This is a genomic window from Aceticella sp. 75b-Ac, assembly GCF_056032965.2.
The window spans coordinates 230685-346027 of sequence record NZ_CM190971.1; the positions used below are offsets into that span (position 1 = coordinate 230685).

At 32.2% G+C, this 115343-nt stretch carries 117 protein-coding genes, 5 tRNA genes, 1 other RNA gene, 4 pseudogenes, 1 riboswitch and 1 other annotated feature (2 of these 129 cut by a window edge); of the genes and pseudogenes, 108 read left to right on the forward strand and 19 right to left on the reverse strand.

Translation table 11 applies throughout. The features are described 5' to 3' along the window. From AC0LWJ_RS01160 to AC0LWJ_RS01230, 15 genes are all read left to right on the forward strand, one after another. Positions 1 to 550, forward strand: the 3' portion of a protein-coding gene (locus AC0LWJ_RS01160) for an iron-containing alcohol dehydrogenase (RefSeq protein ID WP_474237177.1). The gene continues 593 nt to the left of window position 1, outside the view; only the last 550 of its 1143 coding nucleotides appear in the window; the start codon falls outside the window, past its left edge; the stop codon is at positions 548 to 550. 75 nt (positions 551 to 625) lie between these two features. Beyond that, positions 626 to 898 carry a sporulation protein YqfC gene (yqfC, locus tag AC0LWJ_RS01165; RefSeq protein ID WP_474237176.1) on the forward strand — a complete coding sequence of 91 codons (273 nt, stop codon included), beginning with the start codon at positions 626 to 628 and terminating at the stop codon, positions 896 to 898. Between the two features lie 11 nt (positions 899 to 909). Further along, positions 910 to 2103, forward strand: coding sequence for a sporulation protein YqfD (yqfD, locus tag AC0LWJ_RS01170; RefSeq protein ID WP_474237175.1), 1194 nt, complete (start codon positions 910 to 912; stop codon positions 2101 to 2103). Then, positions 2096 to 3061, forward strand: coding sequence for a PhoH family protein (locus AC0LWJ_RS01175; protein WP_474237174.1), 966 nt, complete (start codon positions 2096 to 2098; stop codon positions 3059 to 3061). Before yqfD ends, AC0LWJ_RS01175 begins: the two co-directional genes overlap by 8 nt. Before the next feature lie 131 nt (positions 3062 to 3192). Beyond that, positions 3193 to 3681, forward strand: a complete 489-nt coding sequence (gene ybeY, locus AC0LWJ_RS01180) for an rRNA maturation RNase YbeY (protein WP_284679507.1) — start codon at positions 3193 to 3195, stop codon at positions 3679 to 3681. A 5-nt stretch (positions 3682 to 3686) separates the two neighbouring features. Further along, positions 3687 to 4385: a diacylglycerol kinase gene (locus AC0LWJ_RS01185; protein WP_474237173.1), complete on the forward strand. Its 699-nt coding sequence runs from the start codon at positions 3687 to 3689 to the stop codon at positions 4383 to 4385. A gap of 21 nt (positions 4386 to 4406) precedes the next feature. Beyond that, positions 4407 to 5309 (forward strand): GTPase Era, encoded by a 903-nt coding sequence (gene era, locus AC0LWJ_RS01190; RefSeq protein ID WP_474237172.1) that lies wholly within the window; start codon positions 4407 to 4409, stop codon positions 5307 to 5309. A 34-nt stretch (positions 5310 to 5343) separates the two neighbouring features. Next, the gene (deoC, locus tag AC0LWJ_RS01195) at positions 5344 to 5997 is read left to right on the forward strand and encodes a deoxyribose-phosphate aldolase (protein WP_474237171.1); all 654 of its coding nucleotides are present in this window, start codon (positions 5344 to 5346) and stop codon (positions 5995 to 5997) included. Positions 5998 to 6122: 125 nt separating this feature from the next. Then, entirely contained in the window at positions 6123 to 6869 is a 747-nt protein-coding gene (gene recO, locus AC0LWJ_RS01200) for a DNA repair protein RecO (protein WP_474237170.1), read from the forward strand. Positions 6870 to 6882: 13 nt separating this feature from the next. Continuing rightward, complete coding sequence (locus AC0LWJ_RS01205) at positions 6883 to 7293, forward strand: DUF4342 domain-containing protein (RefSeq protein WP_284679504.1); 411 nt, start codon at positions 6883 to 6885, stop codon at positions 7291 to 7293. Positions 7294 to 7411: 118 nt separating this feature from the next. Beyond that, entirely contained in the window at positions 7412 to 8800 is a 1389-nt protein-coding gene (locus tag AC0LWJ_RS01210) for a glycine--tRNA ligase (RefSeq protein ID WP_474237169.1), read from the forward strand. Positions 8801 to 9254: 454 nt separating this feature from the next. Further along, positions 9255 to 11393 (forward strand): ribonuclease R, encoded by a 2139-nt coding sequence (gene rnr / locus AC0LWJ_RS01215; RefSeq protein ID WP_474237168.1) that lies wholly within the window; start codon positions 9255 to 9257, stop codon positions 11391 to 11393. Between the two features lie 125 nt (positions 11394 to 11518). Beyond that, entirely contained in the window at positions 11519 to 11986 is a 468-nt protein-coding gene (gene smpB / locus AC0LWJ_RS01220) for an SsrA-binding protein SmpB (protein ID WP_474237167.1), read from the forward strand. Between the two features lie 3 nt (positions 11987 to 11989). Then, positions 11990 to 12339, forward strand: a transfer-messenger RNA (tmRNA) gene (gene ssrA, locus AC0LWJ_RS01225). A 13-nt stretch (positions 12340 to 12352) separates the two neighbouring features. Further along, a tRNA-Ala gene (locus AC0LWJ_RS01230) sits at positions 12353 to 12428 on the forward strand. A gap of 91 nt (positions 12429 to 12519) precedes the next feature. On the opposite strand, the gene AC0LWJ_RS01235 is transcribed toward AC0LWJ_RS01230, so the two are convergent. Next, the gene (locus AC0LWJ_RS01235) at positions 12520 to 14619 is read right to left on the reverse strand and encodes a glutamine synthetase III family protein (protein WP_474237166.1); all 2100 of its coding nucleotides are present in this window, start codon (positions 14617 to 14619) and stop codon (positions 12520 to 12522) included. Between the two features lie 337 nt (positions 14620 to 14956). On the opposite strand from AC0LWJ_RS01235, the gene AC0LWJ_RS01240 reads away from it, so the two are divergent. The 14 genes and pseudogenes from AC0LWJ_RS01240 to AC0LWJ_RS01305 all read left to right on the forward strand — a co-directional run bounded on the left by AC0LWJ_RS01240 (position 14957) and on the right by AC0LWJ_RS01305 (position 29972). Further along, complete coding sequence (locus AC0LWJ_RS01240) at positions 14957 to 16192, forward strand: magnesium chelatase ATPase subunit I (RefSeq protein WP_474237165.1); 1236 nt, start codon at positions 14957 to 14959, stop codon at positions 16190 to 16192. 197 nt (positions 16193 to 16389) lie between these two features. Beyond that, a pseudogene (locus AC0LWJ_RS01245) lies at positions 16390 to 16437 on the forward strand (hypothetical protein); the annotation flags it as partial. Between the two features lie 111 nt (positions 16438 to 16548). Then, on the forward strand, positions 16549 to 17100 hold the full coding sequence (locus tag AC0LWJ_RS01250) for a vWA domain-containing protein (RefSeq protein ID WP_474237164.1): 552 nt from the start codon (positions 16549 to 16551) through the stop codon (positions 17098 to 17100). Positions 17101 to 17392: 292 nt separating this feature from the next. Then, positions 17393 to 18877, forward strand: a complete 1485-nt coding sequence (gene hydG / locus AC0LWJ_RS01255; protein WP_503031453.1) for a [FeFe] hydrogenase H-cluster radical SAM maturase HydG — start codon at positions 17393 to 17395, stop codon at positions 18875 to 18877. Continuing rightward, positions 18861 to 19187 (forward strand): hypothetical protein, encoded by a 327-nt coding sequence (locus AC0LWJ_RS01260; protein ID WP_474237162.1) that lies wholly within the window; start codon positions 18861 to 18863, stop codon positions 19185 to 19187. Before hydG ends, AC0LWJ_RS01260 begins: the two co-directional genes overlap by 17 nt. Before the next feature lie 129 nt (positions 19188 to 19316). After that, a riboswitch (TPP riboswitch) is annotated at positions 19317 to 19422 on the forward strand. Between the two features lie 58 nt (positions 19423 to 19480). Further along, entirely contained in the window at positions 19481 to 20776 is a 1296-nt protein-coding gene (gene thiC, locus AC0LWJ_RS01265) for a phosphomethylpyrimidine synthase ThiC (protein WP_474237161.1), read from the forward strand. A 141-nt stretch (positions 20777 to 20917) separates the two neighbouring features. Continuing rightward, positions 20918 to 20970, forward strand: a sequence feature (sodium ion sensor (DUF1646 type); this cis-regulatory element may regulate processes involved in with the transportation of sodium ions). Between the two features lie 66 nt (positions 20971 to 21036). Further along, positions 21037 to 22089: a DUF1646 family protein gene (locus tag AC0LWJ_RS01270; protein WP_474237160.1), complete on the forward strand. Its 1053-nt coding sequence runs from the start codon at positions 21037 to 21039 to the stop codon at positions 22087 to 22089. A gap of 158 nt (positions 22090 to 22247) precedes the next feature. Further along, positions 22248 to 24605 carry a sugar phosphate nucleotidyltransferase gene (locus tag AC0LWJ_RS01275; protein ID WP_474237159.1) on the forward strand — a complete coding sequence of 786 codons (2358 nt, stop codon included), beginning with the start codon at positions 22248 to 22250 and terminating at the stop codon, positions 24603 to 24605. Positions 24606 to 24711: 106 nt separating this feature from the next. Continuing rightward, on the forward strand, positions 24712 to 24984 hold the full coding sequence (locus tag AC0LWJ_RS01280) for a hypothetical protein (RefSeq protein ID WP_474237158.1): 273 nt from the start codon (positions 24712 to 24714) through the stop codon (positions 24982 to 24984). Further along, the gene (gene cas4, locus AC0LWJ_RS01285) at positions 24984 to 25556 is read left to right on the forward strand and encodes a CRISPR-associated protein Cas4 (protein WP_474237199.1); all 573 of its coding nucleotides are present in this window, start codon (positions 24984 to 24986) and stop codon (positions 25554 to 25556) included. Before AC0LWJ_RS01280 ends, cas4 begins: the two co-directional genes overlap by 1 nt. An 82-nt stretch (positions 25557 to 25638) precedes the next feature. Beyond that, positions 25639 to 26577, forward strand: coding sequence for a delta-lactam-biosynthetic de-N-acetylase (gene pdaA / locus AC0LWJ_RS01290; protein ID WP_474237157.1), 939 nt, complete (start codon positions 25639 to 25641; stop codon positions 26575 to 26577). A gap of 28 nt (positions 26578 to 26605) precedes the next feature. After that, positions 26606 to 27625 carry a lysylphosphatidylglycerol synthase transmembrane domain-containing protein gene (locus AC0LWJ_RS01295; protein WP_474237156.1) on the forward strand — a complete coding sequence of 340 codons (1020 nt, stop codon included), beginning with the start codon at positions 26606 to 26608 and terminating at the stop codon, positions 27623 to 27625. 163 nt (positions 27626 to 27788) lie between these two features. Then, positions 27789 to 29282: a hypothetical protein gene (locus tag AC0LWJ_RS01300; protein ID WP_474237155.1), complete on the forward strand. Its 1494-nt coding sequence runs from the start codon at positions 27789 to 27791 to the stop codon at positions 29280 to 29282. A gap of 3 nt (positions 29283 to 29285) precedes the next feature. Then, positions 29286 to 29972, forward strand: a complete 687-nt coding sequence (locus AC0LWJ_RS01305) for a TIGR01906 family membrane protein (protein ID WP_474237154.1) — start codon at positions 29286 to 29288, stop codon at positions 29970 to 29972. Positions 29973 to 29980: 8 nt separating this feature from the next. Here the strand turns inward: AC0LWJ_RS01305 and AC0LWJ_RS01310 are convergent, their stop codons facing one another. Beyond that, positions 29981 to 31516, reverse strand: a complete 1536-nt coding sequence (locus tag AC0LWJ_RS01310) for an ATP-dependent metallopeptidase FtsH/Yme1/Tma family protein (protein WP_474237153.1) — start codon at positions 31514 to 31516, stop codon at positions 29981 to 29983. A gap of 132 nt (positions 31517 to 31648) precedes the next feature. Here AC0LWJ_RS01310 and AC0LWJ_RS01315 point away from each other — a divergent pair, with 132 nt between their 5' ends. The 6 genes from AC0LWJ_RS01315 (at position 31649) to AC0LWJ_RS01340 (ending at position 36540) form a co-directional block, all read left to right on the forward strand. Further along, the gene (locus AC0LWJ_RS01315; protein ID WP_474237152.1) at positions 31649 to 32647 is read left to right on the forward strand and encodes an acyl-CoA dehydratase activase; all 999 of its coding nucleotides are present in this window, start codon (positions 31649 to 31651) and stop codon (positions 32645 to 32647) included. Between the two features lie 170 nt (positions 32648 to 32817). Next, positions 32818 to 33834 carry a helix-turn-helix transcriptional regulator gene (locus AC0LWJ_RS01320; RefSeq protein ID WP_284679484.1) on the forward strand — a complete coding sequence of 339 codons (1017 nt, stop codon included), beginning with the start codon at positions 32818 to 32820 and terminating at the stop codon, positions 33832 to 33834. Positions 33835 to 33900: 66 nt separating this feature from the next. Beyond that, positions 33901 to 34431, forward strand: a complete 531-nt coding sequence (locus AC0LWJ_RS01325; protein WP_474237151.1) for a class I SAM-dependent methyltransferase — start codon at positions 33901 to 33903, stop codon at positions 34429 to 34431. An 89-nt stretch (positions 34432 to 34520) separates the two neighbouring features. After that, the gene (locus AC0LWJ_RS01330) at positions 34521 to 35675 is read left to right on the forward strand and encodes a THUMP domain-containing class I SAM-dependent RNA methyltransferase (RefSeq protein ID WP_474237150.1); all 1155 of its coding nucleotides are present in this window, start codon (positions 34521 to 34523) and stop codon (positions 35673 to 35675) included. A 33-nt stretch (positions 35676 to 35708) separates the two neighbouring features. Beyond that, complete coding sequence (locus tag AC0LWJ_RS01335) at positions 35709 to 36101, forward strand: secondary thiamine-phosphate synthase enzyme YjbQ (RefSeq protein WP_474237149.1); 393 nt, start codon at positions 35709 to 35711, stop codon at positions 36099 to 36101. Positions 36102 to 36177: 76 nt separating this feature from the next. Further along, positions 36178 to 36540, forward strand: a complete 363-nt coding sequence (locus AC0LWJ_RS01340; protein WP_474237148.1) for a hypothetical protein — start codon at positions 36178 to 36180, stop codon at positions 36538 to 36540. A gap of 29 nt (positions 36541 to 36569) precedes the next feature. Here the strand turns inward: AC0LWJ_RS01340 and AC0LWJ_RS01345 are convergent, their stop codons facing one another. Beyond that, positions 36570 to 37700, reverse strand: a complete 1131-nt coding sequence (locus AC0LWJ_RS01345) for a GerAB/ArcD/ProY family transporter (protein WP_474237147.1) — start codon at positions 37698 to 37700, stop codon at positions 36570 to 36572. 102 nt (positions 37701 to 37802) lie between these two features. Between AC0LWJ_RS01345 and AC0LWJ_RS01350 the strand changes: the two genes are divergently transcribed. Next, positions 37803 to 38045 carry a hypothetical protein gene (locus AC0LWJ_RS01350; RefSeq protein ID WP_474237146.1) on the forward strand — a complete coding sequence of 81 codons (243 nt, stop codon included), beginning with the start codon at positions 37803 to 37805 and terminating at the stop codon, positions 38043 to 38045. A gap of 18 nt (positions 38046 to 38063) precedes the next feature. Here the strand turns inward: AC0LWJ_RS01350 and AC0LWJ_RS01355 are convergent, their stop codons facing one another. Beyond that, positions 38064 to 38996, reverse strand: a complete 933-nt coding sequence (locus tag AC0LWJ_RS01355; protein WP_474237145.1) for a Na/Pi cotransporter family protein — start codon at positions 38994 to 38996, stop codon at positions 38064 to 38066. Positions 38997 to 39206: 210 nt separating this feature from the next. On the opposite strand from AC0LWJ_RS01355, the gene AC0LWJ_RS01360 reads away from it, so the two are divergent. The 14 genes from AC0LWJ_RS01360 to AC0LWJ_RS01425 all read left to right on the forward strand — a co-directional run bounded on the left by AC0LWJ_RS01360 (position 39207) and on the right by AC0LWJ_RS01425 (position 51395). Next, on the forward strand, positions 39207 to 39818 hold the full coding sequence (locus AC0LWJ_RS01360) for a flavin reductase family protein (RefSeq protein ID WP_474237138.1): 612 nt from the start codon (positions 39207 to 39209) through the stop codon (positions 39816 to 39818). Positions 39819 to 39908: 90 nt separating this feature from the next. Then, on the forward strand, positions 39909 to 40409 hold the full coding sequence (locus tag AC0LWJ_RS01365) for a copper amine oxidase N-terminal domain-containing protein (protein ID WP_503031454.1): 501 nt from the start codon (positions 39909 to 39911) through the stop codon (positions 40407 to 40409). Then, positions 40409 to 41344: a nickel ABC transporter permease gene (nikB, locus tag AC0LWJ_RS01370; protein WP_474237144.1), complete on the forward strand. Its 936-nt coding sequence runs from the start codon at positions 40409 to 40411 to the stop codon at positions 41342 to 41344. The genes AC0LWJ_RS01365 and nikB overlap by 1 nt, the downstream gene beginning before the upstream one ends. Positions 41345 to 41347: 3 nt before the next feature. After that, the gene (gene nikC / locus AC0LWJ_RS01375) at positions 41348 to 42250 is read left to right on the forward strand and encodes a nickel ABC transporter permease subunit NikC (RefSeq protein WP_474237143.1); all 903 of its coding nucleotides are present in this window, start codon (positions 41348 to 41350) and stop codon (positions 42248 to 42250) included. A 40-nt stretch (positions 42251 to 42290) separates the two neighbouring features. Further along, the gene (locus AC0LWJ_RS01380; RefSeq protein WP_474237142.1) at positions 42291 to 43280 is read left to right on the forward strand and encodes an ABC transporter ATP-binding protein; all 990 of its coding nucleotides are present in this window, start codon (positions 42291 to 42293) and stop codon (positions 43278 to 43280) included. 8 nt (positions 43281 to 43288) lie between these two features. Continuing rightward, on the forward strand, positions 43289 to 44248 hold the full coding sequence (locus AC0LWJ_RS01385) for an ABC transporter ATP-binding protein (RefSeq protein WP_474237141.1): 960 nt from the start codon (positions 43289 to 43291) through the stop codon (positions 44246 to 44248). 136 nt (positions 44249 to 44384) lie between these two features. After that, positions 44385 to 44513, forward strand: coding sequence for a hypothetical protein (locus tag AC0LWJ_RS01390; RefSeq protein WP_474237140.1), 129 nt, complete (start codon positions 44385 to 44387; stop codon positions 44511 to 44513). Beyond that, on the forward strand, positions 44510 to 44605 hold the full coding sequence (locus AC0LWJ_RS01395; protein ID WP_474237197.1) for a GNAT family N-acetyltransferase: 96 nt from the start codon (positions 44510 to 44512) through the stop codon (positions 44603 to 44605). The genes AC0LWJ_RS01390 and AC0LWJ_RS01395 overlap by 4 nt, the downstream gene beginning before the upstream one ends. 162 nt (positions 44606 to 44767) lie before the next feature. Then, on the forward strand, positions 44768 to 46309 hold the full coding sequence (locus AC0LWJ_RS01400; protein WP_474237139.1) for an ABC transporter substrate-binding protein: 1542 nt from the start codon (positions 44768 to 44770) through the stop codon (positions 46307 to 46309). A gap of 202 nt (positions 46310 to 46511) precedes the next feature. After that, positions 46512 to 47123: a flavin reductase family protein gene (locus tag AC0LWJ_RS01405; RefSeq protein WP_474237138.1), complete on the forward strand. Its 612-nt coding sequence runs from the start codon at positions 46512 to 46514 to the stop codon at positions 47121 to 47123. Between the two features lie 58 nt (positions 47124 to 47181). After that, positions 47182 to 48291 carry an iron ABC transporter substrate-binding protein gene (locus AC0LWJ_RS01410; RefSeq protein WP_474237137.1) on the forward strand — a complete coding sequence of 370 codons (1110 nt, stop codon included), beginning with the start codon at positions 47182 to 47184 and terminating at the stop codon, positions 48289 to 48291. A gap of 60 nt (positions 48292 to 48351) precedes the next feature. Then, positions 48352 to 49245 (forward strand): Rossmann-like domain-containing protein, encoded by an 894-nt coding sequence (locus AC0LWJ_RS01415; RefSeq protein ID WP_474237136.1) that lies wholly within the window; start codon positions 48352 to 48354, stop codon positions 49243 to 49245. Between the two features lie 272 nt (positions 49246 to 49517). Further along, entirely contained in the window at positions 49518 to 49940 is a 423-nt protein-coding gene (locus AC0LWJ_RS01420) for a MerR family transcriptional regulator (protein WP_474237135.1), read from the forward strand. Positions 49941 to 49943: 3 nt separating this feature from the next. Further along, the gene (locus tag AC0LWJ_RS01425; RefSeq protein ID WP_474237134.1) at positions 49944 to 51395 is read left to right on the forward strand and encodes an MFS transporter; all 1452 of its coding nucleotides are present in this window, start codon (positions 49944 to 49946) and stop codon (positions 51393 to 51395) included. Positions 51396 to 51423: 28 nt separating this feature from the next. Here the strand turns inward: AC0LWJ_RS01425 and AC0LWJ_RS01430 are convergent, their stop codons facing one another. Further along, entirely contained in the window at positions 51424 to 55194 is a 3771-nt protein-coding gene (locus AC0LWJ_RS01430; RefSeq protein ID WP_474237133.1) for a phosphoribosylformylglycinamidine synthase, read from the reverse strand. Between the two features lie 343 nt (positions 55195 to 55537). On the opposite strand from AC0LWJ_RS01430, the gene AC0LWJ_RS01435 reads away from it, so the two are divergent. After that, positions 55538 to 57025: an aminotransferase class I/II-fold pyridoxal phosphate-dependent enzyme gene (locus AC0LWJ_RS01435; RefSeq protein WP_474237132.1), complete on the forward strand. Its 1488-nt coding sequence runs from the start codon at positions 55538 to 55540 to the stop codon at positions 57023 to 57025. 44 nt (positions 57026 to 57069) lie between these two features. Here the strand turns inward: AC0LWJ_RS01435 and trxA are convergent, their stop codons facing one another. Next, positions 57070 to 57396, reverse strand: a complete 327-nt coding sequence (gene trxA / locus AC0LWJ_RS01440) for a thioredoxin (RefSeq protein WP_503031455.1) — start codon at positions 57394 to 57396, stop codon at positions 57070 to 57072. Positions 57397 to 57578: 182 nt separating this feature from the next. Here trxA and amrA point away from each other — a divergent pair, with 182 nt between their 5' ends. The 3 genes and pseudogenes from amrA to queF all read left to right on the forward strand — a co-directional run bounded on the left by amrA (position 57579) and on the right by queF (position 60513). After that, positions 57579 to 58985, forward strand: a complete 1407-nt coding sequence (gene amrA / locus AC0LWJ_RS01445) for an AmmeMemoRadiSam system protein A (RefSeq protein ID WP_474237130.1) — start codon at positions 57579 to 57581, stop codon at positions 58983 to 58985. Beyond that, a pseudogene (amrS, locus tag AC0LWJ_RS01450) lies at positions 58982 to 59961 on the forward strand (AmmeMemoRadiSam system radical SAM enzyme). The gene amrA and the pseudogene amrS overlap by 4 nt, the downstream one beginning before the upstream one ends. A 144-nt stretch (positions 59962 to 60105) precedes the next feature. After that, a complete protein-coding gene (gene queF / locus AC0LWJ_RS01455) occupies positions 60106 to 60513 on the forward strand; it encodes a preQ(1) synthase (RefSeq protein ID WP_474237196.1) in 408 nt (135 codons plus the stop codon). A gap of 35 nt (positions 60514 to 60548) precedes the next feature. Here the strand turns inward: queF and AC0LWJ_RS01460 are convergent. Together AC0LWJ_RS01460 and AC0LWJ_RS01465 are read right to left on the reverse strand one after the other, a co-directional pair. Further along, positions 60549 to 60644, reverse strand: a tRNA-Sec gene (locus tag AC0LWJ_RS01460). Between the two features lie 35 nt (positions 60645 to 60679). After that, complete coding sequence (locus AC0LWJ_RS01465; protein WP_474237129.1) at positions 60680 to 61174, reverse strand: phosphatidylglycerophosphatase A family protein; 495 nt, start codon at positions 61172 to 61174, stop codon at positions 60680 to 60682. A 182-nt stretch (positions 61175 to 61356) separates the two neighbouring features. On the opposite strand from AC0LWJ_RS01465, the gene gltX reads away from it, so the two are divergent. The 11 genes from gltX (at position 61357) to holA (ending at position 71748) form a co-directional block, all read left to right on the forward strand. Next, a complete protein-coding gene (gene gltX, locus AC0LWJ_RS01470) occupies positions 61357 to 62805 on the forward strand; it encodes a glutamate--tRNA ligase (protein ID WP_474237128.1) in 1449 nt (482 codons plus the stop codon). Between the two features lie 146 nt (positions 62806 to 62951). Next, positions 62952 to 63025, forward strand: a tRNA-Gln gene (locus AC0LWJ_RS01475). A gap of 8 nt (positions 63026 to 63033) precedes the next feature. Continuing rightward, a tRNA-Glu gene (locus tag AC0LWJ_RS01480) sits at positions 63034 to 63109 on the forward strand. A 151-nt stretch (positions 63110 to 63260) separates the two neighbouring features. Then, positions 63261 to 63521 carry a hypothetical protein gene (locus AC0LWJ_RS01485; protein WP_474237127.1) on the forward strand — a complete coding sequence of 87 codons (261 nt, stop codon included), beginning with the start codon at positions 63261 to 63263 and terminating at the stop codon, positions 63519 to 63521. Between the two features lie 14 nt (positions 63522 to 63535). Further along, on the forward strand, positions 63536 to 63712 hold the full coding sequence (fdxA, locus tag AC0LWJ_RS01490; protein WP_474237126.1) for a 4Fe-4S ferredoxin: 177 nt from the start codon (positions 63536 to 63538) through the stop codon (positions 63710 to 63712). Between the two features lie 108 nt (positions 63713 to 63820). After that, positions 63821 to 64696 carry a branched-chain-amino-acid transaminase gene (gene ilvE / locus AC0LWJ_RS01495; RefSeq protein WP_474237125.1) on the forward strand — a complete coding sequence of 292 codons (876 nt, stop codon included), beginning with the start codon at positions 63821 to 63823 and terminating at the stop codon, positions 64694 to 64696. 255 nt (positions 64697 to 64951) lie between these two features. Continuing rightward, the gene (locus AC0LWJ_RS01500) at positions 64952 to 65149 is read left to right on the forward strand and encodes a hypothetical protein (protein WP_474237124.1); all 198 of its coding nucleotides are present in this window, start codon (positions 64952 to 64954) and stop codon (positions 65147 to 65149) included. Positions 65150 to 65229: 80 nt separating this feature from the next. Then, positions 65230 to 65400: a Spo0E family sporulation regulatory protein-aspartic acid phosphatase gene (locus AC0LWJ_RS01505; protein WP_474237123.1), complete on the forward strand. Its 171-nt coding sequence runs from the start codon at positions 65230 to 65232 to the stop codon at positions 65398 to 65400. A 223-nt stretch (positions 65401 to 65623) separates the two neighbouring features. Then, positions 65624 to 68236 carry a calcium-translocating P-type ATPase, SERCA-type gene (locus AC0LWJ_RS01510; protein ID WP_474237122.1) on the forward strand — a complete coding sequence of 871 codons (2613 nt, stop codon included), beginning with the start codon at positions 65624 to 65626 and terminating at the stop codon, positions 68234 to 68236. Between the two features lie 310 nt (positions 68237 to 68546). After that, on the forward strand, positions 68547 to 70694 hold the full coding sequence (locus AC0LWJ_RS01515) for a DNA internalization-related competence protein ComEC/Rec2 (RefSeq protein WP_503031456.1): 2148 nt from the start codon (positions 68547 to 68549) through the stop codon (positions 70692 to 70694). A 55-nt stretch (positions 70695 to 70749) separates the two neighbouring features. Beyond that, positions 70750 to 71748, forward strand: coding sequence for a DNA polymerase III subunit delta (gene holA / locus AC0LWJ_RS01520; RefSeq protein ID WP_474237120.1), 999 nt, complete (start codon positions 70750 to 70752; stop codon positions 71746 to 71748). A 21-nt stretch (positions 71749 to 71769) separates the two neighbouring features. On the opposite strand, the gene rpsT is transcribed toward holA, so the two are convergent. Next, positions 71770 to 72036 (reverse strand): 30S ribosomal protein S20, encoded by a 267-nt coding sequence (rpsT, locus tag AC0LWJ_RS01525; protein ID WP_284679439.1) that lies wholly within the window; start codon positions 72034 to 72036, stop codon positions 71770 to 71772. 139 nt (positions 72037 to 72175) lie between these two features. Between rpsT and AC0LWJ_RS01530 the strand changes: the two genes are divergently transcribed. From AC0LWJ_RS01530 to AC0LWJ_RS01565, 8 genes and pseudogenes are all read left to right on the forward strand, one after another. Then, a complete protein-coding gene (locus AC0LWJ_RS01530; RefSeq protein WP_284679438.1) occupies positions 72176 to 72502 on the forward strand; it encodes a phage holin family protein in 327 nt (108 codons plus the stop codon). A gap of 4 nt (positions 72503 to 72506) precedes the next feature. Next, on the forward strand, positions 72507 to 73481 hold the full coding sequence (gene gpr / locus AC0LWJ_RS01535) for a GPR endopeptidase (RefSeq protein WP_474237119.1): 975 nt from the start codon (positions 72507 to 72509) through the stop codon (positions 73479 to 73481). Positions 73482 to 73621: 140 nt separating this feature from the next. Continuing rightward, a complete protein-coding gene (gene spoIIP / locus AC0LWJ_RS01540) occupies positions 73622 to 74779 on the forward strand; it encodes a stage II sporulation protein P (RefSeq protein ID WP_474237118.1) in 1158 nt (385 codons plus the stop codon). A gap of 263 nt (positions 74780 to 75042) precedes the next feature. Beyond that, positions 75043 to 75438 (forward strand): annotated as a pseudogene (locus tag AC0LWJ_RS01545) (ATP-binding cassette domain-containing protein); the annotation flags it as partial. After that, positions 75427 to 75786 (forward strand): ATP-binding cassette domain-containing protein, encoded by a 360-nt coding sequence (locus tag AC0LWJ_RS01550; RefSeq protein WP_503031487.1) that lies wholly within the window; start codon positions 75427 to 75429, stop codon positions 75784 to 75786. The pseudogene AC0LWJ_RS01545 and the gene AC0LWJ_RS01550, both read left to right, overlap by 12 nt. 5 nt (positions 75787 to 75791) lie before the next feature. Then, entirely contained in the window at positions 75792 to 76694 is a 903-nt protein-coding gene (locus AC0LWJ_RS01555; RefSeq protein WP_474237117.1) for a hypothetical protein, read from the forward strand. A 74-nt stretch (positions 76695 to 76768) separates the two neighbouring features. After that, positions 76769 to 77017: a hypothetical protein gene (locus AC0LWJ_RS01560; RefSeq protein ID WP_474237116.1), complete on the forward strand. Its 249-nt coding sequence runs from the start codon at positions 76769 to 76771 to the stop codon at positions 77015 to 77017. 12 nt (positions 77018 to 77029) lie between these two features. Further along, positions 77030 to 77422 (forward strand): hypothetical protein, encoded by a 393-nt coding sequence (locus AC0LWJ_RS01565; protein ID WP_474237115.1) that lies wholly within the window; start codon positions 77030 to 77032, stop codon positions 77420 to 77422. A 62-nt stretch (positions 77423 to 77484) separates the two neighbouring features. Here the strand turns inward: AC0LWJ_RS01565 and AC0LWJ_RS01570 are convergent, their stop codons facing one another. Further along, a complete protein-coding gene (locus tag AC0LWJ_RS01570) occupies positions 77485 to 77916 on the reverse strand; it encodes a biotin synthase BioB (protein ID WP_474237114.1) in 432 nt (143 codons plus the stop codon). Between the two features lie 53 nt (positions 77917 to 77969). On the opposite strand from AC0LWJ_RS01570, the gene AC0LWJ_RS01575 reads away from it, so the two are divergent. The 4 genes from AC0LWJ_RS01575 to AC0LWJ_RS01590 all read left to right on the forward strand — a co-directional run bounded on the left by AC0LWJ_RS01575 (position 77970) and on the right by AC0LWJ_RS01590 (position 79862). After that, positions 77970 to 78599 (forward strand): hypothetical protein, encoded by a 630-nt coding sequence (locus tag AC0LWJ_RS01575; protein ID WP_503031457.1) that lies wholly within the window; start codon positions 77970 to 77972, stop codon positions 78597 to 78599. Continuing rightward, on the forward strand, positions 78569 to 78868 hold the full coding sequence (locus AC0LWJ_RS01580; RefSeq protein WP_474237112.1) for a hypothetical protein: 300 nt from the start codon (positions 78569 to 78571) through the stop codon (positions 78866 to 78868). Before AC0LWJ_RS01575 ends, AC0LWJ_RS01580 begins: the two co-directional genes overlap by 31 nt. Positions 78869 to 79228: 360 nt before the next feature. Further along, positions 79229 to 79468, forward strand: a complete 240-nt coding sequence (locus AC0LWJ_RS01585; protein ID WP_474237111.1) for a DUF2281 domain-containing protein — start codon at positions 79229 to 79231, stop codon at positions 79466 to 79468. Next, entirely contained in the window at positions 79461 to 79862 is a 402-nt protein-coding gene (locus AC0LWJ_RS01590; RefSeq protein ID WP_474237110.1) for a putative toxin-antitoxin system toxin component, PIN family, read from the forward strand. Before AC0LWJ_RS01585 ends, AC0LWJ_RS01590 begins: the two co-directional genes overlap by 8 nt. A 139-nt stretch (positions 79863 to 80001) precedes the next feature. On the opposite strand, the gene AC0LWJ_RS01595 is transcribed toward AC0LWJ_RS01590, so the two are convergent. Together AC0LWJ_RS01595 and AC0LWJ_RS01600 are read right to left on the reverse strand one after the other, a co-directional pair. Continuing rightward, positions 80002 to 80562 carry a PepSY domain-containing protein gene (locus AC0LWJ_RS01595; RefSeq protein WP_474237109.1) on the reverse strand — a complete coding sequence of 187 codons (561 nt, stop codon included), beginning with the start codon at positions 80560 to 80562 and terminating at the stop codon, positions 80002 to 80004. Between the two features lie 465 nt (positions 80563 to 81027). Next, a tRNA-Leu gene (locus AC0LWJ_RS01600) sits at positions 81028 to 81114 on the reverse strand. Positions 81115 to 81247: 133 nt separating this feature from the next. Here AC0LWJ_RS01600 and hflX point away from each other — a divergent pair. Then, positions 81248 to 82486: a GTPase HflX gene (gene hflX / locus AC0LWJ_RS01605; RefSeq protein WP_474237108.1), complete on the forward strand. Its 1239-nt coding sequence runs from the start codon at positions 81248 to 81250 to the stop codon at positions 82484 to 82486. On the opposite strand, the gene AC0LWJ_RS01610 is transcribed toward hflX, so the two are convergent. Beyond that, a complete protein-coding gene (locus AC0LWJ_RS01610; protein ID WP_474237107.1) occupies positions 82473 to 82958 on the reverse strand; it encodes a DUF3189 family protein in 486 nt (161 codons plus the stop codon). The two genes, hflX and AC0LWJ_RS01610, sit on opposite strands and share 14 nt — an antisense overlap. Positions 82959 to 83160: 202 nt before the next feature. Here AC0LWJ_RS01610 and AC0LWJ_RS01615 point away from each other — a divergent pair, with 202 nt between their 5' ends. Both AC0LWJ_RS01615 and AC0LWJ_RS01620 read left to right on the forward strand, forming a co-directional pair. Beyond that, complete coding sequence (locus tag AC0LWJ_RS01615; RefSeq protein ID WP_474237106.1) at positions 83161 to 83589, forward strand: NUDIX hydrolase; 429 nt, start codon at positions 83161 to 83163, stop codon at positions 83587 to 83589. A gap of 77 nt (positions 83590 to 83666) precedes the next feature. Next, entirely contained in the window at positions 83667 to 84314 is a 648-nt protein-coding gene (locus AC0LWJ_RS01620; protein WP_474237105.1) for a YigZ family protein, read from the forward strand. 19 nt (positions 84315 to 84333) lie between these two features. Here the strand turns inward: AC0LWJ_RS01620 and AC0LWJ_RS01625 are convergent, their stop codons facing one another. Then, the gene (locus tag AC0LWJ_RS01625) at positions 84334 to 84687 is read right to left on the reverse strand and encodes a sulfite exporter TauE/SafE family protein (RefSeq protein WP_474237104.1); all 354 of its coding nucleotides are present in this window, start codon (positions 84685 to 84687) and stop codon (positions 84334 to 84336) included. Beyond that, the gene (locus AC0LWJ_RS01630) at positions 84684 to 85040 is read right to left on the reverse strand and encodes a sulfite exporter TauE/SafE family protein (protein ID WP_474237103.1); all 357 of its coding nucleotides are present in this window, start codon (positions 85038 to 85040) and stop codon (positions 84684 to 84686) included. The genes AC0LWJ_RS01625 and AC0LWJ_RS01630 overlap by 4 nt, the downstream gene beginning before the upstream one ends. A 104-nt stretch (positions 85041 to 85144) precedes the next feature. Here AC0LWJ_RS01630 and cysK point away from each other — a divergent pair, with 104 nt between their 5' ends. Both cysK and AC0LWJ_RS01640 read left to right on the forward strand, forming a co-directional pair. Next, on the forward strand, positions 85145 to 86065 hold the full coding sequence (cysK, locus tag AC0LWJ_RS01635) for a cysteine synthase A (RefSeq protein WP_474237102.1): 921 nt from the start codon (positions 85145 to 85147) through the stop codon (positions 86063 to 86065). A gap of 68 nt (positions 86066 to 86133) precedes the next feature. Then, positions 86134 to 86859: a YebC/PmpR family DNA-binding transcriptional regulator gene (locus tag AC0LWJ_RS01640; RefSeq protein ID WP_474237101.1), complete on the forward strand. Its 726-nt coding sequence runs from the start codon at positions 86134 to 86136 to the stop codon at positions 86857 to 86859. A 17-nt stretch (positions 86860 to 86876) separates the two neighbouring features. Here AC0LWJ_RS01640 and AC0LWJ_RS01645 read toward each other — a convergent pair whose 3' ends face one another. Further along, on the reverse strand, positions 86877 to 87326 hold the full coding sequence (locus AC0LWJ_RS01645) for a chemotaxis protein CheW (RefSeq protein WP_474237100.1): 450 nt from the start codon (positions 87324 to 87326) through the stop codon (positions 86877 to 86879). Positions 87327 to 87434: 108 nt separating this feature from the next. Between AC0LWJ_RS01645 and AC0LWJ_RS01650 the strand changes: the two genes are divergently transcribed. From AC0LWJ_RS01650 to AC0LWJ_RS01745, 20 genes are all read left to right on the forward strand, one after another. After that, positions 87435 to 88001 (forward strand): hypothetical protein, encoded by a 567-nt coding sequence (locus AC0LWJ_RS01650; protein ID WP_474237099.1) that lies wholly within the window; start codon positions 87435 to 87437, stop codon positions 87999 to 88001. Positions 88002 to 88080: 79 nt separating this feature from the next. After that, positions 88081 to 88581 carry a crossover junction endodeoxyribonuclease RuvC gene (ruvC, locus tag AC0LWJ_RS01655; protein ID WP_474237195.1) on the forward strand — a complete coding sequence of 167 codons (501 nt, stop codon included), beginning with the start codon at positions 88081 to 88083 and terminating at the stop codon, positions 88579 to 88581. 5 nt (positions 88582 to 88586) lie between these two features. Beyond that, a complete protein-coding gene (gene ruvA, locus AC0LWJ_RS01660) occupies positions 88587 to 89150 on the forward strand; it encodes a Holliday junction branch migration protein RuvA (RefSeq protein ID WP_474237098.1) in 564 nt (187 codons plus the stop codon). 10 nt (positions 89151 to 89160) lie between these two features. Next, positions 89161 to 90156: a Holliday junction branch migration DNA helicase RuvB gene (ruvB, locus tag AC0LWJ_RS01665; protein WP_474237097.1), complete on the forward strand. Its 996-nt coding sequence runs from the start codon at positions 89161 to 89163 to the stop codon at positions 90154 to 90156. A 9-nt stretch (positions 90157 to 90165) separates the two neighbouring features. Next, the gene (locus AC0LWJ_RS01670) at positions 90166 to 90378 is read left to right on the forward strand and encodes a DUF2905 domain-containing protein (RefSeq protein WP_284679415.1); all 213 of its coding nucleotides are present in this window, start codon (positions 90166 to 90168) and stop codon (positions 90376 to 90378) included. 21 nt (positions 90379 to 90399) lie between these two features. Further along, the gene (locus AC0LWJ_RS01675) at positions 90400 to 91983 is read left to right on the forward strand and encodes a SpoIID/LytB domain-containing protein (RefSeq protein ID WP_474237096.1); all 1584 of its coding nucleotides are present in this window, start codon (positions 90400 to 90402) and stop codon (positions 91981 to 91983) included. A 14-nt stretch (positions 91984 to 91997) separates the two neighbouring features. Next, positions 91998 to 93023 (forward strand): tRNA preQ1(34) S-adenosylmethionine ribosyltransferase-isomerase QueA, encoded by a 1026-nt coding sequence (gene queA / locus AC0LWJ_RS01680; RefSeq protein ID WP_474237095.1) that lies wholly within the window; start codon positions 91998 to 92000, stop codon positions 93021 to 93023. A gap of 18 nt (positions 93024 to 93041) precedes the next feature. Next, positions 93042 to 94160 carry a tRNA guanosine(34) transglycosylase Tgt gene (gene tgt, locus AC0LWJ_RS01685; RefSeq protein WP_474237194.1) on the forward strand — a complete coding sequence of 373 codons (1119 nt, stop codon included), beginning with the start codon at positions 93042 to 93044 and terminating at the stop codon, positions 94158 to 94160. 2 nt (positions 94161 to 94162) lie between these two features. After that, the gene (gene yajC, locus AC0LWJ_RS01690; RefSeq protein WP_474237094.1) at positions 94163 to 94450 is read left to right on the forward strand and encodes a preprotein translocase subunit YajC; all 288 of its coding nucleotides are present in this window, start codon (positions 94163 to 94165) and stop codon (positions 94448 to 94450) included. Positions 94451 to 94524: 74 nt separating this feature from the next. Continuing rightward, on the forward strand, positions 94525 to 94917 hold the full coding sequence (locus tag AC0LWJ_RS01695; protein WP_474237093.1) for a TIGR04086 family membrane protein: 393 nt from the start codon (positions 94525 to 94527) through the stop codon (positions 94915 to 94917). Positions 94918 to 94972: 55 nt separating this feature from the next. Continuing rightward, positions 94973 to 95110, forward strand: coding sequence for a six-cysteine ranthipeptide SCIFF (scfA, locus tag AC0LWJ_RS01700; protein WP_284679410.1), 138 nt, complete (start codon positions 94973 to 94975; stop codon positions 95108 to 95110). A gap of 69 nt (positions 95111 to 95179) precedes the next feature. Next, complete coding sequence (gene scfB / locus AC0LWJ_RS01705; protein ID WP_474237092.1) at positions 95180 to 96580, forward strand: thioether cross-link-forming SCIFF peptide maturase; 1401 nt, start codon at positions 95180 to 95182, stop codon at positions 96578 to 96580. Positions 96581 to 96644: 64 nt separating this feature from the next. After that, a complete protein-coding gene (secD, locus tag AC0LWJ_RS01710; protein ID WP_474237091.1) occupies positions 96645 to 97880 on the forward strand; it encodes a protein translocase subunit SecD in 1236 nt (411 codons plus the stop codon). A gap of 13 nt (positions 97881 to 97893) precedes the next feature. Continuing rightward, positions 97894 to 98796 (forward strand): protein translocase subunit SecF, encoded by a 903-nt coding sequence (gene secF / locus AC0LWJ_RS01715; RefSeq protein ID WP_474237090.1) that lies wholly within the window; start codon positions 97894 to 97896, stop codon positions 98794 to 98796. Positions 98797 to 98896: 100 nt separating this feature from the next. After that, positions 98897 to 100561 (forward strand): 2-polyprenylphenol 6-hydroxylase, encoded by a 1665-nt coding sequence (ubiB, locus tag AC0LWJ_RS01720; RefSeq protein ID WP_474237089.1) that lies wholly within the window; start codon positions 98897 to 98899, stop codon positions 100559 to 100561. Between the two features lie 33 nt (positions 100562 to 100594). After that, positions 100595 to 103045, forward strand: a complete 2451-nt coding sequence (recJ, locus tag AC0LWJ_RS01725; RefSeq protein WP_474237088.1) for a single-stranded-DNA-specific exonuclease RecJ — start codon at positions 100595 to 100597, stop codon at positions 103043 to 103045. Continuing rightward, entirely contained in the window at positions 103042 to 103563 is a 522-nt protein-coding gene (locus AC0LWJ_RS01730) for an adenine phosphoribosyltransferase (RefSeq protein ID WP_474237087.1), read from the forward strand. Before recJ ends, AC0LWJ_RS01730 begins: the two co-directional genes overlap by 4 nt. A gap of 47 nt (positions 103564 to 103610) precedes the next feature. Beyond that, positions 103611 to 105770 carry a RelA/SpoT family protein gene (locus AC0LWJ_RS01735; RefSeq protein WP_474237086.1) on the forward strand — a complete coding sequence of 720 codons (2160 nt, stop codon included), beginning with the start codon at positions 103611 to 103613 and terminating at the stop codon, positions 105768 to 105770. An 11-nt stretch (positions 105771 to 105781) separates the two neighbouring features. After that, entirely contained in the window at positions 105782 to 106231 is a 450-nt protein-coding gene (dtd, locus tag AC0LWJ_RS01740; protein ID WP_474237085.1) for a D-aminoacyl-tRNA deacylase, read from the forward strand. A gap of 13 nt (positions 106232 to 106244) precedes the next feature. Beyond that, a complete protein-coding gene (locus AC0LWJ_RS01745; protein WP_474237084.1) occupies positions 106245 to 106877 on the forward strand; it encodes an MBL fold metallo-hydrolase in 633 nt (210 codons plus the stop codon). Positions 106878 to 106913: 36 nt separating this feature from the next. Here the strand turns inward: AC0LWJ_RS01745 and AC0LWJ_RS01750 are convergent, their stop codons facing one another. The 3 genes from AC0LWJ_RS01750 to AC0LWJ_RS01760 are packed head-to-tail and all read right to left on the reverse strand — an operon-like array spanning position 106914 to position 108976. Then, positions 106914 to 108299 (reverse strand): sensor histidine kinase, encoded by a 1386-nt coding sequence (locus tag AC0LWJ_RS01750; RefSeq protein ID WP_474237083.1) that lies wholly within the window; start codon positions 108297 to 108299, stop codon positions 106914 to 106916. Positions 108300 to 108303: 4 nt separating this feature from the next. After that, on the reverse strand, positions 108304 to 108747 hold the full coding sequence (locus AC0LWJ_RS01755) for a winged helix-turn-helix domain-containing protein (protein ID WP_474237082.1): 444 nt from the start codon (positions 108745 to 108747) through the stop codon (positions 108304 to 108306). Beyond that, positions 108716 to 108976: a response regulator gene (locus AC0LWJ_RS01760; protein WP_474237081.1), complete on the reverse strand. Its 261-nt coding sequence runs from the start codon at positions 108974 to 108976 to the stop codon at positions 108716 to 108718. Before AC0LWJ_RS01760 ends, AC0LWJ_RS01755 begins: the two co-directional genes overlap by 32 nt. Positions 108977 to 109119: 143 nt before the next feature. On the opposite strand from AC0LWJ_RS01760, the gene asnB reads away from it, so the two are divergent. The 6 genes and pseudogenes from asnB to AC0LWJ_RS01790 all read left to right on the forward strand — a co-directional run. After that, the gene (gene asnB, locus AC0LWJ_RS01765) at positions 109120 to 110001 is read left to right on the forward strand and encodes an asparagine synthase (glutamine-hydrolyzing) (protein WP_474237080.1); all 882 of its coding nucleotides are present in this window, start codon (positions 109120 to 109122) and stop codon (positions 109999 to 110001) included. Continuing rightward, the gene (locus AC0LWJ_RS01770; RefSeq protein ID WP_503031488.1) at positions 109944 to 111041 is read left to right on the forward strand and encodes an asparagine synthetase B family protein; all 1098 of its coding nucleotides are present in this window, start codon (positions 109944 to 109946) and stop codon (positions 111039 to 111041) included. The genes asnB and AC0LWJ_RS01770 overlap by 58 nt, the downstream gene beginning before the upstream one ends. A 633-nt stretch (positions 111042 to 111674) precedes the next feature. After that, positions 111675 to 113384 (forward strand): SSO2105 N-terminal domain-containing protein, encoded by a 1710-nt coding sequence (locus AC0LWJ_RS01775; RefSeq protein ID WP_474237079.1) that lies wholly within the window; start codon positions 111675 to 111677, stop codon positions 113382 to 113384. Between the two features lie 271 nt (positions 113385 to 113655). Further along, positions 113656 to 114501 (forward strand): ABC transporter substrate-binding protein, encoded by an 846-nt coding sequence (locus AC0LWJ_RS01780; RefSeq protein WP_474237078.1) that lies wholly within the window; start codon positions 113656 to 113658, stop codon positions 114499 to 114501. Positions 114502 to 114536: 35 nt separating this feature from the next. Next, the gene (locus tag AC0LWJ_RS01785; protein ID WP_474237077.1) at positions 114537 to 115187 is read left to right on the forward strand and encodes an amino acid ABC transporter permease; all 651 of its coding nucleotides are present in this window, start codon (positions 114537 to 114539) and stop codon (positions 115185 to 115187) included. Positions 115188 to 115194: 7 nt separating this feature from the next. After that, positions 115195 to 115343: pseudogene (locus AC0LWJ_RS01790) on the forward strand (amino acid ABC transporter ATP-binding protein) (it continues 580 nt past the right edge of the window).

Consider the following 115343-nt stretch of genomic DNA (forward strand, 5'->3'; position numbering starts at 1 on the left):
CCAAGCCTTAGAATGTTTTATAGGTGTAAAAGCAAATGAGGTCAGCAATATTTATGCATTGGAATCTATAAAACTTTCTTATAAATACTTAAAGAAAGCCTATGATGACGGTAATAATATAGAGGCGAGAGAAAAAATGGCGCTTGCTGCCATGTTAAGCGGTTTAGCGATGGCTTCTTCTGGAACAAGCTTAGTACATGCATTAGAGCATCCTTTAAGCGGACGTTACAATATAACCCATGGTGTTGGACTTGCAGCTTTGTTACCATCTTTTATTGAATTTTCATTAAAATATAATGAAGAAAAGTATAAAAAAATTGCTTCTATTTTAAGAGGAAAAGAGGTTGAAGCTTCAGAAATTCATACGATTATTGAGGAATTCTTGAAAAGCGTTGGTTTGAAGTTAAGACTTAGGGATTTAGAGATTAAAGAAGAAGATATTAATATTTTAGCAAAAGATACCATAATGACACTTACGGGAAGTATAAAAAATTTCAATAAACCTATAAATGAAGATGATTGCAAAATGATATACAAGATGGCATTGTAAGAGCATAAAGCTCTTTTTTTATATAGAATTTTTTTATTACCTTCCTCATAAGATTTAAAGAAGGAGGGCTTATGCATGAAATCAACCACTATTAAAGAAGGAATATTTAATCTTGTTGATTTTCCAAAAGAGGTATTATTAAATCTGCCTAAACTTACCTTGATTGGGGATACTCAGGCTACATTGGAAAATCACAGGGGTATTATTGAATATATTCCTGAAAGGATAAGAATAAATACCTCCATAGGTATTTTTAAAATTTGTGGGGAAAATTTAATGATTAATTCTATAATGACAGAAATCATTGTAATAACAGGAAAGATAGAAAGTATCGAGATACTTGATTAGGAGGGATAAACTTGCTGGCAATAAAATTGTGGAATTTTTTAAGAGGTTATGCTATTATTAAAATTGAAGGTTTATCCTTAGAAAAATTATTAAATCTTATTATATCAAGAGATATTTATATATGGGATATAAAAAGGATAGGACATAATACAGTAATTGCCAAAATAAGTTTAAAAGGATTTAAATTATTACAACCACATATAAGAATAACAAATTGCAAAGTGTCAATAATAGGTAAAAAAGGACTGCCTTTTATCATATTATATTTTAAAAGGCGGAAAATGTTAATATTTGGTGCGGTATTATGTATGGTATTAATTTGCATTTTTTCATCCTTTATATGGTGCATAAGTATAGAGGGGACAAAAAATATAAATGAACAGGCTGTGATAGAAGAACTAAAAAAGCTTGGTTTAAAAGAAGGGGTTTTTAAATATTCCGTAGATATTCCCAAAATCGAATCAGAATTTTTAGTTGACATGAGAAATGTTGCATGGATTGGGATAGATATTAAGGGTACTAAGGCATTCATAAAGATCGTTGAAAAAACCAAACCACCTGAAATTTTGCCTTTGAATGTTGCATGTAATATAATAGCTAAGAAAGATGGTATAATATATAAGATGGTAATATTACAAGGAGATGCGGTTAAAAAAGTAGGGGATACGGTAAAAGCCGGAGATATTATAGTATCTGGTATTATTGAAAGACCATATGCTAAGACGAGATTTGTACATTCAAATGCTGAAATTATTGCAAGGACTTGGTATGAAGGCTATGCAGATGTCGATTTATCAAAGCAGGCGTTTAAAAGAACAGGAAAATCAATCTCTATTACAAACATCAGTTTAGGTGAAAATACTATTACATTTGCTCTCAGAAAGATGGATTTTAAACATTATGATAAGGAAACAAAAATAATTACATCTAAGAAATCTCCTGTTAAAATCATTAAAGAAACTTATTATGAAACAGAAATAGAACACATTAAATTAAATAGAGACGAAGCTGAAAAATTGGCTATTGAAAAAGCTCTTAAAAATATCAAATCCGGACTTGAAAATGATGTAAAAATTATCAGTGAAAAAAAGAAAACCATGATAATAGAGAATCATATAATAAGAGCAGATGTAATAGTTGAGGCATTAGAAAATATAGGCATGGAAGAGAAAATAGATTATAAACAGGAGGTACAAATTGAATAAGGAAATAAATATTGACATCAACAATATTGAACAAGCCGCAAACCTGTTTGGCAAATTCGATGAAAACCTGAAATTAATTGAGGAAGGTATGAATGTCAAGGTTGTGGTACGTGATGATACAATCAAGATATCAGGAGAAGATACAAATGTCAATGCGGCAGAAAGGTTATTTAATGAGTTGATAGAATTTATTGAAAGCGGTGAGATTATTACACCACAGAATGTTATGTATGCCATGAAACTTGTAAATATAGGTGAAGAAGAAAAATTAAAGTCAATTTTATCTGACATTGTTTGTATTACCTCAAGAGGAAAGCAGATTAGATGTAAAACTTACGGACAGAAGAATTATGTAAAGGCAATGAAAAACAATGAAATAGTCTTTGGTATCGGTCCTGCAGGGACAGGAAAAACATATCTTGCTATGGCTATGGCGGTTACGGCATTAAAAAATAAAGAGGTTGGAAGGATTATACTGACAAGACCTGCTGTTGAAGCAGGCGAGAGGCTGGGCTTTTTACCTGGAGATTTACAGGAAAAAGTTGATCCATATTTAAGACCATTGTATGATGCACTGTATGATATACTTGGTGCTGAAGTGTTTCAAAAATATATGGAAAAGGGTTTAATCGAAGTTGCGCCTCTTGCTTACATGAGGGGAAGAACACTTGATGACTCATTTATAATTTTAGATGAAGCGCAGAATACTACCCCAGAGCAGATGAAGATGTTTTTGACAAGAATTGGATTTGGTTCAAGGGCTGTGGTAACAGGTGATGTGACACAGGTGGACTTGCCGAAGGATAAAAAGTCCGGTTTAAAAGATGTAATAGAAATTTTGAATGGGATAAAAGGCATAGAATTTGTTTTGCTTAAAGAACAGGATGTAATAAGGCATCCTCTTGTGGCGAAGATTGTTAAGGCATATGAGATATATGAAAAATCAAAGGAAAGTTGAGAATAAAATTATGATTACTAAATATGAGGCAAATTCCATACTAAAATTGGACAAACCTCTAATTGATTTTGGATTAATAGCGGATATATATTCCATTTGATTGTTGAAATTATAAAAACTGAGGTGTTACAATGAATATATTGATTGATGATAGGCAAAATAAAGTGAATTCGGAAGGGCTTGAAAAGATTATTAATGATGTTATTAAAATTTCACTTGAAGTTGAAGGTGTTGTGGATAATATAGAAGTAAGTGTATCATTTGTAGATGATGAAGAGATTCAAAAATTAAACAGATACTACAGAAATGTCGATAAACCAACAGATGTTTTATCATTTCCTTTAGTTGAATTTGAAGAAATTTATTCAGATATTAATTTGGAAGAAGAGAATAACAGCGGGCTTTGTGAGGTTGAACCTATAGGGGATATTGTAATATCACTTGAAAGGGCAAAAAGGCAAGCGGAAGAATACGGGCATTCATTCGAAAGGGAAATTGCATATTTAACAGCTCACAGCATGTTTCATTTAATGGGATATGACCATGAAAAAGATGATGATAGAAAAATAATGAGAGAAAAAGAAGAAGAAGTAATGACACGCTTGGATTTTAAAAGGTGATAAATATGGTTATAAAAAAACTTATTGAGAGTTTTAATTATGCCATTGAAGGAATAGAGTACGTTTTAAAAACCCAGTGGAACATGAAAATTCATTTTTCAATAGCAATAATTGTTTTGGTCTTAAGTTTATTTTTTAATTTTTCCAAATTTGAATTCATAGCACTAATAGCTACAATTTCTCTTGTGATTATTGCTGAAATGATAAATACCGCTATAGAAGCTACTATAGATATTATAACAGATAAATACAATCCCCTTGCCAAAATAGCGAAGGATGTTGCTGCAGGTGCTGTATTAATATCAGCCATAAATGCTGTTTTTGTAGGATATATACTTTTTTTTGACAGGCTTAATCCTTGGACAAACATATTATTGACAAGATTGAAGCAATCACCTGCACATGTAACATTTATAACTCTTGTTATAGTAATGCTTACCACAATAATTTTAAAGGTTCATTTTGGTATTGGAACACCCTTTCAAGGTGGCATGCCCAGTGCACACAGTGCTATTGCATTTTGTCTTGCTACTGCAGCTGCTTTTATATCAAAAAGCGCAATTATTGCTACAATTACTTTTATGATGGCATTTATGGTTGCTGAAAGCAGAATTGAGGGGGAAATACATACCACATATGAAGTTGTTATTGGTGGAATAATTGGTATATTAATAACAGTATTTTTCTTTCAAATAATGAAATAATTTGTAAAAAGAGGTGACAGAATGAGTTATAAATCTGGTTTTATTGCATTGATAGGCAGAACAAATGTTGGCAAATCAACCTTATTAAACACTTTAATAAAAGAAAAGATTGCTATAACATCAGACAAACCCCAGACAACCAGAAATACGATACAGGGTATATTAACAGGGGATAATTTTCAGATTATCTTTATTGATACACCAGGAATTCATAAACCAAAGCATAAATTAAGCGAGTTTATGATATCATCTGTTAAGAAAACATTAAATGAAGTTGACCTTATTTTATACATGATTGAACCGGATGTTAACATAGGACCTGGTGACCTTTATATAACAAATCATTTAAAAACAATAAGTACTCCTATAGTTTTGGTGGTAAATAAAATAGATGAAGTTTCTTATAATGTTGTAGATGATACCATTAAAAACTTTAAAGAACATCTTAATTTTAAAGATGTTATACCTATTTCAGCGCTTAAAAATAAAAATATTGATTTATTAATACATACCATATTGCAGTATTTGCCGGAAGGACCTCAATATTTTCCGGAGGATTATATTACAGATAAACCAGAGAGATTTATTGTATCCGAAATAATAAGGGAAAAGATGTTGTATTTTCTTGAAGACGAGGTACCACATGGGGTTTTTGTTGAAATCAACAGTATGAAACAAAAAGAGAATAAGGATATTCTTGAAATCGAGGCAATATTATATTGTGAGAAGGAATCACATAAGGCTATAATTATAGGAAAAAATGGGAAGATGTTAAAGAAAATTGGAACAGATGCCAGGATAGAACTGGAAAATTTATTTGGTCAGAAGATTTATTTGGATTTATGGGTTAAAGTAAAAAAAGGTTGGAGAGATAATATTAATACACTAAAAAATTTCGGATATTTAATTGACAAAAATCTTTAAATAATGTTAAATTGTATTTAAGTAGGTGAAATTAATGGAAATTGCAAAGATGATTGATTATACATTATTAAAATCAAATGCCACAGATAATGATATAAAAAAATTATGTACTGAGGCTAAGGAATATAATTTTGCTTCAGTATGTATAAATCCAGTTTATGTAAATTTTGCAAAAAATCTATTAGAAAGAAGCGATATAAAAGTATGTACCGTTATAGGATTTCCTCTTGGTGCAAATACAATTAAGACAAAAACTTACGAAGCTAAAGATGCAATAAAAAACGGCGCAGATGAAATAGATATGGTTCTTAATATAGGGAGACTAAAAAGCGGAGATTTCGATTATATTGAAAAGGAAATCAAGGCTGTTGTAAAAGAGGCAAAGGCATTGAAAAATGTTATTATTAAAGTCATACTTGAAAACTGTTATCTGACAGATGAAGAAAAGATAAGGGCGTGTGAAATAGTTGTACATTCAGGCGCTGATTTTGTTAAGACATCGACTGGATTTGGAATTGGAGGAGCAACAATAGATGATGTAAGGCTTATGAGAAAAACGGTAGGAGATAATTTCGGTGTTAAAGCATCAGGTGGTGTAAGGACTTCAGAGGATGCAAGGTTAATGATAAAGGCAGGCGCAAATAGAATTGGTACCAGTTCAGGGATACAAATTGTAAAGGGATGGTAACGATATGATGCTGCATTTTATTTGGAATTTATTTAATAAGACAGGTAAGATAGAATATTTTATGATTTACAAAGAATTTGAACGTGTATTTAAAAAGAATAATAAATTGAAAAAGGCAAATTAGTATGAGTTTTTTAAAAACGGAAGCTATTGTATTAAAAAGCAATCTTATAGGTGAGACGGATAAAATTGTTACGCTATTAACAAAAAGGAAAGGCAAATTACAGGCAGTTGCTAAAGGTGCTAGAAGAGCAAAAAGCAGTATGCTTGCTGCAACTTATCCATTATCAATGGGTAATTATGTATTATTTGAGGGGCAGAATTATTATTATATTGATCAATGGGAATTGATTCATTCATTTGTTTGCTTTGAGGGGAATTTATTAAATTTATCCTATGCAACGTTTTTTACGGATTTGGTGTACAAAGTATTGCAAAATGAACAAGAATGTTTAAATATATATAATCTTTTGAAATATTCATTATTGATTTTAGAAAAGGGTAAAATTCCTCCTGAGATAATAATGCTTGTATATGTTTTAAAATTTGTTTCATTTATGGGATATATGCCGGAATTAAACAAATGCTCATCTTGTGGGAATACAGAGAAATTGACATATTTTTCATTTTTAATGGGAGGAGTAGTGTGTAATAAGTGTAAAGATAAATGCAGTGATGCTTTTTATATCAAAGAAAATTCATTAAATACTTTTAGATATTTACTTAAAAATGGATTCAACAATTTAGAAAGGGTTAAAATATCAGGATTTATTACTGAAGAGTTGGATAAAATAATTAGTGGTTATATAAAGGTACATTTTGAAAAGGCTTTTGAGACAAAAACATTTCTTGATAAAATAAAAAATATGTAAGGAGGTGAAAGGAATGAATGAAGAATTGGAAAAAATAGATATGATAATCGAAAGAACAGGTGTAAGTTATAAAGAAGCAAGGGAAGCTTTAAACGAATGCAATGGGAATGTGGTTGACGCTCTGGTATATCTTGAAGAAAACAAAAAAAGTTGGACAGAGAATATATCTGTTGCAGGTTCAGAAGTACTTGATAAAATAAAAGATATAGTTAAAAAAGGCAATGTTACAAAGATAAGAATAAAAAAAGATGATGAGGTAATACTTGAAATACCTGTGACTGCCGGCGCTATCTCAGCATTATTGATTCCACAATTAACTTTGGTAGGTGTTGCTCTTGCATTTGTCTCAAATTGTACTATTGAAGTTGAAAGACCAAATAAAGAAATAACTATTATTAAAGAGCAAAAGAAAAAAACCGAATAATTTTAATCTATATTGACATGCACATAAGTATCTGGTATTCTAAAATAAATTGAGTTTTAACCCTTTCTTCCATCGGGGAAAAAGGGTTTTTGTTTACTTAGCAAAGGAGTGTTAAAATATGGCATCAGTCGTAACAATGGAAAAGATAGTGTCCCTTGCAAAAAACCGCGGATTTGTTTATCCCGGTTCAGATATTTATGGAGGACTTGCAAATACATGGGATTATGGTCCTCTTGGCGTAGAATTTAAAAACAATATTAAAAAAGCTTGGTGGTCAAAATTTATTCATCAGAGTCCATATAATGTAGGAATAGAAACTGCCATACTGATGAATCCCGAAACTTGGATTGCTTCAGGTCATGTAGGAGGATTTTCTGACCCCTTAATGGATTGTAAAGATTGCAAGTCACGGTTCAGGGCTGATAAATTAATTGAAAATTACTTAAAAAGCAAAGGCGAAGATGTCAATGTTGATGGATGGACTAATGATGAGATGCTAAACTTTATAAAAGACAACAATCTTCCATGTCCTATGTGTGGTTCACATAATTTTACCAATATAAGAAAATTTAATCTTATGTTTAAAACATTCCAGGGAGTTACGGAGGATTCTAAGGCAGAGATATATTTGCGTCCTGAAACTGCTCAGGGGATATTTATCAATTTTAAAAATGTATTAAGAACAACAAGAAAAAAAATTCCTTTTGGCATAGGACAAATTGGAAAATCTTTCAGGAATGAGATTACACCTGGTAATTTTACCTTTAGAACAAGAGAGTTTGAACAGATGGAACTTGAATTTTTTTGTAAACCGGGAGAAGACCTTGAGTGGTTTAAATATTGGAAAGAGTATTGTATGAACTGGCTCTTAAATTTAGGACTTAAAAAAGAGAATCTGAGGTTTAGAGACCACAGTAAAAAAGAACTTTCTCATTACAGCAATGCAACAACAGATATAGAATATATCTTTCCATTTGGATGGGGTGAATTATGGGGTATAGCTGACAGAACAGATTTTGATTTAAAAAGGCATATGGAACATTCTGGTGTAGACTTGTCTTATTCTGATCCTGTAACAAATGAAAAATATGTACCATACTGTATAGAACCTTCTGTAGGTGCAGATAGAGTTGCTCTATCCTTTTTGATAGATGCATATAATGAGGAAGAAGTTGGAGAAGGTGATATAAGAGTAGTGCTAAAATTACACCCTGCCCTTGCCCCCATTAAGGCTGCTGTTTTACCTCTTTCTAAAAAATTAAGTGAAAATGCATATAAATTATACGATAATTTAAGGGAAAAATTTGTTGTTGACTATGATGAAACAGGGAGTATAGGCAAAAGGTACAGAAGGCAGGATGAAATAGGAACACCTTTTTGTATTACATATGACTTTGATTCAATAAATGATAATTCTGTTACCATAAGAGAAAGGGATTCTATGGAGCAGATTCGGATAAAAATAGACGAAGTTGAATCATATCTTAATAACAAGTTGAAATTTTAAGGGTCAGGTATTAATCCTGATTTTTTTATTTAATTACGGATTTAAAATATAGTTGGCAAAAACTTAAGAAACTGCTAAAATATACTTAACAATTACATTTGTAATTGACTATTTAAATCAATTACTATATTTGGAAAAACTTAAATTATTTCAATAACTTTATAAATAAAGCCTTAGTAAATAGCAAATATTATATTAAAGAATTTTAAATGAAGAAGGTGATTAAATATCTATTGATTGATAAGATAGAAAAAACATTAAAAGAATTACTGCATAATATTGCTACAGAAAATGGATTTACCATATAAGAGATTGGTGGAGATTTAGACCATATACATTTACTTATAGAATGTTCGCCTTACAGGGTACCAATTGCAAGATTGGCTGCCGCACAAGCTGCAATAAAGAATGAATGAAATAGATTTTTCAAATTTGAGATTGTGGGGAATGATAAATGAATATTAAGGGAAAAATTTTGGAACTTATGGAAAGCGTGAATTATAAACCTTCGAAAATAGATAATATATTAAAATTAATGGATATAGAGTATAATCAGAAACATATCATTGAAGGTGTGTTGAAGGATTTAATAAAAGAAGGGATTATATATAAAACAAAAAACGGAAAATATACGTTGCCGGAAAAAATTGACCTTATACGTGGAAAAATAGATGCAAATTCAAAAGGATTTGGATTTTTAATACCGGACAATAAAAATATCAAGGATATATTTATATCGGCAGATAATATGAACAGTGCAATGCATAATGATGTTGTGCTTGTACGTGTTAACAAAAAGGTGGAAGGCAAAAGATGGGAAGGAGAGGTTATAAAGATAATAAAGAGGGCTAATCAGACTGTGGTTGGCACATATGAGAAAAGCAGGAATTTTGGGTTTGTAGTACCGGATGATAAAAAGATTTCACAAGATATATTTATTCCAAAATCAGATGATATGAATCCTGATAATGGTATGAAGGTTGTTGTCAACATTACTAAATGGCCTGAAAGGAGGAGAAGCCCGGAAGGAAAAATTATTGAGATTCTTGGAAGGAAAAACGAGCCGGGAATAGATGTATTATCCGTTATAAGGTCATATAATATTCCCGAACAATTTTCTGATAAGGTTTTGAAAGAAGCTGAAGAAATAAAACAGGAAATCGAATCTGAAGAAATGGAAAGGAGAATAAACTTAAGCAATTTAAATTTGGTGACAATAGATGGAGAAGATGCTAAAGACCTTGATGATGCTGTTTGCGTACAAAAGCTTGATAATGGCGATTATATACTATATGTAAGTATTGCAGATGTTAGCCAATATGTGAAAGAAGGGTCAGAGCTTGACAAAGAAGCTATAAATCGCGGATGCAGTGTATATTTCATTGATAGGGTAATACCCATGCTTCCACAAAGATTATCAAATGGGATATGTAGTCTAAACCCCAATGAATACAGATTAACACTGACAGTGAAAATGAAGATAAATAAAAAAGGCGAAGTTGTCGACCATAAAATATTTGAAAGTGTTATAAAAAGCAAAGAAAGAATGACATATACAAATGTTTATAAATTGCTTGAAGAGGATGATGAAGAACTTAAAAAGCGTTATGACAATTTAATAAATGATTTTAGGTTAATGAAAGAGCTTGCATTAATACTGCAAGAAAGGCGTAAGAAGCGTGGAAGTGTGGATTTTGATTTTGAAGAAGCAAAAATAATTGTAGATGAAAATGGGAAACCTGTAGATATTGTTAAAGTTGAAAGAAATATTGCTCATAAATTAATTGAAGAATTTATGCTTGTAGCCAATGAAACAGTAGCAGAACACATGCATTGGATAAATGTGCCTTTTGTGTACAGAGTCCATGAACATCCTGATATGGAAAAATTAATAGCCTTTAATAAATTTATTCATAATCTTGGATACCATATAAAAGGCATCAATGGTGATGAAATACATCCAAAAGCCTTGCAAGAGCTGATAAAAAAAGTCAAAGGAAAGAGTGAACAAAGAGTAATAGAAACCTTGCTATTAAGGTCTTTAAAAAGGGCAAGGTATAGTCCGGAAGAATTGGGACACTATGCCCTTGCAACACAATATTATGCACATTTTACATCACCAATAAGAAGGTATCCTGATTTAATAATACACCGAATTATAAAAGAGAATATTAATGGGCAACTTAATGAAAAGAGGCAGCGCCATTATAATAGGATATTAAGTGAGATAGCAGAAAAAGCATCTGAAAGGGAAAGAACAGCGGAGATGGCTGAACGTGAAATAGAGACTTTAAAAAAAGTAGAGTATATGCAGGATAAAATAGGTAAGATTTATAAAGGGATAATATCAAATATTACCAATTATGGATTTTTTGTTGAACTTGACAATACAATAGAAGGGCTGGTGGAAGTTGACTTGCTTGAAGATGATTATTACCACTTTGACGCAGAAAATTATACGTTGATTGGAGAACATACAAAAAAGAAATTTTCTATTGGTGATGAAGTTTATGTTAAAGTAGTTGCTGCAAATCCGGACAAAAGAGAAATCGACTTTGCACTTGCGGTACCGGAGGAATTGCCAGAAGCTTAGCCTTTATTTTTTGCTTTGAGCAGGCAGTATTGACATAGCAATTGTATGTGCTATAATATAAAAGCATAGATATCTTGTTTGCAATACAATATGTAGGGTAGATTAACTAAGAAAGAGTGGATAGCATGGCTAAAGAAGATATAAAAATAGTGGCACAGAATAAGAAAGCTGGTCATGACTATTTCATAGAAGATACCTATGAAGCAGGTATTGTACTTACAGGTACAGAAGTAAAATCAGTACGTATGGGAAAGGTAAATTTAAAAGACGGTTTTGCAAGGATTGTAAATAATGAGGTTTATTTATACAATATGCATATTAGCCCATATGAAAAAGGCAATATTTTCAATAAAGACCCTTTAAGAACACGGAAATTGCTTTTAAACCGACATGAAATAAATAAGCTGATGGGGTATGTAACTCAAAAAGGATATACATTGATACCCACGAAGGTGTATTTAAAACACGGACTTATCAAGATTGAATTAGCTGTTGCAGTAGGTAAAAAACTTTACGATAAGAGAGAAACAATAGCTAAGAAAGATGCAAAAAGAGAAATTGAAAAACATTTTAAGGAAAAACAGTATATTTAACATGGGGGTGTACTGGTTTCGACGGGGGTAGTTGAGGTAAGAGTAGCAGGTCGAGGTTCCATCAGCTCGATAAACGGTGGACTTAAATATAAACGCAAACGATAATTTAGCTTACGCTGCTTAATTGTAAGTAGCCGTTCAACCTGTGATTCCCACATTACAGGATTGGGCGTCGATTTAGTGGGGAACTGGTTTGCCAAAGCTTTGAGTTAAGCCGGATTTTATGAAGCTACTGAAGTGGTTATCTTGTCACCAGGAGAACCATGGAGGAAATGTCAAATTGGTGAATGAACCTGGAGAAGCTTTTACTATGACACCCTCGGACCGGGGTTCGATTCCCCGCACCTCCACCATACATAAAAACATGGGGGTATAGCTCAGTTGGGAGAGCGCTTGAATGGCATTCAAGAGGTCAGGGGTTCGAATCCCCTTATCTCCACCAAGTATATACACGTTAACAATTCATAAACAAAAAAGATATTGCCTTTAAAAAGTGCAATATCTTTTTTAAGTATCGATTAGCGTCAGAAAAGTTATACGTTAAATAACATATCTGCATATGTTGGCAACGGCCAAATTTCTGCATCTACAATTGTTTCAAGCTGGTCTCCTATTTCTCTTAATGAATTCATTTTTTCAAATATTTCATCTCTGTAATAACTTGCCAGCTTAAATGTATCATCTTCTATATTTGCAGCACCATTAACAGCATCTTCAAGAATAGTAATTCTCTTTTTAAATTCTGCAGTTAATGAAGAAACTTCTTTAAGGAGTTCTTCCTGTGGTTTTATTTCAACATTAAGCCCGGTTTCTTTTATAGAATTAATTGATTCCGCAATTTTTGTTGCAAATTTTATTGCAGCCGGCAATATCTGACGTTTTGCCATATCAAGCATTGTCAGTGCCTCGATGTTTATCGTCTTTATATATTTTTCAAGTAAAATTTCATAACGTGATTCTAATTCAACTTTGCTTAGGACACCATGTTTTTCCATTACTGCGACATTTTTTTCCTTTAACAATACAGGGATCGCATCAACCATTGATCGTATATTTGGGAGTCCTCTTTTTTCTGCTTCTTCAATCCATTCATTGGAATACCCATTGCCATTGAATATTACTTTTTTGTGTTCCTTTATGATTTCCTGTAAAATTGCTTCTACTTCTTTATCAAAGTTATCAGTTTTTTCAAGTCTGTCTGAAATTTGTGAAAGCGCTTCAGCTACTATTGTATTAAGTATATAATTGGCTGTTGCAATTGAGGAAGATGAACCAACCATTCTGAACTCGAACTTATTGCCTGTAAATGCAAATGGCGATGTCCTGTTTCTATCTGTCGAATCCTTTGGAAGTTCTGGGAGTGTTGTAACCCCTATTTTCAATGTTCCGCCCTGCTTGGAACTTGTGGCTCCTCCATTTGCAATTTGCTCTAAAATATCAGTAAGCTGTTCACCGAGGAATATTGAAATAATAGCCGGAGGTGCTTCATTTGCTCCAAGACGATGGTCATTTCCCGGTGATGCGCAGGATACCCTGAGTAAATCTGCATATTCATCGATTGCTTTTATTACCGCACATAAGAATATAAGGAACTGTGCATTTTCGTGAGGTGTTTTTCCGGGATCTAAAAGATTTAAACCATCATCTGTACTCATTGACCAGTTATTATGTTTACCGGAGCCATTTACGCCTGCAAATGGTTTTTCATGCAATAAACATACTAAGCCGTATCTTAGAGCGATTTTTTTCATCATTTCCATCGTCAGTTGATTGTGGTCTGTAGCTATATTTGTTGTGTCATATACAGGAGCAAGTTCATGTTGTGACGGTGCTACTTCATTATGTTCTGTTTTTGCAGAAATTCCAAGTTTCCAGAGTTCTCTATTAAGCTCCTGCATAAAGGAAAAAACTTTTTCTTTTATGGAGCCAAAATAATGGTCTTCCATTTCCTGCCCTTTTGGAGATTTTGCACCAAACAATGTTCTTCCGGTTAGTATAAGGTCTTTGCGCTTGTCATAAAATTTTTTATCTATTAAGAAATATTCCTGTTCAGGACCTACGGTTGTTATAACCCTTTTTGCCGTATTATTTTTAAATAATCTTAATATACGAAGAGCCTGTTTTGATAATGCCTCTGAAGAACGAAGAAGCGGTGTTTTGAGGTCAAGCGCTTCACCCGTATATGAGCAAAAGGCTGTAGGAATGTAAAGTATATTATCTTTAACAAAAGCAGGCGATGTACAATCCCATGCGGTATAACCTCTTGCCTCAAAAGTTGCCCTTAATCCGCCGGAAGGAAAAGAAGAAGCATCAGGTTCACCTTTTATTAGCTCTTTTCCGGAGAATATGGTGATAACTTTTCCATCTATTGTAGGTGATATAAATGAGTCATGTTTTTCCGCAGTTATTCCTGTTAATGGCTGGAACCAGTGTGTAAAGTGTGTAGCACCTTTTTCTATTGCCCAGTCTTTCATTGCATTTGCTACAACTTCAGCAACAGTAGGATCCAAAGGGAGTCCTTCATCTATAGTTTTTCTTAAAGCATTATAGGTAGCTTTGGGCAGTCGTTCCCTCATTACTGCATCATTAAAAACATTTGAGCCATAAATACTAGTTAATATGTTGTCTGTCATAATAAAACCCCTTTCATTTTTAAATAGTAAAAAATTGCAAAATAAAACAAAGGCATCATTAACACACTTAGATATATTAATGAAACACCTTTGCTTCATTTATCAAATATTTTATTTTACTTTGAAAACTTACTTTTTTATATTATCATATTTTAATTTATTATGCAAGTATTTTTATTTAATTATGTGGAAATAATCTCAATATATATTTTCTGTTAGTTGTGTTTATCATTTAAAAATGTTATAATTCAGTTGATAATTATTAAATTATAAAATGAATAAAATATTAAAATATGTTGGAATATTTATAATGTCAATGAGGAGGAATTTATATAATATGTATTATCCATTTTGCGCAATAGTAGGACAGGAGCAGATGAAAAAAGCCTTAATATTAAATGTTGTTAATACAAGATTATGTGGTGTTTTAATCAGGGGCGAAAAGGGAACAGCCAAGTCAACAGCAGTACGTGCCCTTGCGGAGCTTTTACCTGAAATAAAGGTGGTAGAAGGATGTCCCTTTGGATGTGACCCGGAGAATCCCGCTCTTATGTGCAGGGATTGCAGGGAAAAGTGGGAAAAAGGAGAAGAACTGCCCGCAATAACAAGAAAAATGCGTGTAATAGACCTTCCTATAAGTGCTACGGAAGACAGGGTCGTAGGTACTATTGATATAGAAAAGGCAATAAAAAAAGGAGAAAAATCCTTTGAACCGGGTGTACTTGCAGAAGCCAACAGAGGCATTCTCTATGTCGATGAGGTAAATCTCTTAGATGACCATGTGGTAGACATATTATTAGACTCGGCAGCGATGGGTGTAAACATTGTAGAGAGGGAAGGAGTATCCTATTCACATCCTGCCAACTTCATACTTGTAGGGACGATGAATCCGGAAGAAGGAGATTTAAGACCGCAGCTTTTAGACAGGTTTGGGCTGTGTGTAACCGTAGAAGGAATAGAAGACCCAAAAGACCGTGTGGAGATAATAAAAAATACCCTTGCATTTGAAGAAGACCCGGCGAAATTTTCTGAGAAATGGGAAGAGAAGCAGGAAGAATTAAGGCAAAAGATTATAAATGCCAAAAAACTTCTGCCAAAGGTAAAGGTTGATGATGAGATGCTTGAACTGATAGCGCATATTTCCCTTGATATGGGGGTAGACGGTCACAGGGCAGACATAATAATGATGAAGACAGCATTAACCATTGCAGCATACAAAGGCAAAGACAATGTGACAGAAGAAGATGTAAAAGAAGCGGCAGAACTTGTATTACCGCATAGAATGAGGAAGAAACCCTTCCAGCAATCTCAGATGGACCAAGAAAAATTGGAACAGACATTTAAGGAAGAAAAAAAACGGTTCCAAACGAAAGAAAAACCTATTTTTAAAGAACAAAATAGACAGCAGGAACAAAAACCAAAAACGGAAACAAAAAAAACAGAGCAGATGTTAATGGAACAAGGAACAACATCATCTCATAATCAGCAACAGCAGTTTAGCGGCAGTCAGATGCGACCTGAAATAGAGTTGGAGGATATTGAAGAGGATAAAAAAAAACTGATGAATCTATAGAAAGAAGCAGTGCTGAAAATGAAAAAAATTCTGAAGGGGATGTATATGGAATAGGAGAAGAATTTTCCGTAAGGGATATTGTTCTTCCAAAAGATAAAGCTTTAAGGAAGAAAGGTTCAGGCAAAAGAAGTTTAACAAGGATCAACAACAAATCCGGCAGGTATGTTAAAAGCAGGATACAGAGACTAAACAATGATATAGCTTTTGACGCCACATTAAGAGCAGCGGCTCCTTACCAGACGAGCCGGGATAAAGAAGGGCTTGCAATATCGATTAAGGACAAGGATATAAGGGAGAAAGTCAGAGAAAAAAAGATTGGAAATTTAATTGTATTTGTTCTTGATGCAAGTTGTTCAATGAGTGCTAATCAGCGTATTATGGCGACAAAAGGCGCTATTGTGTCCCTTTTAATCGATGCATATCAAAAAAGAGATAAGGTGGCAATGGTTGTATTTAAAGGTGAATCGGCAGAAGTGGTTTTACCGCCAACCTCCAGTGTAGAGCTGGCATATAGGTTGATGGAGGAACTGCCTACAGGAGGAAAAACCCCCCTTTCTGACGGCTTGTATAAAGGATTGCAGTTGATAAAGAATGAAATGTATAAAAATCCTGATATATATCCTGTAATTGTATTAATCTCGGATGGAAGGGGTAATGTAAGCAGGGGTTCTAAAAAACCTAAAGAAGAAGTTCGTGAATTGGCGTTAACGATAAAAAATGAAGGAATAAAAACTATCGTTATTGATGTTGAACAAGAATGTTTGTTTAAGTATTATTCAAAGTATTATTCGGAAAAAATTTCTCCTGCAAAAGAAATTGCAGACCTTATGGATGCAAAATATTATCGGATTGACAATCTTAAAGCTGAGTCAATAATAGATGCAGTAAAGCAATCTCTTGAGATTTAATTGAAAAAAGTTTCAAAACAAGACAGGATAGTTAAAATCCAAGAAAAGGTTTGACAAATATAATAAAGGATATTATAATACAAGAAAAGGGGAAGGTATACTCCTGACAAAAACGAGTTATTTCGCTTTGAAGGGAGTCCGACAACTTAATAAAAAAGTCCTGCGAAAAGGGTATTTTCCTGAGGGCAAGGGACTTTACGGAAATTCGGAAGTTGAAATTCTGAAAAGTCTGCTTTTTGCCAAAATGGGAAGCAGGCTTTTTTAATAACCCTTTTAAAAATCTTGGAGAGGGATGAAAGATATGTTAAGCAGGGAAGAAAAAGAATGGCTTGATGATAGAGCAAAAAAGATAACCGAGTATGAGGAAAAAGAAACAAGAAAAGACTTTATTGATGATGACAAAATAGAAAGCATTTTACAAAACAATAGGAATCCTGAACCCCAAAGAGTCAGGGATATATTATCAAAAGCAAAGTTATTGAAGGGACTTACACCGGAAGAGGCAGCTGTACTTTTAAATAATGAGAATCAAGATTTATGGCAGGAAATTTTTGAAACGGCTCACCAGATAAAACAACAGATATATGGAAATCGTATTGTTTTATTTGCACCTCTTTATATTTCAAATCCTTGTGTTAACAACTGTGCTTATTGTGGTTTCAGGCATAGCAATGATAGCTTGAAGGAAATGGTACTTTCAATGGAAGAGCTGAAAAAGGAAGTGCAGGTTTTGACCTCCCATGGGCATAAACGTTTAGTTATTGTTTATGGTGAACATCCTGTCAGTGATGTGGATTTTATGTGCAAGACTATTGAAAAGATATATGCAACAAAGGATGGCGATAATGAAATAAGAAGGGTAAATATTAATGCAGCTCCTCTTTTTGTAGATGAATACGAAAAGATTAAAGAAGCCGGGATAGGCACATATCAAATATTTCAGGAAACCTACCATCATGAAACATATAAAAAGGTTCATCCAAAGGGCAGTTTAAAATCCTTTTATAAATGGAGGCTTTTCTCTCTTCACAGAGCGCAAGAGGCTGGTATTGATGATGTTGCTATTGGAGCATTGTTAGGCCTTTATGATTGGAAGTTTGAGGTATTGGGTCTGCTTTATCATGCTATGGATTTAGAAAGAGAGTTTGGGGTAGGACCACATACTATTTCTTTCCCCCGTTTGGAGCCGGCAGTTAATACACCATTTCTCAGAAATCTGCCATATAAAGTAAGTGATGAAGATTTCAAAAAATTGGTTGCTGTTATACGCTGTTCTGTACCATATACAGGTATGATATTAACATGCAGGGAAAGTCCTAAACTTCGTAAAGAGGTTATTCCTCTTGGTGTATCACAAATTGATGCAGGTTCAAATATCGCAATAAGAGGATATCAAGATGCCGAAAAAGAAGGGCTTGAAAACAGGGAACAATTTCAGTTAGCTGACTCTCGACCTCTTGACGATGTTTTATATGAACTATGTGAACAAAATTATATACCTTCTTTCTGTACGGCAGGTTATAGAGCTGGAAGAACGGGATGTCAGTTTATGTCCTTTGCAAAGGAAGGAAAGGTAAAGTATTTTTGCACTCCTAATGCTATTCTTACATTTAAAGAATATCTGATGAACTATGCTTCGCCGAAAACTAAGATGATAGGAGAAAAAGTAATCAATGCTTATTTAGAGGATTTCAAGCAGGAGAAGCCGCAAAGAGCAGAGAAATTAATGGAAATGTTAAATGATATTGAAGGTGGTAAACGTGATTTGTACTTCTAAAAAAGAAGCGGTTATTTCATTTTTAAAAGCGGTTTTTGAAAAAGAGGATATGAATCACAGTCTTACTGAGGCAGCAAGACTTATTTGTGAACTTTACCCGATTAAAAAGGTATATTTTGCAAAATCCCTTGGTAAAAGAATGCATTACTTAACAGGTTATGGAGATGAAACCTATTTACCTGCTGAAAAGATATTTCTTGCAAATAATATATGGGTTTTTATAGAAGCCACTGATGAATTAAAACTTTTGGACAAAAAACAGCTTATTTATTTATTAAAACTGACAGTTACATGTCTTGTAGAGCCTTAAATCTTAAATAATGATACAAGGAGTTTTTCTTTTTGCTCTTGACAGATGCGTAAACAAATGCTAAAATTTATACATCAGTACGGGAATATTATACAATAGAGAATACAATAAATTAATATAATTAAAAAATTCGTTACCAGGGGGTGCTGTATAAAAGCGGCTGAGATGGGGAATTCCCCAAACCCTTTGAACCTGTTTGGATAATACCAGCGGAGGGAAGGTGCCATATTAACAATATCGGTATATATACCGCATTCTTCTGGATGCGGATTTTTAATTTGGGAGGTATTAAATTGACTCAGTTAAAAAAAGCAAAAGAAGGAATTATAACTGAAGAGATGAGGGAAATAGCAAGACTTGAAGGGATAGAGCCACAACAAATAAGAAAGGGCGTAGAAGATGGGAAAATCGTTATACCTTTTAATCCAAATCATAAAGGATTAAAACCCTGCGGTATTGGTAATGGACTTAGAACTAAGGTAAATGCCAATATTGGAACATCGGACAAATATCCTGATTCACATCCTGAACTTGTTAAAGCTAAAGCTGCAATTGATGCCGGAGCTGATGCTATTATGGACCTTTCTACAGGGGGCGATGTTAAATTTATACGTAAGGCAATAATCTCTGAGGTCAATGTGCCTATAGGTACGGTTCCAATATATGAAGCAGGGATTATAGCACAGAATAAAAAAGGCAGCATAATAGAATTTACTGTTGATGAGCTTTTTGATATTATAGAGGAACATGCTGAACAGGGAGTGGATTTTTTGACGGTTCACTGCGGCTTGACGCTGGAAGCTGTAGAAAGGCTTCGCCGGGAAGGCAGGATAACTGATATAGTAAGCAGAGGCGGGGCTTTTATTACCGGTTGGATGCTAAAAAATGAAAAGCAGAATCCTTTATATGAGCATTTTGATAGGTTGCTGGAAATTGCCGGAAAATACGATGTTACTCTAAGCTTAGGGGATGGGTTAAGACCCGGTTGTATTGCCGATGCTACTGACCGTGCTCAAATTCAGGAGCTTATAATACTGGGAGAATTGGTTCAAGAAGCATTGAAACAAGGAGTACAGGTTATCGTTGAAGGACCCGGACATGTGCCGCTGAATGAGATTCAGGCGAATGTCCAGCTACAGAAAAAAATTTGTCATGGAGCACCGTTTTATGTATTAGGTCCCCTTGTGACTGATATAGCAGCAGGCTATGACCATATATCCGCTGCCATAGGTGGTGCTATAGCGGCAGCGGCGGGTGCTGACTTTTTATGTTATGTGACTCCTGCAGAACATTTAGGACTTCCAACAGAAGAGGATGTAAAAGAAGGCGTTATTGCCTCGAGAATTGCTGCACATGCGGCAGATATAGTTAAAGGAGTTACCGGAGCAAAAGAATGGGATTTAAAAATGGCAAAAGCGCGGAAAGGTTTAGATTGGGAAGCACAGTTAAAATTAGCTGTAGACCCTGAAAAAGCTAAAAAATACAGGGATGTAAAAAATCCATCAGATGTAGAAACATGTACTATGTGCGGAAAATTATGCGCTATGGATTTAATTGCGAAATTCATTAAAAATAGCAATAATGGTTAGTAAAATAAACATCTTCAATTTCTAATGAAGGTGGAGGTATAAATATAGAAATAAAAATTACCGAATAAATATTAACTTTAAAAAAATTTTGCTTAATGCAGATTTTATGATATAATAAGGTAAACTTAATAAAATTTTTTCGGTTGATCAAGTTTTTACTTGAATCAAGATTTTGGCTTTCAGGGTGGAAAGTTCATCTTAATGATGGGTTTTCCGCTCTTTTAATTTTATCATAAATTTTTTAATAGAAAGGTGATACTATGATTACAACAGCTTTATTTGTAATATTGGTTATGATTTTAATACTTCCTTTTTTAATTAGAACTATCGAAGTTAATATTGAGTATTTTCTTTTTGTTATGGGAATTATTGCAACACTTGTATCAGGTGTACTATCATTTAAATTTTTTTCCCATATATTAACGAATCATCTAATGTATTTAATAACAGGTGCTGTTTTTTTATTTGGAATTTTATTTGAATTTTTTAAAGATAAAATAAAAAATATAATAGCATTAATTTTAAAACATATTTCTCTAAAATTTTTTGTATTTTTGTTAATTGTAATTCTTGGATTAACTTCAAGCTTAATTACGGCAATAATCGCTGCATTACTATTAGTTGAAATAGTTCATGTATTGCCTTTAAAGCACAAAGACAAAGTAGCTATAACTGTTATTGCATGTTTTTCAATTGGTTTAGGTGCTACCTTGACTCCAATTGGAGAACCACTGTCGACAATAGTAGTTTCAATTTTAAAGGCGGATTTTTTTTACCTTATTAGAACAATTGGCATATATATTTTTAGTGCAATAATTGTTTTGGGAATCATTGGAGTATTTTATATTAAAACATTAGAAAAAAATAATAATAAAGAAGAAAAAAAATATTTTAAAAAAGAAAATAAGGGAATAAAAGAGATAGAAAAGTTTCAATACATTTTTGTTCGTTCATTTAAAATTTTCATTTTTATATTAGCTCTTGAACTTTTGGGGGCAGGATTTAAACCACTTGTGGAAACTTATATTATTCATCTTGATGCCAGATTTTTGTACTGGATAAATATGATTTCTGCAGTATTGGATAATGCAACATTAGCATCAGCGGAAATAGGCCCTGCAATGGGAGTAGAACAAATTAAAGCAATATTAATGGGATTATTAATAAGTGGTGGTATGTTGATTCCAGGGAATATTCCTAATATTATTGCAGCTGGCAAACTAAATATTAAGAGCCGCGAATGGGCAGCAATAGGTATTCCTTTGTCTTTAATTCTTTTGCTTGTATATTATATCTTGTTTTTTATTATTTGAGTTTACATGTTCTTTGAAACCTGTAAACTCATCATCAATTCTTTCAAAATTTGTATCACCATTGAACTGATATTCCAATGAAATGAATAAAAAATTTTAATTAATAGATACTAACGATAGCGGTTTTAATTTCAGCATTGGAATAAGAAGGTGATATGATGAAAGCAATAATAATGGCAGGTGGTGAAGGCAGCAGGTTAAGGCCTTTAACATGCGGGATACCAAAACCTATGGTTCCGGTTCTGACGGAGCCTGCAATAAAGCATATAATAAAGCATCTTAAAAAGTATGGCATCAAGGATATAGGTGTAACGCTTTTTTATTTACCAGATAAAATAAAAAATTATCTTCAAAGTGAATATGGGAACAGTATAAGATATTACATTGAAGAAAAGCCCCTTGGCACAGCAGGAAGTGTAAAAAATGCCTCAGATTTTATTGATGAAACATTTGTTGTTATGAGTGGTGATGTAATTACAGATATAGACCTTAAATCTGCATATGAGTTTCATAAAAGCAAGGGTTCCAAAGCAACACTTGTATTAGTAAAAGTTGATATACCATTGGAATACGGGGTTGTAATAACTGATACAGACGGTAAAATAGAGAGGTTTTTGGAAAAGCCGTCGTGGGGTGAGGTCTTCAGTGATACTGTAAATACAGGCATATATATTATTGAACCTGAGGTACTAAAAAATATACCGGAAGATAATATATTTGATTTTAGCAAAGATTTGTTTCCATATCTATTGAAAAATCATATACCTATGTATGGATATATAACAAAAAACTATTGGTGTGATATTGGCAATAGCATGCAATATCTTCAAAGTCATTTTGATATCTTAAAAGGTAATATTGACCTTGGGTTTAATAAGAACTTATTATTAAACGCTATTTATACAGGGGAAAATACAAGTATTTCATCATCTGCTAAATTAATTAAACCTGTTTATATTGGGGATTGCGTAATGATATGTGAAAATGCTGTTATTGGTCCCAATGCAATAATTGGAAACGGTTGTATTATAAAGCAGGGTTCCTCAATAAAAAACAGTATACTTTGGGATAATGTTAAAATCGGACCAAATAATGAATTAAGAGGATGTGTCATATGTAATGGTGTAAAGACAGAAAAGAATGTGAGGATATTTGAAAATGCGGTTTTAGGAGAAAATAGTTTCATAAAAGCTTATAGTGAAATAAAAACCAATGTTAAAATATGGCCAGATAAAATAATCGACAGTGGCATAGTTGTAAATAAAAATGTGGTTTGGGGTTCGGGAATAAGAAACCTTATATTTGGAGCAAGAGGAATAAAGGGGGTATTTAATGAAGATTTGACACCTGAATATTTGGTAAGCCTTGGGGAAGTAATAGGCAATATTTTTTCAGGGAATATTGCCATAGGACATGATGGAACAAATATCTCAAGGTATTTAAGTGACTGCATTGTTAGAGGCATGTTATTTGCGGGTGCAGAGGTATTATATGCTGATTATGCTTTACTTCCAGCTTTGAGATACATTGTTAGGAAGAACCACTATAAAGCTGGTGTATATATAAGAAATGAGGAAGAAGATAATTTAAGAATATTAATTATGGATGAAAACGGTTGCGATATTGATAGAGGCCTTGAAAAGAAAATTGAAAATAAATTTATGCTAAGCGATTATAAAAGAGCTTCTTCAGATAGTCTAAAACCTATTAAAAATATAAATATAAATAAAGATTATACAGATTTTCTTTTAAGGGAAAAGCCTCGAAATATTTATGGTATTAGAGTAAAATTTATGGATGAAATAACGAAGAAGGTGTTTGATTTTATAAATAAAAATTCTAATATGGTATTAATAACAGCAGGAAACAATTATGATGTTGGAATAAAGCTTTCACGAGATGGTGAATACATTGAATTATACGATGATACTGGCAGTATATTTGATGATGATGAACTAAATTATCTTAGATTATTAATTGAAAATGAGTATGGAGATAGAAATTTTGTTATACCTTTTAATAGCTCAAAGTTTTTATATGAAATGTCGGAAGCATTTGATTTCAAAACTGTTTCAAGTAAACTGTCTCATAATGATAAAATGAAAAAAATGTTAGAGATGGAAGGCGAAATTCCAAAGACAAACTCACAGTTCAACTTAAGCTTTGACGGGATAAATTTTTCATTAAAACTATTTGATTATATTGAAAATAAAAAAAAGAAATTATCAGAAATTAGGAAAGAGATTCCTCAAAGCGTCAAATTAAATAAGTTGGTCAAGTGTGAATGGAAAGATAAAGGGTTGATTATAAAAAAGTTTTATCAGGATTCAAAGAATACACTTGCTGATTTTTTGGACGGAATAAGATTTGATTTAGGTGATTCATGGGTTTTAATTGTACCTGACCCTGAACTTGCAGCATGCAGGCTTTATGTGGAAGCTTCTTCAAAAGAGAAGGCAAAAAATCTTATAAATGAATATGAACAAACGATAAAAAAGATACTTGCAGAAAAATAAGTAAAAAGAACATTGCATTTATTCCATAAAGCAATGTTCTTTTTATTGTTTTTAAAATATTATAACATACGATTAAATATGTTATAATAAAATACGGTGATGGAGAATGAAAAATAAATACATATCGGCATCTGAGATTAATCAATTTGTATATTGCCCATATCAATGGTATTATATAAAAAAATATGGCAATAAATACATTAATGAATTACGCGAAAAAGAAGGCTTTAATAACTCTGAACTAAGTAATTACAAAAAAGGTATGGAATATCATGAAAAATATTATAGGGATATTGTAATTATGCGTTACAAGAAAATTGCAATATGGATAGCTATAGCATTGATATTATTATTTTTATTTGTGGAGTTTATGAAATGATTTTTCTTAATATAATATTTTCTATCTTTGTTTTTTACGTATTGATACAGGCAATATATGAAAAAAGACCTGTTTATCGTCAAATGAATAGAGTAATAGGCTTTAAACGGGCAAAACTTCTTTATATAGATAAACAGGAAGAGGTAAAACGCAGAAATGTAATATATGGAAAGCTTTTAAGATCGGAAAAATATGGTATATCAGGAAAACCAGATTATATCTATGAATTAGGAAGTGAATTAATTCCTTTAGAACTAAAAAGTACAAAAGTAGATGATAATTCCCCACTTTTTAAAGATGTAATGCAGCTTGCCGCATATTTCTTAATAATTGAAGAAGTGTTTGGGAAAAAAGTTATAAGAGGAAGGATAATTTATCAAAATACGATGTTTGAAATATATAACAGAAAAAAAGTTAGAAAAGATTTAATGAAAATTATAAAAAATATGCGTTTAATGGAAAATGGCAAATATGACCCCGAAGAAAGAGGGAGTTTTATTAAATGTAGATTTTGCCCTTGCAGAGGTACTGTTTGTAAGATATATGAAGAAGATGGAAAAGTCAACGATTAATATTGCTGTATATATATATTAACAATTGCTAAAAATAATATCGTAGATTACCTATGAAAAGAGTTTAAGGAGGGTTTGTAAAATGAAAAAGAGATTAACTGTTATGGCAATAATTACGGCAATATTTTTTTCTTTAACCTCTTGTGGTATATTAAAAAACAAAAAGCCTCAGGTTAAAGCACATGAAGACCTTATTCAGAAAAACTTATTAAATAAGAAAAATAAAGATAATTCTCAAACAGAAAATAATAATGAAGAAAATAAAACAGTTATTGATAAGAATTCTTTTGGAACAAATACTGAGACAAACAAGGCAATTGTTAAAACAGGTGGTCTTGATAATACCTTATATGGTTGGGGATTGCGGAGAATGCCTGACCACAAGACACCTGAAATAACTTCGAAAGCTATGGAACTTATTAAAAAATATGATGGAATTTTTACTGGTGATACTAATAAAAAAGTAGTTTATCTTACTTTTGATGAGGGATATGAAAATGGGTATACACCTAAAATACTTGACATATTAAAAGAGAATAATGTAAAAGCAGCATTTTTTGTAACAGGTCCTTATATAAAACAGCATGGGGATTTGGTAAAACGTATGGTAGATGAAGGTCATATAGTTGGCAATCACACAGTAAACCATCCAAGTTTACCGTCAATTTCCGATGAAAAGGTTAAAGAAGAAATTACGAAACTTGGAGATATGTATAAGAATCTTACAGGGAAACAAATGCATTATTTCAGACCACCTAAGGGAGAGTACAGTGAAAGGACACTTTATCTTACAAAATCATTAGGATATAAGACGGTTTTTTGGAGTCTTGCTTTTGCGGATTGGCAGCCGCTTCCGGGCGGTCCTGATGAAAGTTATAATACTGTAATGAAAAATATTCATCAAGGTGCAGTTATACTCTTACATGCTGTTTCTAAAGATAATACCCTTGCACTTGACAGGATATTAAAAGATGTAAAGGCACAGGGATATGAATTTAAAACCTTAGATGACATAAAATAGAATTAAAGCTTATAAGGGGGATATAATTTTGAATAATATTCTTGAAAGAAAAAATATTTATATGCTTATATTGGCACTATGTTTAAGTTTTGCCGCAATATTAATTATATTTAAATATACCGGTTTTCAAAATATAGAATATATACTTAAGATTAATTTAGCGTATGTCTTGTTAATTTTAGCTATCATATTTTTAAGTTTATTGGTAGATACATTTAGAATAAAAGAACTGTTAAACGAGTTAGGAGAGGATTTGTCACTAAGATACCTCTTTAAATTCAATCTGTCTACATTTTTTATAGCATATATAACCCCATTTGGCTCTGGGGCACTACCATTAACCCTTTATTTAATGAAGAAAAAGCACATTCCTCCAAATAAAAGTTTGATGATTATAACTGCAAAAGTATTATTTTCGGGTCTTTTTTTTGGTACAATACCTCCATTATTACTGATTTTTTTCAGAAAGCAGCTTGAATTAACACCTACCCTTTCTATATTTGCAATTTTAATATCCATATTTTTACTGCTTTTAATCATAGGAGTAATATATGTGATATTAAGACCTAAATTTATTATTGGAATTGTAAACTGGATTGAAAGGTTGCCACTATTTAAAAGAAGGAACTATAAGGTTTATTTTAATAAGGCAAGAGAGGAAATTTACGAATATAATAAAAGATTTAATGAGCTTTTTATGGTTAGTTCTGGAGGAAAATTGTTTTTTTCTCAACTGTTATATGCTGTAGTTTTTTGGCTTTTATTTTACAGTATTGCACCAATCATCTTAATGATGATGAATATTCCTTTTAGTATATTTGCTGTAATGGCAAGGCAGCTTATCTTTTATGATATTTTATCATACAATTTTATCCCCAGTGGTGCAGGTTTTGTCGAAGTTGGTTTTGCGGGTATTTTTTCAAACATTGTTCCACATAATTTACTTGGTATTTTTATTGCAATATGGAGATTTTTCACATATTATATTTATTTAATCGTTTCTGGTATAGGATTTTTCTTTACAATGAAAAAACAACCAAATATCTAATAAAAGAATTTAAAAGGATTAAATTTGCGGTAGGGAGTTAGAATCAGCTATTTTTTATTTTTATTGACAAATACAATAGTATAAATGATATAATAAAAAAAATACATTATAAAAAAATTTAAAAGGTTTAACAATGTAAATCTGTATTCAGTGAGGTGTAAAAATGCTACATGACGAAATAGAAAGACTAAAAAATAATTTATCTAAGGCAGATAGTGATTCGGAATCAGTTGCAAATGCATTAAAGGAGATTTTTGACAAACAAAAAAAAATAATCGTTGTAATATCTATTTTAGAGTTGATTTATGAAGTTATCTATACCTTTAATATTTTGCTTAAAAAAAGTAGAATGGTTACTACAATAAAGAATTTGGATAAAGATATGTATGACTATATTATAGGTTATAAAGATATTGTCAATAGTATAAAATATTATAAATCAATAGATTATAAAATAAAAGAAAGCTTGATTAATGATATAGAAAATAAAAAGGCGTATTTTGAAAATACGGCTAATGTCCTTTATGGATATTTTGTAGAAGCTCGATATTGTTGTGATGTCTTTAATGATAAGCTTAAAAAATTCAAATCAGATGAAAGAAATATTAATTTGGATGAATTTTACAAGAGTGTAAAAGAATTTATATATGAAAAAGAGGATGAAAAGCTTGAAAGGATACAAGAAATTATTTCATCTGTTCCATTTGCTCTTTCTAAAAAAAGATTTTATGATTATATAAGGAAAGGCTTAAAGCGTGATTATAATGGTTACAATAAATTAATGCGTATTATCTTCGAGATTGAAGAAAGTTTTTATGGAAAACTTGTTGAAAATTACGGAGAGATATTTACAGATATTTCTGATAAAATTGAAGAGATGCAGGCATTAGATTTGAAAAATATTACAAAAGAAGAATTGGAATCATATAAAAATGAGTCTATGAAACTGATAGAAAAAATCCAAAATGTGAGAGAGGTATGTTTTTCACTAATCAGGATAATAAATAGGCTTTTGATATTATATAAGTCAGAAGATTTGATTGAAGACGCTCCGAAGTTAGAGCCAAAAATAAAATTATATACTGGAATTTGCAAGGAAATTCAAAAGGGAAATTATCCCTTAAAGCAGGTTAAAGAATTTCTTCAAGAATGTAATCAGGAAATATCCAACTGGTTTTTTGAGTTATACAATTATAATAAATTATTAAATGAAGTAAGCTACCTTGAATCTGATATAGATAAGATTATCGACAATAATATACTAAATGATGTTGAAATATTATCAGAATATGAAAATTTGATTAATGATGACAGTGAGGTATTATTTGATGATTTACCAGGTGAGGTGATTGATGCTAATATTGTGGAAGCGGAAATTCAAAACCTTGTTTCATTAATAGATGATATAAGCCAGAATATGAATATTGATTATAGAAAAGCCCGTATGAAAAGACTTCTTGGAATATTGCCGGTGCCGGGAAATTTTGAAAATGAATTTTTTAATTATTTAAAAAGCTCATTAGAATTTGATACGACTTTGAGTGTAAAGGCAGCAATCATAAAGTCTGTTTTTGAGAGGATAAATTTGTATAAAGAATTAAAAAGCAACAAAAAGTTTTATGATATGATAATAAAGAATGTAAAGGAAGGCTTATGATGGATGAGAAGCTTAAATAATATAATTACAATTTCTATTACAATATTATTATCTATTTGTATAATATTAACAAATTTACAATTTGTAGCATTTAATAATGATTTTTATCAAAGAGAATTTGAAAAATACAAGGTTGAAAATGCAACTGGGATGGATATAAATCAGTTAAAAAAAACAGCTGTCAGAATTCAAGATTATCTTTCATACAAAGTGGATAATTTACAAACAGATGCAGTTATTTACGGAAAAAAAACAAGGGTTTTTAACGATAGAGAGCTTAAACACATGGAAGATGTGCGTATTCTTTTTAAAAAAGGTTTTTTTCTTAGGAATATGTCGGTAGCTGTAATTTTTTTATTAATATTGCTAATGTACTTTATAAATAAAAGGTCACTTTACAATTTATTCAATTCATTATTTACAGGAATGTTATGGATGTTATGTATTGTAGTTGTAGGGGTTATTATTATTTCATTTAATTTTAATATATGGTTTACATATTTTCATCTGTATTTTTTCAATAACAATTTATGGCAGTTTGATGTTGCAAGAGATAAATTAATACAGATGTTGCCTGAAGGTTTTTTTTCTGATGCGGTATATCTTACGGCTAAAAATTCAATTATAACATTTGGTTTTATATTGCTTAGTTTGTACTTTGTTAAAAGAAAATTATTAAAACCGGATTGATTCCGGTTTTATACACACATTTCCTTTTCATTCTTCATTAGTTCATCAATTTCTTCTTTTGTGATGATTTCATTACTAAGAAGCCGCTCAGCAATAAGTTTTATTATATTTTTCCTTTTTATGAGAATCATTTTTGCATTGTTATAACAAATATTGATAATTTTATTTACTTCTTTATCGATATTTTCAGTTGATTTTAATAAACGCATATCATAAATTCTGTTGCCAAGTTCGCTCATGCCATAGTTGCAAACCATCTGATAAGAAATTTTTGTAGCCTCTTTCAGATCATTTTCTGCACCTGTTGATATCTCATTAAAAATAATTTCTTCGGATGCTCTTCCACCTAAGAGCATGGTAATTTTATTTTGCAGCTCTGTCTTTGTCATTAAGAAAGCATCATCTTTTGGAAAGTTTAATACATATCCGAGTGCTTCACCTCTTGGTACTATTGATATTTTCTCTACCAAACCGGAATTTAAAATTTTGCCTATTATAGCATGCCCGGCTTCATGATGTGCTGCTATTAAACGTTCTTTTTCAAGGATTTCAGGGTTTTTCTTCTTTAGACCTGCAAAAACCCTTTCTATTGCCTCATCAAATTCTTCTCTTCCTATTTTTTGTTTATGTCTTATTACAGCTAATATTGCGGCTTCATTACATATTGACGACAGATGTGCGCCTGTCATTCCATGGGTTTTTTTTGCAAACTCACTTAATGATACCGAGTTGTCCAAAGGTTTATTTCTGGTATGTACCTTTAATATTTCAAATCGCGCTTTCAAATTTGGATTTCCTATATGAATACTTCTGTCAAATCTTCCGGGTCTCAACAGTGCCTCATCCAGCATATCAAGCCTGTTTGTGGCGCCTATTACGATTATGCCATCATTACTGTTAAAACCATCCATTTCAATTAAAAGCTGGTTTAATGTTTGATCTTTTTCTGAATTGTTATCATTGTTTCTTTTACTGCCGACGGCATCAATTTCATCTATGAATATTATACTTGGTGCTGATTTTTTAGCTCTTGTAAATAAACCTCTTATCCTGCTGGCGCCGACTCCAACATATTTTTCGACAAATTCAGAACCGGAGGCGGTTATAAATGTTGAATTGGTTTCACCGGCTAAAGCACTTGCCAAAAGGGTTTTTCCTGTGCCCGGAGGTCCATAAAACAAGATTCCCTTTGGAATTTTTGCACCCATGCGTTTGTATTTTTCGGTGTTATTCATAAAATCAATTATGATTTTTAGTTCATCGATGATTTCATCTAATCCTGCTACATCATTAAAGGTTATTTGTATTTTTGTATCATTATCTTTATCTTTACTATTTATATCATTTTTGTAATTTGCAGGCATCAACTCAAAGATATTTTTATTAAACAAAACATATCCGATTAAAATCAGAGATATAAGCATTACAACTATGAAACTTGGGATAAATGTACCCTTATCTATGGACAAATATAGAAAAAGCGCAAATAAAATGTTTAACAATAAAGATATAGTTAATAATATTATATGTGGATTTTTTTTCATATTTTTCACCCCATGTGTTATACTAAAAGTAGTTTTTACGAATAATTACAATTTATACGCTTATAAGAAGGTGAGTAAGGCATATTTTTGAGGTAAAAATGTTAAATAATACAATTCAAGGAGGCGTATTAAATGGATTTATATATGGGAATAGATGTCGGCTCAGTTAGTACAGATGTTGCTCTTATTGATAATCAGGAAAATGTTGTAGACTCTATATATATAAGGACACAGGGGCAGCCAATCAAGGCAATTCAAAATGCATTGTCTGAATTAAAGGGATCGATTCCTGAGGGTGCTGAGATAAAAGGCGTTGGAACAACAGGTAGTGCAAGGCAACTTACAGGCTTGATGGTAGGAGCAGATATAGTCAAAAATGAAATAACTGCACATGCAATTGCAGCATCAAAGCTAATCAATGATGTACATACAGTGCTGGAAATAGGTGGACAGGATTCCAAGATAATTATACTAAGAGATGGAGTTGTAGTGGATTTTGCAATGAATACGGTGTGTGCAGCGGGAACAGGTTCTTTTCTCGACCAGCAGGCATACAGGTTAAATATACCCATTGAAAAATTTGGAGATATGGCGTTAAAATCTAAAAATCCTGTTAGAATAGCTGGTAGATGTGGGGTTTTTGCAGAATCTGATATGATACATAAACAGCAGATGGGCTATTCAACACCAGATATTATAAATGGACTTTGTGAATCACTGGTAAGGAATTATCTTAATAACGTAGGTAAAGGTAAAGACATAAAAGAACCGATTGTTTTTCAAGGTGGTGTTGCTGCAAATAAGGGAATAAAGGCAGCTTTTGAAAAAGCACTTGGGATGGAAATATATGTACCTAAATACTACGGTATAATGGGTGCAATAGGTGGAGCGATCCTTGCAAAAGAAGTTGTAAAAAAAAGGGGCTACAGCAATTTCAAAGGATTTGAAATAACAGATTTTGAATATAGAGCTTTAGGCTTTGAATGTAACGGATGTTCTAATCATTGTGAGGTAGTAGAATTTATAAAAGACGATGAGGTAATATCAAGATGGGGAGATAAATGTGGTAAATGGAGTAACAGTACAAGTAAAAAAATAAATGCACAAAGCTTAATTGAAAATAATCTATGAAGATATTAACGGGTTTAATAAAAATTAAAATTGTAGTATAATTTTTTATAAGAAGTATTATTAATATTGAACAAAGAAATTTCATTGTCAGCAAATTATATATACACACGGGATATAGACAACTATGATGCTTTCACTAATTTTTGCGCCTTGAACTTAAGCAGGAAGGAATGAAAGTTTTAATGATGAAAAATGGGGGTTCTACTCAAATTGAAAGACAGTGGAGGATATTATCGATATTATCATGGGAAAACAAAGGTATGTCAATAAATCAAATATATTCAAGACTGACAAAGTCATTTGGAGAAGAGGTATCTTTAAAAACCATTAAAAGAGATATTGATGAATTAAGCTTGATTTTTCCTATATCTGAAGAAGGAGAAGGAAGGGGAATAAAATATAAACTTGAAAAATACAAGATAGATAATATTATATTTTCAGTTTATGAATTGTTTTCGTTGTATTTCATTAGAGAAATAATTAGAAAATATGCTTCATCAGAACTTGGCGAAATTGCATTCAAATTAATTGAAAGGATTATTTCATTTATTCCATCTTTATACAATGATTACATAGACAGGCTTTGCAAAGCTTTTTTAATACAGAAGGATATAAATACCGATATAGATGTAAAGGTTGATGATTTAAAAATAATAGAGGAAGCTATTCTTGATAAAAAAAGAATAAAAATCAGGTATTATTCGTTTACATCCGATAGTGTATCAGATAGAGAAGTTGATCCATACATGATTTATATGAGAAATGGATACTATTATTTGACTGGATTTTGCAAAATGCATAATGAAATAAGGGATTTTAGAATCTCAAGGATCAAGGATATTAAGATATTAACGGATACTTTTGAAATTTCCCATAGTTTTGATCGAGTGAAATATTATATGTATTCATGGGATGTTCTGAAAGGCGATAAAAAGTATTTGGTTAAAATTAAATTTATCGGCAATGCAGCAAGACTTGTCAAGGAATTTGACAGGTGCAGAGCTGATGAAATAATTGAGAAAGATGATGGAAGTCTTTTATTCATTAAAACAATATCGCAATTTGATGAAATCAAAAGGTGGATTTTAGGATATGGAAGCGAAGCAGAGGTTATTGAGCCAATTGAATTAAAAGATATAATAAAAAAGGAGATTATTAAAATGGCAGGAAAAATAAAGGAGATATAATTTGTAAGTTTATGCTGGAAAGTAATCGGTTTTATGTTAGAATATAAATTGAGGAGGCATGATGATATGGAAAACGAAGCAAAAATTGCAGTTGAAATGCTGAAACATGGTAAAGGGAAGGTACTTGATGTTGGAACAGGCGCTGCACGTATGGCTGCTGCATTATCAAAGTATGGTTATAATGTTGTATCAATAGAATACGATATTGATATTCTTAAAAAAGCTGAAGAAAATCTGAAGAAGGAAGGCAATATTGATAATATCGTTTTAATTCATGGAGATGCCCATGAACTTCCTTTTTTAGATGAAACCTTTGGTGTCGTTGTAACATATAATGCTATGCATCACATGAAAGATTACAAAAGGGTTTTGGATGAGATGGTAAGGGTATGCAGCAAAGATGGTTTTATACTTGTTACAGAATTAAATGAAAAAGGTAAAGAGTTTGTTGACAGAAAACATCATGAAAGAGGGGAAAACCACGAAGCTAAACTAAATATAAATGATATTACTGAATATTTAGAGGGGAAATTTGCTCTAACAGGTGAAATAAAACATTCTAAATATACGGATATATTTTTATGTAAGAAAATCTAATATTAAAATATTAATAGAGGGAAAACGTATATATTTCTCACTTGTGCTAATAAAATTAGTGATAAAATTACGTCAGAGGAGAACAAATTATGGAAAATATTCAACTTATAGCACCGACGCTTTTTGGCGTTGAAGCGGTAACGGCAAGAGAAATAAAAGCACTGGGATATGAAGATATAAATGTAGAAGATGGAAAGGTAACTTTTACAGGTGATGAAAAAGCTATATGTAGGGCAAACCTTTGGATAAGGACGGCTGAGAGGGTTCTTGTAAAACTGGGGGAGTTTAGTGCTTTGACCTTTGATGAGCTTTTTGAAGGAACAAAGGCTCTTTCATGGGAAGAATGGATACCTGAAAATGCCGAATTCCCTGTTGAGGGTTATTCGCTAAAATCTAAACTTCACAGCGTACCTGATTGCCAAGCGATTATAAAAAAAGCTGTTGTGGAAAGGCTAAAAAGAAAATACAAAAAAGAGTGGTTTGATGAAAATGGTCCAACATATAAAATAAAATTCTCATTAATGAAAGATAAAGCAATTCTTATGATTGACACATCTGGAGAAGGGCTTCATAAAAGAGGATATAGAGCAGTATCAAATGAAGCCCCTTTACGTGAGACATTGGCTGCTGCTCTGATCATGTTAAGTGATTGGAGGTATGACAGACCTTTAATTGATCCATTTTGCGGTTCTGGTACAATTCCGATTGAAGCGGCTTTAATCGGTGCCAAGATTGCGCCGGGTTTAAACCGCAAATTTGTTTCTGAAAAATGGGGAAGGATACATAGAAAGCTATGGCAAGATGTAAGGGAAGAAGCTGCTGGGGCTATAAAAAAAGAAATCGACTTAAATATAAAGGGATATGATATTGAACAAAATGCAATAAAATTATCAATAGAAAATGCACATAAAGCAGGTGTTGATAAATACATAAGATTTAGGAATATTCCAATTAAGGATTTAAAAACCGATGATAAATATGGTATAATAATCTGCAATCCGCCATATGGAGAGAGAATGGGAAAATTAAAAGAGGCGGAAATGCTTTATAAAGAAATGGGACGTATCTTTAAAAACATGGAAACATGGTCATATTATATACTTACATCACATGAGGATTTTGAAAAAATATTTGGGAAAAAAGCTACTAAAAAAAGAAAACTGTATAATGGTATGATAAAAACATATTATTATCAATATTTTGGACCAAGACCAAAACAAAAGGGGCAGGTTAAAAATATTTAAGAAATATAAGTTATTATATTTGGAGGTGTTAGCGTGATTATACATGAAATCAATACACCTGTAAGGGAAGTTATGATGGATATTACCAACATAGTAGATAGTGAAATAGAAAAATGTGGAGTGAAGGATGGCAGTTGTATTGTTTTTGTACCGCATACCACTGCAGGTATTACCATAAACGAAAATGCCGATCCTGATGTAAAGTGTGATATTATGCTGAGTTTAAGGGAAATGATACCTGATATAAGGTTTAAGCATGTAGAAGGAAATTCAGATGCACATATAAAAGCCTCCCTGATAGGAAGTTCAGTAAATCTTATAATTGAAAATGGCAAGCTGGCTTTGGGTACATGGCAGGGTATATTCTTTTTTGAGTTTGATGGTCCAAGAAAAAGAAAAATATATATAAAAATTATTCAATCATAATATCAATAACAAAAAGGAAATTAAATAAAACACATAAGAAAGGGGTGAATATCTGATCAATAAATCAGGTACTAAGATGGAAAGTGAAATTCTACATATAAAAAATTTAAGAGATGCTGAAGAAGAATTGAAAAAATTGGATATAAATGAGGTGCCGATCAAACTTATGGCATCAAAGGCTGTCTATATTGTAATTAAATTTAAAGACGTACATCCTATTGCTGCAAATATTATAAAACAGGCAATGCTTTCTATAGGGGGAGAAACAGCAGTAGAACATGGTTGCCTGAATTTAAGCATTGATAGGTCTGATATTATAATTATGGGAACATTGAAACAGTATAGAAGATTAATTTCAAAATTAAAGATGCAAAAAAATATTTTCAAGGTAAACCAGATTGTGGAACAACTTAATGAGATTCTCAAAGACTTTTATTAAGTTTTTAAAATACAAAATATAAAAATACTCTATTTATTATTTTGTTCTTTTTTATCAAGCCCTTTTATTTTTGCTATTAAAAAAAGTAGTAAAGGTATTATTATTTCTACTATAAGATTTTCTGTTGTAAAGATTTTTTTAAGATATTGATAAAAATATCCCATATCTTTGCATCCATAAATAGGTAAAATCGACAGAAAAATTGCCATAGGAATCAAAGCAAATTTTTGGTCATTACATTTTAATATTTCAGTGAGACCTTTAAGAAAAAGGTATGTAAATACAGTGATTTTTATATAGATACCTGCAATCCATATGGACATAATGAGAGAGTCAAACCTCTGGGTATAAATTCCTGTTCTTATGTTTCTGGTTACTTCAAGTAAAGGAAACTGCATATTCGTAGTTACTTCGGCACTGAAGATTCCTATTGCAATAAGACCCAAAAAAGAGATAAAACCAATTATTAATATTGATAAAAGCCCTCCTTTTAAGGCTTTTTCTTTTTGCTCTATTTGTGGGAAAATAGCAAGGAGGATAACACTTTCCAGTACCCATGAGGTTATTGGGAATGAGCCTATTATAGGAGGCAGAATTCCTTTTGCTAATATTGGCATAAAATTATCAATTTTTATATTTGGTAAAGATAATACTACTATAAAAATTAATGCAAACAATCCGTAAGGAAGAAGGATTTCATTTATCTTAACAATAGATGAGAAATCCTTTGATACGGCATATATTACAGGAATTAATGTGACGACTAAAAATACAAGTGAAGGTGTTTTTGGCATAAAAGCGTTTCCCATGATTTCTATAAGTTGTCTTGTTACAACAAATATTACATTAAGAAAGAACAGGATGAACAGTATCGATATAATTTTTCCCATAAATTTTCCCACGATTTTTTCAATGTATTCAAAAAAAGTCTGATCTTTAAACATCATAGCCAGTTTATAATATATTATAAATATTAAAGCACTAAAAATGGTTGAGATTATTACAGAGATCCACGAATCTTCTTTTGCGTAAGAGGCTACGAAAGAGGGAAGAAATACACTTTCTGTAGTAATAACAATTGTAACTATGATATATATAAGTTGTTTTATGGATATTTTTTTTTCTGAGGTTATCTCATTTTTTTTCATATTTTCAAACATACTATATCCTTCCATTTTACATTGATATATCTATTATTTGTAAAAAAATAAATAATATTCAATAGTAAATGAAATAATAAATTTTAGATTGGAGGGACAAAAATGTTAAAATTAATTATTCTTACTGTTATTTTCATAATAATATCAGTAATAGTATTTTTACCACTCTTTAAAGAGAAAAAATGGAAGGAATTGATTATATCCTTTATCTTTATTTCTATAAGTTATGTTATGTACCTTTTATGGATGTTTGATTTAACAATAGAACCTCTAAGTAAAGTTGTAAGTATCTTTTATAGTCCTATGATAAGCTTGTGGAACAAATTAAATATTTTATGCAAATGAGAAATAATAGGAGCGATTTTAATAAAATAAATTAATTAATTTATCAATAAGAATGAAAATATACCTTATAATTGGAACTATAAAAATAATTGATAAAATATTAAAGAGCATATGAGCATTGGCTATCTGCCTTGCAGGATTTTCAGGAGAAAGAAATTTGAGAAAAACAGCAAAATATTGTGTAAAAGGCATGAAAATTATTGTGCCGGCTATATTGAAAAAGATATTAAAAAGAGCTATTTTTTTACCTTCTTTGTTTGTTGTAAAGCTCATAATAATTGCTTCTGAACAAGTTCCAATATTTAAACCATAAACAACAGGTATAATACTTGATAAAGATAAAATACCTGATGATGCAAGTGACTGCATCATGGCAATACCGATATTACTGGACTGCATAATTAATGCTGCAATTATACCTGTAATTACTGCAATCATCGGATTTGATAACTTATCGAGAAATAAAGTAATGTTTTCAAAATGTCTTAAGGGTACAGCAGATAAGTTCATTATTTCAAGTCCATAAAATATAATTCCGAATCCTAATATTGTGTTTCCTATTAATTTTAATTTCAAGCTTTTTTTTTGAAAATGAAGTATTGAACCGGCTAAAACTGCATAAGGTGCGAGATGAAATAAATTAAAGGCATATAATTGTACAGCTATTGTTGTACCAATATTTGAACCCATTATTATGCCTGCAGCACTGTAAAGATTTAAAAGTCCCGCATCTGCCATTCCTACGGCAAGAATGCTGACAATACTGCTGCTTTGCAGGATAAGTGTAGTAAAAAATCCAATAATTATTGACATACTCTTATTGACAGTAAATTTATCTATAAAATATTTGACTTTGTTTTTAGAAATACTTCTTAGGTTAGATGTCAAAGTAAGAATACCTGCAATAAAAACTGCTATGCCTATAATAAAATAAAATAAAGCTGTGAACATCTTTTTACCTCCAATTATTTTTAAGCAGGCATTATATATTAAAATGTATTAAGGATAAATTTTATTTATGATATGTTGAATTGATAAAAATTATTTAAAATGATAATTATTTTATACTTGACACATGTCTGACATCGTGTTATTATTATAAAAAACATAACATAAACTGAGCAAAATTCACCATGTATTATAAAAAAAGGGGGTTAAATCATGATACTTGAACCACGTAAGAGAGAACAGGTAATGCCGCTTCCGGTTGTACTGATTTCAACTATTGGAAAGGATGGAGTAAGGAATGCTGCTCCATGGTCATGTGTAATGCCGGTATTAAGACCGCTTGACGATATAGCAATTGCATCATGGATTAAACGTGATACATTAAATAATATTCGCGAGACAGGGGAATTTGTAGTCAATGTACCAACTGTAGATATGATTGAAGCTATTGTGATTTCATCACGGGATTATCCTCCGGATGTTGATGAGTTTGAAAAGGCAGGCTTAAAGCCACGTATTTCTCAAAAGGTAAAAGCTCCTGGAATCGATGGTTGCATAGCATGGGCAGAATGCTCATTGGTAGAGGAGATAAGCAGGAAAAATTATTCCATTGTAATCGGCAAGGTAATTCATCTTGAGGTAAACGACTCCTTCTTTGATAAAGATGGAGAAATGGATTATGAAAAGGCAAAGCCTTTATCAGTGATGCTTAAAGAAAAAGGAATGCAGTTTACCTATCCGGTTTTTACAGGAAAGGAAATGAAGTATACGGAAATGTTTTTAAGCAATAAAGACCAGGCTTCTGTTATTGAGGAAGAAAAATAAGGTTTAAAGAGGTTTAATAATATTAAAAGAATTAATTATATACCTACAGATAAAGATAATAGTTCTTCGATTATAGTAAATGATCGAGCAATGGTATCATCAGAATTTTTTTCTGACACTTTTGGAGCAGAAGTTAAATGGGAACCAATAACACAAACCATAACAATACAAGATAAAAATGTTAATATAAAATTAATTATTGGGAAGAAAGAAATAGTAATAAATGGGGAAAATAAACCTATTGATGTTGAACCATTACTTATGTTTGATAAAAAAATGATTCCTCTAAAGCTTGTGGCAGAAGCATTAGGAGCACAAGTTAAATGGAATGATGAAACGGGAAATGTTGAAGTTGTTACTTCAAATATTTTTCAAAAAACGACAAGTGAATATAATTTATTACGAGTATTAGCTGAACAAACAGCAAAGTTTGCTTTAAAAACCTTAGGAGATAAAGGAGATTTCATGGTGTTAACTAATGCTGGATATGCGATTATAGATAATAAATCTACCTCACCTTGTCTTGATGGAATAACTTCTGTTATTTATATTAAAAAAATCAGATTTTTTAATATAAGGGGGTGTTCTTAATGTGGCAGTTTATTTCAAAACGACTTCTTTATATGGTTCCGGTTATGTTTGGAGTATCTATAATCACCTTTGGATTAATCAATTTTGCACCAGGAGACCCGGCAGAATTGATTTTGCGTTCGGGAGGAGTGGAACCTACAAGGGAAGCTGTGGAAGCCCTCAGGGTGGAACTAGGCTTAAATAATCCCCTTTACATTCAGTATGGGCGATGGCTATGGAAAGTATTACATGGTAATTTAGGCAAATCATTTCGTACCGGTCAATCTGTAAGTGAAGAAATTCTTTCCCGTTTCCCGGCAACTTTTGAACTTGCTTGTTCTGCTATGGTCTTTGTGATATTTATCGCACTGTTGGCAGGAATAATCTCCGCACTTTTTCGTAATAATCTTCTTGACCATTTAAGTCGTATTTTTGCGCTTTTAGGTGCTTCGATGCCTGGGTTTTGGCTGGGACTTATGCTTATTTATTTTTTTGCTGTGAAATTAAGACTGCTTCCTGTAATGGGCATGGGAGGTATTCAACATCTTGTGCTTCCGACAATAACATTGGGGTTTGGAGTGGCTGCTATATATGCACGGATACTTAGAGCAGGAATGCTTGATGTTATGAAACAGGATTATATTAAGGTTGCACGGGCAAAAGGACTTTTAGAAAAATGGGTCATTGGAAAACATGCATTAAAAAATGCTCTTTTACCGGCTGTAACCCTTTTCGGCATGAGTTTTGGGCATTTACTGGGTGGTGCGGTAATTATTGAAACGATCTTTGCTTGGCCCGGAGTGGGAAAATTTGCAGTAGATTCTATATTTAACAGGGATTATCCGGTTATTCAAGGATATTCACTTTTCATGGCAGTTATTTTTGTTCTTATAAATTTAATCGTTGATATTTCTTATTTTTTCATTGATCCCCGCATTCGTTTAGGAGGGGATTAACTAATGTTTTCTATAAATAAAATTATTGCTGCTAACGATACAATTCGAAAAAGGAAAAAGGTATCTGGTTTAATGGTTGATGCGGCAAACAGACTTTTTCAAGACAAATTGGCTGTTTTAGGTCTTATCATAATCATATTTGTAGTTACAATGGCAGTTTTTGCACCTTATATTGCACCCAATGACCCAACAAAGGTGGACCTTCAGCATCGTCTTGCACCGGCATGTATACAATATCCCCTTGGTACTGACCACTTAGGACGCTGTCTTTTATCCCGGTTGATATATGGAGCAAGGGTTACTTTAACAACTTCTGTTTTAGCTTTATTGGCTATTATGATGATTGGTATTCCACTTGGCATAATAGCGGGATATTATGGTGGATGGGTGGATAACACCATTATGAGGATTATTGATATCTTGCTGGCTTTTCCAAATCTGATCTTGGCACTTGTTATTGCTGGAATTAGAGGCCCAGGGCTTCTTAATGTTATGATATCCGTTATTGCGATATGGTGGGTTGGATATGCAAGGGTCGTACGTGGAATGGTTCTTTCAATAAAGGAGAAGGAGTTTATCTTAGCGGCTGAAGCCTCTGGCACAAATGAATTGAAGATAGTAATACGACATATATTGCCTAATGTTATATCACCTATTGTTGTCTTAGCTACAATGGAGATGGGAAGCTTAATGTTAGCGATTTCCGGACTGTCTTTTTTAGGTCTTGGCGCACAGCCGCCTAAGCCAGAGTGGGGAGCAATGTTGAATGATGCACGCCCTTATATGCAAATAGCACCGCATCTTATGATTTGTCCAGGTATATGTATTATGACAGTGGTTTTAGCATTTAACTTTTTAGGAGATGGATTGAGGGATGCTTTAGATCCGAAAGAAATTATTTTTTGAGCATACATTAGTCTGAATTATTAAATCGGGAGATGATTTTTTGACTAATATTTCCATATTAGAAGTTAATAATCTAACTACTTGTTTTAAGACAAGACAAGGCTTTATTAAGGCTGCAGATAATATATTTTTTAAAGTGAAAGCTGGAAAAACCTTAGGATTGGTAGGTGAGAGCGGGTGCGGTAAAAGCGTTACAGCACTATCTATTTTAAAACTGATTGAACCACCGGGGGAGATTGTTTCTGGAGAAGTTTGGTTTAAAGGCCGTGACTTACTTAAACTCCCATCTAATAAATTGCAGAAGATACGAGGTAAGGAAATTGCTATGGTTTTCCAAGATCCCTTAACCTCTCTAAATCCTGTTTTAACAATTGGGACACAACTTGTGGAAACCCTAATTTCACACGTAAACATATCTATAAATGATGCAAAGTTGCAATCGGCGGCTATCCTTTCTCGTATGGGATTGTCGGATCCGGAGTATCTTATGCGGCAATATCCTTTTCAGCTTTCAGGAGGCATGCGCCAGCGTGTAATGATGGGAATGGCACTTTTAATGAGCCCGAAACTTTTGATTGCAGATGAACCTACCACTGCTTTAGATGTTACACTTCAAGCCCAAATCATATCGGAGATGAAACGGTTGCAAGAAGAGATAGGAATGGCAATTATTCTCATTACTCATGACTTAGGAGTTGTAGCAGCAATGGCAGATGAGGTGGCGGTAATGTATGCAGGTTCCATTGTGGAGTATGGTTTAGCAACAGAGATTTTTGAAGATCCTGTTCATCCATATACTCAGGCATTGCTTCGTTCTGTACCGCGGATAGGAAAGAAAGAACTAATTCCGATTAATGGTCAGCCTCCTAAACTTTTAAATCTTCCGAGTTATTGCGCATTCTTTTCAAGGTGTACTAAAGCAGATAAGGAATGCAGAGGAGAAAAACCAAAGCTGCTTGAGGTCGAATCAGGTCATCTGGCAGCATGTCATAAGATTTTCTCAAAAGCCGTAAATTATATTAGGAGGTAAGAAAACAGTTGAGTTTTTTAGAAGTAAAAAATTTGGTAAAAAATTACGAACGTAAGAAAGGTATTTTCACATCTGCAAAAAGGAAGATTCATGCGGTAGATGATGTTTCTATTTCTATGGAGAAAGGAGAGACATTGGGTTTGGTGGGAGAAAGCGGTTGTGGCAAAAGCACTTTAGGGCGTTTAATAGTTCGGTTAGAGGAACCTACGTACGGTAAAATTTTATTCGATGGTGTTGAAATCACTGGTTTAAAAGGGAGAACCCTACGAAATCAGAGACGCCGTTTCCAGATTATTTTTCAGGATTCTTTTTCCTCTCTTAATCCTCGTATGACTGTGGGGACAATCATTGAGGAACCCTTAGCTAATTTTGGCACCGAAAGAGAAAAGCGACGAGAACGTGTAGGTGAACTATTAATGCTTGTCGGTTTAGAAGCGGAACATGCATTTCAATATCCTCATGAATTCAGCGGAGGTCAGAGGCAGCGCATTAATATTGCTCGTGCACTGGCTCTGCAGCCAGAATTTATAGTTTGCGATGAACCCGTTTCCAGTTTAGATGTTTCCATACGTGCTCAAATTTTAAATCTGTTTCGAGATTTGAAAAAACGCTTGGGCTTGTCTTATCTCTTTATTTCCCATGACTTAGCTGCAGTAACTTACTTGTCAGATAGAGTAGCAGTGATGTATCTTGGTAAAATTGTTGAGATACTGCCGGCAAAAGACCTTGAATCAAAGGCATATCATCTATATACAATAGCACTTTTGAATGCAATAATGGAGCCTGATCCAAAGCAGAAAACAACACAAAAACAGTTGTTAAAGGGTGAGCCTCCTGATGCGGCAAAACCGCCTACAGGTTGTAGATTTCACCCTCGCTGCTCCAAAGCCAAAGAGGTTTGCCGTCAGTATGAACCTACATTAAAGGAGGTGATGAAAGGGCATTTTGTTGCATGTCATCTAAGTTAAAAAATCCAGTTTTATACAAATTGTACATTTATCACGTAATATTTTAAAGGGAGGTTGTATGGCAAAAGATACAGGAATATTTATTAAGGTATAAGATGAAAAAGACATACAAAAAGCAGTCGAATTTGCCTTTTTAATGTTTAAAGAGGTTTATGACAGGGGGATTTATCCTGTTTTAGATCAAGACCTTTTGAATTGTGATAAGACATATGTTAAAACGCCAATTAATGGTATTTTGCTGCTTTTAATGAAGACGGCAAAATAAGATGTTTTGTAGATAAAAGATACCGCAGGAGAGGAATTGGGACACAGCTCTTTAAAGCCTCTGAAGAATTTTGCAAAAAAAAACGGGTATGAAGTTATTTATCTTCATACCCAAAGATACCTGCAAAGTCCTTATGAGTTTTGGCAATCACAGGAGTTTAAACTAAGGCTTAATGAAAACGGTTCACGAAAACACAGCATATGGAAAAGTTTCTATTCTCTAAAAAGTAGATTATTTAGAAAGGAAGAGTTTTTATGTTTAACAAAGCAAAATTCATTTTAATATGGCTAATCGCCTTGATAGTTTTTGCTGGTTCTTTATCCGGTTGTTGCAAACAAACAGGGACGATTTCTTCCAAGCCTCAAGAATTAGTTATAGGTATAGGAAGAGATTTTTATGATGGTCCGGACAGCAGTGATTTTGTTCATGGAAGCACAAATGTATGGGAAAGCCTTACTTATCTAAATGAAAAATTGGAGCCAAAACCACAGTTGGCTGAAAAATTTCTTCCCGATAATACTAACAAGGTATGGACATTTACTATACGTTCAGGTATAAAATTTCACGATGGAAGCTTGTTAAATGCTGAAGCAGTTATTAAAAATGTAATGAGATTCAAAGAGCATCCTAAATTGGATGATTACGGAACATTTTTAAACTTGGAAAAAATAGAAACAGTTAATGATCATGAGGTACGGTTTATCTTTAAAAAACCTGAACCGGCATTTCCTGCCAAAGTAGCCTATTTTGGATGCCCTATTTTTAGTCCCCAAAGTTTTGATTCAGAAGGCAAAATTGTACATCCTTATGGAACTGGCCCATTTAAATTTGAGGATTATAAAAAAGGCGAAAAACTAACGGTGACTCGTAACGATAATTATTGGGGTGGTAAAGTCAAGTTGTTGAAGGTAACATTTAAAATTATTCCAGATCCATCTACTCGACTTTCAGCATTACAAACTGGAGAGATTCAGGCAATAGCTGATGTAGGAGGTGTTTTGCCTGAGCAGGCTAATATTATTAAAAATGATTCTAACTTAGTTCTGCTTTCAAGACCAGTAACCACTACTCATTATCTTATTTTTAATAATAAGAAGGCTCCCTTTAATGATGTAAATCTTCGACAGGCAGTAAGTTTTTCCATAGATCGTTCACAGCTTGTTAATAAAGTTATGGAGGGTTATGGAGAACCGGCAGATACTATTTTTACACCATTGGCTAAAACTTGGGTGGTTAAGGGACTTTGGAAGTATGATAAAAATAAGGCTGATGAAATTATGAATAAGACAAAAAGTGAGATACCCCATAAGGCAGTTTTTGTTATTAATACATCATTGGCTAATCGTTGGCCTTATAAAGCGATTTCAGAAATAATGCAGTCAGAATTAAAAAATCTTGGTTTTGATGTTAGTCTAAAGATGCTTGAGATGGGCGCATGGAAAGATGCAGTCAAAAAAGGTGATTATGACCTTACCCTGACTCCTTATACATTAATGACTGGAGATCCTGACTTTTTCTTCGGAAGGTGGATATATTCTAAAGGGCAGATGAATGTACTGCGTGGCATCGGATACAATAACCCGGAAGCTGATCGCATTATTGATGCGGCAGCCGTTGAGCCAGAGTTATCAAAAAGAAAGGAGCTTTACGATAAGCTGCAGCGTTTGGTTGCAAAGGATGTACCACTTTCTCCTATTTATAATGATGTATGCTTATATGCAACAAGAAAGGAAATACAAGATTTAAAATTAGATTCATTTTTCAAGCCGAGTTTGGAAAAGGCATGGATAAAATAAGATTATATTGTGGTAATGCCTTAATTTTAACTCAGCGAGGAGAGGAAATTTTATTCTCTCCTCCCCGCGCTTTATTTTCACTAGCAAAAAATCATAATTATTTTATACTTGACACATGTCTGACATCGTGTTATTATTATAAAAAAACATAACATAAACTGAGCAAAATTCACCATGTATTATAAAAAAAGGGGGTTAAATCATGATACTTGAACCACGTAAGAGAGAACAGGTAATGCCGCTTCCGGTTGTACTGATTTCAACTATTGGAAAGGATGGAGTAAGGAATGCTGCTCCATGGTCATGTGTAATGCCGGTATTAAGACCGCTTGACGATATAGCAATTGCATCATGGATTAAACGTGATACATTAAATAATATTCGCGAGACAGGGGAATTTGTAGTCAATGTACCAACTGTAGATATGATTGAAGCTATTGTGATTTCATCACGGGATTATCCTCCGGATGTTGATGAGTTTGAAAAGGCAGGCTTAAAGCCACGTATTTCTCAAAAGGTAAAAGCTCCTGGAATCGATGGTTGCATAGCATGGGCAGAATGCTCATTGGTAGAGGAGATAAGCAGGAAAAATTATTCCATTGTAATCGGCAAGGTAATTCATCTTGAGGTAAACGACTCCTTCTTTGATAAAGATGGAGAAATGGATTATGAAAAGGCAAAGCCTTTATCAGTGATGCTTAAAGAAAAAGGAATGCAGTTTACCTATCCGGTTTTTACAGGAAAGGAAATGAAGTATACGGAAATGTTTTTAAGCAATAAAGACCAGGCTTCTGTTATTGAGGAAGAAAAATAAGGTTTAAAGAGGTTTAATAATATTAAAAGAATTAATTATATGCGGGAGGTTATGTCAAATGAAAAAGAAACTTTGCTTTTTGATGGTTTTTGTTTTGCTGCTTTCTTTATTATCTGGATGTGGAGCTAATAAGTCAAGCCAGACGACAAAATCATCGGTTTCAGAACCTCAGAAAGTTGTTATTACCGATGTAATTGGTCGTCAGGTTGAGGTTCCTATTCCAGCCAAGAAAATAGTATCAGTTAATGAGAGCGCTACACGGCTTATTTCTTATCTGGATGGATTAGACAATGTGGTAGGTATTGAAACTTTATCATCAAAATTTTCTGATGCTTATAAACCGTATCTTTTGGCTCACCCAGAGTTAAAAAATTTACCGCAAGTTGGTAAAGGGAATAGCTTAAATGCTGAAGAGATAATTAAACTTAAACCGGATGTAATACTTTATGTCCATTATGGAGATATGGATTCGGATAAACTGCAAGCACAAACGCATATCCCTGTTGTTGCATTAAAATATGGTGATAAATGTGCATTTACTGAAGATGTATACAAATCATTGCAAATCATCGGTAGGATCATAGATAAAGAAAAAAGGGTACAAGAAGTGGTTTCTTATCTTAAGAGATGTGAACAAGATTTGAGTAGCAGAACAAATAAAATTCCAGATAATAAAAAGCCTAAAGTTTATATAAGTGGAATAGGTTTTTATGGAGTACATGGCATTGAGAGTACCCAAGGCAAGTATAGACCTTTAAATCTTATTAATGCCAAAAATGTTGCTGATGAAACTGGTAAAACAGGAAGCATCATAATTGATAGGGAAAAACTTTTAAATTGGGATCCAGACATCATTTTTATTGATGAATTTGGACTTTCTTTAGTGAAAGATGATTATAAAAAAAATCCTCAGTTTTATCAATCCATAAAAGCAGTTAAAGAAGGGCAAGTTTATACACAGTTACCATATGTTTGCTACGATGTAAACATTGAGAATGCAATAGCAGATGCCTATTGGAACGGGAAAGTGATATTTCCTGAACAATTTAAAGATATTAACCCGGAACAAAAAGCTGATGATATTTACAAGTTTCTTCTGGGTAAACCTTTGTATCAAGATATGGAAAAGAGTTTAAGTGGGTTTAAGAAATTGGACCTTGGCAGTTAAAAATAAATGGATTGAAATGGGTATAAAGGGTGATTTTAAAAAGCTGAAAGGGGGTAATTAATGAAAATGAGTTATGAGATTATAAAGAGAACCATTGATGAATTAAGGGCTTTAGATGCCAAAGGCAAATTAACAGATGTTATGGTAACCCGTTCAACACGCCTTTTCACACCATGGACTTTTAGCTATGTAATTTGTGAAGATAGGTATGTAGGTTGTGGAATGGGCAACAATGGTTTTGATGTACCAATCGATTTGTCTTTTCTTAAAGAGGTCATAAATCTTGATGCTTATGAAGTTTTAAACAGGTTAGAACAAGGCAATATGAGAATGTTTGACATTTCTTTAATAATTTCAATTATTGCAGCATTATCACATAAATTTATATGGGATGAAAATACTTTAAAAGTCTATGGTTTTGATGCAAAAACGCTATCAAAGCCAGCCCTATCGGCTATTTTGGATTTAGGTTTAATCGATAGGAAAGATGTTGTAGCTTTTGTTGGATACTTTTATGGTTTTGTTGCACATATTTCAACTTTTGTTAAAGAAGTAAACATTTTAGAGTTAGAGCCAATCGGTGATTTTGAAATATATAAAGCAAAACCTGAGAATACAAATTTAAGAGTTTTTCCATCTTCTAAGAGCAAGGAAGTTTTAGAGAATGCTGATGTTGTAATAATGACAGGTATGACCATAGCTAATGACACCGTTTTGCCACTTCTTGAGTTTACTAAAAATGCACGCTTTGTTATGATGATGGGTCCTACCAATACATTCTATCCGAAGGCACTTTTTGATGCAGGTGTTGATTTGATAGGTGCTATTGTATTTCCAAGTGGAGAACAATTTAAAAAGCGTTTTATTAACAGCCGAGGTTATTGGTACGACGAAATGGATTTAAAGCATATGTTGATCTGTCCAAATGGCAGAATAGAAAAAATAAAACCTTAAAGGTATTTTAAGGATATTCTTAGGAATTTTGAACAAACAAAGACATTTGAGTTAAAACCGGGTGAGGTAGCTACTGATTATGCACAACCAGAAGAAAATCCGCTTAAAAAATTAGGCTTAACAAAGTAGAAAATTATTATTGTTTAAATAAAAACAAGATGAGAAGTTTTTAAAACTTTTTATCTTGTTTTTATTTAAAATAAAGTTAAAGCAAAATATTAACCTTGACGTAAATGTTAATGTAGTTTATAATACTTTTGGAGGTATAATCGATGGAGAAAAGATATTTTAAAATTGATGAGATTGCAGCAAAAACTGGTATTACTAAAAGGGCATTGAGATATTATGAAGAAATAAATCTTATTATTCCTAAAAGAGCAGATTCGGGATATAGGATATATTCAGATGAAGACCTTGAAAAAATAAATAAAATAAAAGAATTAAAAGAAAGCTTAGGTTTTACATTAAAGGATATAAAATATATATTAGAACTTGAAAAAAATGTAAAAGAAGTATTAACTGGTGATGTTTCAGAAGTTTCAATGGTTGATAATGCAATTGTTATGATGGAAAATTTAATTCAACTTATAAAAAAGAAAGAAGAAACCATAAAAAATACTGAAGTAAAGTGCAATGAAATTTTACAAAAATTAATTAAAATAAAGGGGAATATTGGCAATATAAAGGGGGACTAAAAAATGAAAAATATTAAATATAAATGGATTGCTCTGTCATGTACAACACTTGGTGCTTTATTTTCCGTATTAAATGGGAGTATGCTGTTGATTGCTTTGCCTGATATCATGAAGGGTTTGAATACAAATATGGGTATTATAATGTGGGTTGTTATGGGTTATATGCTTGCACTTACTATACTTGTGCCATCAATAGGAAGAATTGCTGATATGATAGGTAGAAAGAAATTATATGTAGTAGGTTTTGGGATATTTACATTTTCATCATTGTTATGCGGTTTATCAAATAGTGGTGTCCAACTGCTTATATATAGGATTATTCAGGCTGTTGGAGGCTCTTTAATGGTTACAAATAGTACGGCAATTGTAACAGATGCATTCCCCAAAAGAGAACTTGGTAAAGCATTAGGGATTAACAGTATGGCAATAGGAATTGCTTCTGTTATTGGTCCTATCTTAGGCGGTCTTCTAATGAATTTTGGATGGAGAAGCATCTTTTATATAAATGTTCCATTTGGTATTATTGGTACGTTATGGGCATGGATACAATTAAAAGAACCTAATATTAAATCAAAGCGACAGAGCTTTGATTTAAAAGGTACTGTGATGTTTACCATAGGTATGCTTTTGTTTCTTATTGCGTTGTCTTTTGGAGGTTTTATAGGATGGTTAAATCCATTTATTAGTACCTTGTTTATTGTATCAATCATTCTGCTAAGCATTTTTGTATATATTGAAAATACAACACCGGAACCTATGTTAGATTTACGGCTTTTTAAGACAAGGATATTGGCTTTTGCTTTTGCCAGCAATCTTTTAAATGGCATTGCAAGAGGCGCTGTAACTTTTCTTTTAATTTTTTATTTACAGGGGATAAAAAGCATGGATCCGCTTAAAGCAGGTATATTTTTATCACCTTTTGCAATGTCAATGGTGGTTGTATCTCCAATAAGTGGTTGGCTTTCCGATAAGTATGGTGCAAGGGTGTTAAGTTCTTTGGGATTGTTAATATCATCAATTGGACTTATGGGATTAATGAGAATAACTGCACATACTTCGTTAATTGAATTGATTATTTGGATGATGGTAATAGGTGCTGGTTCCGGTATGTTTTTTTCACCAAACACCAGCGAAATCATGGGTACAGTTCCAGCCGATAAGAGAGGAATTGCTGCTGGTACAAGAACAATGATGAACAATGCGGGTATGGTAATCAGTATAGCATTATCAATGGGAATCGTTTCGTCAAGTATTTCACCTGAAGCATTGCAGGGTTTATTTGTAGGAACGCAGGTAGGCTCAAAGGGGATTGCAATTTCACAATTTGTTTCAGGGCTTAGAGAGGCATTTTTTATTTCAATGATATTTAGTTTGATTGCTACGTTTATTTCATATTTAAGAGGACCTAAACCAAAGTGGGATGAGAAAATAATAGAAAGGTGCGATAATTTATAAATTATCACATCTTTCTATTTATAATTATTTAACCAAAATATTTTACACCGGCTTCAAATATTTTCTGGTCTTTATTTCCGGGTATATTTTTTGCTACATTTGAACATATTCTTTCAGAATGCCCCATTTTGCCAAGTATTTTTCCATCGGGGCTTGTTATGCCTTCTATTGCCCAGATAGAACCATTGGGATTATATGGCATTTCCAGTGTTGGATTTCCGTTAATATCAACATATTGTGTTGCAATCTGCCCATTATCTTTCAATAATTGTAAAGTCTCATCCTTTGCTATAAATCTTCCTTCACCATGTGATACTGCTATTGTATGAATATCTCCTAATTTGACATTATTAAACCAAGGTGATAATGTTGATGTAATTTTTGTCCTAACCATGCAGGATACGTGGCGCCCAATTGTATTATTTGTTAAGGTAGGAGAATCCTCCTCGATATCCTTTATTTCACCAAATGGAAGAAGTCCTAATTTGATCAATGCTTGAAATCCATTGCAAATGCCTAAGATTAATCCATCTCTATTTTTCAACAAATCCATTACAGCATCTTTAACAAAAGGATTTCTGAATACAGCTGCTATGAATTTCCCTGAGCCGTCAGGTTCATCACCTGCGCTGAATCCACCCGGAAGCATTACGATTTGAGAATTATTAATAGCTTTTACAAGATTATTAATCGAATCTTTAATATCATCTCCTGAAAGATTTCTAAACACTACAATATCTACAATACCCCCCGCTTTTTCAAATGCTCTTTTGCTGTCATATTCGCAGTTTGTTCCCGGGAAAACTGGTATTAAAATCCTTGGTTTAGCAAATGAAGTTGAAACAGGGCGTATTATTCTGTTGTCATATTTTATAATTTCAGGTTTCTCTTTTACAGGATTTATTTTTACAGGGAAGACTTTTTCCAGTGGAATCTGCCATGCGTTATAAGCCTCATATAGTGTTATTTCAGTATTATTTAAGTATATTGATTTATCAGATATTGTATGTCCCAATAAAATAAATCCGATATCAGATAATTCATTTTCAATATCAACGGCATCGTCTATTTCTAATACAATTGACCCATATTCTGGTAGAAATAAATCTTTTTTGCTCATTTCTTTTTCAAATTTAAAGCCTATTCTGTTTCCAAAGGACATTTTAGTTATACATTCAGCAAGACCGCCATATTTTACGCTATATGCTGCCAATACCTTATTTTCTTTAATCAGCTTATTTACTTTGTTAAAATTCATCATTAAAGAATTGAAATCGGGTAATTCTCTTTCATCTCTTTTGACAGGTATTAATATTACTCTGCTGCCATATTTTTTAAATTCTGGAGAAATCACATTATTAACATTTATTACATCCATTGCAAAAGCCACAAGGGTCGGTGGTACATTCATATCCATAAAAGTACCTGACATACTGTCTTTACCGCCTATTGCAGGTATTCCAAACATTTTTTGAGCGTAAAGGGCACCTAAAAGGGCACTGAAGGGTTTACCCCACTTAGAGGGGTTCTTCCCCAGTTTTTCGAAATATTCCTGCAATGTAAGTCTTATGGTTTTATAATTACCGCCCATTGCGACTATCTTTGAAACTGCTTCAACAACAGCATAAACTGCCCCATGGAAGGGACTCCATGTTGAAAGTTTAGAATTATATCCAAACGCCATTAATGTGCCTGTATTTGTTTCTCCATCTATTAAAGGTATTTTAGCAGCCATTCCTTCAACAGGGGTATCCTGATATTTGCCGCCAAAAGGCAAAAGTACCGTACCTGCCCCTATTGTACTATCAAACATTTCAACAAGACCCTTCTGGCTGCATACATTTAAATCTGCCAGATTTGACAGCCATTCTTCTTTAAGGCAGGTATTATGATTAAGCCTTGAAAGTGAATTTTCAAAATAACTTTCATTATCTATAGGATTTATAACAACATTTGTTTCTTGTGTAACACCATTTGTATTAAGGAAATCCCGGCTTATATCTACAATTGTTTTACCTTGCCACAGCATTTTCATTCTTCTGTCATTTGTAACTGAAGCAACTTCTATTGCTTCTAAATTTTCTTCTTTTGCCAGCATGATAAATTTTTCAACATCTTTTTTATCAACTACAACTGCCATTCGTTCCTGAGATTCTGAAATAGCAAGTTCTGTACCATCAAGTCCTTCATATTTCTTAGGAATTTTGTCTAAGTCTATAATTAATCCATCGCTTAATTCACCTATTGCAACAGATACACCGCCTGCTCCAAAATCATTGCATTTTTTTATCAATCTGCTGACATGAGGGTTTCTAAAAAGTCTTTGTATTTTTCTTTCTGTAATTGGATTACCTTTCTGTACCTCTGCTCCGCATGTTGCTATGGATTCTTTCGTATGTTTTTTTGAAGATCCTGTAGCACCTCCGCAGCCATCTCTTCCCGTTCTGCCCCCAAGTAATATTATTGCATCGCCTTCTTTCGGTTTCTTCCTTACAACATTTTCTTTTGGGACAGCGCCAATTACAGCACCTATTTCCATTCTTTTTGCAATAAATCCTTCATCATAAATTTCTGCGACATGACCGGTGGATAGACCTATTTGGTTTCCATAAGAACTATAACCATGTGCAGCTTCTGTTGTTATTTTTCTTTGGGGTAGTTTTCCGGGGAGGGTATCCTCGACTTTTTTTCTTGGGTCTCCACTGCCGGTTACCCGCATTGCCTGATATACATACGATCTTCCTGACAATGGATCCCTTATAGCACCGCCAAGGCATGTGGCTGCGCCGCCATAGGGTTCTATTTCGGTTGGATGGTTATGGGTTTCATTTTTAAACATAATAAGCCATTTTTCTGTTTTGCCATTCATATCAACATCTGATATGATACTGCATGCATTTATTTCTTCAGATTCATCAAGATTATCAAGGATTCCTCTTTTTTTAAGTTCTTTCATACCTATTGTAGCAATGTCCATAAGGCATATGTTTCTATCCGTATCATCATAAACATATTTTCGTGATTTAATATATTCACCAAAGGCTTCTTTGATTGGAATTGTATATTTGCTGTCAATAATTTTAATATTATTGATTTTTGTAAGAAATGTAGTATGCCGGCAGTGGTCAGACCAGTATGTGTCAATAACTCTTATTTCTGTTATTGTTGGATTTCTTAACTCGGTATTTTTGAAATACTCTTGACAGAATTTAAAATCTTCAAAGCTCATTGCAAGATTTAGTTTTTTCATTAAAGATTCAAGAGCAGAATCATCCATGTTAATAAATTCCTCAAGTATTTCTACATTATCAGGACGTTTGATTTCAATCTCAAGTGTGTCTGGCTTTTCCAAGGATGCTTCACGTGAATCAACGGTATTTATGCAGTATTCCTTAATTTTAAGCAATTCCTCATTTTTTATATTGCCTTTTAATACAATAACCCTTGCAGTACGAATAATAGGTTTTTTGCCTTCTGTAATGATCTGAATACATTGTTCGGCAGAATCTGCTCTTTGGTCATATTGTCCAGGGAGATATTCGACAGCAAATATTATGTCACCTTCTTCGATATCAAATTGTTCTTCATATAGTGTATCAACATTAGGTTCAGAGAAGATGGTATTTAAGGATTTTAAATAATCCTTCTCTGAAATTCCTGAAATATCATATCTGTTTAATAACCTTAAACCTTTAAGCCCTTTAATATTAAGATTTTCTTTTAAATCATGATAGAGTTTAAAAGCATCAATATTAAATTCAGGCTTTTTTTCCACAAAAATTCTTCTTACTGTGTTCATATTTTTATATTCTCCTTATATATATTTATTTCACGCACTTTCATATTCATTATAATATAAAGTTCTGTTTTTAATCAATATTTAATGTATATTGGATATAATTATGAAACAAAGGTAATATTCATGGAGTTTATTGCTTTCGCAGTTTTTTATAATACTGCATATTATAATTATAGAAAAAAATAAATTATAAATTTTTTATTGAAATATGAATAAATATATCTTATAATAAATTGAAAACAAAAAAGGAAAATAATTAATGTTTTAAAGCCCTGATCCTTTTTGCATCGTGGTTCAGGCTTTTATTCTGAGCCAAAACTTATGAAAGAAGGTGTTAATCAAGTTGAAAAATTTAAATCATGAAAAGACCCCATTGTTTGATGCTCTAATGGAATATGTCAATAATAACACGATACCTTTTCATGTTCCGGGGCATAAAAAAGGAAAAGGAATGGAAAAAAATTTTTTAGAATTTGTTGGAAAAAATGTTTTATCAATGGATGTTACTGTATTTAAGCAAGTTGACAGCCTTCATAAGCCAACCGGTCCTATAAAGGAAGCTCAAGAATTAGCAGCAGATGCTTTCGGTGCTGATGCTACATTCTTTTGTATTCACGGGACATCAGGAGCTATACAGGCTATGATTTTAAGTGTTATGGGTGAAAATGAAAAAATTATTGTACCTCGAAATATTCATAAATCGGTTACCTCTGGAATAATTTTAAGCGGAGCAGTGCCTGTTTATATGCAGCCAGAGGTTGACAAAAATATAGGCGTTGCTCTTAATGTTACACCGGAAGCAGTAGAAAAAACACTTAAAGATAATCCCGATGCAAAGGCTGTTTTAATTATAAATCCCACCTATTATGGTGTATCAGCAGATATTGTTAAAATTGCTGAAATTGTCCATGACTATGGAGCAATTTTGATGGTAGACGAGGCACATGGTCCCCATTTGAAATTTAATGAGAAATTACCAATATCAGCTATGGAAGCAGGGGCAGATATATGTGCACAAAGCACACATAAGATTATTGGCTCAATGACACAGAGTTCAATGCTACATGTAAAAGCGGATAGAATAGATGTATTAAGAGTAAAACAGGTCATGAGCTTACTACAAACAACAAGCCCTTCTTATATATTGCTGGCGTCCCTAGATGTTGCAAGGAAACAAATGATGATAGAAGGTAAGAAATTGCTTGATATGACAATTGAACTTTCGGAATATGCACGTAAAGAGATAAACAATATAAATGGATTGTATTGTTTTGGAGATGAAATTGTAGGTAAAAATGGTGCATATGATTTTGACCCAACAAAGATTACTATAACCGCTAAGGGACTTGGCATAACTGGTCATGAGTTGGAAAGAATGTTAGCTGAAAAATATTATATTCAGCCGGAGTTATCTGATATGTATAATGTATTATGTATTTTTTCAATAGGTGATACAAAGGAAAAAGTTGACTATTTGTTAAGGGCATTAAGGGATATTAGCAATGAATTATATAAAGATGATGTAGATATAATGAAATCTATTGATATACCAGATATACCTGAACAGGTAATATCACCAAGATATGCATTTGAATGTTCAACAGTAGCTCTCCCATTGGAAGAAAGTATTGGACAGATAAGTGCAGAGTTTCTCATGGCATATCCTCCTGGCATTCCAGTATTATGTCCGGGTGAAAGAATAACCAGAGAAATTATAGAATATGTTAATGAAATGAAAAATGCTAATTTAAGCATACAGGGTACTGAAGATCCAAATGTCGAATATATAAAGGTTGTAAATGACCTTCAAATATTAAATATAACAGCATAAAAAGGAGCTATGGAAATTAGCTCCTTTTTATGCTTTGTTTTAAATTATGCATTAATATATTTCGATAATCTGTTAGCAAGTTCTTCTTTGGGCATAAATCCAACTAATTTGTCAACAAGTTTACCATTTACAAATATACCCAAGGTAGGTATGCTCATTACCCTGTATTGTGTTGTGATTAAAGGGTTTTCATCTATATCTAATTTTACAACCTTAATATGGTTTGAATATTCTTCTGAAAATTCTTCAAGAACAGGTGCCATCATTCTGCATGGACCGCACCATTTTGCCCAAAAATCAACTAATACCGGTTTGTCTGAGTTATAAACTTCATTTTCAAATGTCGCATCTGTTACACTAATTGGTTTCATTAATACCAACCTCCTATACTTATCCCCTGTATATGGGGTAATTCCACAATATGAATATAACATTATTTTTAGTATTTGTCAATAATTTTTTTTCCATTCAAATATTATTTTTAAATAATATTTTAAATTATATGTATTAAGAGTATAATATAAGCAAATGAAAAAAGAAAGGGGTAATCACTATGGGTAAGCTTTTATCGGCATACCTCATGCCACATCCACCGATTATAGTACCCGAGGTTGGTCATGGGGAAGAAAAAAAAATACAGAAAACGATAGAGGCTTTAAATTTAGCTTCTAAAAATATAAGAGAACTTATGCCTGATACAATTATCGTTATTTCGCCGCATAGTTATGTTTTTAGAGATGCGGTGTCAATAATAATGAGGTCTGACTTAGAAGGAGACCTTGGAAAGTTTGCAGCCGGAGAGGTTAAATTTAGCTTTAAAAACAACATAGGATTATCTAAAAAGATTTTAGAAAAGGCAAAGGCACATAATATCCCTATTGCAGCAATTGATGAAGCAATATTAAGAAAATATTCATTGCCGGAGGATGTTGACCACGGCACATTGGTACCTTTATACTTTGTCACAAAACAGTACAATGATTTTAAATTAGTAAATTTGGCATATGGATTTTTGCCTTTTGAACAGCTTTATGAATTTGGGATTGCAATAAATGAAGCAATAATTGAGTCAGATAATAAGGTTGTTTTTATTGCCAGTGGAGACCTTTCACATAAACTGACACCAAACAGCCCTAATGGGTATACCCCAAATGGTAAGGTATTTGACGAACTTATTCTGAATCTTTTAAAAGATATGAAAGTAAAAGAAATAGTCAATATGGATAAAGCCCTTATAGAAGATGCTGCAGAATGTGGTTTTAGGTCTATATGTGTTTTGCTGGGGGTTCTTGATGCTTATGAAGTAAAAGCAAAGGTGCTTTCACATGAAGGACCGTTTGGAGTTGGGTATGGTGTTGCAGAATTTATACCTGAAAAAGAAAAATCTTTTGGATTTATGAAAATACTGTATAATTTAAAGAAGGAAAGAATTAATGAAACGAGGGCAAATGAAGATATCTATGTAAAATTAGCAAGGAAAAGTTTAGAATATTATCTTAAGAATAATAAAATAATGAAAGTACCTGAGGATTTACCGATGGAAATGTTAAATAAAAAAGCAGGGGTTTTTGTTTCAATACATAAAGATGGTGACTTAAGAGGATGTATAGGTACAATATATCCTCAAAGGGATAATATTGCTGATGAAATAATAAGAAATGCCATAAGTGCAGGAACGGAGGATCCTCGATTCTATCCCGTAGGGCTTGAAGAACTGGATGATTTAGAATATTCTGTCGATGTTTTAACCCAACCGGAGTCGGTATTATCCATAGATGAACTTGACCCTAAAAAATACGGCATTATAGTAAAAAGCGGTTACAGGTCAGGAGTCCTTCTGCCGGACCTTGAAGGTGTAAATTCAGTAGATGAACAAATTTCCATTGCTCTTAAAAAGGCAGGAATAAATCCACAGGAACCATATAGCATATTAAAATTTAAGGTGGTGAGGCATAAATGAAAGAAGCAATGTTTTATGAAAAACTTGATAATAATACAGTACACTGCTTATTATGTCCTCATGATTGTATAATTAAAGAAGGTAAGTATGGATTTTGTAACGTGCGTAAAAATGTGAAGGGTACCCTTAATACTGAAAACTATGGCATTGTAACAGCAATTGCCTTGGATCCAATAGAAAAGAAGCCTTTATATCATTTCTATCCTGGTAGATATATACTTTCATTGGAACCTTCGGATGCAATTTAAGATGTGCATTTTGCCAGAACTGGGAGATATCACAGCAAAAATTAGAAGGAAATTTTGCATTACCTGAGCAATTAATACATATTGCAAAGTCTCAGAAGAACAATATAGGTATAGCATATACTTATAATGAACCAACTATCTGGTTTGAATATGTGATAGAATGTGCAAAAGCAGCGAGGGAAAATGGGTTAAAAAATGTGCTTGTTTCAAATGGATTTATAAACATTGAGCCTTTAAAAGAAGTACTAAAATATATTGATGCAATGAATATTGATATAAAAGCATTTACTGATGAATATTACAGAAAGCTGTGTTACGGGAAACTTGACAATGTATTAAGGACAGTAGAAGTTGCGGCTAAATCTTGTCATGTTGAAATAACAACATTATTAGTTACAGGAGAAAATGATAATATTGATGAAATAGAAAAACTTGCAAAATGGCTGTCAGGCATAAATAAAAACATCCCTTTACATTTTACAAGATATTTTCCTCATTATAAAATGACAAATCCACCTACACCTATTGAAACCTTAAAATTGGTTTCTGAAACGGGGAAGAAATATCTTAATTATGTTTATACAGGCAATGCCTCTGGGTTTGATAACAATACATATTGTCCTGTATGCAGGAATTTACTGATTGAAAGGAATATCAATATAAATATTATTGGTATAAAAAATAACAAGTGTTCAAAATGTGGAAATGAATTTTACGGTTTTATATAATTTATCAAAGAAATAAAGTATAATAAGCTTTATAAATATAAGAATTTAAAGACAGAAAGAACTATGATAAATAATTTTTTAAATGAAAGGAGTGAAAAGCGCATTTCATCCACCTGTTAAGGAATGGAGTATCCAGCGCTTAAACTGATGAATAAATACAGTGAAAAGAGATTTGATATTTATGGGTATGATAAAATTGATTCAGAAATTTTAGAGACGACGGTATATGAGTATCCAGAGAAAGATACGGTTATAGAATACAATACCGAAGAATTTTCTTCTGTGTGTCCATGGACAGGCTTGCCGGATAATGCAAGATTGACGATTAAGTATATACCAAATGATAAATTGGTTGAATTAAAATCTTTAAAATATTATTTAACATCATACCGAAATGTAGGAATATTACAGGAACATGCTGTCAACCGTATATTAGATGATTTGGTTAAACTTTTAGCTCCCAAATGCATGGAGGTTATTGGTGAATTCATGGAAAGAGGAGGTATTTCCACAAGGGTTGTTGCTAAATATGATAGTGAGGATAAAAGTTAATTGATATAAAATTATAAGTAATCAAATTAAAAAAATGGCGGGAGTATGTGGGAATCGAACCCACCTCTCGCCGTAAAGGACGAGAAGCTGGTTTTGAAGACCAGTAGATACACCAGTACCTATCTACTCCCAATGTTATTTATTATAATATATTTTGTCCTTTTTTTCAACATTCATTATCATTATGAGCACATTCATTATCTTTATGAGAATGTGCTATTTTAGAACAGGCGGCTGCAACAATTGCTGCAACTAAATCATCAATAAAGGTATTGCAGTGTTCATTTTTATCTTCGTTTAATTTACCTATTATACCAAGCTTGATTTTATCGAGGTAACCAAAATTTGTAAGTCCTATTGAACCATATATATTTGTAATACTTAACGCAAGAATTTCATCAATGCCGTATAGTGGTTCGTCACGCTTTAATATAGAAAGAAGTGGTTCCTCAAGTATATTTTTTTCAGCTAATTTATCAAGGGTTATACCTGTTAAGACTGCATTTTGTACCTCTCTTTTATTAAGTACTGAATTAATGCTTGCAATACATTCATCTTTTGTTAACGTATAGTATTTTTTTTGAAGTTCAATTACAAGCTCTGCCATGTCATCAATTGTTACACCGCGTTCTTTTAAAAGCTCAATTGTTGTATTTTTCATTGCTTACCTCCTAATGTTTTGATAATATTATTATAATATCATTTTTAAGAATTATAATAAATAGATACGAAGTTATATTATGATGTTTTGTTGAAAAATATTATTTATTAAAGTATAATCAATGTTAGTTAAAATTTTCTGGCTAAATTTTTATATAGCATAAAGGGTATGGAGGTAATTTTATGAGTGATATAAGAGTGAGATTTGCGCCAAGTCCTACTGGCAATTTGCATATAGGTGGTGCACGTACAGCATTGTTTAATTGGTTATTTGCAAGACATAATGAAGGATGTTTAATTCTTAGGGTAGATGATACTGATATTGAACGTTCTACCGAGAAATCTATGGAAGCTATTCTTGATGGTTTAAAATGGCTTGGTTTAGACTGGGATGAGGGTCCTTTTTATCAAGCTCAAAGGTTAGAAAGATATAGGGAATATGCTCAACAACTTCTTAATGAAGGTAAGGCATATTATTGTTTTTGCTCAAAGGAAGAACTTGACGAAATGAGAAAAAAAGCTCAAAAAGACGGTAGACCTTCTATGTATTCAGGGAAGTGCAGGGATTTAAAACAGGAAATGAATGAAAAATACTTAGAAGAGGGTAAAAAACCGGTTATAAGGCTTAAAGTTCCCAGAGTAGGTAAAACAGTGGTTCATGATATAATAAGGGGAAATGTTGAGTTTGAAAATTCAACATTTGATGATTTTATAATAATGAAATCCGATAATATGCCGACATATAATTTTGCGACGGTTATTGATGATTATGAGTTTAAGATATCTCATGTAATAAGAGCAGAAGAGCATCTTTCCAATACCCCCAAACAAATCTTGATATATGAGGCATTGGAATTCAAACTCCCAGAATTTGCACATGTTTCAATGGTTCTGGCGCCTGATAGGAGCAAGCTCAGCAAAAGACATGGAGCAACATCTGTACAGGAATTTAGAGATTTAGGATATTTGCCAGAAGCAATTATTAATTATATAACATTATTGGGATGGATACCTCAAGATGGAGAGGAAATATTTGATACTTCGAAAAGCATAAAGGAATTTACACTTGAAAGGGTTTCTAAAAATCCTGCAATATATGATACAAAAAAATTAACGTGGCTAAATGGACATTATATAAGGGAATATGATATCGATAAACTGACAAATATGGTTATACCTTTTCTGCAAAAGAAAAATTTAATTGGGGATAACTATGATTATAATTACATTAAAAAGATTGTTAAGGCAGTGAGAGAGAGGGAAAAAACCCTTATAGATATTGCCGATGCTTTATCATATTATTTTGCAGAGATAGAAGAGTATGATAAAAAGGGTGTAAAAAAATATTTTTTAAAGACCGGCGTTATAGACATATTAAAAAAAGCGAAAAAAGCATTAGAAAATGTAGAGCCTTTTACAGTGGAAAATACAGAGGATGCATACAGAAGGCTTATTGAGGAACTGAAAATTTCCAGCGGGAATTTATTTCACCCAACGAGGCTCGCAATATCTGGCAAGACATTTGGACCTGGTTTGTTTGATATTATGGAACTTTTAGGAAAGGCTAAAACCCTTGAGAGAATAGAAAAGGCGATTGAATATATCGAAAACTACCATGAAGAAGTAGAATAATCATATTATAAATCAAGAGGGTTATTTCAAGAGGATTATTTATGAATAAATAAAGTTAAAAATGATAAATATATATTGAAAAAATAAAAATAAAAAAAGGCTTGTCAAAATAATAAAGCCATGTTATAATATTTTCTGTTAGCTGGTGCCGAATGGTGTAACGGTAGCACCGATGACTCTGGATCATCTAGTCTAGGTTCGAATCCTAGTTCGGCAGCCATCATTTGCGGCCTTATCGTCTAGTGGCCTAGGACATCGCCCTCTCACGGCGAAGACAGGGGTTCGACTCCCCTTAAGGCTACCATTCATATCCACTTAGTTCTAATAATTTTCTTTAAGGAATACTCTTTTTAATATAAATCTTAGAATGGTATTTTAAACTTAAATAAGTTTTAATTTTGAAGAATAAGACTTATTTTAATGACAAAAAAATTTTTTATATTGATTTTTTTATATTGATTACAAAAAAAAATTATGATATAATCCATTTAGGACAAACTGGCGGGAATCTTCTCCAATTTATTGGAGAGATAAAAGCCAGTATGTATGAAAAAGTATCTGCAAAGGATGGGGAAACCCGTCACGGCAGTAGTGGGGTTGGACATCCCGGTTGCGTACCGATGGGACTTTCATCGGCAGCACGAAGCTCGCCAATTTATTGGTGTGTAGTTCACACGGGGTGGTTCATATTTATGAAGTACATACTGTATACTTGAAAGGAGGAAATAAGATGGCGCATATTATTGATCAAGAAGAATGCATAAGTTGTGGTGCTTGTGCTGATGAATGCCCAGAAGATGCAATAAAAGAAGTTGATGACAAGTATGAAGTAAATGCCGATGCATGTATTGATTGTGGAGCATGTGAGGATGTTTGCCCAACAGGAGCAATAAAAGAAGCTGAATAAAAGGAATACAAAGAGTCCCTGTAATGGGGCTTTTTGTTTTGATTGACTAAATAAATTTATAATGTTATAATTTACGTTAAAATATTAATATGCATTGGGGGAATTGAAATGTCTATTGTATATATAAATGGTGAGTTTGTTGACAGCGATAAGGCGGTTGTTTCTGTTTTTGACCACGGATATCTTTATGGCGATGGTATATTTGAAGGTATCAGGGCATACAACGGTACAGTGTTTAAACTTAAGGAGCATTTAAAAAGGCTTTATAGTATGTCAAAAGCTTTGCTTCTTGATATACCAATTACTATGGAGGAAATGGAAAAAAAGGTTTGTGAAACGGTTAGAAAAAACAATTTAAAGGATGCCTATATTAGATTAGTTGTATCGAGAGGAAAAGGTGACCTTGGGCTTGATCCATATAAATGTGATAAACCAACTATAGTAATAATTGCAGATAAAATTGCTTTGTATCCTGAGGAAACATATGAAAAGGGGCTTAAAATAATTACGTCTACATATAGGAGGAATTCAATACAATCACTTGACCCACAGATAAAATCATTAAATTATTTGAATAATATACTTGCTAAAATTGAGGCGGTAAAAGCGGGATATTCTGAAGCGTTGCTTTTAAATCTTGAGGGTTATGTTGTTGAATGTACAGGGGATAATATTTTCATAGTATCAAATGGAACCTTATTCACACCACCATCAGCAGCAGGAGCACTTGGAGGAATAACAAGGGCTACAGTAATTGACATAGCAAAGGAATTAAATATACCTTTTGAAGAAAAGAACATTTCATTATTTAATGTATATACGGCTGACGAATGTTTTCTGACAGGAACAGCAGCAGAAGCCATACCGGTTACTGAGGTTGACCATAGGATAATAGGCAGTGGAAAAGCTGGTGAAATTACAAAAAAACTAATTAGCGAGTTTAGAAAGATTACATCAGTATATGGAACAAAGGTTTATGAGTAAAATAAACATGTAAAATAAGAATGTTTTGCTTAGCATTGAAAATATAAAAGTAAAGAGATAAAAATATAAATAATAAATAGTATTCATATTGTTAAGAATAATATATGAGGAAACAAACAATGATTTTTCCAGAATAGCAGGAAATTTATAACATATATAGAATATATAACAATATAAAATATTTTACGCAAATAAAATTGCCTATAGGCAAAAATATATTGTATATCAATTCTATATATGTTAGGAGGAATTATCTTGGATAGTAATAAAAATTTTGAGCTTGAGAATTTAATGGAAAATATTAAAAGAAAAATTATTAATGATGATATAATGAATAAGATTTATAATGAAGAGGATATATTTTTAAAAGCAAATGACTGGAAAATAAATTGTGCAAAGGATATAGTAGAATCATACAAGAAATTGTTGAAAGTTATGGGGAAAATTAATTAAATTTTCCTTAGCATACTATTGAAATTTATGGTTTAAAATGATAAAATTGTATATGCAATCATTTTAAAAGGAGAAGCATTATGAATACTAATATTTCGGTATTGGAGCAAAAAATAAATGATTTAAGGCAGGAACTTGATGATTTAATTCAACAGAAGAATGTCAAATATGATGTTGTACTTGATATCAGCAGGCGTCTCGATGATTTGATTGTATTTTATGTTTCAACAAAAAATATAAATACAGAATAATATGAATATAATTTGATAATGTTTAAATATATTAGAGATAATAATATTATTGTTTTAATGAAGGGGAGTAACTCTTAAATAATCAGTCGTCATCACGGTACTAAAAACCCGGTTGATTATGCAGTAACTGCGAGTGAGACCTTTATTTTGTGATATTATCACGAAATAAAGGTCTCACTCTATATTTAACATTTTTATCTGATTTATGGAAAGGAGAAAAAGAATGAAAAAATATTGGAGATTTGATATAGCAGAAGTCCTTAAAGATTTGAATACAGATTCAAACAAAGGATTATCAAGCAGGGAGGTTGAAATAAGGCTTTCTAAATATGGGACAAATAGTCTAAAAGGTAAAGGAAGAAAATCTATATTTTCAATGTTTATTGAACAGTTTAATAATTATATGGTAATTATATTAATTATAGCAGCTTTTATATCTTTTTTTCTTGGAGAGGTTGTAGATGCAGTTATAATATTATTTATCTTAATATTAAATGCACTTCTTGGGATGATTCAGGAAAACAAGGCGGAGGAATCTCTTGAAGCTTTAAAGAAATTATCTGCACCAAACGCAAGAGTCTTGAGAGATGGTAGAATTATTGAAATAGAAGTTTCCAACATAGTTCCGGGTGATATTGTATTTTTGGAAGCAGGTAATTTTGTCCCGGCAGATGGCAGAATAATAGAATCTGCCAATTTAAAGATTGATGAATCATCACTTACCGGTGAGTCTTTGCCGGTAGAAAAATCTCAGATGATGATTGAGGATGAGGATTTAGATATTGGCGGCAGAACAAATATGGTTTATAAGGGAACAATTGTTACATACGGTAGAGGGAAATACGTTGTAACAGCAACTGGCATGAATACAGAGGTAGGTTGTATAGCCTGTATGTTAGAGAGTGAAAACAATCAAAGAACGCCCTTACAGGAAAAGCTGGAACAGCTTGGAAAATATCTTGGCTCAGGTGCTATCATTATATGTGTAATTATATTTATAATAGGGGTACTTGAAAAAAGACCGGTTTTTGAGATGTTTATGACTGCTGTAAGTCTTGCAGTTGCTGCTATACCAGAAGGTTTACCGGCAGTCGTTACTATTACACTTGCGATTGGTGTTCAAAAAATGATTAAAAGGAATGCAATAATAAGAAAGTTGACAGCTGTTGAAACCTTAGGCAGTGCTAATGTTATTTGTTCCGACAAGACAGGAACATTAACACAGAATAAAATGACCGTCGTTAAAGTATTTAGTGATGGCAGGGAATATGGATTAAGAAATAACGTTAATGAAAAACTGCATTTTATATTAAAGGCTGCTGCTTTATGTACAGATGCAATAATTAATAAAGATGGCAAAAGTATTGGTGACCCGACTGAGGTTGCACTGGTGGCTGCCTTTGAAAGTACAGGGTCTAAAAAAATAGATGCAGAAAATGAAAATCCCAGAGAAGCAGAAATTCCTTTTGATTCTGAACGTAAAATGATGACAACAATACATAGAATGGATAAAGATAGATATAGAATTGTAACCAAGGGTGCATTTGATAATATTATTGAAAGATGCAAATACATATTAAAAAATGATGAAGTAATATCGCTCGGAAATGAAGATAAAGAAGAGATAAAAAAAGAAAATGAAAAAATGGGTAAAGACGCCTTAAGGGTGCTTGCTGTATCATATAAAGATATTGACAAAATTCCTGAAAATCTATCCAGTGAAGCGGTAGAAAAGGACTTGATATTTGTAGGGCTTATAGGAATGATAGATCCACCGCGGGAAGAAGTAGAAGAATCTGTGAAGTTGTGTAAAAAAGCGGGAATCAAACCGGTAATGATAACAGGAGATCATAAAATCACAGCATCTGCAATAGCAAGAGAACTGGGAATACTGAGTGAAAATGACGAAGTTATATCAGGCAAAGAACTGGAAAAAGTTTCGGATGAGGAATTAATCAATAGAGTGAAAAATATTTCTGTTTATGCAAGGGTTTCGCCAGAGCATAAGATGAGGATAATAAAAGCATGGCAAAAAAATAAAGCAGTAGTTGCTATGACCGGTGACGGTGTAAATGATGCACCGGCGTTAAAACAAGCTGATATTGGTGCTGCGATGGGGATTACAGGTACTGATGTAGCTAAGGAAGCTGCAGATATGGTTTTGACAGATGACAATTTTTCTACTATTGTTGTGGCAGTGGAGGAAGGCAGGACTATTTATTCAAATATAAAAAAGTCAATACATTACCTTCTTTCCTGTAATATAGGGGAGATAATTGTTTTATTGGTTGCAACAATACTTGGGATGCCGCTTCCTTTAAAGCCAATACATATATTATGGGTTAATCTTATTACAGATAGTTTACCTGCACTTGCTCTTGGATTAGAACCGGCTGAAAAAGATATAATGCTTAAAAAGCCACGGAGGAAGGAAGAAGGAATATTTTCAGAAGGTTTGGCAATAAGGATACCTTTAGAAGGTATAATGATAGGTGCTGTATCTTTTTTGGCTTTTATAATAGGTCTTAATGAAAGCCTTAGCAATGGAAGAACCATGGCTTTTGTGGTTTTAACAATGTCACAATTAGTTCAGGCGATGAATGTAAGGTCAAATAAATCTATATTTAAAATAGGAATATTTAAAAACAAATATATGATTTTTGCATTTACAATATCATTGATATTACAACTTATTGTAGTTATGACACCATTGAATACAATTTTTGAGGTTAAAAATGTTAATATTTATGACTGGGACATTATTATAGCTCTATCACTTGCACCATTAATAATAATGGAAATTGTTAAACCTTTTTTAAATAGGAATTCTAATTAAGCTGTTTTAAACAGCTTTTTTTTATTAAGATTATTTATCATGCTTATAAGAAGATATTGCTTTTTATTGTATAAAATTATATGATTTTATTGTAAGAATATCCAGGGGGTACATGATATGAGGATTATTATTCTTAGCTTACAAAGGCTATATAGTATATTTTTCAAGTACAGAAGAGAGGTATAAAATGAACGCCCCCTTTTTATATATTGCAATAGCTCTATCCTCTGGTATAATTGTTGGTCGATATAATATAAACATAAATTATTTATTTATATTGTTGCTTATATCTGTATTTTTTTCTATTATCATGTATAAGAAATCCTTAAATGCTACGCTTCCCATTTTAATAAGTATTTTTCTTTTTGGAGTTATAATTGGTACAAACGCTATATATTCGAAAAACAATTATGAAACTATGGAAGGAAAGCTTGTAACTATAAGGGGTACCGTATCTGAACTAAAGAAAATGCAGAATTTATCAAAATATATTGTTAACCCAGATAGAGGTCTAAAGATTCTTGTATCACAGTATGAGGGGATTCCACCTGAAAATGGAGATTTAGTAAATGTAAGGGGAATAGTATATATACCTCCAGAAAAAAGAAATCCGGGAGGATTTAACTACAGATTATTTTTAAGGAAAAATAATATAGGGGCACTGATGAGTATTAAAGGTACAAGCTTTGAAATAGTACAAAAGAACAAAAATGGTGTTATTGATAGAATATTACAGAACACAAGAAATAAAATCAGGGCTGGATATGCCGCATCAATGCCGAAAAATGATGCTGAATTTGTTTCATCTATAATATTGGGGGATTATAGTATAGATGATGCTACGATGAATTCCTTTAGAATTACCGGCATTGCCCATGTATTGTCGGTATCGGGACTTCATGTTGGCGTTATTGCCTTATTTATTATATTTATACTGGGATTTTTTAAAATCAATAGATACAGTACACCAATTGTTATCTTGATTTTAATATTTTATACCCTATTAACTGGCTCAGTACCGCCTGTTATGAGGTCAACAATCATGGCATCAATGGCATTGATAGGTACAAGTATAGGGAGAAATAACGTGCCGGAAAATTCTATTTCTGTTGCTGCAGTATTTATATTGCTCATTAATCCCCTTATGATTTATGATGTTGGTTTTCAACTATCGTTTATAGCAACCTTATCAATCATATATCTCTATAATCCATTAAAAGCTTTGATAAAAATTCCAAATAAAAAACTTAAGGATATGATTGCTTTGACGATGGCAGCGCAAATCGGCACAATTCCAATTATACTTTTTTATTTTCACAATTTATCTCTTATTTCTCTTTTGGCAAACATATTAATTGTACCAATAACAGGTGCTGTTGTTATTCTTGGATTTATATCTGCGGTTATAAGCATAGTCATACCATTTTTATCTTTTCCAATAAATTATATTAACATACCGATTGTTGAGATAATTTTATATTTGACAAAATTTCTTAGTTGTTTACCATATGCAAGCATAAATACATTAGTAATGCCTTTTTATGCTATTATATTGTATTATATAATGATTATAGTGTTTTTAAGTAAATTAAATAAAAAGCTTAAATATCAAATAACTGCAATAATAATCTTTATTTTTATTGCAGGAATTGTTTATAATGTTGCTGTACATAAAGGATTGGAAGTTACATTTCTTGATGTGGGGCAGGGCGACAGTGCTTTTGTAGAAACACCTCACGGGAAGAAAATCCTTATTGATGGAGGCGGAAGACCAAATGCAAATGGTACGGCATTTGATGTTGGACATAATATAGTAATGCCCTTTTTGTACTATAAAAATACAGCAACGCTTGATACTATATTTATCTCACATACGGATATTGACCATATCGGAGGAGTATTAAGTATCCTTAATGAAATAAACGTTAAGAAAATATTCATAGGAGAACAGAAGATTACGGATAATAATTACAAAGAACTTATTGAAATTGTTAAATCAAAACAAATACCAGTTGTATTTTTAACACAAGGAGATGTGGTGACGATAGATGGAATTGATTTTATTGTATTAAGTCCCGGGAAAGATTTTATTGAGGAAAATCCAATTAATAATAATGCTTTAACATTTAAAATGATTTATAGAAATGCTGATTTTTTATTTACGGGTGATATTGAAAAGGAAGCAGAAAACAAATTGAAAAATTTAGATATAAAAGCAGATGTGCTAAAGGTTCCACATCATGGTTCAAGTACATCTTCAACAAAAGATTTTATTGAGAAGGTAAATCCTGAGATTACTATAATTTCAGTGGGTAAAAATAATTATGGACATCCCAATGTTAATGTCGTAAAATACTTAGCAAGTATTTCTAAATTATATAGAACAGACAGGGATGGCGCAGTTATTATAAATACGGATGGTAATGTTATTAAAGTAAAAAAGTTTATTGAGAATTAAAAATATATTTTATGTTCTTTTGAGTCAATTCTGTTGTTTTAGTAGAGGGAAAGGAATGAAGGGTAAGATGAATTATACAGACTTTATAAATAGTTTAAAATCTAAAATATTACCTGTATATGTTTTTTATGGTGAAGAAAAGTTTTTATTGGATGATGCTTATAAAAAATTAAAGAATATATTGCTTAATGGGATTGCAGATGAAATGAATTGTTTAATGATTGAGGAAGCAAATTTGGATAATATTATTGATGCATGTGAAACCCTTCCTTTTATGTCCCAGCACAAATTGGTAGTTGTAAAGGACCAAGACATGTTTAAAAGGCTTGATGATAGAAGTATTAAAAAATTGATTGATTATATCGGAAACAAAAATAATGACAATATTCTGCTGTTCATGTTTGGTGATACAATTGATATGAGGAAAAAATTTTTTAAAACAATTGAAAAATATGGTATCATAGTAAATTTTGAAAGGGTAAAATATAAAGAAGCTGTTAATTATACCGGATATTTTATAAGGAAATATGGGAAGACTATAAAAAAGCCATTGGCAGAATTTATTGTAAAAAATTGTGGAACAGATTTATACAGAATATTTAACGAAGTAAATAAAATTATTGCATATTCTGAAAATGATGAGGTATCAGAAAAAGATATTAAAGCTGTTGTTTGCGTTGATTTACATGAAAATATATTTAATTTAGTTAACTCGATTGGCTTAAAAAAGGAAGCAGAAGCAATATATCTTTTAAATAGAATGATTAATAACGGTGAAAGTGGTATTGTTATATTAAGCATGATTATAAGACAGTTCCGAAATATTTTAAAAGTTGTATATCTTATGCAAAAAAATATTGATAAAAAAGAATATGCTGCAAGATTAAGTATACATAGTTTTGCAGTTAAGGATATACTAATACAGAGTAAAATGTTTAGTTTTAAAGAACTGATTGCAGCATATGACAAATGCTTGTTATGTGATAAAGCGTTAAAATCAGGACATGATGCAAGGCTTTCCTTAGAAAATCTCATAAGAAAACTTTGTAAGTGAAAAAGCGTACCATGTACGCTTTTATGCATCTAAGGTATTTAATTTTTTACAGAGTCTTGATTTTTTTCTTGCAATGGTATTTCTATGCAAAACACCTTTTGAATATGCCTTGTCAAGCTCTCTAATAGCGGCCTTTAATGTTTTCTTTGATTCATCTATGTTACCGGCGGAAAGATTCTTTTCAAATTTGGAAATAGCCGTTTTTACTTTAGATTTTATCATTTTGTTTTTTAAAGTCTTTTTTGCAGTAACTAAAATTCTTTTTTTTGCGGATTTTATATTTGCCAAACTTTTTCACCTCCTCAAATCAATCAAATGTAATTTTAACATGAAAACATAATATTTGCAACTGATTAATTAATAATAATTTACCATAGTGGTATATTATCTGTCAAATTGTTTATCATATTTACAGGAGGTGATTTTTATGTTGAAATCAATAGTTAGGTTTATTGTATCTGCAATTGTCTTATTAGTGGTTGGATACCTTGTACCTGGTTTTAGTGTTGCAGGCTTTTGGGGTGCTTTAATTTCAGCAGTTGTTATTGCCTTATTGGGATATATTGTTGAAGCATTGTTGGGGAAAAATATCTCACCAAGGAGCAGAGGTATTGTAGGGTTTATTGTTGCGGCAATAGTTATATATATTGCACAATTTATTGTGCCTACAATACATGCTACGATTCCGGGTGCATTGATAGCAGCATTTGTAATAGGGCTTGTAGATGCTTTTATACCTACTGAATTGAGGTGAAATCATGTTCAGTATAAGGACAGACCTTGCTGTAGAGGCACGTGAACTTTATAAAGAGGGTTATGCAGGTGAAATACCCGGTGTATCCGTAGAAGAAAAAAATTATGAAGGGGTTAAGGTTGTAAAAGTAAGCATTTTAAATGAACAGGGAGTACAGGCAATGGGAAAGCCTGTTGGTGATTATATAACAATAGAAGCACCTGATTTGATAGAAAGGGATTTGAAATTAGAAGAAAATGTAGCGAAAATACTTGCAAACGTCATTAAACAAATAACAACCTTAAGTGCTGAAACAAATATACTTGTGGTAGGTCTTGGTAATTGGAATGTTACGCCTGATGCACTTGGACCAAAGGTGGTTTCAGATGTAATTATAACAAGGCATTTGAAAGAAATTATTCCAGATGAATTTGGAAATGAAATAAGTGCTGTATCTGCTATAGCACCAGGTGTTCTTGGTATCACAGGTATTGAAACAGTTGAAATTGTAAAAGGTATTGTTGATAGGATTAAACCTGACATATTAATAACAATTGACGCACTTGCATCCAGAAGGATAGAAAGGTTAGCTACAACGATACAAATTGCAAATACCGGTATAAGTCCCGGTTCAGGTATTGGCAATATGAGACTTGCAATAAATCAGGAAAGTATTGGGATACCTGTCATAGCTATTGGAGTTCCCACAGTAGTAGATGCTGCTACAATAGCAAATGATACAATAGAATATCTGACAAATTCACTTATTAAACAAACAAAAGAGGATAGTCCATTTTATACAGTATTAAAAAACATGGGGAGTGAAGATAAATATGCACTTATTAAAGAGGTATTGAATCCATATGTTAAAGACCTCATGGTAACTCCAAAAGAAGTAGATTCTTTAATTGAGAATATTTCTTCAATCATATCAAAGGGTATAAATATGGTATTACAACCTAATATGACAATTGAAGAAATGAATCAACTTGTACATTAATTTTGTAATAAAGCACCTCTCTTTCGAATAATTTATATTATAAAAAGTCAATTAAGTAAATATCTCTTAGAGAGGAAAATGACTTTTTGTTTTAATCTGGGATTCCTATGTGAATAAAATACAAAAGAGGGGTGCTTTTATTGTATAAGAATTCAATAAAATGTTATAGAATTAAAAAAATTTTGTTTATGCTGCTTCTTACAATAAATATATTGGGATATAAATGGATGATAACGAATAATATTAAAACACAAAATAGCGGAATAATTACTGATGCCTTTGCTGAAGAATATAATAATGTCGACAATATGTTTATTATGGCTATTAATTATACAATGCCAGTTGTTGATGTTAGTTTTAAGACGCAGGGATATAGTGGAAAAGATTTGACAATTGCATCATTGTTGAATATCGATACAAATAATCCATTAAGTATAATAAAATACCAAATACCGGTTCTGGCACAGGGCGAAAACAAAAATGCTTCTACAGCAAAAAACAACATAACTTCAAATGTTGATAATGGGAAACAAACATCAAAACCTGAAGAAGCCCCTCCAGATATTTCTGCAAATTCAAATATTAAGTCATTAGGGAAACCGATAATTTTGCTTTATCATACACATACAATGGAATCATTTGTAGCAACTCCTAAATATAAATATATAGCATCATATGGATATGACAGGACGGATAATTTAAACCTAAGTGTAGCAAAAGTCGGAGATTATTTAACGGATAATCTTGAAAAAAATTATGGTATAAGTGTATTGCATAATAAAACAATTCACGATTATAATTATGATGAATCATATTACAATTCATCTTTGACAGTAAAAAAATTGCTTGAAAATAACCCATCAATAAAAGTCGCAATTGACCTGCATCGGGATGGATATGGCGGTATAATGAAGCCGGGTGTTGATTGTATACCTGCTTTAAGCAGTCTTCCAAACCAGCCATACAGAAATAAATATATCATGGATATTAATGGTGAAAGAATAGCAAAGTTAATGTTTGTAATAGGTGCAAGAAGAACGAAAGATATGAATGAAGATTGGAAAAAGAATTATGAATTTGCAAAACAGCTTAGTGATAAGCTTAATGAATTGTATCCGGGTATTTCCTTAGGGGTTGAGGTTCATACATATAGCGAGTATAATCAGCATTTTCTTGATAAAGCCATACTAATCGAACTCGGGTGTAATGAGAATACCTTAGAAGAGGCACTTGGAACTACAAAATATCTTGCAAAAGGGTTGTATGAAGTATTAAAAGAAGATAAAATGATTAACTAAGCGTTAATAATAATTTATGACTATTTGATCTTATTCCATAGCAGACTTTAAAAGCCAAGCTATTTTTTTATGCTGTGTATAAAAAAGATAGCTCTATAATGTAGAAAAACGATGGTATTTATGTATTGTAATTTTTAATTATTTAATGTAAAATAAATCAAAAGTGGGGAAATAGAAAAGAAGGTTTCATATTATATTTATTTGAGAGGAAGAAGAATATGAAATTTAATAAAGAACCTATGATAAAAATTAAGGATTTGAAAATGAGCTATGGAGATAAGCAGGTTTTAAAAGGAATAAATTTAGAGGTTGCCAAGGGTGAGGTTATAGGGTATATTGGTCCTAATGGAGCAGGTAAAAGTACTACTGTAAAAATTATGCTTGGACTTGTTGCAGGATATACATGAGAAGTTAAAATTTTTGGACAGGACATATCTAATGGTGATGTGGAGTATAAAAGGAAAATCGGATATGTACCTGAAACTGCAGAATTGTATGACAGCCTTACTGCGGCTGAATATTTAACTTTTATTGGTGAACTATATGGTTTGGAATATAACATAGTTGATAAAAAAGCAAGAAAGCTAATGTCTATGTTTGGAATTGAAGATGTATATAATTCCAGAATGACTTCTTATTCTAAAGGAATGAGGCAGAAAGTACTATTAATTTCAAGCTTATTGCATAACCCGGATATATTGTTTTTTGATGAACCACTAAGCGGGCTTGATGCCAATAGTGTTATGATAGTCAAGGAAATATTGAGAGAATTAGCAATACAAGGGAAAGCCATATTTTATTCATCACATATAATGGAGGTTGTCGAAAAAATAAGCAATAGAATAATATTAATTAAAGAGGGACAGATTGTTGCCGACGGAAGCTTTGAAGAATTAAAACATAAGTGCCGGGAAGGTTCACTTGAGGAAATATTTAATCAGCTTACCGGTTTTAATGAATACAAGGAAATAGCAGAAAATTTTGTATCAGTGGTTGAAGGAGTATAGTTCTCATGAAAGATTTTATTTCACTGAAAATCTTGGATAAATTTAGGTTATTTTTTGAGAAAATTGATGTTGACTATTATACGATGAGAAAGGTCTTACAAGTAAAGCTTACTATGGACGGAAGAAGAGTGCCGACTATTATGAGCAATTCATCAAAATCAAAAAAATACCTCTCCAATGAGAATAGAAACAATTTTACTTTATCGTTATTAATATATGGATTATTTAGTTTGATTTTCGTTCCATTTATATTGATGAAACATAATTTTATTTTTCAAATGAGTTTTGTTTTTGGCTTCTTAATGTTTATGCTTATGACATCGTTGATTTCAGATTTTTCTTCCGTACTATTAGATATAAAAGATAAGAATATCATTTATTCCAAGCCGGTAAAAGCAAAGACCTTAAACATGGCTAAATTTATACATATATCAATATATATGTTTTCTATTACATTTGCTTTAACAGGAATTCCTTTGATTGTAGCCTTAATACGTCATGGCATTATATTTTTCCTTTTATTTTTATCAGAAATAATTCTTATGGATTTATTTGTCATTGTAATCACAGCTCTTTTATACTTATTGATTCTAAAATTTTTTGACGGGGAAAAATTGAAAGATATAATTAACTATGTTCAGATTAGTTTAGCAATAACTATTGCTATTGGATATCAATTGCTATGTAGGTTATTTGATTTTGTAAATTTTAATGCGGTATTTACTCCTAAATGGTGGCAGTATTTTATAATTCCCACATGGTTTGCGTCTCCTTTTGAAGTAATATTGCATAAAAATTATAATTTTAATTATATACTATTTACGGTGCTTGCTATAATTGTGCCGATAATTTCTTTTGCAATTTATTTAAAGTTGATTCCACAATTTGAAAAAATTTACAAAAGTTAAATAATAATGTTGAAAGCAAAAGGACAGATGCAAAATTTATTAATAGATTGTCTAAAATTGTTTGTTTCACAAAAATGGAAAAAACATTTTTTAGATTTGCTAATGATATGATGAAAAATGAAAGACAGTTTAAATTAAAAGTATATCCTTCTTTAGGATTTGCGGTTGTATTGCCTTTTATTTTATTATTTGATAATTTAAGAAGCAATCCCTTTTCCAATATATCGTCAAGCAAGATTTATTTAAGTATATATTTTTGTTCATTGATGTTTCCGACAGCCATGATGATGATTAAATATTCAGAGAGCTATAAAGCGGCTTAGTTATACAAAGCTTTGCCGATTAAAGAAACATCTGATATTTATAGGGGAACATTTAAGGCATTCATTGCCAAGATTGTAGTACCAATATTTATGCTTGAAAGTTTAATCTTTATAGGTATATTTGGAATAAGAATAATTCCTGATTTGATTTTAGTGTTTTTAAATATGATGTTTTACGTCGTGATATGCTTTAAAGCCTTTCCAAAAGCTCTGCCCTTTTCAGAAGCATTTGGAACTCAGCTAGGGGAGAACGTGATTATAATACCGATTATGCTTTTGATGTTTATTTTAGTTGCTATACATTTCATTTCTACATTTTTTAGATATGGTGTGTTAATATTTATAATAATAATTCTTATTATAGATATTGTAGCATGGAGAAAGGCATTTAATACTGTAATTTAGATTATATTACAATTGAAAACAAAGATGGCGATAAATAGTTGTTACCATCTTTGTTAAAATATTTATAAATTATACAATGTAATTAATTTGTTAATATGATTTAACCCTTTAATCATTCTGTTATCAATAATATTAAAATTTTCTATTAATTCTTGAGGCAACATGTCAATAAGAAGCACATTAGCTCCTGCCTTTAGTGTATTTAAATTTCCATTTAAATCAGACAATCCGTTTTTAAAATCTTCACCTGGTTGTTGAGCAGTAATATTGACTTTTGGCATCATAATTCTTAATAAGGATATTTCTTTTATTGTTAATTCTAAATTTTTTTTATTATTTTCTTTCTTTGCTTCAATAATAAGTGGCGTATTAGAAACAGGTATATAAGGAATAACGGGAGCAAAACTAATTTCCAAATCATTCATTAAGATTATGTCATTGGCTATATCATCAATTGTTTGATATGGAAGTCCTACAATATTACCGGAAGCCAAACGTAAACCAGCCTTTTTAATTTGTTGTATGCAACTAATTCGTTTGTTAAAAATTGGTATTTGGTTTGATGTTGTTAAAAAGGTTTTTAAATGAGATATTTAATAAATTAGTAGATGAACTTGAAAAAATATTACCAGGGTTTGGCAAGAATCTTGCAATTGATGGAAAAGCAATATCTTCTTTGGCAGGGCACGAAAATAAAAACAAGGAGAAATATGGCCGTAGAGACATAGACTCAGATTTATCAAAAAAAGAGTACAAAGGCAAAAATAAAAATGGAACAGCATGGTCAAAGATAGTAAAATGGTTTGGACAGGTTACATCTAATAAACAAAAACCACCCGGAAATCAAAAAAAATGCGAGACAGTTGAAGCAGACAGAGGATATGATGACACAAAACTAATAATAAAACTTTGGGATGAATATAAAATAAAGCCAGTTATAGACATAAGGAATATGTGGAAAGATGGCGAAAAAACCCGTCAATTAAGCAACATAAAAAATGTAGTATATAACTATAAAGGCAATGTATATTGCTACTGTCTTGAAACAGGCGAAAGACGTGAAATGTGTAATGGTGGTATTGAAAAAGATAGAAACATGTTAAAAAAATATGTCCAGCGAAACAGTACGGACTTAAATGCAAATATATGGTTAAATGTCCAGGAGCAAGTGGACTAAGGATTTCTTTAGAAGAAAACAGTAGAATTTTCACACCAATAGATCGTTCAAGTTATAAATGGGAAAGGCTGTATAAAAAAAGGACATCTGTAGAGCGTGTAAATAGCAGATTAGATGGATCCTTTGGCTTTGAGAAACATTACATAAGAGGACTTAAAAAAATGAAAATAAGATGTGGAATTGCATTGTGTGTTATGCTTGCTATGGCAGTTGGAAGGATCAAAGAAAAGCAAGAAGACAAGATGAGAAGTCTTATTAAAAGTGCATAAAAGATATCCACAAAAAAGAAAATTTAAAAAATATTTATCCACAAATATAGTTTTAACGATTATAGAATATTTTCAAAAATTGGTTAAAATAACTCATAGGTGAAGTATGCTCTTTTTTATATAAAAATTGTATGAATATTTGAATTTATTGGTTTAAACACATTAAAGTGAATTAAAACTTATTTCTATTAGAGTTTTTAGCTGTATATTTCTGTAAGTAATTTTAAAAATATTGTACAAACCAAAAAGCTCGAGGAGGTAATTAATTTTACCATAATTTACAAGGTATGTGCATACCTTTTTTTATTTTTTAAAAATGATATAATAAAAGAAGGAATGATAAAAATGGTGGTGGTAGAAATGTCAAACTCAATCAATGACAGATTAGATAATATAATATACGAAAAAGTAAAAGTAATGCCTAAAGATGAACAAAAGGAAGTTTTAGATTTTGTTGAGTATCTAATACAGAAAAGATTAAAAATTGTAAAAGATATGTTTGAACTAACAAAGGAAACTAAAAAGATATTAGAAGGATACGGCTATTCAGAAGAAAATATTTCTGATTTGGTAAAAGAAATAAGGAATACGAATGATTAGAGCCGTAGTTGATACAAATGTATTTGTATCAATATTGTTTGGCAGTCCAATTATGGAAGAACTTTTTGAAAACTGTGCTATGCACAAATTCACATGGGTAATATCTGAAAATATATATTTTGAATATAGAAAAGTTGTGGAATATAAAAAATTTCATTTTCGCAAAGAAATCAAAGAAAAAATGTTTTATTTTATTGACAATCTTGCGGAATTTGTGCATGTAACGAGCAATATAACAGTATCTCGAGATAAAGATGATGATAAATTTATCAATTGTGCAATTGACGGTAATTGTAGCTATATAATATCTGGAGATAAAGATTTATTAGAAATAAAAGAATATAAAGGAATACGTATTTTGACAGTAAAAGAATTTTTGCAAATTATCAAATAAAATTTTACAAAAAATATAACAATTAAAAAGTGTCAAGTCAAGGCATATTCAAAGGCGAAATAAAGTTTTTGAATATGTCTTTTTTATTTTTAAACAAAGGAGGTACTTCCTGATAGAAGAACCTTTAAATCATTTTATTTTATTGTGCTGATTGAACATTTTGTTCTGATTGAATATTGTCTTTGTCAGGAGCATTTGTTTTTTCTGTTTCACCTGCTTTTTCTTTTCCTTTTTCATTGTCGCTTCCTTTGTCTTGATACAAAACCTTACCATTTCCTGCATCAACTTTTACATCACTTGAACCTGTATTTGTTTTTATATCCACACTATAAACAAGATTGCCATTTTCATTGTCGAGTTCAACCTTTGTTACGGTGCCTTGTGCAACTTTTAATGCCTCAGCTTTTGCTTGTTCAGGTGTGATTTTTGCAAGTGTTGATAATTTTGCGCTTTTATGTGCTTCATTGTCTTTTGTTTCATTTACATTGTCCTTTGCATTGTCTTGTGGATTTGAAACCTTAATCGATGCAGTATACCCCGGATTCTGCGTATTATCATTTGCTGTCGTCTGTACTGCTGTTGCTGCTGTTGCTGGTGTTCCTGTCTGTGCATTTGCAATACCCTGATATGCTGATACTCCTCCTACAATTCCCAGTGCCATTGCTCCTGCAACTGCGTATGTTGCTATTTTTTTGTTCATTTTACATCTTCTCCTTCTTTTTTTTTATTTAGTTGATGTTTTTATCAACTATAAGCTTATTTTACAATTGCATTATTAAAGGAAAATTAATCTAATATTAATTTATAATTAAAATTAAAAACAATATCTATCCGATATCCGATGTCTACCTCTGTGAAAAGAATGCCATGACAGAATACATGGAAAAGAAATTTCTAATGAGTATAAAGAGAAGCAATTAAAGAAAATTAAACAAATGAAGAGTTTTTACAGGCAGATGAAAGTGGTAACACTGCTATCTGAACCCTTTAAGGAAATTAATTGTTGGAAAGCCGTATGAAGCGAAAGTTTCATGTATTTTGGATTTTGCAAGATACCCAGTGCAGGCATAACATTTTTAAAATTTCCCATATAATGGATGTTAACAAAATGTTAGCAAAAATAAAAAACCGATTTTTACCAATCGGTTCAAACAGGCTTAAATTCTGGTGCCGAAGGTGGGAGTCGAACCCACACGGTATTGCTACCACTGGATTTTGAGTCCAGCGCGTCTGCCAATTCCACCACTTCGGCAAATTACAAATAATATATTAACATAAAAAAATTAAAAAATCAACACTTAAAAGATTGATGTTAAAAAGATTATTTGATTTATATAATATATTGCTTTAATATATATGTATGTGATATTCGGGATGGTGATTTTATGGAGCAAACTATTGAAAATACAATAGAAAAAGCTATTCTTGTAGGCTTAGTATTTGATGAAGGTGATGATGAAAGTATTGAAGAATTGAAAGAACTTGCCAAGACGGCAGGTGCTGAGGTACTGGGTGTAATAACACAAAAAAGGCATAGCATTGACAAGACGTACTATATAGGCAAGGGGAAACTGGAAGAATTAAAGCAATATATTGATAATATGAAGGCTAACCTTGTTATATTCAATGATGACCTTTCGGGAAGTCAGATGAAAAATATCGAGGATGTGCTTGATATTAAGGTGATAGATAGGACTACATTGATACTTGATATTTTTGCTAAAAGAGCTAAATCAAAAGAAGGGAAATTACAGGTAGAACTTGCACAATTAAAATATCGGCTCCCACGTCTTATCGGCATAGGTGATAAGCTGTCAAGGCTTGGAGGCGGTATAGGGACAAGAGGTCCTGGTGAAACAAAGCTTGAAACGGATAGACGGCACATAAGGGATAGAATTAAAATGATCGAAAATAAGCTTAATGAGATAAAAAAACATAGGAATTTACAAAGAGAGAGGCGTAAAAAAAACAAAATACCTGTCATTGTTATAGTTGGATATACAAACGCCGGCAAATCAACACTTATAAATAATTTAACAAATTCAAATGTGTATGTTGAGGATAAACTTTTTGCAACACTTGACCCCACAGCACGTAAGCTTGTACTTCCATCAAGGCGAGAAGCTGTTATCATTGACACAGTCGGTTTTGTTAGAAAATTGCCCCATGACCTTGTTGAGGCATTTAAATCAACACTGGAGGAGTCAAAATATGCCGATGTTCTGCTTCATGTTATTGATGCTTCTTCTAAGGATATGATGGAAAAAATAAAGGTTGTTGAAAAGGTATTACAAGACCTTGATGTAATACAAAAACCCACAATAAATGTGTATAATAAAGCAGATTTATTAGAATATGTACCTAATAACAAGGAGAACAATATATATATTTCTGCAAAAAACAAGTGGGGTTTTGAGGATTTATTAATGGCAATCGATAAAGCAGCTTATGGGGATGTAGAAATTATAGATTTCTGTATTCCTTATAAAAATAACAATGATTATAATTTTTTAAAACAAAATTCAAAAATAATACGAGAGGAATTTACAGATGAGGGAATCAATGTAAAGGCAGAGGTACAGAAGAATACAAAGGAGAAATTAAAAAAATTTATTCCCTTTTAACAGCATTGTATTCTGCACTTTCCTGTGCTTTTACGTTTTTAACAGTTTGAACAATATTTTTATATATTTTTTTTGTTCCATAGACAACTAAAGGTCTGCCGATAATAGGTATTTTCAAAGTAATAGAAGTAAAGCCGCCTATTTTCATTATCCAATTCGTTGAAGAAGATGTGTCTATAAGCATAAGACCGTTGTTTGTTTTAAAAAGGTGATAATATAAATCCTTTAAAGCAGGTTCAACAAGATTTTTTCCATTTTTAACACCCAGGGTATAAATATTGTTTCCGTATTCATCGGTACCAATAAGTACAATGTGTCCTGTATCATTTTGACCATTTAATTTATCAAACATAGGGATATTTTCTATTTCTTCCTTTGTAGGGATTCTATCCATAGGGAGACTTCCTATATGGATATATGAAGCAACAATAGAAGTATGTGTTCCGCCATAGCAATGGTATATAATATGCACATAAACCACTCCTTTCATATATATTTTTAATAATTAAGGATTTTTTATACTTAATATAATTATCCATTTAAGGAAAAAATAAAATTAAAATAATTTAATTTTTAAGAAGGAATTTAAGAAGTTATGAAGAATATTATTTAATATAAGTAAATCTTTTGTTTTTTCACAAAGCTAAAATAAATAAAGATTAGGGGGCTTTGATATGTTAATCAGGGATTGCTCAGGAGGAGTCTTATTCAGCGGAGACGAGGTTTTTCTCCTAAAAAATGAAAAGGGGGAATGGGCTTTACCTAAAGGGGTAATACGAAATAGTGAGTTGCCTGTAGATGCTGCTATAAGAAGAGTAACTGCTGAAACCGGTATAAAGTCGCTTAATGTCTTATCAACGGCTGGAGAAACCAGCTATGAATTCTATTCAGTAACACGTCAACGACCAGTCTATAATAAAATCACATGGTTTCTTATGTCAACAAACGATAAAAACTTCAAAATAAATTTAGATGAAGGTTTTCTTGACGGAGGTTTTTTTCCAATTGATAAAGCCTTAGATTTAATTACTTATAGCCAAGATAAGTCATTAGTAAACGTTTCTTATTCCAAATATAAATTATTGAATGAAATCACAGCTTGATTTTATATAATTTTTTGAAACCATTTATCGGTTTTCTTTTTTTGCATATTTCGATATAATTATATTGAGGTGGTAATTTGCTAAGTCGATATAAAACATTATATAAAAGTGGTTGTAAAGAAATAGAAATAAAGCGTTCAAAATTCATTGGATATGCAAGACAAATTAATTCAGAAAAAGATGCTATAAAGTTTATTGAAGAGATAAGAAGTAAACACAGGCAGGCAACTCATAATGTTTATGCATATGTTTTTGGAGAGAGAGATGAAATACAAAGATACAGCGATGATGGTGAACCTTCTGGAACAGGAGGTATCCCTGTATTAAATGTTATTAAGATGGAGGGCTTAAAAAACACGGCTGTTGTTGTAACGAGGTATTTTGGCGGTATTTTATTAGGTACAGGAGGACTTGCAAGGGCATATGGGAAAAGTGCAAAAGCTGCCATTGATGATGCTGTTATTGTTGATAAAATACTCTTTAGAAAAATATCTATAATTATTGAATATACATTATTAGGTGTTGTACAAAATGACTTGATTAAGAATGATTATTTTATAAAGAGTATTGATTATACGGATAAGGTTACAATAAATGTTTATATAGAGGAGGGGAAAAAAGACTATTTTATTGAACATATAAAAAATTTAACAAAAGCTAATTTAATTTTAAAAGAAGATAATAATTTATATCTTTATAAAAAAGGTGAAAAATATTTAGAATAACTCTACGCTAACTTCATGATTATTTTTTTTCTTTTGACAATAATTCATAAATACCCATCAACAATAAGAAGGCGGCAAACATTTTTTTCAGCAAGGTAGAATTGATTAACACAGATATAAAGGAACCAATAAAACTACCTATAAGCCCACTGATAATGATATATAATATTATATCTGTTTTTATATTTTTATTTTTTATATGGTATATTAATGCGATAAAGGCTGTTGGAACAAACGATAGCAGGTTTACACCCTGAGCAACGTGTTGTTCGATACCTTGAAATATAGTAAGCATTGGAATTAATATTGTACCCCCGCCTATACCCATACCGCCGATTATTCCTGATAATAGACCTATTATAATATTTTTCATGGTACAAATATCCTCACTGCTGCAATTATCATAATAATACCAAATATCTTTCGCAATATTTTTATAGGAATCTTGTATAAAATTTTTGCACCTATATAACCGCCAACTGTACTTCCTAAAGCAATATTCAGTGTTAAAGGTAAATTAATAAGGTTTTCCTTAATATACATAATAGAGCTTAATATTGTAAGGGGTAAAATTATGGATATAGCTGTTGCATGTGCCTTATGGTCTTCAATACCAAGTATAAATACAAAAAAAGGTACAATTAATGTACCGCCGCCAGCACCGAATAAACCATTTAAAATTCCTGTTAAAAAGCCTATTAATATTAACTGCAATTTTTTTTTCATTAAATCACCTATAATTTATTTATATATTTATTTTGATTTATTTGACACAATATATGTATTAGAATTAAAATCTTAAGTAGATAATTATCGGGGGGTATTATAAAATGAGGGTAAATAAAATATATGATCTTATTGGCAATACACCTATTGTTATGCTTAATAAGATTATTGAAAAGAATGCTGCTGATGTCTTTTTAAAGCTTGAAGCATTTAATCCCGGCAGCAGTATAAAGGATAGAATTGCTTTATCAATGATTGAATGTGCTGAAAAAGAAGGCAAGTTAAAAGAAGATGGTGTTATTGTTGAACCCACAAGTGGAAATACAGGCATTGGTCTTGCAATGGTAGGTGCTGCCAAAGGATATAAGGTAGTGATAGTAATGCCTGATACAATGAGTATAGAAAGAAGGATGCTTTTATCTGCATACGGAGCAGAAATAGTTCTAACACCGGGTTTAGAAGGCATAAATGGTGCAATTAAAAAAGCAAAGGAATTGGCAGAAAAAAATAAAAACTATTATATGCCGCAGCAATTTGAAAATGAGGCAAATCCAAAAGCACATGAAAAAACGACAGCGATAGAAATTCTTGATGACTTTAAAGATGGACTTGATGCATTTATAGCTGGTGTAGGAACAGGCGGTACAATAACAGGTGTTGCAAGGGTGCTTAAAGAAAATATTCCTGCTATAAAAATTATTGCTGTTGAACCCGAAAAATCACCTGTCATTTCAGGTGGTAAGCCCGGTTTACATAGTATACAAGGTATTGGTGCTGGTTTTATTCCAAAGGTATTTGATAAAAATATAGTTGATGAGGTTATAGCAGTTAAAGATGAAGATGCATTTGAAACGGCAAGAAAACTTGCCCGTATGGAAGGAATTATGGCAGGTATTTCAACAGGTGCTGCTACCTATGCAGCAATAGAGGTGGCAAAAAGATTAGGAAGCGGCAAAAAAGTTCTTGCAATTGCACCGGATACAGGTGAGAGATATTTAAGCACACAGCTTTTTACTGCAGAATAAGCCAATTTACAAATCTTTTAGTTTAGGTTAAAATGATTTATATGACACAATTGTAGAGGAGGTTTTTTATGTCAGGTCATTCAAAATGGGCAAATATCAAGCATAAAAAGGAAAGAATGGATGCACAGAAAGGGAAGATTTTTACAAAATTGACAAAAGATATTATCATGGCTGCTAAAGAGGGTGGAGACCCAGAAACGAATGGTAAATTAAGAGATGCCATAGAAAAGGCAAAAGCTAACAATCTCCCAAATGATAATATTCAAAGAGCAATCAAAAAGGGGACAGGAGAACTTGGCGGTGGAAATTATGAAGAGGTAGTTTATGAAGGTTATGGTCCTGCTGGTACAGCTATCATAATAGAGGCGCTGACAGACAATAAAAACAGGACAGCAGGTGATATAAGGTATATATTTGATAGAAGCGGTGGTAGCCTTGGTGAATCAGGATGTGTTGCATGGATGTTTAGCAAAAAAGGTTTAATAACAATTGAAAAAAGAGAAAATATTGATGAAGATGAGCTTGCTTTACAGGCAATAGATGCAGGTGCGGATGATTTTTCCTCCGAAGGTGAAGAATTTGAAATATTAACAGACCCTTCAAATTTCATTTCAGTTAAAGAAGCTTTGGAAAAATCCGGATATGAATTAAGCACTGCTGAGATTACTATGATACCGCAAAATACAATACAATTAAATGAAAGTGATTATGAAAAGTTTGAAAAAATGATAGACAAATTAGAAGAAAATGACGATGTACAAAATGTATATCATAATGTAGAAATATCAAGTTAAAGGGAGATAGAAGAAATTTAACCCATTTCTTCTATCTCCTTTTTCTCCTGTTCCGTTAATACTCTATGAAGATTAAGGCCTATTATCAACCTGTCATTTAATTTTACTACAGCTTCTATGTATTCTTTTCCGATTCCGGAAATAATGTCTGGAGGTTCTTTGATTGACTCCTCATCAATATGCAGTACTTCGGTAACTGCATCTACTATGAAACCTACTGATTTTTTGTTTAAATTAACAACAATAATCCTAGTATTATCGTTAATATTTGTCTTTTCCATATTAAATCTTTTTCTCAAATCAATTATAGGAATAATAGTACCTCTTAAATCAAAAATGCCTTCAATAAAATCTGGAACATCTGGAACCTTTCTTATTTTCTGCATACTTAGGATTTCTAATACCTGCATTATATCGACACAAAAATCCTCATTATTTAGTTTAAAAATAACAACCTGTTTAGACATGCTATCATCTCCCTTCAAGAATATTATTCGACAAATTTTAGTGAATTCCTTCAAAATGAATAAAAAAATTTTAACTGGTTATAATTAGAAAAAAGTGGAGGTGATAAAATGCAGAAATTCAATAATAGAAGATTGATTATACTGATAATGTTTGCAATAATCACTGGATTTATTGCAGGATATTTTTACTATTCAAGAATATATAAAAATTATGAGAATAAAACTTCAAAATATTCGCAGATCGCCAATAAAAAAAAGGACGTACTTGCCAAGAATTCAATGAAGCCTGGCAGTGAAGTGATTTTTGAAACAATGTATAAAGAAAATGGTGAGATAGTGAGGGAAGAGCAAAAATTAAATCCTTATTTAGAAGATAAAAGCAAGGAAGAAATAGCAAAAATATATAAAGGATGGGTAGTAAAAGATGTTCAACCAGATAAAATTGTTCTTTATAGAGAAATAGCTGGATTGCCTCCTGATTATTATATTATTTCAAATGTAGACGGTTTTGTATCACTCTTAAAAAGTGATGGAAATGGGAAAAAGGAATTAATTGAGAAGACTAATATACCAATAAACAGATTAACTCCAATAGATAGAGATAGAGTAATAAAAAATATTATAGTAAAAAATATCGATGAAGCCTATTCAATATTGGCAAATTTAAGCAGTTAAAAGTTCTCTTGGGAAAAGGGAACTTTTTCTTGTCTATATGTTGTTCACATGTTACAATGTTTTAGGGGGAAATAATTTGATGAGAATTCTTGGTATAGACCCTGGAATTGCAATTATGGGTTATGGTATAATTGATTATGATAAGAATAAATACAAGGTATTGGAGTATGGTGCTGTAACAACAGAATCCGGTATTCCCAAAAGCATGCGGCTCAAAGATATATATGACAATATTGTTTCAATTATAGATGAATATAAGCCGGATGTTATGTCGATTGAGGAACTTTTTTTTAATAAAAATGCTAAAACCGTAATAACAATTGGTGAATCCCGTGGAGTTACGATACTTGCGGCAATAAACAGCGGTATTGCTGTTAAAGAATATACGCCTCTTCAGGTAAAACAAGCTGTTGTAGGTTATGGTAGAGCTGAAAAGGCACAGGTACAAACAATGGTAAAAGCAATACTTAATTTAAAGGAAATACCAAAACCTGACGATGTTGCAGATGCTCTTGCCATTGCAATATGTCACTGTCATAGTGATATAATGAATGCGAAAACGAATGCGAAATTGAGGTAATTGTAATGCTTACATATATAACTGGTTTTCTTGACTATATTGGAAAAGATTTTGTTATTGTTGAGGTTATGGGTTTGGGACTAAAAGTAGTTGTGCCCTTAAGTACTTTAAAAGAATTATCATCTATCGGGGATAAAGTGAAGCTTTATACGCATTTGCAAATAAAAGAGGATGGCTTTCAGATATATGGTTTTAAATCAAAGAATGAACAAGAAATATTTGAAAAACTTGTTTCCATAAGTGGTATAGGACCCAAAGCTGCAATATCAATATTATCAACATTATCTGTTGATAAGTTTATTAAAGCCGTAAATATCAATGATTATATGGCAATTGAAGAATCTCCTGGCATTGGGAAAAAGACTGCTCAGAGAATCATACTTGAATTAAAAGACAAGTTGAATAGTATAAATATTGAAAATGATAGTATAGAGATAAATGATGATGCTCTTAATGCATTAATATCACTTGGATATTCAAAGCAGGAATCAATATCAGCACTTAAGGGTATTGATTGTGACAATTTAGAAGACATAATAAAACAAGCCCTAAAAAAGCTTATGAAGTAGGTGTGATTATATGGGGGATAGAATTGTAACACAAAATTTTATTCAAGAAGATGCCTCGGAATTTTCATTAAGACCCAAAAAGTTGTCGGAATATATTGGGCAAACAAAGGTTAAAGAGGAATTAAGGATTTATATAGAAGCTGCAAAACTTAGAAAAGAGCCGCTTGACCATGTGCTTCTTTTTGGACCGCCGGGTTTGGGCAAAACTACACTTGCTAATATTATATCAAATGAAATGGGCTCAGGGATCCGGATAACATCTGGACCGGCTATAGAAAGAGCCGGTGATATTGCAGCAATTCTTACAAATTTACAAGAAAATGATATTTTATTTATTGATGAAATTCACAGATTAAACCACAGTGTTGAAGAAATACTATATCCAGCAATGGAGGATTTTGAACTTGATATAATTATCGGAAAGGGACCAAGCGCTAGGTCATTAAGGTTGGACTTACCTCATTTTACTTTGATTGGAGCTACAACGCGAGCAGGGCTTATGACATCACCCTTAAGAGATAGGTTTGGTGTTATTAATAGGTTGGAATTCTATTCAGTGGATGAATTAAGCGAAATTATAAAAAGGTCTTCAAAAATATTAAATGTATCTATAAGTGAAGATGCATCAAAAGAAATTGGACGTCGTTCAAGAGGAACACCAAGGATAGCCAACAGGCTTTTGAAAAGGGTCAGGGATTTTGCACAGGTGAAAGGAAATGGATGTATTGATTATGACATAGCAAATAGAGCCCTCGATTTGCTTGGGGTTGATGATATGGGTCTTGAATATCTTGATAGAAAAATACTGTCATCGATAATTGAAAAATTTCAAGGGGGTCCTGTTGGAATAGATACTATTGCTGCAGCTATAGGTGAGGAAAGTGATACAATCGTGGATGTTTATGAGCCATATCTCATGCAGATTGGTTTTTTAGATAGGACATCAAGAGGGAGGATGGCAACTCAGCTTGCATATAAATATCTAAATTATTCATTTCCAGAGTGAGGGATTAGTGTGTTTAATGGTATTGGAAAGACTTTGATATATGTTGGGATTCTTCTTATAATTATAGGTGCATTTTTGATGGTATGTGGTAAACTGGGTTTAGGGCGGTTGCCTGGTGATATAGTATATAAAAAAGGCAATTTTACATTTTATTTTCCACTTATGACAAGTATTTTAATAAGCCTTATATTAACTATAATATTTTGGTTATTAAAGAAATAAGTAAAAAAAGGGGGAAAAACAGTGAGGTTTAAAAAAATAGCTGCTGCTGTTCTGGTATGTGCTATTATTTTATCTATACTGCCATTTGGAGATGTTAAAGCAGATGTGCATCTTCCAAGCTTAATCAGGGTTGGGTTGTATTATGCTTCATCTGCAAAGGCGGTATATCAGCTTTCATCTGAAAGTGGATATAAGATAGCCTATCAGGATAATACCGGGAATACAAAATACATATACAATATAAACGCAAAAGATATATCAATTAATAAGGATGATAAATTTTATTTAATGACAGGTACTTATAATGACCAGGCAGGTGTTGATGATGCACTTAGTAAGATAACTTTAAAAGTTCCGAATTCATTGGTAGGTTACGACGGAAATTATCATATTTTTATAGGACCATATACAAATCAAAATGATGCATCGCTTGCAATGAAAGCCTTTGCGGTATCATATAGTGATATTAAATTAGTTAAACCTGATGGTAATATATCAATTTTGCAGAATAATAAAAATATATTTTTATTTTGTATTAAGGACTTTATGTATATTTCAAAAATATCTACGGATCCTACAATGTTGATAAATTCCAAGGCTTATCGAGGAATTTTCGGCTTTAAAAGGCAAACAGGCAGTGACATGACAGCGATAAATGTGCTGACATTGGAAGAATATTTGTATGGGGTTGTTCCTTCAGAGATGCCTGCTTCGTGGAATATAGAGGCATTGAAGGCACAGGCGGTTGCATCAAGAACATATGCTGCCAAGAATATAGGTAAATATAGCAAATACGGTTTTGATTTGACTGATGATGTTTTTTGCCAGGTATATAAAGGATACAGCAATGAATATCCCAATTCCAACAGGGCTGTTGATGCCACAAAAGGAGTTGTTGCAATATATAAGGGAAATCTTATTGACGCCTTATATCATTCCCATAGCGGCGGATTTACAGAGGATAGCGAAAATTATTTTGATAATGATGTACCTTATTTAAAAGCAGTTGAAGATAAATATGTTTTCGGTTATAATAAATCAGATGACAGATGGTCAGTAAATTTTAGCAAGGACCAAATTAAACAGAAACTATTATGTAAGAAACAAGACATTGGAGATATAGTAGATATAAAAGTCACCGGTAAAAGTTGGACAGGCAGGGCAACAGAAGTAACCGTATATGGTACAAATGGAAACTATGTTTTGCGTAAAAGTAAGATAAGAGATTTTTTTGACGTAAAAAGTACCATGCTTACTATTGATGGGATTAAAACTGCAAATGACAGCAATGTATATATACAATCAAATGTAGATACAGTTCAAAAGGTTTTAAATGGCTGCTATGTTGTAACTGCAAACGGTACAACTCAAATTAAGTCAGATATAGTGTATTTAATCGGACAGAATGGAATAAAGCAGATAAATAATCAAAAAGCAGCATCCGATGTTTATATAATTAATGGAAGTGGAAATGGACATGGGATAGGATTAAGTCAATATGGTGCCCGCGGAATGGCAGACAATGGGTATAATTATATTGATATATTAAAATACTACTATAAGGGTATTGATTTATTTGATACAATAAATAATAAAACACTGTAAAGAGGCGACGATTATTGAATTTACATGAATTTTACTATGATTTACCTCAGGAGTTAATTGCGCAGGAACCTCTTCAAAACCGTTCGGAATCTCGATTGATGGTTTTACACAGAACAACGGGTAAAATAGAACAAGATATTTTTAAAAACATTGTAAATTATTTAAAAGCAGGTGATTGCCTTGTATTTAATGATACTAAGGTAATACCGGCAAGACTTATAGGTACGAAAGAAGATACAGGAGGAAAAATTGAATTTGTTCTTTTAAAAAAAATAGCAAAAGATGAATGGGAAATACTTGTAAAACCCGGAAAACGAGCTAAAATAGGTTCGGTATTTATTTTTGGGGAGGGAGATTTAAGGGCAGAAGTATTAAGGAATACAGCAGCAGGAGGAAGAGTGGTTAAATTTTTTTACAAAGGTATTTTTGAGGAAGTGCTTAATAGATTAGGAGAAATGCCTGTTCCGCCTTATATAAAGAAAAAACTAAGGGATAAAAATAGATATCAGACTGTATATGCGAAAAACAAGGGTTCAGTGGCAGCACCGACTGCAGGTTTGCATTTTACAAATGAGTTGCTTGACAAAGTAAGAGGGATAGGAGTTAAAACAGTTTTTGTAACATTACACGTAGGACTTGGGACATTTCGACCTGTAAAAGAAGAGATAATAGAAAAACATAAAATGCATTCAGAATTTTATATGGTTACAGAAGAAGCTTCTGAAGAGATAAACAGAACAAGGGCAAATGGAGGAAGAATAATAACTGTTGGTACGACTTCAACACGAACCCTTGAAACGGTAGCTGATGAAAAAGGTAGGATTATTCCAGGAAGCGGTTGGACAGATATTTTTATCTATCCGGGATATAAATTCAAAGTAGTTGATGGAATAATAACGAATTTTCATTTGCCGGAATCGACCTTAATCATGATGGTATCGGCATTTGCAGGTATGAATAACATTATGAATGCATATAATGTTGCTATAAAAAATAAGTATAGGTTTTTTAGTTTTGGCGATGCAATGTTTATAATATAAATAAAGCAGGAGGAAATGATGACAGCAATACGATATGAGCTAATCAAAAAAGATAGTAGAACAAAAGCAAGACTTGGGGTATTACATACACCCCATGGGGATATAGAAACACCGACGTTTATGCCGGTTGGTACACAGGCAACAGTAAAATCCATGACTCCGGAAGAACTAAAAAGCATAGGAGCAAAGATTATATTAAGCAATACATATCATCTTTATTTACGACCAGGTCATAAACTTATTGAGAAAGCCGGTGGATTGCATAAATTTATGAACTGGGACAGGAGTATACTTACTGATAGCGGTGGATTTCAGGTTTTTAGTCTTGGTGCATTAAGAAAGATTTTCGATGAGGGTGTTGAATTCAGATCACATATTGATGGGTCAAAACATTTTTTAACACCGGAGAAAGTGATAGAGATACAAAATGCCCTTGGGGCCGATATTATTATGTCCTTTGATGAATGTACACCATATTCGGCGGAATATGATTATGTTAAAAAATCTATGGATATGACCATAAGGTGGGCAAAAAGAGGAAAAGAGGCGCATAAAAATACCGACAGACAGGCTTTATTTGGGATAGTTCAGGGAGGCATATATGATGATTTAAGGAAAGAATGTGCAAATACACTTGTAGAGATGGATTTTCCAGGATATTCTATTGGCGGCTTAAGTGTTGGTGAATCAAAAGAATTGATGTACCATGTCGTTGATGTAACTACAGAATACCTGCCAGAAAATAAACCCAGGTATCTTATGGGTGTAGGCAGCCCAGATGCTCTTATTGAAGGCGTTATAAGAGGTATTGATATGTTTGACTGCGTATTGCCTACAAGAATTGCAAGAAATGGTACAGTGTTTACAAGCAAAGGAAAACTTGTAATAAGAAATGCCCAATATGCTGAAGAATTTATACCACTTGATGATGAATGTAATTGTTATACATGCAAAAATTATTCAAGAGCATATATAAGGCATTTATTTAAAGCTAATGAAATTTTAGCAGCAAGGCTTGCTACGTTGCATAACCTATACTTTCTCATAAATCTTATGGAAAATTTAAGGGATGCTATAAGGCAAAATAGGCTGCTTGAGTTTATATCACAATTTTATAAAAAATATGAGGAGGGCTAATTATGAATCCAAATTCTACCGTATATCTTATTGGAGAGATAATAATCTTTATGGCAATTTTTTATTTCCTTTTAATTATGCCACAACAAAAAAGAGAAAAAAAGGAAAGGGCAATGCTTGATGCATTAAAGCCAGGGGATGAAATACTTACTAAAAGCGGTATATATGGGAAAATACTAAATATTAAAGACGATGTTATGACAATTGAAGTAGGCGCAGACAAAGTGAAATTGAAAATGGCAAAATGGTCTGTAGCCAATGTTTTAAATTCAAAAGAGGAAGAGAAATAAAAAAAATGCGGGAAACCGCATTTTTTTATTTCTCTTGCATAAACTTTACTAAAGATTTATAGGAGGTATCTTAAATGAAAAGCAAGTATAAGGACTTTAACATAAGAATTATTAATATACCAGGGATAATTTCTGGTTTATTCGTAAGTTATATGATTACTTTAGTTTTTTTCATAATTTATGCACTTGCACTTACATTTACATCACTTTCAGAATTAACGCTTCCAATACTTACAATGCTTATAACGATTGTTGGAATTGTAATATCAGGTGCATTAGCAGCAAGAAATACGACCAGCAAGGGTTGGTTAAATGGGGGGATAGCTGGTCTACTTTATTCAATTATTATGATATTATTAGCAGGATTTTTTATTAAAGAATTGGGACCTGCATCTACATGGATATATAGATTAATGTGGGGGATGATTCTTGGAGCACTTGGCGGCATGATAGGAATAAATTTATAACTTTTATTATTTTATAATTTATGATATAATTAAAATTGCGAGAGGGGGTATTGAGATGAAACATATAATTACAATCAACAAAGATACTTTAAAAAAGAGTTTAAAAAAACCGGGATGTGGTGAATGTCAGGCATCATGCCAGTCAGCTTGCAAAACGTCATGTACTGTTGCAAATCAAGAATGCCAGAATTAAAATACATATGTAAATGGCTGTGGTATATTTATATTGCTGTCATTTACATTTTATTTATGGAGGTAAATAATGAGCAATTCAATACATAAATTTAAACAGCTTGGAATGAATATCTTGCTTGACCCTGTAAGTGGAGCAATACACATAGTAGATGACCTGACATATGATATATTAGATTATTATGGAAAATATAGCAAAGATGATATTATAAATATATTTCAGAATAAATATCCAAAAGATGATATTATTGATATATTGGATGAAATTGATGAACTTAAAGCAAAGGGATTATTGTTTTCAGAAGATATATATAAAAACATGGCAATTAATAGGACAGACTCTGTTATAAAAGCAATGTGTCTTAATATAGCACATGATTGCAATTTAAGGTGTAAATACTGTTTCGCCTCAACAGGAGATTTTAATGGAGGGCGCAAACTTATGACCTTCGAAACGGGGAAAAAAGCAATAGATTTTTTAATTAAAAGTTCAGGTAACAGAAAAAATGTAGAAGTTGATTTTTTTGGCGGAGAACCCCTGATGAATTATAATGTAATAAAGAAACTTGTAGATTATGGTAGAAAGCAAGCTGAGCTTAATGGTAAAACAATAAAATATACTATAACAACAAATGCGGTTTTGCTTGATGACGAAAAAATAAGATATTTTAATGAAAATTTTACTAATGTCGTTTTGAGCCTTGATGGCAGGAAAGAAATAAATGACCAAATGAGGATAAAAATTGATAAAAGTGGTTCTTATGATATAATAGTACCAAAAATCAAGAAATTTGTAGATTCAAGAGGAAATAAAGAATATTACGTAAGAGGTACATTTACGGCGAAGAATCTTGATTTTACTAATGATGTGCTGCATATAGCTGATCTAGGTATCAAAGAAGTATCTGTTGAGCCTGTTGTTGAAAAAGAAAATACAGACTATGCTTTGAGAGAAGAACATCTGGATAAAATATTTAAAGAATATGACAAATTAGCTAAGGAGTATGTAAAAAGGATTGATGAAGGAAACCCATTTTCATTTTATCATTTTAAAATAAATCTTGACAATGGACCATGCATAAGAAAAAGATTGCAAGGATGTGGAGCAGGTTTTGAATATGTCGCAGTAACGCCAAACGAAGAAATTTATCCTTGCCACCAGTTCGTAGGCAATGAAGAATATAAACTTGGTACTCTTGACCAAGGAATAGTGAATGAAGGTATAAGGCAGTTATTTATGAGAAGCGATATATATAAAAGAGAAGAATGCACAGATTGCTGGGTAAGATTTTTCTGTAGTGGCGGATGTTTTGCAAATAATTATAATATGAATGGTGATATAAATAAACCATATAAACTTTCATGTGAGATGCAGAAAAAAAGATTTGAATGTGCAATTGCTGTGAAAGCATATCAAATGATGAGAGAAGGTGGAAAAATCGATAAAAAAGTTCAGATGGGTAATCTTTGATAATTGACCCTTTACAAAAAATGTAATATAATAAAAATTAACGAACTAAAGGAAGGAGATTATAATGAGGTCAAAAAGTACAGTAAAATTTATTTCTGTAATAATAATTGCAGCAGTTATTGCGTATATAGCTTTTTTTGGTATAAAGGCCGGTAATTATTCTATAAGTCCTGTACAAGACAATATAAGATTGGGTCTTGATTTAAGAGGCGGTGTGTATGTATTAATGCAGGCTGAAGGCAAGGTGACATCTGACGCCATGAGCAGAGCAATAGCCATAATAAGGAATAGGGTAGATTCTCTTGGTGTTACGCAGCCTTTGATAGTTAAACAAGGTTCAAATAGAATACGTATAGAATTGCCGGGTATAAACAATCCTGATCAGGCAATCAAATTTTTAGGACAGACGGCACAGCTTAAATTTGTTGGACCTGATGGCAAGGTTATATTGACAGGTGCAGATGTTAAAGATTCAAAAGCGATATATGAAACGGATCAAACAGGTGTTCAGCAGCCGGTTGTTACGTTAGTTCTTAATGATAAAGGGACTAAAGCATTTGCAGATGCAACCCAAAAATTTTTAGGACAACCAATTAAAATAATGTTAGATGATAAGGTCATTTCTTCTCCAAATGTGCATGATGTGATTACAAATGGAAATGCTGTCATTAATGGTATGCAGAATTTCAATGAAGCCAAAAATTTAGCAAATTTGATAAGAGCAGGGTCTCTCCCTGTAACATTAAAACAGGTTGAATACAGCTCGGTAGGCGCAACATTAGGACCCGGCGCCTTAAAAGCCAGCGAAGAAGCAGGCTTATATGGGGTAATTTTAGTTATGCTTTTTATGATTGCATTTTACAGATTGCCGGGTGTTATTGCAGATATTTCATTGGGAATATATATTTTAATAAACTTTATTCTTTTTGCATTATTACATGTCACACTGGATTTGCCAGGTATTGCCGGTATGCTTTTATCAATAGGTATTGCTGCTGATGCCAGTATACTTGTTTTTGAAAGGATGAAAGAGGAATTGAGAGCAGGTAAAAGTATACGCGCTTCCCTTGATTATGGATTTAAAAAAGGATTTGTAACAGTGTTTGATTCAAATATAAATACATTAATTGCAGCATTTGTACTATTTTTTATGGGGGCTGGTACGGTTAAAGGCTTTGCATTGACACTCATAATTGGTGTTATTGCAAGTATGTTTACGGCAATGACTGTGTCAAGATTCCTTTTAAAGACACTTGTTGAAATGAATTTAACAGATAATAAAAAAGCATACGGGGCATAAGGAGGAGGATATAATGAAGTGGAATTTAGATGTTATAGGTAAAACTAAAATATGGTTTGCGATATCTGGCATTATTATTCTTGCCGGGTTAATTGCAATGTTTACAATGGAATTCAATTGGGGACTGGATTTTACCGGAGGTACGGTTATGGAATTTAATATAGGGAAGCCGTTTCAAACTTCAGAAATTACCAATATATTGATATCACACGGTGTTAAAGACTCACAAGTCAAAGCTATCGGGTCTGAAAAAAAACAGGTTTCTATTACCACAAAGAGTCTTGATGACAAAACAAGAGCTGAAATTGTTAATGATATAAAATCAAAATTTAATTTAAGTGATAAAGACTATCTGTCTTCTCAAAATGTTGGTCCATCTATTGGACAGGAAATGAAATTTGGTACTGTTCTTGCATTATTGGTTGCATCGGCATTGATGCTTATATACATTGGATTTAGGTTTAATTTTGAAATGGGTATCGCAGCTATTATGGCTCTTGTGCATGATATTCTTATAATGCTTTCAACATATGCTTTATTAAGGATTGTTGTTAATACTCCATTTGTTGCTGCTATTTTGACGGTTTTTGGTTATTCGATAACAGATACAGTGGTTATTTTTGACAGGATCAGAGATAATTTAAGGATTATGAGAAAAGCAAGTTATGCTGAGATAGCAAATGTTAGTATAAATAAAACAATGACACGTTCAATAAATACTATTATGACGGTTTTAATTATGCTTGTGTTGATGTATTTCTTTGGACCTGCATCAATCAAGGAATTTGCTCTTCCACTTACAATAGGCGTAATAAGTGGTGGATATTCATCTATTTTTATTGCAACTCCCCTCTGGGTTATATTTAAGAACAAGGAAATAAAAAATAGAGCAGGTAATAAAGCTGCCAAAGCATAACTAAAGCAAAAAATAATGGTATATTCTAATTAAATTTCCTGTTTAGCGGCATAATAACCTGCATAGGTTTATTGCCGCTGTATTTTATTGAGGTGTAAATATGAGATTAATAAATATATTTTCAAATAAAAAATATATAAAAAGGTATAAGGAAATATTAAAAATACTTACAAAGAATGGTTTTGGATTTATTGTTGAAATGTTGGCAAAAAGGAATCGTGTTTTTTTTGATAGGAATAAGAGCCGGATAATTTCAATGCCTGAAAGAATACGCATTACACTTGAAGAACTTGGACCAACATTTGTAAAGATGGGACAAATTTTAAGTACAAGACCTGATATATTACCACATGAGATAATCGAAGAATTATCAAAATTACAGGATAATGTTCCACCGGTGGATTTTGTTCAAATAAAAGGCATAATTGAAGATGAATTAAAAGGCAATATTTCTCATTTATTCGTAGAATTTGATAAAACACCAATAGCATCTGCTTCAATTGGACAAGTTTACAGGGCAAAAACTATAGAAAATTATGACGTTGTTGTTAAAGTACAACGACCTGATATCTATGATAAAATAGTGGTAGACATATCAATTTTAAAAGGTATTGCAAAAATTCTAAATGAGCACCTTGAAGAATCTCCCATAGATTTGGTAGAAGTTGTCAATGAATTATCTGATTCCCTTTTAAATGAGCTTGATTATACACAGGAGGGGAATAATGCCGATCGATTTAAAGAAAATTTTAAAAATGTTGACTATGTTTACGTTCCAAAGATTTATTGGGGCTATACAACAAAAAAAGTACTTACAATGGAATATATTGATGGTGTCAGTGTTAAAAATAAAGACGTTTTAATAGAAAAGGGTTTTGACTTGAAAAAAATTGCATATAATGGTGCAATGTCAATATTACTACAAATCTATGAATTTGGGTTTTTTCACGGTGATCCGCATCCCGGAAACATCTTTATAAAAAATGACGGCAGAATTGTATTTATTGATTTTGGAATTGTAGGTTTTATAGATAAATCCAATAGGGAAATGATTGTTGAACTTTTCAAAGCATTTGCGGATTATGATACGGAAGAAGTTGTAAACATCTTACTTGATATGGATGCAATTAGGAATGAAACAAACATTAAAAATCTAAAATATGATTTAAGCAGTATCAACAACTATTTTTTAAATACACCTTTAAAGAATATCAATATAGGTGATTCGGCAAAGAAAATAATGTCCATTATATATAAATATAAGCTTATACTTCCTACTGAATTTACCTTACTTTTAAAAGCTCTTGCAACAATTGAGGGTGTTGGCAAACAACTTGATCCAGATTTTAGTATTTCAAATATAGCAAATAATTTTATCCAAAAGACATATTTCAAAAACTTCAGAATAACTAAAATACTCAAAGATAATATAAAAGATTTACATAAATTATCAATGGAGCTGCGAAAATTTCCAGGAAAATTTCAAAGCATATTAACAAAGGTTATTAAGGACGATATAAAAGTAAAATTTAATATTGAAGAAACCAACAAGATGAGATTAGATATGAATTTGATGATAAATAAGATAATAATAAGCATTATTGCAGCATCATTAATTATTGGCTCATCACTTATTATAGCATCAAACAGTGGATATAAATTATATGGATATAATGCACTTGGTTTAGCAGGTTTTTTTACGGCTTTTATATTATGCTTATGGATATTCTACAATATGATTTTTGTTGAAAAGAGGAAAAAATAAATAGGGCTTATTTGTGAGGTGTGCTGATTATCTATGATATATAGATGGATTGAAAATAAATGCGATAATGAGCGTTTAATAGAAGTGATAAAAAAAGAATTTAACATCAAAGGGTATATTGCAAAAACCCTGATAAACAGGGGGTATAAAGACTTAAAGGATATAAAGGAATTCTTATATCCCGATATAAATGAGCTGTATGACCCAAATTTATTAGATGGAATAACTAAAGCTGTATCAATAATAAAAGAACATATCAGGAAAAACAATAAAATAACTATATATGGAGATTATGATGTTGATGGCATAACAGCTACATCCGTCTTGTACAAAACATTAAAATTATTGAATGCTGATGTAGACTATTATATACCGGAAAGATTGCAGGAGGGATATGGTATAAATTTAAGCGCAATAGACAGAATTTTTACAAATGGAACAAAGCTGATTATAACGGTTGATTGCGGTATATCCTCAATAAAGGAAGTCGAGAGAGCTAAAAGTTATGGTATGGATATTATAATAACAGATCATCATGAGGTTCCTGAAGTAATGCCGGAAGCAACAGTTGTATTAAATCCTCATATCAAAAATTCTACATATCCTTTTAAAGACCTTGCGGGAGTGGGGGTATCCTTTAAATTATGTGCTGCATTAATTGGTAAAGAAGCCTACAAATTCTTAGATATAGTATGCCTTGGTACAATTTCAGATATTGTTCCACTTAAAGGTGAGAATCGTATTATAGTTAAAGAAGGTCTCAAAGCATTAAATAACACAAATAATATAGGCTTAAAAGCATTGATTAAAACAGCAAAGCTGGAAAATACGCAAATTGATGCATATCATGTTGGTTTCATAATAGCACCGCGATTAAATGCTGCCGGAAGATTAAAAAGTGCCATATCCTGTGTAAAGTTGCTGACAACAGAAAATGAAAAAGAAGCAGAAGACCTTTCTCAATATCTTGATAATGAAAATGTATTAAGACAACAAATTGAAAAAAAAATACTTGATGAAGCTGTTAAGTTAGTTGAAGAAGGTATTGATTTAAATAAAGAAAAGGTTATTTTACTTCAAAATGAAAATTGGCATCCGGGTGTGATTGGAATAGTTTCTTCAAGGATAACAGAGAAATATTCACGACCTTCCATAATAATAAGCGTTAAAGATGGGATTGGAAAGGGTTCAGGAAGAAGCATTAAAGGTTTCAACTTATATGAAGCATTAAAAGCATGCAGTATTTATCTTGAAAAATATGGCGGACATGAAATGGCGGCAGGAATAACGATAAATATTTGTAAGTTTGATGAATTCAGGGAAAAAATTAATAAATATGCAGATAAAAAATTAAGTGATGTGGATTTAGTACCAACTATAAATATTGATACAGAGATAGAGAACGAAGATATAGATATTGATGCAGTAAAACAAATAAATATGTTGAGCCCTTTTGGGAATGGTAACCCAAATCCTGTTTATGAAATCAAAGACATGATTATATCAAGCATATCATATCTTGGAAATAATAATCATTTAAAAATTACTGCAGTAAAAAAAGGTTATATATACGAAATTATAGGATTTGGCATGGGAAACGGAAAAAATAAATTTAAAGAAGGACAGCATATAAATGTTGTTGGAAATTTGCAGATAAATACTTGGAATAATATGGAAAATATTCAGATAAATGCAAAGGATATACGAATAAAACCAGAGCATATAGGCTTTTACAAGAATCTTTTCAATACTTTAAGAAACTATAAATACGTGAGTTGTAGATTACATGTATCTGATAATATCATTGATATGAGAGAACATAAAAATAAAAATGATTATATATTACAGTTATTTAAATCTGATGAAAATACCGTTATAGTTATAAATACAGTAAAACAGTTAAAGGATTTAATAAAATATTTTAAAAAAGATAATTTTTATGATTATAAGCTTATAACGGAAAGTAAAATTTATAAAAGAGGTATTTTATGGGGTATATCTGAAGAATATGACCTTAAAGATTATAAAAATATTGTTTTCTATGACATACCATTTAATGCAAAAATGTTCTATAATATAATAAGACGATACAGCAGGACCAATAAAATACATCTACTTTACGGTAAAAATGATATTTCTTCAAATATACTTGACTTAAAAGAAATAATACCACAAAGGGGTGACTTTGCTAAGATTTATAATTTTATAAAGAAGGATAATACGATACTTTTTAAGGACCAATTATACAATCAGATATTTCTAAATCCTGTTAAATTAATTTTTTGTTTAAATGTTATGAAAAAATTAGGCTTAATTGAAGTACAAGAAAATGATAATATTTTTGTATTAACCAAAAAACGTATCAGTAAAAAGGTTAATATAGAAAAAGATGAAAACATAAGACAGATTTATATGGCAAAAGACGAATTCATTAAATTTGTCAGATTAATTATAGATGAAGATTTTAAGGAGGTATTAATATGACGCTTGATGTTGTAAAATCATTAATAAGAGAAATTCCGGATTTTCCTAAAAAGGGCATTGATTTTAAGGATATTACACCTGTACTAAGGGATAAAGAAGCATTTAATTATTCTATTAATATGTTGGCAAAAGCCCTTGAAGGCAAAAATATAGACTTGATTGCGGGGTCTGAAGCAAGGGGTTTTATATTTGGTGCGCCGTTAGCATATAAAATGGGGGTAGGATTCATACCTGTTAGAAAACCCAGGAAACTACCTCCAATGACAATTAAGTATGAATATGAATTAGAATACGGTATAGATGCACTTGAGATGCAAAAAGATGCAATACAAAAGGGTCAAAGAATTATAATCGTTGATGACCTTTTAGCAACAGGCGGTACTGCATATGCTGTTTTAAAGTTAATAGAACAGCTTGGGGGTGTTGTTGAAAGTTTATTGTTTTTGATTGAATTAACATCTCTTAACGGTAGGAAAAAACTTGACGGATATGATATAATTTCATTGATAAAGTATTAAAGTGGCATATTGCCACTTAATTTAATATGTATAGGTGAAATAATATAATGATTGAAAAAGTAATAAACAGGATTAAAGAATACAATCAAAATATGGATGAAGCTCTTATTTTAAAAGCATATAATTATGCAGTGAAGGCTCATGAAGGACAATTTCGAAGTTCTGGTGAACCTTATATTATACATCCGGTTGAGGTTGCTTATATACTTGCGGATTTGGAGCTCGACCTTACAACTATTGCAGCAGGACTTCTTCACGATGTGATAGAAGATACGATAATAACTTATGATGATATAAAAGACGAATTTGGTGAAGAAATTGCAATCCTTATTGATGGTGTAACAAAACTTGGAATGTTAGAATATAAATCAAAGGTAGAACAGCAAGCCGAAAACATGCGCAAGATGTTTATTGCTATGGCAAAAGATATAAGGGTTATAATGATAAAACTTGCAGACAGACTTCATAATATGAGAACGTTGAAATATGTAAGTCCTGAAAAACAAAAGGAAAAAGCACAGGAAACAATAGAGATTTATGCACCTGTTGCACACAGGCTCGGTATTTCGAAAATCAAATGGGAATTAGAAGACCTTTCATTAAGATATTTACATCCTGATGAATATTATAATCTTGTTGAAAAGGTTGCGACAAAAAGAAAGCAAAGAGAACAATCAATACAGGAACTAATGGATTCCTTAGGGGAAAAATTAAAAGAACTAAAGATAAAGGCAGAGATATCAGGTAGAGCAAAGCATTTTTACAGTATTTATAAAAAAATGAAGGATCAGAACAAAACATTTGAACAGGTTTATGATTTAATGGCAGTTAGGGTTATTGTAAACACAGTAAAGGATTGTTATGGCACATTGGGGGTTGTCCATACCTTGTGGAAACCTATTCCAGGAAGGTTTAAAGATTATATAGCTATGCCTAAGCCAAACATGTATCAGTCTCTTCATACAACAGTTATGGGTCCTAAAGGGGAGCCTTTTGAGATACAGATAAGGACATGGGAAATGCACAGGACAGCAGAATTTGGTATTGCTGCTCATTGGAAATACAAGGAAGGCAAAATGGAGGAGAATGAGTTTGATGCTAAATTAACGTGGTTGAGACAGCTTCTTGAATGGCAGAGAGAATTAAAAGATCCAAAGGAATTTATGGAAACTTTAAAAATTGATCTTTTTACAGATGAGGTTTATGTATTTACCCCAAAGGGTGATGTTATAAGTCTGCCGAGAGGTTCAACCCCTGTAGATTTTGCATATAGTATTCACACAGAGATAGGTCATAGAATGAATGGAGCAAAAGTAAATGGAAAAATAGTACCAATCGATTACAAACTCAGAAATGGTGATATTATAGAAATATTAACAATAGCAAATACTGAAAGGGGTCCCAGCAGAGATTGGCTTCAAATTGCAAAAAGTTCCCAGGCAAAAAATAAGATAAAACAATGGTTTAAGAAGGAAAAACGCAAAGAAAATATTGAGCGTGGCGAAGAAATATTTTTAAGAGAGTTAAAGAAACACGGTATACCACAATCGATGATTAAAAACCAACAGATGGAAGCAATTTTAAAAAAATTAAATATACATTCTGAAGATGATTTATATGCTACTATTGGATATGGTGGTTTATTGGCGAACCAAATCATACCGCGTATTAAAGAAGAACTTAAGAAGTATGAAAAAGAAGACGATGTCTTGAAACCTGTAATATCTGTTAAAGAGCATAAAAAGCCTTTAAAAACCAAAGATATAGGTGTGATTGTTAAAGGTGAAAACAATGTAATGGTCAAATTTTCAAAATGTTGCTCACCTGTACCCGGTGATGAAATTTTGGGATATATTACAAAAGGACATGGTGTTTCTATACACAGGAAAGACTGTCCCAATATTAGCAAATATATTTATGACAAAAACAGAATTGTGGAAGTTGAATGGGATCTGGGTAAAAACATAGCATATCAGGCGGATATTCAAATTGTAGCAAATGACAGATACGGGCTTTTGACAGATGTAACAAGCATATTGTCAGATATTAAAATATCTGTTAAAGCTATTAATGCAAGAACTACAAAAGATAATTTAGCATTTATCAATTTAACTATTGAGATTACTTCAAAAGAACAGCTTGAAAAAATAATGAATAAACTAAAGGCATTACAAGGGGTTACAGACGTATATAGAATAAGTGCATAGGAGGAATCGCTTTGAGGGCTGTTGTGCAGAAAGTAGTGAAAGGAGAAGTTGCTGTTGATGGAAAATTGATTAGTTCAATAGGCAGGGGTTTTGTGGTTTTTATTGGTATTTCGATAGATGATAAAGATGAAGATGTTTTATATATGGCAGACAAAATTCCGAATTTACGGGTATTCGAAGATGAAGAAGGGAAAATGAATTTATCATTGCTGGAGTTAAATGGAGAAGTCCTTTTAATTTCACAGTTTACGCTGTTAGGAGATGTCCGGAAGGGAAGAAGACCTAATTTTATGACAGCTGCAAAACCTGAGAGGGCTCTTTATTTATTCAATATGCTTGAAGATAGGGTAAAAGAAAAAGGATGTATTGTAAAAACTGGGAAGTTTCAAGCTATGATGCAGGTTTCTCTTATAAATGACGGTCCTGTTACAATACTGCTTGATTCAAAGAAAATATTTTAATGGAGTGATATTGATGTTAAGCAATTTAGAAATTAAAAGATATGTTGTAGGATTATTTCAATCAAACTGTTATATAATAACGAATACTAACAGTAAAGAATCTGTTGTAATTGATCCAGGAGAGATGATACCATCATTGATTGACTATATTCAAGCTAATAAGTATAAACTAAAATATATACTTTTGACACATGGGCATCTTGATCACATAGGTGGTGTTGAAGAATTAAGAGAAAAAACAGGCGCACCGGTTGCTATATCTTCATATGATGCTGAGATGCTGTATGACCCGGAACTTAATTTATCGGCAATGGGTTATGGAGAAATCAAGGTAAAGCCTGCTGATATACTGCTTAATGATGGCGATATTCTGTATATTGGAGATATAAAAATTGAGGTATTGCATACACCTGGGCATACACCTGGTGGAATATCCTTTAAAATTGACAACATCTTATTTACGGGTGATACCCTTTTTAAAGGCTCTATTGGAAGAACTGATTTTCCGGGAGGAAATTATGAAGAAATTATAAACAGTATAAAAGACAAGCTTCTTACGCAGGATGATAATACAATCATATATCCAGGTCATGGAGAGGTATCTACAATAGGCTATGAAAAAATACACAACCCTTTTCTAAAATAATATTGTGAAATTTTTGTATATACTATTATAAAGGGTTTATTTATGAGTTACTCCACATGAAGGAAGCCAAATAATAAATGTGCTTCCTTTATTTTCCTCACTAAAGACTTCGATTTTTCCCCCATGAATTAATGCAATCCATTGACAAATTGAAAGTCCTAAGCCGCTGCCTCCATTTTTTACTGAGCGGGCTTTGTCAACACGATAAAATCTTTCAAATATATGTGGGAGATGTTCCTTTGATATACCAATCCCATTATCTTGAACAGCTATTTTAATATATTTATCATGATTTTCAATATATAGTTTAATATTCCCTTCTGGCGGTGTATATTTTATTGCATTTTCTATTATATTATACAAAAGTTGTGTTATGCGAGTCTGATCTCCTTTTATGCAAGAAGGCTCATTTTTAACTATATTAATTTTAATGTTGTTGTTTTCGGCTATTGGTTTTAGTTCACTTACTATACCCTCGATAAGATCACTTAGATTTAAATTTTCCATTTGTAAATTATCAGCTTTATTATCACCTCTTGCAAGAAACAACATATTTGATATTAATTTACCCATATATTTTGCTTCTTCAAGTATTACTGATAATGCTTTTGTGTATTCTGAAACGGTATTAGAACTTCCGAGAGATAATTCCGCCTGACTTTGAATAACAGCAATTGGGGTTCTTAATTCATGAGATGCATCATGGGTAAATTGCCTTTGCCGTTTAAATGAATCATCTAATTTATCAATCATTATATCGAAGGTTTGAGCTAAGCGTCCGATTTCATCATTTGTATATGGAAGATTAAGCCTTTTTGAAAGGTCACCCATGCTTATTTCACGAGCAACCTTTGTCATTCGATCAATAGGTTTTAAAACATAGTTGGAGATTAAAATTCCACCGACGACAGCCACTATAATTATTAAAGGAATCATTATATAAATAATAACAGATAAATTTTTCATGGCTATATCTAAAAAATTTAGAGGTTGGGCAAAAATTAATATTCCTAAAATTTTATTGTTTGAGTAAATTGAACTTGAATATACACGCCATTTTTCCTTTGATGCATAAATTGTTTTATATTGACCTATAGTTTTTAGGTCGGGTGAATATTTACTTATTATATCCTTAGGTAAGTTAGATTCTAAAATTTTCATATCCGGATATGATAATAAAGCACCATAAATACTTGAGTTGTAATAAAAAGGTTCTTCGCTTAGTTTTATTACACCATTTTCAATATCAAGTGAGGATATTGTTTGCTTAATTTGAGTATTTAGTAATATATCCTCATTATTAATGATCATTTTCTGAAGGCTAAAATATATAGTAGTACTGAAAATCAATATAACGATCAGAAGAAGTAGTACATACCATAAGGTTAATTTAAATTTAATTGGAAAGTATAAATTTTTCATTTTTTCATGTCTCCTTTAGACTATATCCTGAACCCCTAATTGTATGAATAAGTTTTTTGTCATAGTCATCATCAATTTTTTTTCTTAAGTATCTTATATATACATCAATTATATTAGAAAGACCATCAAAATCATAATCCCATATATGATCTGCTATTTGAGTTCGAGTTAAAACTTGGTTAGCATTTCTTATCATATATTCAAGTAAGGCATATTCTTTACTTGTAAGAATAATTTCTTTTCCATTTCTCTTGACTTCCCTTGTTAATGTATTTATTTCTAAGTCGGCAATTTTTAGTATAGGATTTTTAACCGGAGCTTGACGTCTTAGCAAGGCACGTATTCTTGCCATTAATTCTGATATTTCAAAAGGTTTTGTCATATAATCATCTGCTCCTGTGTCAAGACCTTTTATTTTATCTTCTGTAGTATCTTTTGCGGTAAGCATTAAAACAGGAGTATTTATTTTTTAAATTTCTTAATTTATTTAAAATCTGTATTCCATCTATTTTAGGAAGCATTATATCAAGCACTATAACATCGTATATGTTCATTTTAGCTAATTCTAAGCCATCTAAACTGTCTTGTGCTATGTCAACACTGTATCCTTCTTGTTTTAAGGCTTTTTTTAATATATCAGACAAATGTGGTTCATCATCAACAACCAGTATCCTCATTTTACATCACCTATATCCTTTAATTTTTAATATTGTACCATATTTTTGTTAAAATTTGGTTAAAATATTTAAGATGATTTTTAATTTGATTTTAATAACAAAAGGTTATAATACATAATGAAATTATTTATGGAGGTAATAATATGTGTGGGATTTGTGGATTTACTGGGGATATTGCAGGCTTTATAGGTAGGCGTAATTTGGAAGAGATGCTTGGAATTATCCGGCATAGAGGGCCCGATGACGAAGGGATATATAGTAAAGGTGAAACAGGTTTGGGGATACGGAGATTAAGTATACTTGATATAAAATCGGGGCATCAGCCTATTCATAATGAAAAAAAGAATATTTGGGTTGTTTGTAATGGAGAAATTTATAATTTTCAAAGTCTTAAAAGGAGTTTGATGATAAAGGGGCACGAATTTTATACAAATAGTGATACAGAAGTGATTGTACATTTGTATGAAGAATATGGAGAAAAATTTGTTTTATATTTAAATGGCATGTTTGTAATTGCTATTTATGATGAAACAAATAAAAAGCTGATGCTTGCAAGGGATAGGTTAGGGGTAAAACCGCTTTATTATATATTGAACAATAGAACTATTGTTTTTGCATCAGAAATAAAATCACTTTTAATGTGTAATATCTTAGATACAGAATTAAATTACAATAAATTAGGGACATATTTAAAATACAGATACATTCCTGGAGAGCAAACATTATTTAAAAATATTTATAAATTGATGCCGGGGTATGTTTTAATCTATAGTAATAATAAGGTAAAAACAAATAAATATTGGGATATAACATTTAAAGAGGATAACAGTGCGAAAGGGGAACTTTATTACAGAGAAAATATATCAAAATTATTTAGCTTATCTGTTGAAGATAGATTAATTAGTGATGTGCCGATAGGAATATTTTTAAGTGGAGGGCTTGATTCAACGATTGTATTATCAGAGGCATTAAATTTTATGATAAAAGACTCAAGACATTTTCAGTTGGATTTGAGAAGCCATTAAAATCTCCTAATCTTAATGAATATAACGAGTTGAATTATGCTAAAAAAGTTGCAGATTTTTATGGAACAGAGCATTATGAGTATGTTATTAAGCCAAAAGAGGTTTTGAAGGATCTTAATAGGATAATATGGCATTTAGACGAACCCTTAAGTGATCCTACTTCAATACCCTTATATTATCTATCAAAGCTGGCTAAGAGGCATGTTAAAGTGATTTTATCAGGTGAAGGGGCAGATGAAGTGTTTGCAGGATATACAATATATAAGGAACCGGAAGTCATAAACAGATATCGTAAAATACCAGAATTTATAAGAAATTATTTAATTGAACCGATTAATTTATGTATGCCTTTTAATTATGGAAAAGATTTTATCAAAAGGGCTAAGCTTTCTGTTGAAGAAAGATATAAAGGTGTTGGATTAACATTCAGGGACCGTGAAATTTCAGGTATATTGAGCAGTGATTTATACGCAAATTCGATAATCGAGGAGAAAGGAGACCAATACATACCTTCTATTTTTAATAATTTCAAATCAAGGTATGAAATGAATATGATGCTTTATTTTGATCAAAAGGTGTGGCTTCCTGAAGATGTTCTTATGAAATCGGACAAAATATCCATGTCAAATTCTATAGAACTCAGGGTTCCATTTTTGGATTATAAGCTTGTTGAATATGCGGCATCTATACCTTCAAACTTGAAATATAAAGGCGATAATGAAAAGTATATTTTAAAAGAGGCATTTAAAGATAATTTACCTGATTTTGTATTGAATAGAAAGAAAAATGGATTTCCTGTTCCTATTACTTCATTGTTAAAGAAAGAATATAGGGAATTTGTAATGGATATTTTATTATCCCAAACAGCAATAAATAGAGGATATTTTAATAAATCATATATTGAGGGATATTTTAATGGAGTTAATACAGGGAATAATACCGGAAGGCAAATTTGGCTATTATTAACATTTGAATTATGGCATAGGATGTTTATAGACAATAAAATAAATAAAAGTGAAGAAAATATATATATTGCATGAGAACAGAAAAGATTAAAAAGTATTAAATTATACTTAGCTTTATAATGAACCATATTGAAATGAAATAAGTAATCAGTTAATATTATACATATTTACTAAATTTTCATGTCACTTAAACTTGCAATTTTTATTTTATTTTACCACTTACATTATTGACACATGAGATTTTTTAGTGATTTTTAGTGATATAATTGAGAAAATTAACTAACATAAACATAGTAAGCAATGGGGCTTATAAGTATTTTGATTTATTTATAAGCCTTTGTTTATTATGACTTAATTTAGTGATGGTAAAATTCAGGGAGGGATGATAATTTAAAATATCAAAAACATATTAAAAACTTTAACAATATTTTAACCGAGATAAGATGGGGAATTTCATAAAAGAAACAAATAAAATGTTTAGAGGAGGTTTGTAACAACTACCTTATTTCCGATAAAACTTGACAAAACAAACAAATATAATACAATAAACTCATGGAATTATTAATTATAAGCAAAGCAGCAAAGAAACTAAGCGTTCATCCCAACAGCCTGCGCAACTGGGAGAAGCAGGGGCAAGGCTGTATGGCGCCAGAAGTAGTAAGAAGGTCAAACAGGGTTTTCGGGAACTGATAACGGGGGTGAAGTCAGATGAAGGAAGGGAAAAAGAACAAAAATAAATCATACAGCCCTGACGATGGTATAAGCTACACCGTCTGCGGTGAATTTTTCCCGGAGGTCTATCCTGCCTTCCGTTCTCAAAAGTGGAGCCGCGGGATGGAGGACCCACTAAACACCGAGATGAGATTGTTCTGCTCCTGCACGCGCTGGGCGTTCAACCGGCTGCAAGAAGATAAATCACGGGAAGAGCTAAAGAAGCAGTGTCAAAAAGTATTCGGACTGAACTCCCGCTGCTGTGATGACGCCATACTTAAGGCTAAAGCTATAATCGAATCCCAAAAAGAGCTTTTGAAGCTGGAAATAGAAGAAACAAAAACAAAATTAGCCCGTGCAAAGAAGAAACTCGGTTGGGCAGAAAAAGCCTTAAACGAAGCCATTAAGAAAAACGATCCGGCAAAAATCGGGAACTACAAGCACACCGTACACGGCCGTAAGACCAGAGTGAAAAAACTGACTGACAAACTATCCGAGCTGCTCTCTCACCAGGACAACAGCACCATACCAACAGTAGTTTTCGGTGGTCGTTCTTTGTGGAAGAAAGTTTGCAAAGGCAGTGTTTCGATAGAAGAATGGCGTAAGGCACGTCAAGATAGGTTATATTCCCGTGGTGACAAGACCAAAGGCGGCAACCCGAACATCAAGATAAGCTTATCTCACGGAGAATTTTTCTTATCAGTGACCATTTCTCATCTGTCTGAGCAAAAAGGAATAGACATCAAAGACAGACCAATAATGACCAGGGCGCCCCGTGTAGAAGGAAGGCTCTGGTTGCCGGATAAATACCGTTCAAAGGTGTATGAGTTACTTTTATCCGGTGCACCTTATACTGTGGAACTGATCAAAGGCAAGGATGATAGGTATAGGGCACATATCAGTTTCACTATAACACCACCCGATTTATCAACTAATCCCGTCTATGGTTATTTAGGTATGGACACCAACCCTGATGGAGTAGCACTTGCTAATGTCGGTTATACCGGTCAACCAGAATCATGGCCGGAGAATTTTAACGTACCATATCCAAAAGCCTTACACAAGTTTGACGGTGAATTTCAGGTAACGATACATCCGAACGGTTTTCTTTATATCAAGATACCCGAACTGGCTTACAGCCGTGGTTTCCGGCGCACTTACTTAGTTGGTGTGCTGGCTAAAGTAGTAGTAGACATCGCTAAATCCTTGGGTAAACCCATAGCCTTAGAAAAGCTGGAGTTCGGGAAAGACCATCTGAATACCAACAAAAAATTCAACCGCATGGCATCTAATTTCCCTTTTAAGAAGATGGTCGAAGCTGTCATACGCAGGGCTTTCAAGGAAGGAGTAGGTATAAAGCAGGTCTGGCCGGCACACACGTCAACCATAGGTTACTGGAAGTACATGGAGAAGTATGGCATAATAATCCACCACGCCGCAGCATTGGTCATAGCCCGGCGTGCAATAGGTTTCAAAGAACGTATTACCAATGAATTAAAACAGAAAGTCCAAGTCCTTAAAGAAAAGCTGAGCCAAAAGGCAAATTCCTTGCCTGGGGAAGGAAGAGGGATGACCCGAAAGGTGAAGCAACTCTTCAAGCATATGTACGGAAAGATTCTTACTATGAACGGTCTGACTCGTTTTAAACAGGAATCATTCTATTCTGTCTGGCATGATTTGAAGCAGCTTGCTTTATCAAGTAGGTGACCCCGTTTAGTCGGAGTACGGAAACAACCGGCAGGTCGCATTTAACAGATCGCGGGAGGCAGAGCAGTAGGCTTTCGCTTAACGGTCAACGCAAGTTGCGTCCGTAAAGCGCCGTTCTCCCGTCCGGGTGGGACTCCCGGGACTAAGGTCTCCCTGTCACCCCAGGAAAAAATTTTCATGGAGGTGTAAAGCCTGGTCATGGGGAGGCCGGGTTTACAAAAATTAATTATTGTTATGTATTGTAAACTTTTTTGAACCAGGTATTTTAATAATGAATAATAAACCATTAATTTTAAGCTTAACAATTTTAATAATATTTTCTTTAGTATTAGCGGGCTGTTCTGCAAAAAACAATAACAGTAGTTCAAACAGCAATACTTCTGAAAAAACAGTAGTATCAAATACACAAAATTCGCTTGATGCAATAAAAAAATCAGGCAAATTAAGGATTGGTGTTGACGATTCTTTTCCGCCAATGGAATTCAGGGATGATCAAAATCAGCTTGTAGGTTATGATGTCGATTTAGCGAAGGAAGCTGCAAAACGTTTGGGGGTAAAAGCAGAATTTGTTCCAACAGACTGGAGTGGAATAATACTTGCATTAAAAGCAAATAAATTTGATGTAATTTGGTCAGCAATGACGATAACAGATGAGAGAGCGAAAGAGATTGACTTTAGCCCTGCATATCTTAATGACTCACAGGATGTTGTGGTGAATTTTGATAATAATGCTTTGAAAACAAAAGACGATTTAAAAGGGAAGGTTATTGGTGTACAGCTTGGAACGACGGGAGAAGAAGCTGCAAAAAAAATTGAAGGTGTAAAAGAAATTAAAAAATATTCTAAAGCTCCAGAATCCTTCTTAGATCTAAGCAATAAGAGGTTGGATGCGGTAGTTATGGATGAACCTGTAGCAAAATATTATATGGCCAAAAGACCCAACCAGTATAAGATTGTAATGAAGCTTACAAATGAAACAGTAGGTATAGCATATCGCAAAGGAGACAAAGAGTTAGAAAATGCATTGAATGATGTTATGAAGAAGATGAAAGAGGATGGTACTTCAGCTGAAATATCAAAGAAATGGTTTGGCGAGGACATATCTGTATTTAAATAATTCGAATAATTATATTGGAGAACAGAGGTTAAGTTATGGACTTTAAATATTTTATAAATCTCATACCCATTTTAGGTGTGGGTGCATTAACGACAATTGAACTAACGATATTATCAGCTGTTTTGGGATTGTTTTTTGGGCTTATACTTGCATTTATGAGAATATCAAACAATATACTTATGTCCAAAATTTCCGGCGCATATATTTATGTTATAAGAGGTACACCACTACTTTTGCAGCTTTTTATTATATATTATGGGTTACCTTCAATGGGCTTAAAATTAAGCCCATTCTTAGCTGCAATTTCCGGCATGAGCCTTAATTCTGCTGCATATGTTGCTGAGATAATAAGAAGTGGAATCCAATCGATTGACAGAGGGCAAATAGAAATAACAAAAGCTTTAGGCATGACATATTTTCAATCAATGAGAAGAATAATCCTGCCGCAGGCATATAGGAGAATGATACCGCCGATGGGAAATGAATTTATAGCATTATTAAAGGATTCTTCACTTGTATCAACAATTGCAATGGTAGACCTTATGCGTGTAGCAACACAGATGTATGCAGATTCGTTTAAACCTGTTGAAGTGTTTACTTTAGCTGGAATTTATTATTTGCTTCTTACATCGATATTTACAATTACCTTTGGAAAGCTTGAAAGGAGGCTTTCTATCTATGAATGATATAGAAATAATAAAGATTGAGGACCTTCATAAAAAATTTGAACATATGGAAGCATTAAATGGTATTAATATGTCAGTTAAGAGCGGTGAAGTAATGGTTATAATTGGACCAAGTGGTTCAGGTAAAAGCACATTGTTAAGATGCATTTAAGGTCT

What these genes read in the sequence shown, in the direction of transcription:
- AC0LWJ_RS01390 (WP_474237140.1), top strand. Translation starts at nt 44,385, where the DNA reads ATGTTTAAAGAGGTTTATGACAGGGGGATTTATCCTGTTTTAGATCAA.
- era (WP_474237172.1), top strand. Translation starts at nt 4,407, where the DNA reads ATGAGTTATAAATCTGGTTTTATTGCATTGATAGGCAGAACAAATGTT.
- AC0LWJ_RS01785 (WP_474237077.1), top strand. Translation starts at nt 114,537, where the DNA reads ATGGACTTTAAATATTTTATAAATCTCATACCCATTTTAGGTGTGGGT.
- recO (WP_474237170.1), top strand. Translation starts at nt 6,123, where the DNA reads ATGAGTTTTTTAAAAACGGAAGCTATTGTATTAAAAAGCAATCTTATA.
- AC0LWJ_RS01325 (WP_474237151.1), top strand. Translation starts at nt 33,901, where the DNA reads ATGGAAAACGAAGCAAAAATTGCAGTTGAAATGCTGAAACATGGTAAA.
- AC0LWJ_RS01330 (WP_474237150.1), top strand. Translation starts at nt 34,521, where the DNA reads ATGGAAAATATTCAACTTATAGCACCGACGCTTTTTGGCGTTGAAGCG.
- scfA (WP_284679410.1), top strand. Translation starts at nt 94,973, where the DNA reads ATGAAACATATAATTACAATCAACAAAGATACTTTAAAAAAGAGTTTA.
- AC0LWJ_RS01365 (WP_503031454.1), top strand. Translation starts at nt 39,909, where the DNA reads ATGGTATCATCAGAATTTTTTTCTGACACTTTTGGAGCAGAAGTTAAA.
- AC0LWJ_RS01595 (WP_474237109.1), bottom strand. Translation starts at nt 80,562, where the DNA reads ATGAACAAAAAAATAGCAACATACGCAGTTGCAGGAGCAATGGCACTG.
- AC0LWJ_RS01550 (WP_503031487.1), top strand. Translation starts at nt 75,427, where the DNA reads ATGAGGCAGAAAGTACTATTAATTTCAAGCTTATTGCATAACCCGGAT.
- AC0LWJ_RS01510 (WP_474237122.1), top strand. Translation starts at nt 65,624, where the DNA reads ATGAAAAAATATTGGAGATTTGATATAGCAGAAGTCCTTAAAGATTTG.
- AC0LWJ_RS01640 (WP_474237101.1), top strand. Translation starts at nt 86,134, where the DNA reads ATGTCAGGTCATTCAAAATGGGCAAATATCAAGCATAAAAAGGAAAGA.
- recJ (WP_474237088.1), top strand. Translation starts at nt 100,595, where the DNA reads ATGATATATAGATGGATTGAAAATAAATGCGATAATGAGCGTTTAATA.
- AC0LWJ_RS01400 (WP_474237139.1), top strand. Translation starts at nt 44,768, where the DNA reads ATGTTTAACAAAGCAAAATTCATTTTAATATGGCTAATCGCCTTGATA.
- smpB (WP_474237167.1), top strand. Translation starts at nt 11,519, where the DNA reads ATGGCTAAAGAAGATATAAAAATAGTGGCACAGAATAAGAAAGCTGGT.
- AC0LWJ_RS01530 (WP_284679438.1), top strand. Translation starts at nt 72,176, where the DNA reads ATGTTGAAATCAATAGTTAGGTTTATTGTATCTGCAATTGTCTTATTA.
- yqfC (WP_474237176.1), top strand. Translation starts at nt 626, where the DNA reads ATGAAATCAACCACTATTAAAGAAGGAATATTTAATCTTGTTGATTTT.
- ruvA (WP_474237098.1), top strand. Translation starts at nt 88,587, where the DNA reads ATGCTTACATATATAACTGGTTTTCTTGACTATATTGGAAAAGATTTT.
- AC0LWJ_RS01745 (WP_474237084.1), top strand. Translation starts at nt 106,245, where the DNA reads ATGTTAAGCAATTTAGAAATTAAAAGATATGTTGTAGGATTATTTCAA.
- ruvB (WP_474237097.1), top strand. Translation starts at nt 89,161, where the DNA reads ATGGGGGATAGAATTGTAACACAAAATTTTATTCAAGAAGATGCCTCG.
- AC0LWJ_RS01410 (WP_474237137.1), top strand. Translation starts at nt 47,182, where the DNA reads ATGAAAAAGAAACTTTGCTTTTTGATGGTTTTTGTTTTGCTGCTTTCT.
- nikB (WP_474237144.1), top strand. Translation starts at nt 40,409, where the DNA reads ATGTGGCAGTTTATTTCAAAACGACTTCTTTATATGGTTCCGGTTATG.
- ubiB (WP_474237089.1), top strand. Translation starts at nt 98,897, where the DNA reads ATGAGATTAATAAATATATTTTCAAATAAAAAATATATAAAAAGGTAT.
- ybeY (WP_284679507.1), top strand. Translation starts at nt 3,193, where the DNA reads ATGAATATATTGATTGATGATAGGCAAAATAAAGTGAATTCGGAAGGG.
- pdaA (WP_474237157.1), top strand. Translation starts at nt 25,639, where the DNA reads ATGAAAAAGAGATTAACTGTTATGGCAATAATTACGGCAATATTTTTT.
- AC0LWJ_RS01650 (WP_474237099.1), top strand. Translation starts at nt 87,435, where the DNA reads ATGCAGAAATTCAATAATAGAAGATTGATTATACTGATAATGTTTGCA.
- AC0LWJ_RS01625 (WP_474237104.1), bottom strand. Translation starts at nt 84,687, where the DNA reads ATGAAAAATATTATAATAGGTCTATTATCAGGAATAATCGGCGGTATG.
- AC0LWJ_RS01645 (WP_474237100.1), bottom strand. Translation starts at nt 87,326, where the DNA reads ATGTCTAAACAGGTTGTTATTTTTAAACTAAATAATGAGGATTTTTGT.
- AC0LWJ_RS01775 (WP_474237079.1), top strand. Translation starts at nt 111,675, where the DNA reads ATGAAGGAAGGGAAAAAGAACAAAAATAAATCATACAGCCCTGACGAT.
- AC0LWJ_RS01425 (WP_474237134.1), top strand. Translation starts at nt 49,944, where the DNA reads ATGAAAAATATTAAATATAAATGGATTGCTCTGTCATGTACAACACTT.
- asnB (WP_474237080.1), top strand. Translation starts at nt 109,120, where the DNA reads ATGTGTGGGATTTGTGGATTTACTGGGGATATTGCAGGCTTTATAGGT.
- AC0LWJ_RS01505 (WP_474237123.1), top strand. Translation starts at nt 65,230, where the DNA reads ATGAATACTAATATTTCGGTATTGGAGCAAAAAATAAATGATTTAAGG.
- ilvE (WP_474237125.1), top strand. Translation starts at nt 63,821, where the DNA reads ATGTCTATTGTATATATAAATGGTGAGTTTGTTGACAGCGATAAGGCG.
- hflX (WP_474237108.1), top strand. Translation starts at nt 81,248, where the DNA reads ATGGAGCAAACTATTGAAAATACAATAGAAAAAGCTATTCTTGTAGGC.
- fdxA (WP_474237126.1), top strand. Translation starts at nt 63,536, where the DNA reads ATGGCGCATATTATTGATCAAGAAGAATGCATAAGTTGTGGTGCTTGT.
- secF (WP_474237090.1), top strand. Translation starts at nt 97,894, where the DNA reads ATGAAGTGGAATTTAGATGTTATAGGTAAAACTAAAATATGGTTTGCG.
- AC0LWJ_RS01210 (WP_474237169.1), top strand. Translation starts at nt 7,412, where the DNA reads ATGGCATCAGTCGTAACAATGGAAAAGATAGTGTCCCTTGCAAAAAAC.
- AC0LWJ_RS01465 (WP_474237129.1), bottom strand. Translation starts at nt 61,174, where the DNA reads ATGAAAAATACAACAATTGAGCTTTTAAAAGAACGCGGTGTAACAATT.
- AC0LWJ_RS01345 (WP_474237147.1), bottom strand. Translation starts at nt 37,700, where the DNA reads ATGTTTGAAAATATGAAAAAAAATGAGATAACCTCAGAAAAAAAAATA.
- AC0LWJ_RS01580 (WP_474237112.1), top strand. Translation starts at nt 78,569, where the DNA reads ATGGTTAAATGTCCAGGAGCAAGTGGACTAAGGATTTCTTTAGAAGAA.
- secD (WP_474237091.1), top strand. Translation starts at nt 96,645, where the DNA reads ATGAGGTCAAAAAGTACAGTAAAATTTATTTCTGTAATAATAATTGCA.
- nikC (WP_474237143.1), top strand. Translation starts at nt 41,348, where the DNA reads ATGTTTTCTATAAATAAAATTATTGCTGCTAACGATACAATTCGAAAA.
- AC0LWJ_RS01280 (WP_474237158.1), top strand. Translation starts at nt 24,712, where the DNA reads ATGAAAAATAAATACATATCGGCATCTGAGATTAATCAATTTGTATAT.
- AC0LWJ_RS01755 (WP_474237082.1), bottom strand. Translation starts at nt 108,747, where the DNA reads ATGCTTACCGCAAAAGATACTACAGAAGATAAAATAAAAGGTCTTGAC.
- ruvC (WP_474237195.1), top strand. Translation starts at nt 88,081, where the DNA reads ATGAGAATTCTTGGTATAGACCCTGGAATTGCAATTATGGGTTATGGT.
- AC0LWJ_RS01560 (WP_474237116.1), top strand. Translation starts at nt 76,769, where the DNA reads ATGGAAAAAACATTTTTTAGATTTGCTAATGATATGATGAAAAATGAA.
- AC0LWJ_RS01750 (WP_474237083.1), bottom strand. Translation starts at nt 108,299, where the DNA reads ATGAAAAATTTATACTTTCCAATTAAATTTAAATTAACCTTATGGTAT.
- AC0LWJ_RS01350 (WP_474237146.1), top strand. Translation starts at nt 37,803, where the DNA reads ATGTTAAAATTAATTATTCTTACTGTTATTTTCATAATAATATCAGTA.
- holA (WP_474237120.1), top strand. Translation starts at nt 70,750, where the DNA reads ATGAAGGGTAAGATGAATTATACAGACTTTATAAATAGTTTAAAATCT.
- AC0LWJ_RS01630 (WP_474237103.1), bottom strand. Translation starts at nt 85,040, where the DNA reads ATGAAAAAAAAATTGCAGTTAATATTAATAGGCTTTTTAACAGGAATT.
- AC0LWJ_RS01275 (WP_474237159.1), top strand. Translation starts at nt 22,248, where the DNA reads ATGAAAGCAATAATAATGGCAGGTGGTGAAGGCAGCAGGTTAAGGCCT.
- AC0LWJ_RS01780 (WP_474237078.1), top strand. Translation starts at nt 113,656, where the DNA reads ATGAATAATAAACCATTAATTTTAAGCTTAACAATTTTAATAATATTT.
- AC0LWJ_RS01420 (WP_474237135.1), top strand. Translation starts at nt 49,518, where the DNA reads ATGGAGAAAAGATATTTTAAAATTGATGAGATTGCAGCAAAAACTGGT.
- AC0LWJ_RS01430 (WP_474237133.1), bottom strand. Translation starts at nt 55,194, where the DNA reads ATGAACACAGTAAGAAGAATTTTTGTGGAAAAAAAGCCTGAATTTAAT.
- AC0LWJ_RS01305 (WP_474237154.1), top strand. Translation starts at nt 29,286, where the DNA reads ATGAGAAGCTTAAATAATATAATTACAATTTCTATTACAATATTATTA.
- tgt (WP_474237194.1), top strand. Translation starts at nt 93,042, where the DNA reads ATGACAGCAATACGATATGAGCTAATCAAAAAAGATAGTAGAACAAAA.
- AC0LWJ_RS01360 (WP_474237138.1), top strand. Translation starts at nt 39,207, where the DNA reads ATGATACTTGAACCACGTAAGAGAGAACAGGTAATGCCGCTTCCGGTT.
- AC0LWJ_RS01300 (WP_474237155.1), top strand. Translation starts at nt 27,789, where the DNA reads ATGCTACATGACGAAATAGAAAGACTAAAAAATAATTTATCTAAGGCA.
- AC0LWJ_RS01555 (WP_474237117.1), top strand. Translation starts at nt 75,792, where the DNA reads ATGAAAGATTTTATTTCACTGAAAATCTTGGATAAATTTAGGTTATTT.
- AC0LWJ_RS01515 (WP_503031456.1), top strand. Translation starts at nt 68,547, where the DNA reads ATGTATAAGAAATCCTTAAATGCTACGCTTCCCATTTTAATAAGTATT.
- cysK (WP_474237102.1), top strand. Translation starts at nt 85,145, where the DNA reads ATGAGGGTAAATAAAATATATGATCTTATTGGCAATACACCTATTGTT.
- AC0LWJ_RS01340 (WP_474237148.1), top strand. Translation starts at nt 36,178, where the DNA reads ATGGAAAGTGAAATTCTACATATAAAAAATTTAAGAGATGCTGAAGAA.
- gltX (WP_474237128.1), top strand. Translation starts at nt 61,357, where the DNA reads ATGAGTGATATAAGAGTGAGATTTGCGCCAAGTCCTACTGGCAATTTG.
- AC0LWJ_RS01415 (WP_474237136.1), top strand. Translation starts at nt 48,352, where the DNA reads ATGAAAATGAGTTATGAGATTATAAAGAGAACCATTGATGAATTAAGG.
- AC0LWJ_RS01590 (WP_474237110.1), top strand. Translation starts at nt 79,461, where the DNA reads ATGATTAGAGCCGTAGTTGATACAAATGTATTTGTATCAATATTGTTT.
- AC0LWJ_RS01695 (WP_474237093.1), top strand. Translation starts at nt 94,525, where the DNA reads ATGAAAAGCAAGTATAAGGACTTTAACATAAGAATTATTAATATACCA.
- yajC (WP_474237094.1), top strand. Translation starts at nt 94,163, where the DNA reads ATGAATCCAAATTCTACCGTATATCTTATTGGAGAGATAATAATCTTT.
- trxA (WP_503031455.1), bottom strand. Translation starts at nt 57,396, where the DNA reads ATGAAACCAATTAGTGTAACAGATGCGACATTTGAAAATGAAGTTTAT.
- AC0LWJ_RS01235 (WP_474237166.1), bottom strand. Translation starts at nt 14,619, where the DNA reads ATGACAGACAACATATTAACTAGTATTTATGGCTCAAATGTTTTTAAT.
- AC0LWJ_RS01405 (WP_474237138.1), top strand. Translation starts at nt 46,512, where the DNA reads ATGATACTTGAACCACGTAAGAGAGAACAGGTAATGCCGCTTCCGGTT.
- rnr (WP_474237168.1), top strand. Translation starts at nt 9,255, where the DNA reads ATGAATATTAAGGGAAAAATTTTGGAACTTATGGAAAGCGTGAATTAT.
- AC0LWJ_RS01355 (WP_474237145.1), bottom strand. Translation starts at nt 38,996, where the DNA reads ATGTTCACAGCTTTATTTTATTTTATTATAGGCATAGCAGTTTTTATT.
- gpr (WP_474237119.1), top strand. Translation starts at nt 72,507, where the DNA reads ATGTTCAGTATAAGGACAGACCTTGCTGTAGAGGCACGTGAACTTTAT.
- AC0LWJ_RS01240 (WP_474237165.1), top strand. Translation starts at nt 14,957, where the DNA reads ATGTATTATCCATTTTGCGCAATAGTAGGACAGGAGCAGATGAAAAAA.
- deoC (WP_474237171.1), top strand. Translation starts at nt 5,344, where the DNA reads ATGGAAATTGCAAAGATGATTGATTATACATTATTAAAATCAAATGCC.
- AC0LWJ_RS01270 (WP_474237160.1), top strand. Translation starts at nt 21,037, where the DNA reads ATGATTACAACAGCTTTATTTGTAATATTGGTTATGATTTTAATACTT.
- AC0LWJ_RS01310 (WP_474237153.1), bottom strand. Translation starts at nt 31,516, where the DNA reads ATGAAAAAAAATCCACATATAATATTATTAACTATATCTTTATTGTTA.
- AC0LWJ_RS01315 (WP_474237152.1), top strand. Translation starts at nt 31,649, where the DNA reads ATGGATTTATATATGGGAATAGATGTCGGCTCAGTTAGTACAGATGTT.
- AC0LWJ_RS01320 (WP_284679484.1), top strand. Translation starts at nt 32,818, where the DNA reads ATGAAAGTTTTAATGATGAAAAATGGGGGTTCTACTCAAATTGAAAGA.
- AC0LWJ_RS01185 (WP_474237173.1), top strand. Translation starts at nt 3,687, where the DNA reads ATGGTTATAAAAAAACTTATTGAGAGTTTTAATTATGCCATTGAAGGA.
- AC0LWJ_RS01615 (WP_474237106.1), top strand. Translation starts at nt 83,161, where the DNA reads ATGTTAATCAGGGATTGCTCAGGAGGAGTCTTATTCAGCGGAGACGAG.
- AC0LWJ_RS01205 (WP_284679504.1), top strand. Translation starts at nt 6,883, where the DNA reads ATGAATGAAGAATTGGAAAAAATAGATATGATAATCGAAAGAACAGGT.
- scfB (WP_474237092.1), top strand. Translation starts at nt 95,180, where the DNA reads ATGAGCAATTCAATACATAAATTTAAACAGCTTGGAATGAATATCTTG.
- AC0LWJ_RS01730 (WP_474237087.1), top strand. Translation starts at nt 103,042, where the DNA reads ATGACGCTTGATGTTGTAAAATCATTAATAAGAGAAATTCCGGATTTT.
- AC0LWJ_RS01585 (WP_474237111.1), top strand. Translation starts at nt 79,229, where the DNA reads ATGTCAAACTCAATCAATGACAGATTAGATAATATAATATACGAAAAA.
- amrA (WP_474237130.1), top strand. Translation starts at nt 57,579, where the DNA reads ATGGGTAAGCTTTTATCGGCATACCTCATGCCACATCCACCGATTATA.
- AC0LWJ_RS01760 (WP_474237081.1), bottom strand. Translation starts at nt 108,976, where the DNA reads ATGAGGATACTGGTTGTTGATGATGAACCACATTTGTCTGATATATTA.
- AC0LWJ_RS01250 (WP_474237164.1), top strand. Translation starts at nt 16,549, where the DNA reads ATGAGTGCTAATCAGCGTATTATGGCGACAAAAGGCGCTATTGTGTCC.
- AC0LWJ_RS01735 (WP_474237086.1), top strand. Translation starts at nt 103,611, where the DNA reads ATGATTGAAAAAGTAATAAACAGGATTAAAGAATACAATCAAAATATG.
- hydG (WP_503031453.1), top strand. Translation starts at nt 17,393, where the DNA reads ATGAAAGATATGTTAAGCAGGGAAGAAAAAGAATGGCTTGATGATAGA.